Raw genomic sequence first — 115,343 nt, 5'->3', positions numbered from 1 at the left:
TTGCCGAGATGCTCCTGCAAAGTCATGCCGGTGCGCTGCATTTGCTTCCGGCACTGCCAGGCAGCTGGTCAACCGGATCGGTTAGCGGCTTAAAAGCCCGCGGGGGTTTTACCGTCGACATGAGCTGGAAGGATGGCAAACTCACTACGGGCACCATCCATTCAGCTCTGGGGGGCCAATGCCTCATCCGCTCAGAATGGCCGCTGGATCTGCCTGAAGCCACAACCGACGAGCAGGGCAATCCGTTTATGGAAAGCACGGTTATCCCAAAACCCGAAGTAGCCGGCACACCCGACCTTCAACCTAAAAACGTGAAAACGTATTATTTATATGAAGTGGCAATTGCTGCGGGTCAAAGCTTGACGGTGAACGCTGATTAGTTAATAACCCAGCCGGAAATACCAGGCTCAACATACGCTATTGCATGCCCGCTTATTCAACAGCCTTTCGACTGATCGTTCGGGAAACTGTTCATCAGGAAAGCTGCAAAGCCTGTCAGTAAGAATGAAAAACCATGAACACAAAACCGGTTTCGGACGTTAGGATAATCTCGGCCCGAAGCCGGTTTTGATTTTAAACGACTTCAAGAACAACGCTCCCGGCCACAACCGTTATTATTGGGAAGAAAACAAGCAAGAAGCAGAAAACAGATTCAAATGAAAGTATTGATATTTAACGGCTCATTCGAGCGAAGTGCAAATTCCACTTCGGCCCAAATAGCCAACTATTTTAAACAGGCCTTCGAACAAAAACAAAACGAAGTCACCATATTCAACCTGCCCGATGCGGGCATTCCTATTTTTGACGTTGATAATTGGGAAGCTCCCGAGTCGGTGATCGCCATGAACAAGGCCTTTCGCGAGGCCGATGCTCACATTTGGCTGACCCCGCTTTACCACGGCAGCATGACCGGTGCCATGAAAAATTGCCTCGACTGGATTGAATTGAGTGCCAAAGAACCGGAACCATACCTGACCAACAAAGTTGTTGGAATGGTTTGCTGGGCCGACGGCGGACAAGCCATGCAGGGAATCAATGCCCTGGATTCGGTCGCCAAAGCCTTACGCGCGTGGACACTACCCTACTGTGTTCCGGCCGTACGCCGGTTATTGACGGACCCCGAAACAGGGGAATTCACCGAGGACTACCGGAACAAATTCGACTTGATGGCTCAACTACTTTCGAGCACGAAGATTCCACACTATTCCTTCGAATAAGATTTCAGCAATCAGATATTACCAAAGAAGCTGCCCCGAATGATCGGGACAGCTTCTTTGCATTTTATAACTCGGCCTCAGCGTTTACTTCAACTTTTGCAAAGCCTCAATAATGTCGGCCGGTTCGGCCCGGTTACGGTAATCAGCATCCAGAAAGGCATAGCGAATGGTACCCTCGGTATCGATCACATAGGTAGCAGCCAGCGGCAGCTCGTCGCTGTCGTCACCGTTATAAGTATGCAGGTCGAAGGCTTTCTGGTAACTTTCGGCAACCCCATCGGTCAACTTAAAAACAATGCCGTAGTCGCGGGCAACCACATTGCCAACATCGCTCAGCACTTCAAACTCCAATGCATGTTTTTCGGTCGTCGAGATCGACTTGTCGGGCAGCTCCGGAGTTAAGGCCAGCAGGTTCGCCCCTTCAGCTTTGAAGTTGGGCAACTCCTCCTGCAAGCGGTGCAATGTGAGGTTACAGTACGGGCACCAACCGCCGCGATACCAGGTTAGCACAACCGGCCCTTTCGCCAGGTAATCCTTCAGCGACACCTTTTCGCCCACCGCGTTGGTCAGGGTGAAGTTCGGCGCCTCATCTCCAACATGCTTAGCGGTTTCCAAAATCCCGCTATGCTCAACCGAGGCAAGTCCATCGGCGTAAATCGCTTTCAATTGCTCAGGCGCTTTTTTTTCAAATTCGGCTTTCCGGCCATCCAATGCTTCCTGAAGGCTTCCCTTCGGAGCTGTCTGTCCCATAACTGTTACTATTAGCATAGTGAAAAAGAAAGGTGTAAAAAAGAATTGTTTCATTATTATCATGTTGAATTGTTTACCTACGAACTTTCGGATCACGACCATGCGTGGTACGCATTTATTTCGGATAACCAGGTGAGTTTTATTCGGCGTAACCAGCATGTTTCTACAATCCATAGCTTAAGATATGGTGCCCGCCTGAAGTCCGCCGAACCAAGGGAATTACAAAAATGAAACACCGACCGGGCAATCAGGTTCACTAAAAACCGACGCAGCCCGGCGATTCCGCACAAATGTTCTCAAATTTCGGGCAGCAACAGGAATTGCCGACCCAAAAAGCACCCAACGAATGCCAAAAACAGGCCATACAAGCAACAGGTGCTGAGCAACATAAACTTTCAACAAGATCACCATGCTTATTTATCGTAACTTTTTCTAATTCAAAAAAAAACCTTCACCCTTTAAGCTAATAAATTATGGCAACCCGAAATTATCATAACAAAGACGTCGATATGCTCATGGCGTCCAAAACCATTCTTATAAGTTTCAGAACAAACCTGGCCGAGCTCTCGCTTATTCGTACAAACTGGACCGATTTGTTTGCAACCGCCGTTGAAACCCGGATTACCAGTGCCATTAACAAGTACCTGGGGCTCGACAAGAAAGCACAGCAACGCCAGGCAACACATCTGCTCGAATCGATCAAACAACCGGCACAAAAGGCACTCTCGTTTCTGAAAACGCAGATCGAGGTCGACTTTAAGCCCAATGCCGCCGAAATATTGCAAACACTGGGCTATCAGGCCAACTGGGCAGCTGTACAAAACGACGATCAGGAAGCACTAATTCAACTGCTGTACGCTTTCGATAAAGGAATGACCGACGAGCTGAAAACCGAAATCGCCGGCAAAGGAACCAACCCGGTACTCATTGAAACCATCATTGGCTATGCCGCACAAATGGAACAGGCCAATGTAAACCAGGAAAGTCTGAAACAAACCAGCCAGGAAATAACCGAAGAAGCCCTGGCCGAACTGAATGCCATTTACGACGAGATCATCGGCATTTGTAAAATTGCGGCTCAGTATTACGAAGACAAACCCTTGCTGGCTGCCCAGTTTACCTTTAGCCGGGTGGTCGCCAACATGAATAATCCCGTGACAAAAACGGAAGAAGTTCCGGAATAAAAACAGAAACATCACTTGGTACATCGATTGGTTTTAAAGGAAAAAGGCCGCTTCCGTGAGGGAGTGGCCTTTTTATTTTCACCCGCTAACCGGCACCATACGCAAACTTAACGGCCAACATCGCGGGGGCAGTCGACCACATCGCCGCCTCTACCCCGAGCATCGAAACCTCACCCCCGAACATCGCAGCCTTAGCCTGGGTCATCGAAAGCTCAACCCGGAACATCGAAAGCTTGCCCTCGAACATCGAACCACAATCCTGTTTGTCCGCCGGATCGCCCGGCTGGTTCGCCATTCAACCTTTGCTCATCGCCACGACTTCCCGGCAGGTCGCCGTCGTACCCCGGGACGTCGAAACCTTCACCCGGCAGTTCGCTGCGCTCCCCCAACCGTTCGCCGCTCCAATACCGGACATCGACATCCGTTTTGTTACCTTATCTTTAAATGTTACGCCATTCAATTGCGCACAATTTATTTTCAACCTATATTTGCTGCATCAAAATAAAGTCATGGACGACCGATTGAAATTAGAAAACCAGGTTTGCTTTCCCGTTTACACCTTATCGCGGGAGATCATCAGCAGGTACCGCCCGTTTCTGGACGAACTGGACATTACCTACCCGCAATATCTGGTGCTGATGACCTTGTGGGAAGAAGAACCGCAGTGCGTTAACCAGATTGGTTGTAAGTTGCAGCTCGACAGCGGCACCTTAACTCCCCTGCTGAAACGGCTCGAGGCCAAAGGGCTCCTGATTCGCAACCGCAGGCCGAGCGACGAGCGGGTGGTCGAAATTAACCTGACCGATGCCGGCCGGGAATTGAAAACCAAAGCGGCGCAGCTGCCGCAAAACGTGATGGAAGCCATGAACGTAACGGCTGAAGAACTATTGGAACTCAAAGAAGTGATTCTGAAAATTCTGCATAAGAAGTCGTGCAAAAACTGAGTCTATTAATTACAAGAACAATAAAAAAGAAAACAGAACATGTCATTACTGGAAAATTTAAACTGGCGTTACGCCACGAAGAAGTACGACCCAACGCGCAAAGTAGCGCAGGAAGATGTCGATAAGATTGTTGAAGCTGCCCGCCTGGCACCAACCTCATCGGGTTTGCAACAGTTCCGGGTAATTGTTGTTTCGAACCAGGAATTGAAAGAAAAAATGGTACCCATTGCCTGGGGACAGGAAATTATGGCCGAAGCCTCACACGTGCTGGTATTTGCTGCCTGGGACCGCTATACTGAAGAGCGCATCGACAAAATTTACGACTACACCACCGACGAGCGTGGCTTGCCTCGCGGCCGTTTTGGCTCGTACACCGACAAACTGAAAGCCGCTTACCTCCCCCAAACAGCCGAAGAAAATTTTGTACACACTGCCCGACAGGCTTACATTGCCTTCGGGTTGGCCATTGCGCAGGCAGCAGAGCTTAAAGTTGACTGTACGCCGGTAGAAGGCTTTACCACTGAAGAGTTGGACGAGCTGCTTGATTTAAAATCGAAGGGGCTGAAAAGTGTTACGATGCTACCGATCGGTTACCGCGACAACGAAGACTGGTTGGCACCCATGAAGAAAGTTCGTAACCCCAAAGAAGAATTTGTGATTGAATATTAATTATTCGACAAGCAAGATATGAAAGACTGCCCGGTATGGGTGGTCTTTTTTTTTGCGCATAGGATGTATTAGTCCGGGTCCAAACCTGTGGGCAGCGGCTGATATGCAAAAACATCCCGTCTTAAAACAGAAATGGATTCTTTTTCGGCCTTTATTCTGATGATGTATCGGGGGAAGGTCAATTTATTTAACCTCATAGAACGTTGTCATTTATTCGACGACGGCAATACCAAATCCTTTAAAAACAAGCCACTTTTCACGCCTCTCTAAACGGCAACTAAGAACAACTGTTACCCTGTTGAATTGGTGGACATGGCACCGAACCGTATGAACAATACACACAACAATCACCCGGTTTTGGCTTCAAAATTGCGTTGCAATTGGTGCATTCATAAAAAAAACTGCACGCTGTTTCGGGCATCATTTCTTCTCTCTGAAAACCACACTTCGGGCATGTTATGACAGATCTAAGTATAATTGGTTTTAAATCTTGAAAGTCGAAGGATTCCATCACTCAATTTAATATTTTCAATAACGCCTAATATCCGTCAAAGATAGTATAATGAAAACGTGGAATTAAGGTTTTAGCCCGGAGGAAATTTACCGAAATGTATTGTGCGCAGTTTGTGCGCACCTTAAAAGTGAAAATCCGCTGCAACTCACGTGATACGTGCCTTACAGCGGATTGAAGTAGCGGGGACACGACTCGAACGTGCGACCTTTGGGTTATGAGCCCAACGAGCTACCAACTGCTCCACCCCGCAATATATTTTGAATATTTTTAGTCTTTTTTTGAACGTATCAGGTATTTCACTTCCTGAATGCGGATGCAAATATAGAACAAGTTTTTCAATATCCAAATCCCGCCTGCATATTTTTTTATTTTCTTCTGGCGTTAAAAAGTATTAATTTCAGCCACTCCAAGCGGGCTATATGCCTAATTTGGCTAATTTTGCCCATCCAATTCAGGAGCATGAAAGAAACAAAGAAAAAAAAGAAAATTCTTGAGAAACTTAAAAACCGGTACCGGCTCATCATTTATAATGATACGTCCTTCCAAACAGTATGGAGTGCCCGGCTAACCCGCATCAATGTTCTCCTGATTCTGAGCCTGGGTGGTTTTTTCCTGATTTTCATCACTGTGCTGATCATTGCACTAACGCCGGTCAAAGAGCTGATCCCGGGCTATCCCTCGGGCAATGTACGTGAACTGATGGTAAAAAATGCCATCATGGTCGATTCACTGGAGGCACAGCTAACCCTTCGCGACAACTACTTCCAAACCATAAAAACCCTTTTGAACGGTGAAGTACCGGAGAATGAGATTTCGAATATCGACACGGTTTTCAAACCGGCCGAACTAAATATGCAAAGCTATAACCACGACTCGATCTTTGAACAACACCTTTTGGAGGAACAATTAGATTTATCGATTGCCGACCAGGAGAACAGCTCAAGCAGTCTGGCCAATATTCATTTCTTTCGTCCGATAAAAGGAATGGTCACTGAAGGATTCAACGAAGATATCAATCATTTTGCGGTAGATGTTGTTGGTTTACCCAACGCCCGTATCTCGGCGGTATTAGACGGTACCGTAGTTTTCGCCGGATGGACTGTTGAAACCGGCTATGCCATATACATTCAACACCCCAACAACCTTATTTCGGTATACAAGCACAACTCGGAACTTTTGAAAAAAGTTGGCGATATTGTGAAAGCAGGCGAAGCGATCGCCTTCATGGGAAACACCGGTGAATTGTCGACCGGGCCCCATCTGCACCTCGAACTTTGGTACAAAGGAATCCCACTAAACCCACAAGAATATATAGACTTTTAAGCCTGATCAATGAAAAAAAGAATCGCAATACTTGGATCCACCGGCTCCATCGGTACCCAGGCACTCGACGTGATCGAACAAAACCCCGATCATTTTGAGGTTGAAGTGCTGACAGCTAACAATAATATTGATTTACTGATTGAACAAAGCCGCAAATTTAAACCCAATGCCGTTGTGGTTGCCAACGAGTGTCGTTACAAGGTACTGAGCGAAGCACTGGCAGGCGAAGACATTAAAATATACGCCGGGAAAGATGCGCTGGAACAAGTTGTACAGATGGACTCGATCGACATGGTACTGACGGCCATGGTCGGCTATTCGGGCCTATTACCCACCTTGAACGCAATTCGCGCCGGGAAACACATTGCCTTGGCGAATAAAGAAACGCTGGTTGTTGCCGGAGAAATCATCACCCGCGAGGCAATCGAAAACAAGGTCAATATTTTTCCGGTCGACTCAGAGCACTCGGCTATTTTCCAATGCCTGGCCGGCGAGCACATGAACGAGATTGAGAAAATTTACCTCACCGCATCGGGAGGACCGTTTCGGGGATTCAGTCTGGAGCAACTTGAAAAAGTGACCACAGCCGACGCATTGAAACACCCGAACTGGGATATGGGAGCGAAAATCACCATCGACTCGGCCAGCATGATGAACAAAGGCTTTGAGGTAATTGAAGCCAAATGGTTATTCGACCTGAAACCCGAACAAATTGATGTGGTCATTCATCCGCAAAGCATTATCCATTCGCTGGTGCAATTCCGCGATGGCTCAATGAAAGCACAAATGGGGCTCCCGGATATGAAACTACCAATTCAATATGCGATGAATTTCCCGCAGCGATTGCCTTCCGATTTCGAGCGCTTCGACTTCATGAAATACCCAAACCTGACATTCGAAAAGCCTGATACAAAAATTTTTCGTAACCTTGCACTGGCTTTTGAGGCCCTCGATCAGGCAGGCAACATGCCCTGTATTCTGAACGCCGCCAACGAAGTTGTGGTACAGGCTTTGCTGCGCGAAAAAATACGTTTTGTGGAGATGCCCGACATCATAGAAGAAAGCATGCAAAAAGTTGCTTTCATAAAAAATCCGGATTTGAGTGATTATATTCAAACCGATAAGGAAACACGATTGTTAACAACTTCATTAATTAAAGAACGAAGTTTAAAAACACACTAGAAACGAATGGAACAAGTACTGATAAAAGCTGCCCAATTAATCTTAAGTCTTTCACTTTTGGTTATTTTACATGAGTTTGGACACTTTGCCTTTGCACGCCTGTTTAAAACACGGGTTGAAAAATTTTACCTCTTCTTCGATCCCTGGTTCTCACTTTTTAAAGTTAAAAAAGGCGATACCGAGTACGGAGTTGGCTGGTTGCCCTTAGGTGGCTATGTCAAAATATCGGGGATGATTGACGAGTCGATGGACAAAGAAGCGCTGTCGCAAGAACCGCAACCATGGGAATTCCGCTCGAAAAAAGCTTACCAACGACTACTGATCATGATTGGTGGAGTATTAATGAACTTCATCCTTGCTTTCGTAATTTACATTGCGATCCTGTACGCTTGGGGCACCGAATATCTGCCTACCGAAAGTGCCAAATATGGTATTATGGTGAATGAAGCCGGTGAAGATATCGGGTTGAAAAACGGGGACAAAATCCTTTCGGTTGATGGCGAGTACATCGAGAACTTCTACAAAATCCTTCCAACTGTCGTGCTTGACAAGGCACATAGCGTTCAGGTTCTACGCGACGGACAAGAGATGGATGTCATTATTACCGACGACCACTTGGTACCGCTGATCAAAGGCAAGGTAGAAATGAGTCCTCGGATGCCTTTTGCAGTCTCTGTCCGGAAGCTTCTCAAGAATTCGCCGGCCGCCTTAGCCGGACTGGAAAAAGGAGACCATTTTGTATCAGTCGATGGTCAAACCTTTGAATTTTACGACCAACTGACCAGTTTCCTTCGGAATCATAAAGAACAGGAGGTTACATTTGAAATTGTACGCAACGACAAGCCCCAAACAATCTCGGCTACTGTTGCCGACGACGGAACACTGGGATTTTATCCTGAGTTCGACAAAGAAGCGACTGCTTATCTGGTCACAAAAACGATCAAATATACGTTCGCCGAATCGATCCCGGCAGGAATTAAGCGCGGCGTAAATACGGTCAAAGATTACCTGAAGCAGTTTAAGCTGATCTTTTCACCCAAAACAAAGGCCTACGAATCGCTGGGAGGTTTCATCTCTATCGGGAATATCTTCCCGGGAGCATGGGATTGGTATTCCTTCTGGAACATGACAGCTTTTCTGTCAATCATTTTAGGGGTGATGAACCTGCTACCAATTCCGGCACTGGACGGTGGCCATGTAACATTCCTGCTTTTTGAAATGATTACAGGTAAAAAACCGGGAGAGAAATTCCTGGAATATGCGCAAATTACGGGAATGATTATCTTATTGGGGCTGGTGCTTTTCGCCAATGCCAACGATATAATTAAACTCTTTAACTAAGAAGGAATTATTTTTCTAATTTTGTAAAAACCATTAAACGTATAGACTATGCTTTTATCAATTATTCTGGGCATGTTCGGTCCACAAGAGATCATCATCATACTCGTGATTGTACTGTTGTTGTTCGGAGGTCGTAAAATTCCGGAACTTATGAAGGGTTTGGGAAAAGGCATGAAAGAATTCAAAAAAGCTTCGTCGGAAGACGATGAAGACGAAAAGGATACCTCAAAAGAAAAGAACAAAGATTAAATACACCGATATTTGTACTATCCCGTCACTCTTCTGACGGGATTTTTTTATTAAAACCTTCTAATTCATCACTCTGGTAAGATTTTTGTAAGACTTCTTACACATCCGTAAAATTCAGCAACATGAAACGCATTAGCCTCATTTTCTTTGCATTCCTTAGTTTTAGTATGATATTAAGTTCGTGTGGTGATAACACCAAGCTAAGGAAAAAAGTAACCGGCAAAGCTGGAGAAGTTGTGGTCGTCATCCCCAAAGAAACCTGGAACGGAAATGTGGGCGAGAGCATCCGTAAAACGTTGGCTCAACCGCAAATATCACTTCCCCAGGAGGAACCAATCTTCGACCTCATCAGCGTACCTCCTTCAGCATTTAAAGAGATTTTCAAAACAAGCCGCAACATTGTTAATGTGCGTATCTCTCCGACTATCGACACCGCAAAAGTGGAGTTTAAGAAGGATATTTGGGCATGGCCCCAGGCGGTGATCAATATTTCGGCCAAATCGGGTGAAGACTTTGAACAGGTATTCAAATCAAACGGTGATCGAATTGTGGCCTACCTGCTGAAAGCAGAACGGGAACGCACCATGGGTAATTACGCGAAATACAATGAAAAGACCGTTATTGCACCGCTCAAAAAAGATGTTAACGTTGCAATGACCATTCCGGTTGGCTTTAAAGTTGCCAATGAAGGCCCTGACTTTATTTGGATGCGCTATGATACCCCGGAGATTATGCAGGGCATCGCTGTTTATGCTTTCCCGTATACTTCCGACAGTACTTTCACCGAAGCTTACCTGTTGGCGAAAAGAGACTCGGTATTGAAAAAATATATCGAAGGTCCAACAAACGGAAGCTATATGACAACTGAGCACCGCGTGCCTGCAACAGTTAATGTGTTTCACTTTAAGAAAAATTATGCGGCCGAGCTTCGGGGACTGTGGCGTGTTGAAAATGATTTCATGGGTGGCCCCTTCGTTAGCTTAGCGGTTTTGGACGCTTCGAACAACCGGGTGGTCGTTGCTGATGGATTTGTTTATGCGCCGCGCTACGACAAAAGAAATTATCTGAGACAAGTAGAAGCGATGATTTATTCTCTTGTGCTTCCGGATCAGGCGAAGAATGACAAGATCAACAGCCAGATCAATATGGGCAACTAAGCAGCCCGCCGATACTGAAATTTACGCGTAAAATATACACGAAAAAGGTTGACCAACGCGTCAATTGGAATAGCCGACAGCAGGGAAAGACTCCCTGCTGTTCTTTTTTTCGCCCTGTTGATTGTTTTGTCGTCCTGCTACCAAGGCCCCGGTCCTGCCGGTTTTGCTGTCGCCCTGTTAGCCGGAAACCCGCCCTGTCGGAAAATTTGGCTCCCTGTTGCCGCGGCAGTGCTCCCTGTCGGAATTTTTAGCGCCCTGTTCGACAGGACGCCCCGGCGAACCAACAGGGAAGCCCCCCACCCGACAGGGCGGCCGATTTTTGAACAGGGATGGTTCACCCAACAACAGGACGGCCGAAAAAAGCAACAGGGCGCACTGCCGCGGCAACAGGACCGTGAAAAAAGCAACAGGGCGACCTGTCCGACCAACAGGGCCGAGAGAGAAGCAACAGGGCCGCAAAAAAAAGAGGTCATCCTTTGGGGACAGCCTCTCTTGTGTATGGTAATCGAACGCTTAATTATCCGCATTTCGACGATCCGCAATCAGGACATGTCAAACATCCTTCCTGGTAGATCACATTCTTTGAACCACATTCGCCGCAGGTCGTTCCGTCAGCAACTGTTCCGTTCGGAATGTATTTTTTCAGGGCACGAGCCACACCGGCTTTCCAGCTATTGATGGTATCGTTGTCCAATTGCAAACTGGTAACTGTATTAACCACTTTGTGAATCGGCATACCGTGACGCAGGATTCCGGAAATTAGCTTGGCGTAGTTCCAGAATACCGGGTTAAACTTGTATGACAATCCTTCGATGGTTGTTTTATAACCACGTTTATTGGCGTATTGGAAGTCGTAACGTGAATTCCCTTGCTCATCGCGGCTCTTAATAATTTTACCATGTGTCACTGAACGAGGAAGTAAAATTCCATCTTCGTCATCCTGCAAGCCGGTAAAGATCTCATAAGGCAGATCATCAATTAAACCGATGAAAGCAACCCATTTTTCTTTATTATTTTGAAAGCGTACAACTTCAGCATCTAACTCTTCCGGACGTTTAGTGGGGAAAAACATGCTGTATTCGTCATCTTTACTTACTTCCTTTTTATTTGAAAGCAACACACCCGACCGGGAACCATCGCGGTAAACAGTAACACCTTTACATCCGCTTCTCCAAGCCTCGAAATAAAGTTTTCCAACCAATTCCTCCTCAGCATCAGCAGGCAGGTTGATTGTTACACTAATGGAATGGTCAACCCATTTCTGAATACGTCCTTGCATGCGAACTTTATTCATCCAGTCTACATCGTTCGAAGTAGCTTTATAGTAAGGTGACTCCTTAACGATATCGTCCAGTTCTTTTTCCGAATAATTCTTGCTCGTATCAATTCCATTGGCCTTCATCCAGGTGATGAATTTGTGGTGGAACACAATGTATTCTTCCCAGCTATCGCCAACTTCATCAACAAAATCAACACGAACATTTTTATCGTTCGGATTCACTTTACGACGACGCTTGTAAACAGGCATAAATACGGGCTCAATACCTGAAGTCGTCTGAGTCATCAAACTGGTTGTTCCGGTAGGAGCAATGGTCAGCAAAGCGATGTTACGACGACCATACTTCACCATGTCCTGGTACAAAGCTTCATCTTCTTTGCGGATGCGGTTGATCATCGGGTTGTTTTTCTCACGCTCGGCATCGTAGATTGTAAACGAACCACGTTCTTTGGCCATAGTTACTGATGAACGGTAAGCTTCAATAGCCAGTGTTTTATGGATCTCTTCGCTGAAGTCAGTAGCTTCGTCTGCTCCGTAGCGCAATCCTAAAGCTGCCAGCATATCTCCTTCTGCCGTAATACCAACTCCGGTACGACGACCGTCGCGCGCCTTCGTTTGAATTTTCTCCCACAAGCGACGTTCTGTATGTTTAACTTCTTCGTCCTCCGGATCAGAATCGATCTTACCAATAATAGCATCAATTTTTTCCAATTCCAGATCAATGATGTCATCCATCATACGCTGTGCATAAGCCACATGCTCCTTGAATAAATCAAAGTTGAATTTTGCTTCAGCAGTAAAAGGATTGTCAACGTAAGAAAACAAGTTAACAGCGATCAGACGGCAACTATCATAAGGACATAATGGAATTTCACCACAAGGGTTTGTCGAAACTGTTTTGTATCCCAGATCATCGTAACAGTCCGGTACTGATTCTTTAATAATCGTATCCCAGAACAAAATTCCTGGCTCAGCCGATTTCCAGGCATTGTGGACGATCTTTTCCCACAAGCCATTGGCATTAATATCTTTTGAATAGGTAGGCACTTGCGCATCAATCGGGTACTGCTGCGTGTATGGAACGCCGCTTTCAACCGACTTCATAAAATCGTCATGAATTTTGACAGATACATTCGCCCCGGTCACCTTACCTTGCTCCAGTTTCGCATCAATAAATTTTTCCGAATCGGGGTGCTTAATTGAAACAGACAGCATCAACGCTCCACGACGTCCATCCTGTGCAACCTCACGTGTCGAATTTGAATAACGTTCCATGAACGGTACAATTCCGGTTGACGTTAACGCTGAGTTTTTCACAGGCGAGCCTTTGGGGCGGATATGCGACAAATCGTGACCTACACCACCGCGACGCTTCATCAATTGTACTTGTTCCTGATCAATTTTCATGATCCCGCCATAAGAATCAGAGTTACCTTCGTTTCCAACTACAAAGCAATTAGAAAGGGAGGCAATCTGATAATCGTTTCCAATACCAGTCATAGGACCACCTTGCGGTACAATGTACTTAAAGTCTTTCAACAGTTGATAGATCTCCTGTTCGCCCATTGGGTTGTCATACTTTTTTTCGATTCGGGCAATCTCTTTCGCCAGACGCTTGTGCATATCGTCCGGTGTTTGCTCATAGATATTACCATAGGAATCTTTCAAAGCGTATTTGTTAACCCAAACACGAGCAGCCAAATCATCGCCGTTAAAATACTTGAGCGTTCCCTGAAACGCTTCATCCTGAGAAAAAGTCTCCTTGCCCACTAGAGGCGCTGTTACCACATTTTTAAAAGCCATACACCAAAAATTAAAAACGGTTAATCATATAACTGGTTGTTTAAGAAGAGAGAAACCAGCTTATTCCACATCAGAAATGCTACATGCAAGATACCACCTGGATTAAAAAAAAGGAATACTTTATTTTCGACAAAACAACAAAGTTATCAACGTTTGTGCGTTAATTATCTTACAGACAACCAACTACAGTTTTAATAATTACTAAATGTTTACCAAAACGGAAATTTCGAGAAAAGATAGAAACGAAAAAGCTAACAGAAAATGAAGTGGTTAGAGGGGAAAAACACCTGCTACGAGATGAACAAAAAAAGGGTTGCGAAAAAAGCTAATTGTTAAAAACTTTTTCCAAAACCTGTTGCGTGGCACCAACATTCTCTCCCATAAATTGGCGACAACCACTCGCAATCTGTTTCAACATGTCTGGCTGACTGAATAGCTCGCCCAATTTCGCATGGACTTCGTTCGTTTTGGCAACCGGGAAAGCGAGTTTACGATTGACCAACTCGACAGCCTCCTGAAAACGGAGATAATTGGGACCAAACAGAACAGGGATATTATAAATAGCCGCTTCGAGCGTATTGTGAATACCAACACCAAAACCACCGCCAATATAGGCAACATCAGCATACCCGTAAACACTGGAAAGAACTCCAATGCAATCGACTATTAGAACGCGGGCGTTTACCGGATCAGCACTTTCGGCCTGCGTATAACGAACAACCTTACTACCCACCAGATTCATCAAGCGCTTTATATTGGTCTCCTTTACTTCATGAGGGGCAAAAACCATCTTCACATCCGGGTTCTGATCCAAATAAGAAACAAGCAACTCCTCGTCAGGCTGCCAGGAACTGCCAACAACTAATAATTGCGAACTCCCTTTAAACCTTTCAATCAACGGAAGATCCTTGCGGTTAGCTGCAATTTCTGCCACCCGATCGAAACGGGTATCACCCGTGATGGTATAATTTGACAAACCAACTTTCTGTAGCAATTCTGCGGACTGCGCGTTCTGAACAAAGAAATGAGCCACTCCCCGCAATACATTACGATACCATTTCGCCTTGACACCTTCCTTAAAAAACAAATGCTCGGGACGAAAAATCGCAGAAACCAGATACAACGGGATTGAACGCTTTGAAAGCTCTTCTATATAATTTTTCCAGAACTCGTATTTTACGAAAAAGGCCATTTCGGGTTGAATAAGATCCAGAAATCGGGATACATTCATTTTAGTATCAACCGGCAAATAGCAAATCCAATCAGCTTGATCGTAATTCTTTCGCACCTCATAACCTGACGGTGAAAAGAAAGTCAACAAAATTTTACGGTCTCCATGCTGCTTACGAATAGCCTCAATTAACGGCCGCCCTTGCTCAAACTCGCCCAACGAAGCGCAATGCACCCAAATCACCTTTGAATTAGTCGGAAAACTCGCCTTTAAATAGGCAAACACCTGCTTTTGCCCTTGGTGAAAAAAACGCGCTTTTTCATTAAAAGGAGCAGCGACAGCCGCAGCTAAACGGTAGAAATAAATTCCAAGCTGGTATAGTAAATTCATGAATAAGTTTGCTTAAGCGGAGCAAATGTACAAATTAGATTCGTGTGAAGAATATTGTAAAATCAGGTTTTAACTGCCTTGTGCCTGCAGGTATCCAAAGTCCTTTTTAAGTCCGGGAGACGTAGCAGCTTCGACGGCTAACTGATCACAACGCTCATTCCCGGGAATATTGGCGTGTCCCTTCACCCAAACAAACCGCACCTGGTGTTTGTCGTAAATTTTCAGGAAACGCTGCCACAAATCGGCATTCTTCTTTCCTTTAAAACGCTTTTTCACCCAATCCCAAACCCAACGTTTCTCAACGGCATCAACAACATACTTCGAGTCGGAATAGATTGTCACCTGGCTATTCTCAACCTTCAACGCCTCCAGACCAACAATGACCGCTAGCAACTCCATACGATTATTAGTGGTGAGCTCAAAACCACCGGAAAGCTCTTTCCAGTACTGGCCCGACATAAGCACTACGCCATAACCTCCGGGTCCCGGATTTCCTTTTGCCGCACCGTCGGTATAAATTGTTATTTGGGGTCCTGTTGCCATTTCAGTTGTTTCGTGCAAAGATAACATTTCAGCCTAAGTGCCGCTAAATTGAAATCAAAAAGAAAGGCTGCCAAATATGACAGCCTTCACAATATCTTATCAACACGAATTATAAAATCAACATCGCATCGCCGTAAGTTCCGAAACGATAACCTTCTTTAATCGCCTCTTTATAGGCTTCCATGGTCAAATCGTAACCACCGAAAGCTGCAACCATCATCATCAGTGTTGACAATGGCAAATGGAAATTGGTAATCATGCGGTTAGCCACGCTAAACTCGTAAGGAGGGAAAATAAATTTATTCGTCCATCCTTCGAATGGCTTCAGAAACCCCTGAGTAGACACCGAAGTTTCAAGTGTACGCATGACCGTAGTTCCTACGGCACACACATTTCTTTTATTTGTTTTCGCCTTGTTAACAATGTCGCAAGCCTCTTCAGTTATCCAAATCTGCTCCGAGTCCATCTTATGCTTGGTCAAATCTTCGACATCAACGCTGCGGAAATTTCCAAGTCCAACATGCAAAGTCACAAAACTGAAATCTACACCTATAATTTCCAGGCGCTTCATCAACTCGCGACTAAAATGCAAGCCAGCAGTAGGAGCCGCAACAGCACCTTCGTGTTTCGCGAAAATAGTCTGGTAACGATCTTTATCTTCAGGCTGAACGGGACGCTGAATAAACTTTGGAAGCGGCGTTTGACCTAAACTGTATAGTGTTTGTTTGAATTCGTCATAAGGGCCATCGAATAGAAAGCGAAGCGTACGCCCTCTTGATGTCGTATTATCAATTACCTCGGCAACCAACAAATCATCTTCACCGAAATACAATTTATTGCCGATACGGATTTTACGAGCCGGATCTACCAGAACATCCCACAAACGCTGTTCACGGTTCAATTCTCTTAGTAAGAATACTTCAATCTCAGCACCGGTTTTTTCCTTATTACCATACAGGCGAGCAGGAAATACCTTCGTATCATTAAAAACCATTACATCCTGATCATCAAAATATTCAGTAACATCTTTGAATAATTTGTGCTCAATCTTTCTGGTACTCCGATCAACGACCATCATACGCGATTCATCGCGATTTTGAGCGGGATGCAAAGCAATTAATTCTTCTGGTAAATCAAATTTAAACTTGGATAACTTCATACGTATCTATTTCTGAATATTTCAATATTATGCGTAGTTAGCCGGATAACAAGGCGCACTACAATCCGAAGGTCCCTTTTACGGGGCAACTTCTAATTTGTTACAAAAAGATTCAAATTTTCTAAGAACCACTCTATCGACATGGCCTCATCAACTTGATTATCACCTATCTTAGTGCGTCTCAAACCAACTAAATAAGCACCTGAATTTAACGCCTCTCCCAAATCGCGTGCCAACGCCCTAATGTAAGTTCCCTTACTGCAAACAACGCGCAACACCAGCTGTATTCCATCAAACTCAACAACATCAATTTCGTGGAATTGAATCAACTTAGCGTTCAACTTTACATCTTCACCCTTGCGGGCGTGTTCGTAAGCACGTTTACCTTCGACCCGAACAGCACTAAAAAGTGGTGGAACCTGAAGTTGTTCTCCTTTGAAATCATTGAGAACTTGCTGAATTAAATCCAATGTGATGTGCTCAGTTGGGAAAGTAGCATCTTCTTCTGTTTCCAGATCGAATGATGGTGTTGTCGCACCTAACTTCAAGGTCGCAACATATTCTTTGATTTCAGCTTGCAGACTTTCAATCTTCTTGGTTGCCTTACCGGTGCATAGAATCATCAGGCCTGTTGCCTTAGGATCAAGTGTCCCGGCGTGTCCAACCTTCAATTTCTTCACACCAATAGCCTTGGTCAGCTTATTACGGACCTTTTTTACCAAATCGAAAGAAGTCCAATCCAACTCCTTATCAAACAATAAAATTTCGCCTTGTTGAAAATCGTATTTTTTGGGTTCTTGCCCCATGGAAAAGCGCTTTGATTATCGAATTAACAAAAATCCGGCCAAGCCAAATTTTCAGGCTGCAAAAATAGCAATTAACCCGACAATCAGACAATAAGCAGCGAAATAAATCAGCTTTCCTTTTTTCACAATATTAATCATCCAACTACAAGCCAGCAACCCGGATAAAAATGCCGCGACAAAACCAACCGCCAAAGGAACAAATCCAACCTGCTCTCCTGAACTTATTTCACCACTGATGAGGTCGAGAAAATTGGCACCTAAAATTGGTATCAAAACCATGAGGAATGAAAAGCGGGCAACTTCATCCTTCTTCTTCCCCAAAATAAGACCGGTTGCAATGGTTGTTCCACTGCGTGAAATTCCCGGCATGACCGCCAGGGCCTGAGCAATACCGATAATCAGTGCATCAGGTAGACCAATGGGTTTCCCTTTTGATTTTGAAAAATAAGTGAATGCCAACAAACTGGCAGTTATAAGTAGCATACAGCCAACAAAAAACAAATCGCCTGAAAACAAGTTCTCGATTTGCTCTCTGAAAAATAATCCAAGCAGGACAATCGGAATTGACGAAGCCAACAAATAGGTGACATATTTCGTTTCCTCATTCCATTTAAATTGGAAAAGGCCCTTAAACAGAGCCAGAATATCCTTACGAAAAACCACCAGTGTACTGAGCACCGTGGCTCCGTGAACAACCATCGCAAAAAGCAGATGATCATGCCCATGTACCCCTAACAATGCATGTCCAATCTCCAAATGACCGCTGGAACTAACTGGTAGAAACTCGGTTAATCCTTGAATGAACCCCAAAATCAGGGCCTGTAATGTACTCATGTATTATTTTCCTGTTTTGGGTTTCTTCATGATGGCGTAGATTTCGAAAAGAAATCCGAAGAGAACCACCACGGGGGCTAGCGTAATACGTCTGAAACTGAAGATATCAGGATTATAAACTGCGGGATCTTCACTTTTCCCACCGACCATCAAAATAAATCCTATTACAATAATCGCAAATCCAATCAGTAACAATCGATAGTTTTCTTTTCCTATAGCAAACTGAGCGCTCGCTTCGCCTGTATCTTTCTTTGTCATTTTCATGTTTTGATTGATAACCAAATGTAGTTAATAATATAATTCCTCAAACTTCAGTTTTAGAAATTTATTCACGGCAAAATAGGTGGATAGACCTGAAATTAGCACCCCAAATCCTAAAACCACTAGAAATGTAAGGCCTACAGTGTCCAGTTGTCTAATATCTAAAATCCCCTGGAAATCTTTCTGATAAGAATAAATTAACAAAAGGATCGTCAAATTGGCGATTAAACCACCAATTAGTCCGTAGGTGATACTCTTCAAAACGAAAGGACGCCGAATAAACGGACGAGTCGCACCGACCAACTTCATCGTGTTCAGAACAAACCGCTGACTATAGATTGATATCCGAATCGTGTTATTTATTAGCGCCGTAAAAATGAAAAGCAACAAGAAGGCAAAGACCATCAAAAAAATGGTGATTTTACGAACGTTATTATTAATAACACGAACTAAATCGCGCTGATAATAGACCTCTTGAACCTGCGGGTATTCCAGAAAGTTCTTTTCCAGTACCAATAAGCTATCCTGCTCCATATATGAAGCATACAACTTTACATCAAGCGACGAAAACAAGGGATTGAAACCCAAGAAATCGACAAAATCTTCCCCCAAGTCGTTTGCCAGGCTAACAGCCGCATCTTCCTTATTGATATACTCCGTTGATTTGACGTAAGGTGTCGCGCTGAGCATTTTCTGCAACCGAAGCACTTCAACATCTTTCACATTGTCTTGCAAAACCAAGGTAAAACCGACGTGTTCTCGCACATAATCTGATAACCGACCGGCATTTTGTACCAACAGCGACATTAGGCCAACCAAAAATAAGATCAAGGTTATACTGATGGTAGCAGTCAAATAAGAACGGAGCAATCGTCTTCTAAGCTTTGTCGGACGTTTTTTCTTCATGCTTTTCTTTTCCATTCTACAAAAATAAGCCCGGCCGCTGCAAGAATCAATATAAGCGAGCTCGCCAGCGAAATCTTGTTTCCAATAAAATATGAGCTTGGTTCGAATTTAAACTCTATGACATGCTCCCCTGCAGGAACGGCCATAGCGCGCAACACATAATTTGCCCTCAAATAATCAACTTTCTTACCATCGATAAACGCATCCCATCCTTTGGGATAATAGATTTCAGAGAACACAGCTAACGCTGTTCCTCCAGACACTGTTGCTTCGTACTTCAAATAATTGGGTTGATATTCCTCTAACCTAATCTGTGAATTATGTCCGGTGCCAATTTGAACGTCTTTCAACTGATCCGAGAAACGTTCATCAACAACCGCTTCATCAGCAGCATTAAAATCCTGTAGGGCATCTATTTCTTCATTCGCATTGCCAACTACTTTAAAATCGTTTACAAACCAGGCATTCCCCAGGGCGACCGGATTTTCGAGCGGGGCGCTGTTCGGATCATAAATTACATAGCGCGTGTTGAGCATGTTAATAACACTCAGAGAAGTTAAAACCGAATCAAGCGTATTTGGTTTCTGAAACCCTCCGATTAAACGACGGATCTCAGGATACAGCTGGTGATCGAACAGTTCCTGGTAGCGCTCCATTTTGGCCCCATGATAACCACCAATAGATTTATGAAAATAAGAAGTAGAAGCATCCTGAAAAGGACTAACGGTCAAATTCAAAACCCTAAAATCAGGGTCTTTATCTTTTAGTATTGCCTGATCGGCCTTGGTAGCAGTGTAGGGTTTCTCTACTTTCGATTTCGACACAAAGCTGTCATTGTTCATGTACTTTTTATTGACCGGCCACAGGTCAACCAACACGAGCAAAACCCACAGGGTAATTGCATAAGAGGCTTTTATTTTTTTCTGAATGTAAAGCCATACAACGCCGGCCGAAAGCGTGACAAAAATGAAAGCCTTGAAAGCATCAACCCGAAGTATCGACCGCCGATCATCACGAAGCGCGTTTAGCAATTGCTCCGGCCAACCGGCTTGAGCCAGCCGCACATCTGAAGGTCCCCTGAAATCTCCGGCTATTCCCGGTAGAAGCGCAAACAACAAAGTCAACCCACCTAAAATAAACCAAGTGTATTTCAAGGACTTCAACAATTCCCCTTTTTCCATGCGCGCCAAAAGTAATTCCCGAGCCGCCATCATAGACATTACCACCATTGCAAAATGCTGGATAACGATAATGTTCTTCACATCGCGAAACTTGTTGTAACCCGGGAAATAGTCAATCATCAAATCGCTTAAAAATCCTAAGTTTTTACCTAACGACAGTAATAACGAGACCACAAAAACAGCCAGAATCCACCATTTGTCTTTCCCTTCCACTATAAACAAACCCAGCACAAACAGAAAAAAAACAACAGCCCCATAATAAAACGGAGCGGCTGATATCGGTTGGCTCCCCCAATAAAGCGGCAGTGCTTCTGTTACCTTTTTGGCCGCTGCTTTCCCTTGATTCTTTTCAAAGAATGAATAAACCTCAGAGTTTTCACCCAATGGTTCGCTCATACCGCCGCCCTTGAACCGGGGAATAAACGCAGTCATTGCTTCCCCTAAGTCGTAACTATATTCAAGAATGTAATTCTTATCCAAGCCTGCAGTTTGGTTCTGCTCATCGACTTTCAACTCCGACTTTCCCCGTGTTGAATAATGCCCGTATTCAAAGACTGTATATAAACGGCCGAAATTAGTTCCGACTGCCAGAACCAAAGCGATCACAAGCAATCCAACGGATTTGAAAAATTTCGGCAATGTTTTCTCCTTAAGCGCATAAATGAAATACGTAATCCCAATTATTAAGACCATAATACCGGCATAGTATGTCATTTGCGGATGGTTGGCACTTAGCATCCACGAGAGGCCCAATGCAGTAATCAGAGCTCCCCAATAGGGTTTGTCCCGAAAGGCACTCAACACACCGCCGACAATTAAAGGCATGTACATCAATGTATGCACTTTCGTGTAATGCCCCGACTCAGTCAAGACAAAGAAATAAGTCGCCATGCCATACATCACTCCTCCAGCCATTGCAATCCACGGATTGATCCCCAGCAAAATACACATGGCAAAAAAACAGATAAAACCCAATGCTAAATAACCCGCTGGTCGCGGAATAACAGAGAAATACGCCGACTGTATTTTGGCCAACAATTCTCCGCTAAAACGAACCGAAATCAAGTAAGCCGGCATTCCTCCAAACATACTATTGGTCCAGAGTGCTTCCTCGCCTGTTTCTGCCCGGTAGTCTCCAATCTCTTTCGCCATTCCCTGGTAGTTAACATTGTCGGAAGCTAAAAGCTTTTTTCCTTCCAATTGGGGCGAGTAATAAACAAAGGAAAGGATGATAAAAAAGAGAATAATTCCGATTGTGACTAATAAATTGCGATTGCCTTTTATCTTTGCCATAGTTCAATAAATGGATTTCAATTTTTTGAGTTGAAGCAAAAGTAAAGAAATAATTACGGAAACCGACAAAAATGGGCATTATCATAAAGCAATCAATCAAAGGCAGCATCTGGTCCTATTTGGGTGTGATTATTGGCTTTGTGACAACTACCTACCTCTATTCCCAATACTTATCAACCGAGGTTGTCGGGCTATTCGGATTGTTGGCTGCATACTCCGCATTGACCGGTCAATTATTTCTTTTTGGGATCCAGGGAGTAACCTCCAGACTATTCCCATATTTTCGAAATCCGGAGAATAAACACAATGGATTTCTGTTCATTGCCTTACTGGTAATTATATCGGGATTCCTCGTCTTTTTAGTTGCCTATTATTTTTTCAAACCGATCATCGTTGCAAGCAATCTCGAAAAATCACCACTTTTTGCCAAGTATGTTTTCCTTTTGGTTCCTTTGACATTCTTTTCAATGGCCTTCATTTTCCTTGAAAACTACAACCGATTGCTATATGATGCAGTAACCGGTACATTTTATCAGGAATTCATACAGCGGGTTTTACTGTTCTCAATTTTAATGGCTTACAGTTTCAGCGCCATTAATCTTCACCAACTAATTTTGTTTTATGCGACAGCTATTTGCCTCAAGGGATTACTGATCTTCATCACCTTGGCAAAACGAGGAGAAATTGGGTTCAAACCAAACCTGAGCTTTTTAGCTCCGGAATTAGGGAAAGAAATGCTTAGCGTTGCTACCTACAGCGTTCTTGTTGGCATGGGGTCCATATTCGTGTTCAACATCGACAAGATCTTTATCAACCAGATGCTTGACCTGTCGAATACCGGTGTTTACACCATCGCCTTTTATTTTGGAACATTGGTTGTCATTCCTTCGAGACCCTTGCTTAAAATATCAGGCACATTAATCGCCGAGGCCTGGAAACAAAATGACATCAGCCAAATCAAAAACATCTATTACAAAAGCTGTCTGAATCAATTCATCATAGGAGGTTTCCTGTTCCTCGGTATCTGGGCCAATATTGATAACATTCTCACGATTCTTGGACCCGCCTACCTACAATCGAAATGGGTCATCTTTTTTATTGGGCTTGGCTATCTGATCGATATGTCAACAGGCGCAAACGGATTAATCATCGCTTATTCAAAATACTATAAAGTGGCGCTCATTTTTATCGTCACAATGATTGTTATTTCCACGTCTCTGTTGTATTTCCTAATTCCAATTTGGGGAATAACCGGGGCGGCCATTGCCATCGCCATCGCACTACTGTCGAACAACTTAATGCGCTATCTCTTCCTTTGGCACAAATTTAAGCTACAGCCCTTCAACTCTAAATTTTTGATTGTGGCGGGGTTCTATATTGGCGTGTACCTGGTCCTCAAATTTATCCCGCAGCAGCCACTAATTTGGGATATCGTTACTAGAGGAGGATTAATTACTTTATTTTCTGGGACATTTTTGACAATAATACCTGTATCGACTGAAATTATACAATTGTGGAATAAGATAAGAGCCTTGATTTAATCTCAGCCATTTATTGATAACTTTACGCTTCATAGGACAAAGAACTATTAAAATATAAAGAGGCATAAATGAAGAATGACAATAAAATCCAGATATGCGATTGCACATTACGTGACGGAGGCTACTATACCAATTGGGACTTCGATGTCGATTTGGTTAAAAGTTATTTATCCTCGATGAATGAAAATCCCGCGATCACACACATCGAAATAGGTTATCGTAGTAATCCAGTTCCAGAATATCATGGAGAATATTTTTATTGTCCAGATCATGTTTTAAAACTGGCTTCCCAACTCTGTAAAAATAAGAAGATCGCAATAATGCTAAATGAAAGGGATACACAAGTCAAAGATTTAGACCGACTCTTAGCCCCATGCTTGAGCTACATCCATGTAGTGAGACTTGCTGTTGACCCTAAAAATTTAAATCGTGCAATCACTTTATGCAGAGTAATAAAAGAGAAAGGATTCGAGATTGGTTTTAACATAATGTACATGCCCAATTGGATAAATGACAATATATTTATTAGGCAACTTAAGAAGCTGGATGGACTAGCAGATTTTATTTATCTGGTGGATTCTTTTGGCAGTATCTATCCCGAAGATATACAATACGCAATCGAAAATATTAAAAAGGAAACAAACATACCTATTGGGTTTCATGGACACAATAATCTGGAACTCGGTTTAGCAAATTCATTGAAAGCACTTGAAAATGGTTGTCAAATTATTGACGCGACAATTACGGGAATTGGAAGAGGAGCAGGAAACCTGAGAACAGAGTTACTACTCACCAGCCTAAATGCAAAAAAATTGGTCAAAGTCGATTATAACAAACTTAATCCAATTGTTGCCAGATTTGAAAAAATGAAATTGAAGTATGCCTGGGGAACAAATCTACCCTATATGATTTCTGGCGCTTATTCATTGCCTCAAAAAGAAGTCATGAATTGGATTTCAAAACGACGCTACACTACCGAAAGTATTATTAATGCCTTGCAGAACAAAAAGAATAAAATAATAGATAACTTCGATGTGCCTTTGTTAAGAAACGAATCACCAATTAAACAAGTAGTCATCGTTGGTGGGGGCTCTAACTCAATGAAACATTCCCATGCACTCAAGCTGTTCTGCTTGAAAAACCCTCAAACGGCTATTATCCACGCAGGAACAAGATTTGTTCATTTATTTAACGAATTACCGAATCTACAATATTATTGCCTTCTAGGATCTGAAGGTTATAAATTAGAGAAATCGCTACCGAAACTTGATCTATCCAACGTAAAATGTATAATAGAACCATCTCCTAGAAAAATGGGAACTATTTTACCAGACAAAATAATCGCGACCACATATGAATTGTCAGAGATAAATTTTATCGATGATTACCCAAACTCTCTGCTGACTTTGGCCTTTCAACTTACTGTTAATTTAAAAGCACAAGAGATTTTCCTATTTGGATTAGATGGCTATGACTTAAAAACAGACGAACAAATGATCGAAGTTTCAAAAGAAAATCAAATATTAGTTGACAGACTTTTATTTTTGAACATGAGACTAAAGACATTCACCCCCTCAAAATATCAAGGACTTGAAACAGAATCAATTTATAGTAAATTATAACTGACGAATATGAAAATTATTGGAGTAATTCCAGCCAGATATAAATCATCTAGGTTTCCTGGGAAGCCCCTTGCATTGATACTTGAGAAACCGATGATTATTTGGGTATGTGAAATTGTGGAGAAAGCATTGGGTAGAGAAAATACATTTATTGCCACTGATGATGAAAGAATTAGGGGATTAGTATCGGAATATGGATATAACGTAATCATGACATCCTCCCACTGCCTTACCGGCACCGATAGAATCTGGGAAGTCGCACAAAAAATTGAGGCAGATATTTATATCAATATCCAAGGAGACGAACCCTTATTAGACCCTAATGAGATAGTACATTTTATTGAAATGAAAAAAAAGCATGCAGACTATGTTATAAACGGCATGGTTAAAATTAGTGACTCAGAGGATCCCAACAACATCAATCTCCCAAAGGTATTAACCAACAAGAATAATGACTTAATATATATGTCCAGATTACCAATCCCAGGGGTAAAAGCTAACGGAAAGCCAGTGTACTACAAGCAAGTCTGCATATATGCTTTTTCTTTCAATGAGTTAAAAGCTTTTGGAACTCAAGGTAAAAAAGCCGATTATGAAAAATTTGAAGACATTGAAATTTTACGTTTTTTTGATTTAGGTATAAAAATAAAAATGGTTGAAACACAGTCTTCTTCCTTAGCTGTTGATATTCCTAAAGATGTTATTGCTGTCGAGAAAGCATTAACGGACAAAAATTAATAGGTTTTCTCAAACAAGCCGCTTAATTAAAGACATTAACAAATATGAATTATACCGAAGATTCGAATGACTTCAAGCGATATCAGTTTGTCAAAAGTCTCTTTAAATCATGCAATTATAAAGATTATAATATTTCACAGTTGCTTGCTGAAGACATTGCTAGGATAACATTTAAAAAGAAGTTTCCAAAAGCAAAATCAATTTATCGCTACTTTTTAATTCCTCATCCAAAATTTTTTATCCCCTATGTTAATAAACGTCAGATATTAATTTCGAACCTATTCCCCGAAAGGGCTGACTATGTGTCCCTTACCAGGTCAGTAAAGAAAGAAATTGGGTTACCGTCTGTCATCTTTGACTATAAGTCAAACAAGAAAGTATCTATAATATTAAACGTTAAAAATATTTTCACATCTGCCAAGGAGGTGATAAGAAACTTCAAGTATTTGAAAATTACTGAAATTTTATACTACTCGGCCTCCTTGACATATTATAAAAACTATTTGGATGGGTTACATAAATTTGTTGAGAAAGAGGTTTTGATTAAATACTTCATTGCCTTTAATTGTGCCAGATATCCAGACAATATACTAACATTATTCTTCAACCGTCTTCAAATTCCAACCTATGGACTACAACATGGAGCTTTTGTCCCTTATAGGAAAAAAATAGAAATTGATGTCTTGAACTATGAAAATATTACGTCTGATTATTTCCTGTGCTGGGGAGAAAGTACTGTCAAATTATTATCCCAATTTGGATTTTCCCCCAACAGATGCATTATCGCTGGAAATCCAAGATATAAGGAAGTTGTTCTGCCTAATGTAAAAAATACTTATAACTCAGGACTTATATTGCTAGGAAGATCAGTATATCATGAGGGCAATATTTTACTATTAAAACTTTTGTCAAAATATAAAGAAATCCTAAATGTAAGTTTTTATGTCAAATTGCACCCAACACTTGACAGTCTGTTTTACGGAAGGCTGACTAGCGAACTAAAGCTAGAAATTGTGGGAAAAGAAACTACTCTCAAAGAATTATTTCAGTCTCGCCTATTTGACTTCGCAATTACATACAATACAACTGCATACTATGAATCGATGCTTTGGGGAATTCCTGCTTTCAGATACTCATTCAATGAAAACGAAATATTGAGAGGACTAAATGACAAGTTTGAAACACCAGAAGAATTGAACGATCTCATATCGTTGTACAAAACAACGAAGACCATCAAAACTGAATACTCAAGTATCTTGAAGGAAGTTTTCAACTACGGCTCCATTAACTATAGCATTTTTAATGCTGCCCAACAGGAATTAATATCAACCCCACAGAACAGACAACGCTCCTTGTAAATATGATTTCAAAACGTTTTAAATACGATGGTGCCCCCCACCTTAGACTAAATCAAATCCAATTAGCCTCTAAGGTTAAGATAGAAGAAAACATCAACAAAGGCCGATACAAATTTGAGAATATAAACTGCCAGATTTGCAACTCCGATAATTTCGAAATCCTAACACAAAAGGATAGGTATGGACTAGCCCACCAAGTTGTGATTTGTAAAAATTGTGGCCTCGTTTATACAAATCCTCGAATGACACAAAAATCGTATAGTAAGTTCTACAATAGTGAATATCGGAAATTATACGGCGGAAGAAATGCTCCAAATACGGCGGTATTTTATAGCTATTATGAGAGAGGCAAACGAATATATAAATATGTAGGTCAATATCTACCTACCCCAAAAAATCGAAGTTTGAATATTCTTGAAATAGGCTGTGGGGCAGGAGGAATATTATTATTCTTTAAAGAAAATGGCTGCAATGTACTTGGCTTGGACTTGGATGAGCAATACTTACAATTTGGAAGAGACAATTTCGGACTAGATCTTCGATATGGAACATTGGATAAACTACCTGATGGCTTCACTCCAGATGTAATAATATACTCGCACGTTTTGGAACATATTCTTGATTTGAATTTAGAACTAAAAAAAGTTAAAAAAATATGTTCTAGCAAAACGATAATCTACATAGAAGTACCTGGGATACAAAACATCCACAGATCGTACAAAATGGATGCATTACTCTATTTTCAGAATGCACACACTTTTCACTTTAGCCAAAATTCGCTACTGAACTTATTTAAAAAGCATTGCTTTAATCTAATAATTGGTGACGAATTTGTTCGATGCATTTTCACAAAAGGACAAGATCAAGATAATCAGCCACTTATGAATGAATACAAACCTATTATAGATTATCTTTCAAAAACAGAGAGATTTAAATCTATGTTCCCTTTTAAAATCAGCACAATTAAAATGAAAGTTGCGTTGATCCTCAAATCAATTAAATGCAAACAATTTTAACAAATATTTGAGATTGATTCCTCATAAAATTCCCGAATGGCCCCTTCTCCCCCTCTACTCTTTAATTTCAGAATACCCTGGATTTTCAATACCTCTTTCTGGGCATTGGCCGGACAAACAGGAAATCCGACCTTGCTGAGGACTTCAACATCATTTAGATCGTCGCCAACGTAGGCAACTTCGGCCCAGCTAACACCGAGCATCTCAACGATGCTTTCAACAACCGACACTTTATTTTTAACACCGTGAAACTGAAAATCAAGTTTCAGCTTATCGGCTCGCCGTCGGTTTAATTCACACTTCTCAGCTGTTACGATCCCCACTTTTATTCCGCGCTCCCTCATCAGACGAAAAGCCATTCCGTCGTAAGTGCTGAATTTTTTAGACTCATCGCCCAATTCCGAATAATACATGCCGGCATCAGTCAGCACGCCATCAACGTCAGAAAGAACCACCTTGATTCGTGAAAAATCCGAGGTTTCTCTGAACTGATAATATTTGGCCATCAAGACCTCACCGATCGCCCAATCAACTTCCTCATCCAGCTCCAGTCCAGTGTAATCAGGCATTTCATAGCAACTAATTTTTCCACTCAAGCGATTTCCTGCAGCAACAATATTCTTAACCGCTGAAATATAGAATGCGCCATTCTCCATAAACATCCCATCAAAATCCTGCCGACGGGGACGGTTCGCGTAGTCGTAATTTGACGGAGTACCATCTGTATTCCAGTAGAACCGTTTTTGCCGAACAACAGAAAGCAGGCTGTCAGCGCCTGAAGCATCAAACTGCGCCAAAGCTTCCTGAAAATGGTTCGCCTGAGTGAACGGTGATGTTGCCTGTGCTAAAACAAAAACGTCATCCGGCTTCAGTTGTCCCTGTTCAATGAATTCAAGCATCACCGATTCCGTTGAAGCAACATCGGAAGCATTTTCGGCACTGCGCCGGTAAATGCTGACCTTACTGAGTCCAAAGGTCTCAACAACTTCGGCTATTTCATCGCCATCGGTTGCCAGATACACCTGATCAATTTGGGGGCACGCATTCAAGGCATTCAACACCCAAAATACCAGCGGACGACCGTGAAAATCTTTGATATTTTTATTCTTTATCGATTTGCTCCCCTTCCGCACAGGAACAAAGGCAATCGTACTCATAACTTTCGGTATTTTAATTTGTCTCGTTGAACCTTTTCAATATCCAGAATATCTTCCTGTTTATGCGTCAGCGATTTTCGAACCGCTTCGAGGTCACGAACCAACTTCCGAACTCCCTGTGGCTCCAACGAGGCAGCATGGTCCGTTCCTTTCCAGGTGCGGTCCAAGGTATAATGACGCTCAACATAGGTCGCGCCCAATACGTAAGCCGCCACATCGACGGCGATACCCAGATGGTGACCCGAGAACCCGATTTCCTTCACCCGCGAACCGTATTTTTCTTTCAGGGAAAGAATATCGAGCAAACAAATATCTTCGAATGGAACCGGATAGCCAGATGTGCAGTTATACAAGACCAAATCTTTGTTTCGCGCTTTATTTTCAAAGAAGCTAACAATCTCCTCAATCTCATCCTTTGTAGTCATCCCGGTCGACAAGTGAATTTCCCCCTGAAAGTTTTCACACAACCACCCCAGCATTTCGAAATTATTGTTGCAAGCCGACGGTATTTTAATCATCCGGGGCTTGATGGACGTGATTTCTTTCGCCGAAGTTAAATCCCACACCGAGGTCGAATATTCAATCCCCATTTCATCGCAGTAAGCCTTCAATTCAGCATGCTGCTCAAAACTGAATTCCAGAAATTCCCTGTGCGCACCATAAGTCTCTCCGTACGCGTTGGCAGGATTCGGGTGAGGTGCATTATATTGTTCTTCGGTTAATAACTCCTTGTTATTTCGTTTCTGGAATTTGACGATATGCGCATTGCAAAAAATCTTGGCCATGCGAATCAATTCCTTGGCAATTTCCATATCGCCTTTGTGGTTGCATCCGATTTCAGCAATCACTTTTACCGGTTTGTAAACAAACTCTTTCATTGTTTAAGTTTCTCTTTCGAAAGCATCGATAAACGACCCTTTCGTGTTATTGATTATATGAACATTTCGGCTTTTGGCATACTCGTCGATAACGAAATAGCTCGCAAAAGCAGTCATAAATTTATACAGTATCTCGTGCAATTTCCGGGCACCCACACCTTTCCAGTCCAACGGTTTTGCTTTTGATGTTTGCTCGTCGTAAAAATGCTTTTGGTTGATTAGCGCATTATTGCTTTCGTCAACCGAAATATCTTTCAACCAGGAATGGTCGGCTCCCCACAAGTAAATCTCACGATACCCACTGTTAATCATCAGAAAGGTAGATGGCACGATAACATTATGAGGCCGGGGCATTCCCAAATTGTTCCGAAAAATAAAGTGCCGGAAACAACGCCATCCCTCAATCGGAGTTGTGTTATAGAAAACAACCTTAATCAACAAATTCTCAGCTAATATACGTTGCCACTTTTGAAATTTGCGGGCTTCAAACGGAAAATAGAAAATAAGTTCCCAGGAAGTCCGTTCTGCAATATTTTTAAAAAGCCTCTCACTTTGCTCCATGTAAAATGGCTCAATATCCTCGCGCCATAAATCGGGTGCCGACGAGACTAAATAGCGAGGCTTCAACTCGGTATAATAGTCTGTCGATGGAAAATGATTGACACAAACCAGATCTTTCCCTTTCAGAAATTCCTTTTTTTCATCAATCATCTTGTTTAGCGATGGCCCGTTCGCCAATACAACAACCTGATCGTTTTGAGGTTTCAACAGGCGTTGGGGTTTCTTCGAAAATACCAGCACTTTAACAAGCGAGGCTATGGTACTTGTAAGGTTCTGAAGTAAATTCTGTATGGATAATAGTATGCTCAGCATTCTTTTATTGCTTAGTAATTAGCCCGGTTGTCACCCAAAACCGGAATCGGCACAACATGCGGGCTTTGCTAAAATTGAAAGTTGCAAGATAATACAAAGAAATCAAGAGTGTGGCGCCCCATTTGAAAAGCTCGGTCACCAGTCTGTTCAGGTAGGCGAAAAACGACGTGCGCGTTCGTGCCGATTCACTCGAACCAATGCCCAACGCTTGTTTCCGAATAAACGCCTCGGTGGTTCTCTCCTGCGGGATAATGTGATGCACGTCAATGTCGGGGAAATAGCCGATTTTTACACCTGCTGCACGGGTTCGGTTGAAAATATCCTTCTCTTCACCGCCCATCATGTTTTTTCCGACACGCCCCAGCTGGGTGTTAAAATCGCCGACATTCTTCAAAACCGAACGTCTGAAAAACATGTTCGCACCAATCGGGTATTTACGCACCGGAAATTCCTTTTGCTGGTTCCCCAAATCAATAACCGACACTAAGGGAAGCAAAAAGTCGCCCATCCAATCGGGCCGGGACGTTTCCCAACGGGGCAAAATTTTACCGCCGCCAGCTCCGTATTCCGACTGAGCGAATACGGTCTCCAACTTCGAAACATAGTCTTCACAGGCAATCGCATCGTCATCCAAAAAGGCAACAACATCGCCCTTCGATTCTGCGATCCCCCGGTTCCGCGCATACGAAAGCCCCTGATTCAACTCTAAAAAATACCGGCAATTAAGCTCCGGATTATTCAGCTTGAAGTCGTTAAACAGCTGCACCGTCCGATCTGTTGAGTTATTATCAACAAAGATGAGTTCAAAGCGATCAGAAGAAGCGCTTTGCCGGGCAATAGAATCGAGGCATTGTCCGATAAATTTCTCGCGGTTGTATGTGCAGACAATAATGCTAACCATGAATTCAATTTGATTGCCAAAGGTAAAATAATCAAAAGAATTCTCATTCTGCCAGGCCCCCAACATTTCAAACCATCCTTCATGCCCGATTTTCCGGTTTTACTGTTACTTTTAAAATCCGAATTCAGTTACTTTTGGCGAAATGCAAATACCGGCAAAAACTCACAGTACATTACCCGCTGCAGATGATTCCCATCCGTTTACGGACCCGGGAAATACGGCTGCAAATGATGCAAGGCTTCTTGCAAACAAGTTTCAAAGCCTGTCGGATGACCTGAAGACTTTGCCGGGCGAGTCATCTATTTCATCCATCAATTCACGAACCCTTGCGGACGATTCACGAATCGATGCAGCTCAATCACCAACTCTTGCAGATGATTCATTGACTCCTGCAGATGATTCACCAATCCCTGCAGATGACTCATTAATGCTTGCAAATGATTCACTAATCCTTGCAGATCATTCACCAACTCTTGAAGATGCTTCATTGACTCCTGCAGGCGATTCACCAATCCCTGCAGATGACTCATTAATGCTTGCAAATGATTCACTAATCCTTGCAGATCATTCACCAACCCTTTAAAACGATTCTCCTATGCAATTCAACGACCTGCAACGACAATACACGACCTATCAAACCGAAATCGATGAAGCCATTCAGCATGTGTTGCGCTCGTCAAACTACATCAATGGCGAACAGGTTGACCTGCTTGAGCAGGAACTGGCCGCTTATGTGGGGGTAGAACATGCTATTGGCTGTGCCTCGGGAACCGATGCGCTCTTGCTCGCGTTGATGGCCCTGGACTTACAACCCGGCGAAGAAGTCATTTGCCCGGCCTTTAGCTTCATCGCCTCGGCCAGCCAGATTCGCATGCTGAGCGCCACGCCGGTTTTCGTCGACGTTTCGGCCGTGGATTTCAACATTGACATTGAACAGATCGAGGCTAAAATAAGCTCCCGCACCAAAGCGATCATTGCGGTTTCGCTGTTTGGTCAATGCGCCGATTTCAACCCGATAAAAGAGCTGGCTGAAAAGTATGGTTTATGGACCATCGAGGACGGAGCGCAGTCATTCGGTGCGAGCTACCTGAAACAAAAATCATGTTCCATGACCGACCTTGCTACAACCAGTTTTTTCCCGTCGAAGCCCCTCGGCTGTTATGGCGATGGAGGAGCCGTTTTCACCAACAACCCCGACCTTGCACTGAAAATAAAAGCGCTTCGGCAGCACGGGCAAACAGAGCGTTACCATCACAACTTGCTTGGCTTAAATTCGCGCCTCGATACGATTCAGGCAGCGATTCTCCGCGTAAAACTACGCCACCTCGACCGGGAAATCGCAGCGCGTCAGGAAGCAGCTAGTCACTACAAGGCATTTTTGCCCGAAGGTATTTTCATTCCGGAAATTGCGGATGGCCGGGAAAGCGTTTGGGCACAATTCACCATCGGCCTGGGCGACCGCGACCAGGCACAAGCCTATTTAAAAACCAAAGGCATTCCGACATCCATCCATTATCCGATTCCGTTGCCCCATCAGAAGTTATTTGCTGATCTGGTTGATCCGGGCGAAACCTTTGCCGTTTCCTCGCTTTTGGCGGAAACCGTGCTGTCGCTCCCCATGCATGCATTTCTTACTGAAGAAGAAATTCAATACATTGCACAATCACTAACCGAATTTTTGGCGCATGAAGGATAACATTTTCATTCATCCATCGGCCTGCATCGACCAGGGAGCACAAATTGGTGATGGCTCCAAAATATGGCATTTCTGCCACATCATGAGCGGAGCGAAAATCGGTACGCATTGCATTTTGGGCCAAAATGTGTTTGTTGGCGGAAAAGCGCAAATTGGCAACGGCGTGAAAATTCAGAATAACGTGAGTATTTATGATGCCGTTATTTTGGAAGATGATGTTTTTTGCGGACCAAGCTGCGTATTCACCAATGTGAAAAATCCGAGAGCTTTTATCGAACGTAAATCCACGTTTCAGCAAACTTTAGTCGAAAAAGGGGTGACAATCGGCGCCAATGCAACGATTGTTTGCGGCGTCACAATTGGTCAATATGCGCTAATTGGCGCCGGAGCAGTGATTACTAAAAATGTAAAAGCCAACGCTTTGATGATGGGAAATCCAGCCAAACACGAAGGCTGGGTAAGCCGCACAGGAATAACACTGGACGAAACGCTTAAATGCCCCGAGACCGGCGAGCAATACCAATTGGTTGGGGGCAACTTAGTTTTAATGGACAAATGAGTTTGAAAAACGACATCTTACAAAAAATAGCAGCATCCGAAGAACAGATCGGCGTAATCGGTCTGGGCGAAATCGGCTTACGACTTGCTGTAGCTTTTGCCTCCGCGGGCATCTCAGTCATTGGCTTTGAAAAATCAGCCGAAAGGATCACCAAAGTCAACGCGGGACAAAACTATATTCAGGATTTAAACAACGAGGATTTCTCGCGGCTGATAAGGACGGAAAAGCTTCGGGCCAGTGCTAACTTCAGTGAACTTTCGGCCTGCGACGCGATTTTCATTTGTGTACCCACACCGCTTGATGTCTTTAAAAAGCCCGACATGAGCCACATCCGGGATTCGTGCGAAGCGATCGCCGACAACCTGAAAAAAGGCACATTTATCTGCCTCGAGAGCACAACTTACCCAACAACCACCGAAGATTTCATTTTACCGCTGGTTGAAGAAAAATCGAAATTGAAGCACGGCGAAGATTTTTGGCTCGCTTTCTCGCCGGAACGGGTAGATCCGGGCAATGCTGAATTTTTGACCCGCAACACGCCCAAGGTTATTGGCGCACTAACCGATGACGGACTGGAAATCGGACAAGCTATCTACAAAAAAATAATCGATGCTGTTCACCCGGTAAGCTCCCCCCGGGTTGCCGAGATGGTGAAAATATTGGAAAACACGTACCGCCTGGTCAACATCAGCCTGATCAACGAAATGGCGCTTCTTTGCGGGAAAATGGACATCAATATTTGGGAGGTTATCGAAGCTGCTAAAACAAAACCATATGGCTTTCAAACCTTCTATCCGGGACCGGGAATCGGCGGCCACTGCATTCCTCTCGACCCCTTCTACCTGGAATACATTGCCCGGAAATTCAACTTCGACCTTAGCCTGATTAACACTGCCGGACATATTAATAATATGATGGCGCATCGGATGACCATTAAAGTAACTTCGGCATTAAACCAGCACAAAAAGGCAATCAATGGTAGCAATATCCTGTTCCTCGGAGTCGCCTATAAACCCAACATTGATGACTACCGGGAATCTCCGGCACTAAAAATTATGGAGGAAGTGATAAAAAAAGGCGGAAATATTCTCTACCACGACCCGTTCATTCCCAAGATAGAAACGCCTAGCGGACAGTTATTTTCGTCCCGGGAAATAAGCATGGAACTGCTTCAGAATGCAGACTGCGTAGTCATTTGCACAAATCACGATGCATTTGACCCCTCCTTTATTTTGAATAACTCTTTGTTGATTGTAGATTTGAGGAACGCAATTCAAGAACCCTCTGAAAAAGTATACAAACTTTAAAATGAAAAACTTTGCCCTAATAGGCGCGGCTGGATTTGTCGCGGAAAGACATTTAAAAGCAATTCAGGAAACCGGCAATCAACTCATCGCAGCCACCGACCCCTTCGACGTTGTTGGAAGATTGGACAACTATTTTCCCAACGCAGAATTTTACACCGATCTTGGCGCGTTCGAAAATTATATCAGCAAACATCCGGTTGATTATACCAGCATTTGCACTCCCAACTTTTTGCATGCCGCTCACATCCAATCAGCACTGCACGCCGGTTCGAATGTTATTTGCGAAAAACCGTTGGTGCTGCATCCCGGCGAATTTGAAGCCATTGAAAAAGCGCAGGAACAAAGTGGGAAAGCGGCTTACAGTATCTTGCAGCTACGACTTCATCCGGCTATTCAAGCTTTAAAAAAGGCTATTGAGGAAGCACCGCCAACTCAAATCTACGACATTGACCTGACCTATATTACCTCTCGCGGGAAATGGTATTTCGAAAGCTGGAAAGGTGACGACCTAAAATCGGGCGGCATTATCACCAACATTGGTATTCACTTTTTCGATGCCCTTTTATGGATTTTCGGGGATACTGAAAAAAGCCAGGTCCATCTGAATGATAACAATAAAGCAGCGGGTGTCCTCCAGCTCAAAAAAGCAAACATCAGGTGGTATCTGAGTTTGGATGACAACGATATACCATCTGAAATCCAGCAATCGGGCAAGAGAACTTATCGATCGTTAAAATTAAATGGTGAAGAATTTGAGTTTAGCGACGGCTTTACCGATTTGCACACCAAAAGTTACGAGCAAATCCTGTGCGGAAATGGCTTTAAACCGACGGTCGCCAAGCCAAGCATTCTGCTAACCCACGAGATTAGAAACTCACCGCCAACCGGACTAACAAACGACTATCACCCGCTTTTGGAAAAATAAGTACCCCACAAACACAAAAAAAACCGTCACGTGGGGGCGTGACGGTCAATAATAATGCTGTTTGAATTATTAAAACTATTAATTCAATATCGTTTTAAATTCGTCGTTGATCAATTCCGGCAGGAAGTCGGCAATCATTTCCAACACCTGACCATCGGCAACTTTTGCACCGCTTATGATTTTCTGACTATTTAAATTCACGTTATTTAAAACTTTGTAGTTTAAATCTGCAGGGACTTTTTGTTCTGAACCTCTCAGTTCGCGAACACCAAAACCTTTGGCTCCGTTCACATACTTAACTTCGAAATAGCTGCTGCGCACGGTGTACTCATCGCCATTCTTAGTCTGTTTCAGGAATACTTTTACCGGGCGGCTTGAATCGCCATAAACGATATTCCAACACTTGGCCACATCTTTGCTTGAAACAGCAACATCTTCCGTAGAAATTCTATACGTATCATTGAATGCTTCATAGGAAGAAGCATATGAATTTGTTGCCACTACTACCAGCGCAACAAGGATTAAGCTTAAAAATGATTGTTTTACTTTCATGTCATCGATTTTAAAATTGTTTATGATAACGGTAGCAAAAATATACCGCTATAAACTGCAGAAAGATGACAAAAAGCAGCTTTCACTTTTGTTAAAAAGAAGCATACTTTCAATTCGTAAGTAAAATCAGTGTTTTTCATTGTTTTATCAGCAAAAACCACATTTAGAGGCATAAAAATACGACAAAACTAATCGGCAAATTACAAACAAAAACTTATATGCTTTTTAGCACATTTCAATACAAACAAATGCGATAACACCTCACAAACAACCAATTACCTGATATTATATTTCTACACAAAAAATTAAACCCCTCAAAAACATCTAAAAACAGGTCACAACAACACACCAACTTACAATTTGAAAGCACACGGTGTCATCTAAACAAAAAAAAGGCTCCCGAAAGGAGCCTTTATAGAAACATATGATTGTAATACTTATTTCAACTTAGCAAAAAGCTCTTTAAAACTGACCTGTTCAGCAATAATGCTTTTCAATTCGGTGATTGCAACCCGGTCCTGCTCCATCGTATCCCGATAACGAATCGTTACGGTTTGGTCTTCCAGACTCTGATGATCAACCGTCACACAAAAAGGTGTACCAATCGCATCCTGACGACGATAACGCTTACCGATACTGTCTTTTTCATCATACTGACAGTTGAAATCAAATTTCAGTTCATCGATAATTTCGCGGGCTTTTTCCGGAAGTCCGTCTTTTTTCACCAACGGCATGACTGCCAGTTTCACCGGAGCCAACACCGCAGGCAATTTCATCACCACGCGGGTATCTTTCTGCCCGTTTGACGACTCTAATTCTTCTTCACAATAAGAGGCCGCTACAACCTGCAGAAACATCCGGTCGACACCAATCGACGTTTCGACAACGTAAGGCACATAAGATTCGCCCAACTCCGGATCGTAATACTGAATTTTTTTACCAGAGAATTTTTGGTGCTGTGACAAATCAAAATCTGTACGCGAATGAATTCCTTCCACCTCTTTAAACCCGAATGGAAATTTATACTCTACATCGACAGCCGCATTGGCATAGTGCGCCAATTTCTCGTGCACATGGAAACGGTAGTTCTCATCACCAAAACCAAGAGCACGGTGCCAGCTAATGCGGGTTTCCTTCCATTTATCAAACCAATCCAGCTCTGTACCAGGTTTGACAAAATATTGCATTTCCATTTGCTCAAACTCGCGCATCCGGAAAATAAACTGACGGGCAACTATTTCGTTACGGAAAGCTTTTCCGATTTGGGCAATTCCAAATGGAATCTTCATGCGCCCCGTCTTTTGCACGTTCAGGTAATTTACAAAAATCCCTTGTGCTGTCTCCGGGCGAAGATAAATTTTGGCAGCACCTTCAGCTGTCGACCCCATCTCGGTCGAGAACATCAGATTGAACTGGCGAACATCGGTCCAGTTGCGACTACCACTAAGTGGACAAACGATTCCTTCATCTTCAATGATCTGCTTCAACTCTGCAAGATCACCTGCATTCAAAGCATCAGAAAAGCGTTGGTGAAGCGTGTTCCATTTTTCCTGGTTTGCGATAACACGGGGATTGGTTTCACGAAACTGCTTTTCATCGAACGAATCGCCAAAACGTTTTTCAGCTTTAGCAACTTCCTTATTCATTTTCTCCTCGTACTTGCCCAATTGATCTTCAATCAAGACATCGGCACGATAGCGTTTCTTCGAATCTTTATTGTCAATTAAAGGATCATTGAATGCATCCACGTGACCCGAGGCTTTCCAAATAGTCGGATGCATAAAAATAGCTGAATCGAGTCCAACCACATTTTCGTGCAAAAGCACCATGCTGTCCCACCAATATTTTTTAATGTTGTTTTTTAATTCTACTCCATTTTGCCCATAATCATACACCGCGCCAAGTCCGTCATAAATTTCACTCGACTGAAACACGTATCCATATTCTTTGCAATGGGCAACCAGCTTTTTAAAAATGTCTTCCTGAGCCATACTATCTAATGCGTTATTTGCTATTGAAAATTAATTTTTGGTCTATGTATATACTAAGTGTATCTTCAAGAAAATCTAGTCAATCTCTTCAAAATCCACATATTCTCCTTCATCCCGGGAAATATTGGATTGTTGATTTCTGGGATTTTCAACCCTCACCTCGCCTTCACGGCGCTCCTCTTTTCTACTTTTCTGTCCTGGTTGTTTATTCACTGCCTGAAAACCAAATAACGGTGCAAACAGCTTGATTAGAAAACGAAACAAGTAATAAAACACAACGACAATAAAAAGCGTGCGTAAAAATCCAACCAAAAACAAAATCACGTTTAATGTTACCATAGCTATTGAAAATCAGCGGCTGTAAAAGTAATAATTAATTACGAAACGTAAATTGATGACTGTAAATAATCAAACGCATTTAGCACAAGCATAAGAAGGAAATAAAAAGTGACAGAAAAGTTACAAACGGTACGTTTTCACTTTTAGTTATTTTCATACTTTTGCATAAAACAAACAACAATGACGGCATACAAACGAGTACTATTAAAACTGAGCGGCGAATCTTTAATGGGTGAGCAAGAGTATGGTATCGACCAGCAACGGCTGGCTGACTATGCCGAACAAATAAAAGAGATCGCCGATTTAGGCGTTCAAGTTGGTATTGTCATCGGTGGCGGAAATATTTTCAGAGGCCTGAGTGGTGCTGCCAACGGTTTCGACCGTGTAAAGGGTGACCAAATGGGCATGCTGGCAACAGTAATAAACAGCTTGGCATTAAATTCAGCATTAACTTCCGTTGGCGTAAAGTCGCGGGTATTAACAGCGATCCGCATGGAACCGGTTGGTGAGTTTTATTCAAAAGACAAAGCAATTGAAACGTTGGAGAAGGGCGAAGTGGCCGTTTTCTCGGCCGGAACCGGAAACCCTTATTTCACGACCGACACCGGCTCATCGCTTCGAGGAATTGAAATTGAAGCAGATGCGATGCTAAAAGGAACCCGTGTGGATGGTATCTACACAGCTGATCCGGAAAAAGATCCGAAAGCTGTAAAATTTGATAAAATTTCCTTCGACGAGATCTACCATCGTGGACTTAAGGTGATGGATTTGACAGCAACCACCATGTGTAAAGAAAACAACTTGCCGATTGTTGTTTTCAACATGGATAAAAAAGGAAATTTGAAAAAAGTTATAACAGGCGAAAACATTGGGACTCTGGTCCATTTATAAAATAACACTGTTCATTTTATCTGCGAAAATTTTTAATGAATTTTAATATTCTTTAAATTTTTCTATATTTGCTGACAGCACAGATAGATGAACAGACCATATTGTTTTTATGGAAGAAGAAGTAGAACTGATATTAGATTTATGTAGAGAAAAGATGGCTTCGGCTATCGATCACTTAGAAGTTGAACTAATTCATATCCGTGCAGGAAAAGCGTCGACCAGAATGCTTGACGGAGTAACAGTAGACTACTACGGTAGCGCGACTCCCTTGCAACAAGTGTCGAACATTAGCACACCGGATGCGAGAACAATTGCCATTCAACCTTGGGAAAAAAACCTAATTGGTGAAATTGAAAAAGCAATAATGAACGCAAATCTGGGCTTTAACCCGGACAACAACGGTGAGATTATTCGCATTATGGTTCCGCCACTTACGGAAGAAAGACGTAAAACACTTGCGAAGCAGGCGAACGCCGAAGGTGAAAATGCGAAGGTAAGTATTCGTTCGGCTCGAAAAGACGCCAACGAAACATTGAAAAAAATGCTGAAAAACGGATTATCGGAAGACTTGGAAAAAGATGCAGAACAGCAAGTTCAGGATATGACCAACGAATTTTCGAAAAAAGTTGACAGCGCACTTGAGAAGAAAAATCAAGAGATTTTTACAATATAATTGTTTCTAGTTTTCTGTTTTCTGAACATTGTTTAATTGTTTTCATGGCTTTGAGGCAGCTTATTGAAGCTGCCTTTTTTTTGCCCTCAATCAACAGAAAACTCCCCCTATCCATTCCTTTTGCATTTACTTTGACTATTTTAGGGTCGAATACAATTAAACCGAATTATTCAGCGCTATGCTAGGAATGACAGATTACCACATGCACAGTATTCTTTCAGACGGGAAGAATAATTATGAAGAGATGATTCTGGCCGCCATTGAAAAAGGCCTTGATGAAGTTGGATTCAGCGACCACCTCTGCCTCAAACCTGTCAACTGGGCAATCTCCGCTGTTGATCTTCCGGTTATGGTCGAACAAATAGAAATTCTCCGCGAACGCTACAAAAGTCAAATAAAAGTAAAATTCGGAATAGAAATGGACTATCTGGAAGGGATGGAAGACGAGATCAGCAAAGTGATCAGTTCCCTTCCCCTGGACTATGTCATCGGATCGGTTCATTTTATAGGAGATTGGAATTTCGACACTGACAAATCACTTTACGGCAAATGGTCGAACGACCACTTATATAAGATGTATTACGACCTGATTCAAAAAGCCGCGCGTTCAGGCCTGTTCGATATCATCGGTCACATGGATATAATCAAGAAATTCAGAATTTATCCGGAAACGGATCAATCACCTTTAATCGAGGACACGCTTAAAATCATCAAAGAAAATAACCTGGTCGTGGAACTAAACACCGGGGGAGTCGATCGTCCTTGCGCCGAATTTACACCGGCCCCATCCATCGTAGAACGCTGCTATCACCATCACATCCCAATGACCTTGACGTCGGATGCGCACCGAACTGACCAAGTTGCCCGACATTTCAAAACTGCAGTAGACCTGCTACAAAAAGTGGGGTTTGAAGAACTGGTTACTTTTCAAGCCAGGGAACGAAATACACTCAAAATATGATTATTAGGGTAGTTCACTAAAAACCCTAATCCCCGCCGATTCCTCAATACTGACATTTCAAAGCGGTTGCATAAATGATAAATTGTATATTTGAGCTCTAATTTTGGCTACATGGAAGAATACGCAGGTAAACTGCTAAAAGAGATCAACAGTCCGGATGATCTGAGAAAACTAAAACCGGAAGATCTACCTGTTGTTTGTGAGGAGCTTAGGCAATTTATTATCGATGAAGTGTCCAATAATCCGGGACATTTTGGCGCCAGTCTTGGGGTTGTTGAATTAACAGTCGCCCTGCACTATGTGTACAAAACGCCTTACGACATGCTTATTTGGGATGTTGGTCACCAGGCCTACAGTCACAAAATCCTAACGGGGCGCAGAGATCTGTTTCACACCAACAGGAAATACAACGGGCTTAGCGGCTTCCCAAAACCAAGCGAAAGCGAATATGACACGTTTGGCGTTGGTCATGCCAGCACGTCTATCTCTGCATCATTAGGAATGGCTGCTGCCGCATCACTGCAAAAAGATAAAAATCGAAAAATTGTTGCCGTTATCGGCGATGGTTCCATGACCGGAGGAATGGCCTTTGAAGGCTTGAACAATGCTGCCGTCAATAATTCAGACGTCCTCATTATACTGAATGACAACAACATGGCCATCGACCCCAATGTGGGAGGTGTGAGCAACTATTTACTGAATATTTCAAAATCGAAATCATATAACAAACTTAAACAAGAAGTTTGGGATGGACTGGGGAAGCTAAACGGTTTCGGCCCGAAAGCACGTCGCTTGGTTCAAAAAACAGAGGGTGCATTAAAATCTGCCTTGCTGAAAGAATCAAACTTATTTGAAAGTTTGGGCATTCGGTATTTTGGTCCGATTGACGGACACGACATCAAATATCTCACAAAAGTGTTGCAGGATTTGCGTGAAATCCCAGGCCCAAAACTGCTGCACGTTCTAACAAAAAAAGGGAAAGGTTTTAAGCAAGCCGAACTCAACCAAACAGAATTTCATGCACCCGGAAAGTTCGACAAAGTGACCGGAGAAATTCTGAATTGTGAGTGCGCTATGAATAAGCCTCCCAAGTTTCAAAATGTCTTTGGAAACACATTGGTGGAACTGGCAGAACAAAACGAAAAAATTGTTGGTGTTACTCCGGCTATGCCAACCGGTAGCTCTTTAAATATCATGATGGAGAAAATGCCGGATCGCGCTTTCGATGTCGGTATTGCCGAACCGCACGCTGTTACTTTTTCGGCAGGTATGGCTATTCGGGGCCTCGTACCGTTTTGCAACATCTACTCTACATTCATGCAACGATCATACGATCAGGTCATTCACGACGTTGCCATCCAAAATCTGAACGTCGTTTTCTGTCTGGATCGTGGTGGCCTTGTTGGTGCCGATGGAGCCACGCATCACGGTGTTTTCGATATGGCCTACATGCGCCACATCCCCAACATGATCGTATCAGCGCCAATGGACGAAATAGAACTGCGAAACCTCATGTACACGGCACAGCAGGAAAACATGGGACCATTCTCCATTCGATACCCCAGAGGCTGTGGCTGCCAAATCGACTGGCGTCAACCTTTTGAGCCGATCCCAATTGGAACAGGCCGGATCATTTCGGAAGGTTCGGATTTAGCAATTCTGTCAATCGGAACAACCGGAATTCAAACATCGCGTGCAATTAAAGCGCTCGAAAAAAAAGGACACTCGGTTGCCCACTACGACATGCGCTTTGTAAAACCATTGGACGAAAAGCTGCTTCATCAAGTCTTTAAGAAATTTGATAAAATTATCACTATTGAAGACGGAGCAATCCAAGGTGGATTTGGCTCAGCTGTAATCGAATTCATGGTCGACCATCAGTATACATCAAAAGTCATTCGCCTCGGAGTACCTGACCGGTTCGTGGAACATGGCTCGCCGGAAGAACTGATGCGCGAGTGCGGTTTCGACCAAAATGGAATCAATCAGGCAGCCCTTGATTTGTTGAACGGATAATCGTACTTTGATCATACTATTTCGGCGGATTCTTCGTTTTCGATCTATCAGCCGAAAAGACAGCAGGACTGCTTTATCAAAGGCACCGGACAACTTGTTTCGATCATTCGGCCCAACCCGTTAAATTGCATTCATATTGGAACCCTATCTGAAAAAACGTCGCTGGAAACTATTATTGGTACTGATTGCAGTTATTATCGGAGCGGCATCATTTCAGTACACGAACTGGCTTGCCCGAAAAATGGCCGAGGAAGAACAAAAAAGTGTTTCTATGTGGGCCGAAGCAACGCGCCGGCTAATCTCCCCCGTAGATGATCCGGACGACAATATGTCCTTCCTGCTAAGTATTTTGGAATCTAACACCGATATCCCAATCATTTTAACGGATAGCGCCCGAAATATCATCACGACAGCAAACATTGACTATCCTGAAAAACGGAAGGAACAAACCTTACAAAACGAACTTCAAAAAATGATTTCGGAAAATAGTTCCATTGAAATCATTGTTTCAGAACACGAGACACAGCATATCTACTACCGCGATTCAAAAGTGCTCCAGAACCTGAAATATTTTCCACTAATTCAAATTAGCGTCATCACGCTATTCATTTTGGTGGCCTACTTTACGTTCAACTCATCACGCAAAGCTGAGCAAAACCAGGTATGGGTTGGCATGTCGAAAGAAACCGCACATCAACTAGGGACTCCAATTTCGTCATTGATGGCTTGGGTCGAACTTTTAAAAACACAGGAAATTAATCCGGATTTAATTAACGAATTTGAAAAGGATATCAACCGGCTAGAGAAAATCACCGAGCGCTTTTCAAAAATCGGCTCCAAACCGGAATTACAAATTGAAGACCTGCGGAAAACAATCGTTTCAACAGTAACCTACCTGCAAAGCAGAACTTCGCAAAAGGTGCAATTTACCATGGATTTTCCCGTCGATAAGATTTATAAAACGCCGCACAACCCCGCACTTTTGAGCTGGGTTATTGAAAACCTCTGCAAGAACGCGATTGATGCGATGGGTAATGTCGGGAAAATAACCTTGTCGCTCAGAGATGATGCCGGACAAATCTATTTCGACATCAACGACAGCGGAAAAGGAATCCCCAAATCGCAATTCAAGAGCATATTCGATCCTGGCTACACAACCAAAAAACGCGGATGGGGTCTGGGCCTGTCACTTGCTAAGCGTATTGTCGAAAATTACCACCAAGGGAAAATTTTCATCAAGCAATCAGAATTAGGCAAGGGAACAACCTTTCGGATCATCCTTAAGAAAGTTGATTTTTTCAACAAGAGCATAAAAGCATAAATCACTGAATTTCTGTTTTTTGGACTTCCCGAAAAATAGAATCATTTTTCCTTGTTAAAAAAATCATATAATTTTCTTCGTTTCTATATTTTTTATACTTTTGCAAAACTTTTTTCGAAGCAATGGCTGGATTATCTACTTATAATATTGCATTTAAAGGTCTCGCTCTTGGAACACATGAGTTTGACTATCAGATCAATAAGAAGTTCTTCGACCATTTCGACGGTGGAATTGCTGAAGATGGCAACATCACAGCAAAAGTCGTCCTCGAAAAACAGAGTTCATTAATGGTTCTTTGGTTTCATGTTTCAGGAACAGTTAAAATCCAATGCGATAGATGTTTGGATCTGTACGACCAACCTGTATCAAGCGATAATAAGGTCTTCATTAAATATGGAGAATCCAAGTTTGAAGAAGGTGATGATGTGATTTGGGTAAGCACCAACGACCATCTGGTTAATGTAGCACAAATGCTCTACGATTTTATTATTTTAGCTATTCCGATCCGGCAGGTTCATCCGAATGATAAAGACGGTAATAGTCTTTGTAATCCGGAAATGCTGAAGAAACTGAAGAAAATGGCTTACAACCCAAAGAAGTCGGAAAAGAAACCCGACTCAAGATGGGATGACTTGAAAAAATTATTAGGAAACGAATAAAGAATTTAGAAAATGGCACATCCAAAGCACAAAACATCAAAAGCTAGAAGAGATAAAAGAAGATCTCATCACCATGCAACAATTGCAACGTTGGCGACTTGCTCAAACTGTGGAGCAACTGTAAAATACCACACTGTTTGTGGCGAATGCGGTTACTACAGAGGAAAACTCGCAATTGAAAAGAGCGTAACTGTTTAATTCTCTATAAGATGATCAGAAGAAAATTCTTCTGATCTTTTTTTGTCCTAAAGATTAAATTTTCGACCGTTTTAATTAATTGTTTTAAAACGTTTTAGCCTACCCTTTTTGCGCAGTTTTTTCTTTGCGCTTCAATTTTTTACTTCTATCTTTCGACCTCTTTTTTAGATTACAAAAACCTTGTATTATATCCTAAAATCCAATTCTTTGCGATTTAGGGTTGTTGTAAAATTTTGAATTATGGGAAAAATTCATGCAGCAATAACTGGTATTGGTGCATTTTTGCCTGACTACAGGCTGACAAATGAAGAAATCAGCTCAATGGTCGACACCACTGATGAGTGGATCATGCAGAGAATCGGAATTAAAGAGCGAAGAATTTTAAAGGAAAGCGGAAAAGCTACTTCAGATATGGGTGTTGCGGCTGTTCAAGAACTACTTGAAAAAACCAACACCTCGCCCGAAGAAATCGACTTGTTGATTTGTGCCACGATCACTCCTGATCGCCCATTCCCAGCTACTGCGAATATTATTTGCCGTAAAGCAGGCTTGCATAACGCCTGGAGTTACGACATCAGTGCTGCTTGTTCCGGTTTTGTTTTTGCACTCACTACGGGAGCGAGTTTCGTCGAGACCGGGAAGTATAAAAAAGTGGTCATCGTTGGCGCTGATATGATGAGTGCGATTACGGACTATACCGACCGTTCAACTTGCCCGCTTTTTGGAGACGGTGCTTCAGCTGTTTTGCTGGAACCCACGTTGGAAGATGTAGGTGTAATTGACCACATTAACTATACCGATGGGAAAGGACGCCATTACCTGCACATCAAAGCAGGAGGTTCCAAAAGACCGGCATCCTTTGAAACCATTGAAAACCGAGAGCATTTCGTACACCAGGATGGACAAACAGTATTCAAATATGCCGTTTCGCGCATGGCCGATGTAGCTGTCGAAATCATGGAGAAGAACCAAATCACACCGGACAAGCTTGCCTGGTTAGTACCTCATCAAGCTAATATGCGAATTATCGACGCCGTCGCCCGTCGCATGAAGATTGACCCGAAACAGGTCATGATCAACATTCAGAAATATGGCAATACCACCGCCGCAACCATTCCATTGTGCTTGAATGATTATGAGAAGCAACTAAAAAAAGGTGACAACATCATCCTTGCTGCTTTCGGTGCGGGTTTCACTTGGGGATCTGTGTATCTGAAATGGGCCTATAACTCTTAAATTAATTCGAAAAAACACATAAAAATGAGTCGACTTATTATTAAAAGTCACGAGGAATTTGAAAAGTTCGTTGGAGAGAAACTTGGTGTTTCAGAATACCATACGGTGACACAAGAACAAATTAACAAATTCGCTGATGCCACCCTGGATTACCAGTGGATTCACACGGATCCGGAACGGGCAAAAAAAGAAGGCGCTTTTGGCTCCACCATTGCTCACGGCTACTTAACACTCTCGCTTCTTCCTGTCATGTGGGACCAGGTTGTACAAGTAGAAAATTTCAAAATGCTGGTTAATTACGGAATCGACAATTTCAAATTTGGTCAGCCTGTTTTGGTAAACAGCCGAATCAGAACACATGTATGGTTGAAATCGATCGCCAACCTTCGCGGAATAAGCAAGGTGCAACTGAAAGTTTCGATGGAAATTGAAGGAAACAAAAAACCGGCCTTCGAAGGAGAAGCCATTTTCCTTTACCATTTCAACCAATAAAAACTGCTCTCCGACTAATTTCTTTAGCATATCACATACCCAAAATAGAAAGGTTTCGTTCTTTAATTAGAATGAAACCTTTATTATATTTGGTCACGCTTAAAAACAAAAAGAAAGAGATGGCAAAAACCTACAACGAAGTAAATAATCAGGTTATCAACCTGATTGGCAAGGGAACGGTAATAACAGGAGAAATTAAGTCGGAGGGAGATATTCGTATCGACGGAGAACTGACAGGCAACATCACCAGCAACGGTCGGGTTGTTATTGGCGATACCGGCAAGGTAAACGGTGAAGTATTTTGTAAAAACTGTGAAGTTGCAGGCTATGTTAAAGGAAAAATGAAGATTGAACAACTCATAACTTTGAAAGCAACATCAACAGTTTTAGGTGAGATCAGCTCAGACAAACTGAGCATCGAGCCCGGATCTGTTTTCTCTGGTAACTGCACCATGGGAAACCAACTGAAAGATGAAAAAATTAAAACCGTCGAAAAATAATAACCAATTTATTCGATACTCAAGCCTGGCTTTCGAAATGATTGCTATTATGGGATTGGGAGTGTTTGCGGGAATCAAACTTGACGAATGGCTAAAAATGAGTTTTCCGGTCTTTACTTTAGTTTTGATGATTCTCTCCGTTATTGGAGCAATATTATACGCCATTAAAAACTTTATAAAAAAAGACTAAGATGAAAAGCTTTCTACTGAAAACAAGTATCTTATCAGTTGCTATCATTCTAACGAAGTATTTGTTATTGTATTTCGTCTTCCCGAAATCCGAAATCCCCTTGTTCATTTTAATTGTCGCTATTTTCTTCGCGGCTTCGAACTTTGTTCAGTATCTGCTCTTAAGAACCACGGAAAAAAACATGCGCAAGTTCAACCCGGCTTTTCTAGGTCTGAGCATGATAAAAATGTTCACGTACCTGATTTTAGCGCTTATCTACATTTGGTTCTACCGCGAATCTGCCAAAGATTTCTTAGTTAGCATCTTTGTTATCTACGTGAGTTTCTCGGCCTTAGAGATCGTTGAGATTACCCGAATAGTAAAACAAAAAAAATGATGGATACTTCTGATTAATTTATTAATTTGGAGGCTCCTTTTCAAAAGACAGAACATGACCATGGCGACACTCGAATCGAAGTTCCCGGGAAAAGCAAAACGAATTGCTTTTCTGCTTGTTGTACTCACTCTGGGGCTTGCTTCTCCCAAAATTTATGCAGAAGAAAACCAGGAGCATATCGCTGCTGAATCAACACACAAAACCAATTTTGATGCCGGAAAGTTTGTAATGGAACACGTTTCCGATGCATTTGAATGGCACATTTTAACATACGGACATACTCATGTCAGCATTCCGTTGCCTATTATATTATATAGTGAGAATTCCGGATTGAATGTTTTCTTGTCCTCGAAGTTTCATCATGGAACGGTAGCTTATAAAAACTTCCGGATTGAACAGGAAGGTGAAAATGAAGGAAAAATCGTGGAACTAAACGACCAGGGTGAAATCCTTGGCCTCCCAATCGATCTTTCAATCACAAAAGCAGTCGTCGGATTATTTGTCAGCGTTATTGTCATATTGCTGATCTTCCTCAATGTAGCCAAATCTGCGAAACAAAGAGCAGGCAAGGCACCCAAGGGACTGCAAAACCTGATTGAACCACTGGTACTGTTCATTCGTGATGAAGTGGCCGTACCGGCAATCGGCAAAGCAAAAACGGACCAGTTCCTTCCCTTTTTGCTGACACTGTTCTTTTTTATCCTCATTAATAACTTTCTGGGACTAATTCCGATATTCCCATTCGGCGCAAACGTAACGGGAAATATCGCCGTTACGCTGGTGTTGGCCCTGTTCACCTTCGTTGTAACAACACTTAACGGGAATAAGCATTATTGGAAAGAAATCTACAACCCCGATGTACCATGGTGGTTAAAGTATCCCCTCCCACTAATGCCCATTGTTGAGCTTACTGGTGTATTTACAAAGCCATTTGTATTGATGGTGCGTTTGTTCGCCAACATGATGGCTGGTCACATCATTGTGACGGTTTTTGTGAGCTTGATCTTTATTTTCTCAAGTTTGAACGGACCGGTCGTCGGCGGGATGGTAAGTCCGCTTTCGGTCGCATTTTCAGTATTTATTTTATTATTAGACGTTTTAGTTTCCTTCATACAAGCCTACGTATTTACTTTACTTTCTGCTTTGTATTTCGGAATGGCAACTTCAGAACATCATTGATTACTCAAACATAAATTTTAAAGATTATGAGTACTTTATTAATTCTTCTACAAGAATCAGTCGGAAACGTTGGTCTTGGCTTGGCTGAAATTGGTGCCGGTATCGGTGCAGGATTAGCCGCTGTTGGTGCAGGTATTGGTATTGGCCGTATTGGTGCCAGTGCCATGGAAGCCATTGCCCGCCAGCCGGAAGCAAGCGGAGACATCCGTTCAAACATGATCGTATCTGCGGCATTGATTGAAGGGGTAGCCTTCTTCGCCGTGATTATCTGTGCATTGATTCTGTTTGTATAGAAATTTATTTCTTAGTTGTCTGCGCCCGGGGTTGCCGGGTGCTTTGACAACTTAACATTAAAAATTAAGAATTTATGGGATTTGTTACACCGGATTACGGAACCATCTTCTGGATGGTGATCATTTTTGGAATCACCTTATTTATCCTGAAGAAATTTGCTTGGAAACCGATCCTCACCAGCCTGAAAGATCGGGAAAATACCATTGCAGAAGCTCTTTCGTCTGCCGACAAAGCTCGAAAAGAAGTTGAGGGACTAAAGTCGAATCAGGAACAGATTATTGCCGAAGCGAGAAGAGAAAAAGATATCATTCTTAAGGAAGCTCGCGAGATTAAAGATAAATTGCTGGCCGATGCAAAATCGATCGCCCAGGTTGAAGGTCAAAAAATTGTTGAATCAGCCAGAACTCAGATTGAAGCAGAGAAAACAGCAGCCATCAATGAAATGAAAAAACAAATCGTTGATCTGTCTGTCTTGGTGGCCGAAAAGATTATCCAACGAGAAATCAAAGAAAAAAAGGATCAGGAAGACATGGTAAACAGCCTGATTAACGATCTTAAATTGAAATAGTTTATGGATCAAAGTAAAATCACAGTCCGCTACGCCAAAGCCTTCTTCAGTCTTGCCAAAGAGAAAAAACAGCTTGACCTGTTAAAAACAGATGTTGAGTTAATTTCCACCTTGTGCAAAGATAGCGCTGATTTCAGGCTACTGTTGGAAAGTCCGGTGGTTAAAACTTCCAAAAAAATAAAGTTGATTCAAGCAATTTTCAGTAAAAAGATTAATGCGCTTAGTTTAAGCTTTCTGGAACTGATTACCACGAATAAAAGGGAAGCGCACCTTCCCGGTATATGCCGAAACATTCTGAATTTATACCGCCTGGATCAAGGAGTAAAAACGGCTGTTCTAACAACGGCCATTGATATGAAACCGGCAATTATAGCGCAAATAACAGCTAAACTGGAGAAAGACTTGAATGCTGAGATTGAATTGAGCAAACAAGTCGATCCAAAACTGATTGGTGGCTTTGTTCTGCGTGTTGATGATCAACAAATCGACGCCAGTATTGCCAGTCAATTGCGCAAAGTGAAAGAGACATTATTACAATCCGAAATCAAATAGAAAAATAAATAAACCATGGCTGATATAAAACCTGCTGAAGTATCCGCGATACTAAAACAACAACTGGAAGGATTTAAGTCAGAGGCTGAACTGGAAGAGGTTGGCACGGTCCTTACTGTAGGTGATGGTATTGCCCGAATTTACGGGTTATCCAATGTTGAATCGAATGAAATGATTGAGTTCGACAGCGGGATTAAAGGAATTGTACTAAACCTTGAAGAAGATAACGTTGGTGCTGTATTACTCGGCCCCTCAGAAGAAATTAAAGAAGGCGACACCGTGAAACGTCTGCAACGCATTGCTTCGATCGAAGTTGGCGAAGGCGTTCTAGGGCGTGTAATCAATACGATTGGCGCTCCGATTGACGGGAAAGGTGCCATTGCTGGTAAAAAATACGAGATGCCATTGGAACGTAAAGCTCCCGGGGTTATCTTCCGCCAACCGGTTACCCAACCTTTGCAAACCGGCTTAAAAGCAATTGACGCGATGATTCCAATTGGTCGTGGTCAACGTGAGTTGATTATCGGCGACCGCCAAACAGGGAAAACTGCCGTAGCAATTGACACCATCATCAATCAACGTGAAAACTTTGAAAAAGGCACGCCCGTTTATTGTATTTATGTTGCTGTTGGTCAAAAGGGTTCTACTGTAGCTAACATCGCTGCAACCCTCGAAAAATATGGCGCGATGGACTATACTGTCATTGTATCGGCCACCGCAGCCGAACCTGCCGCTTTGCAATTTTATGCCCCTTATGCAGGAGCTGCAATTGGTGAGTTCTTCAGGGATACCGGCCGTGATGCGTTGATTATTTACGATGACCTTTCGAAACAAGCCGTTTCGTATCGCGAAGTTTCATTGTTGCTTCGTCGCCCACCGGGTCGTGAAGCGTACCCTGGTGATGTTTTCTATTTGCACTCACGCTTATTGGAACGCGCGGCAAAAATCATCAACTCAGATGAAATCGCAGCGAATATGAATGACTTGCCTGAATCGCTAAAACCGATTGTAAAAGGTGGTGGTTCATTAACCGCATTGCCAATTATTGAAACCCAAGCGAGTGACGTTTCTGCCTATATTCCAACCAACGTGATTTCAATTACCGATGGACAGATCTTCCTGGAATCAAACTTATTCCTTTCGGGTGTTCGTCCAGCGATCAACGTAGGTATTTCTGTATCACGGGTAGGTGGTAATGCGCAGGTGAAAGCCATGAAAAAGATTGCGGGTACCCTGAAACTCGACCAGGCTCAATTCCGCGAATTGGAGGCTTTCTCAAAGTTCGGATCAGATTTGGATGCCGCAACTATGCGCGTACTGGATAAAGGGCGTAAAAATGTCGAAATCCTGAAGCAAGGGCAGTATATGCCGATGAAGATTGAACATCAAATCGCCATTATCTACTGTGGTGCTAAAGAATTGCTGCGCAGCGTCCCAATCGATAAAGTAAAAGAATTTGAAAAAGGTTTTCTGGAGCTGATGGAAATGCAATACCGCCCTACTCTTGACGAATTACGTGTAGGAAAACTGACTGATGCAGGGGTTGCTAACATCGAAAAAGCAGCAACTGAAATTGCAGCACGCTATAAATAATTGAACGTTCGGGAAAACTTTATTTCCCCGACTTGAAGCATAAATTACCGAAATGGCTAGTTTAAAAGAAATACGGACCCGAATAACGTCGGTTAAAACAACCCGTCAGGTGACCAGTGCCATGAAAATGGTATCGGCTGCAAAACTGAAAAAAGCCCAGGATGCAATCCATCAGATCCGACCGTATGCAGATAAATTACAACACATTCTGCAAACGTTAAGTGCGAATTTGGATAGTTCAGTTGAGTCGGTTTTCACCGAACAACGAACGCCTGATAAGGTTTTAATTGTATTGATCAGCTCTAACCGGGGTTTGTGCGGTGCTTTTAATTCATCGATTTCGAAAACCGCAGCAGAACTAGCTGAGACAAAATACCATCGTCAGCTGCAGTCCGGAAGAGTTCAGTTCATGGTCATTGGGAAACAAGGCGAAAAATACCTGAAATCCAGGAAAATGCCGGTTGCAGCCAAAGCTAATCAGGTTTTCGATTCGCTGACTTTTGAACAAGTCTCCGTTGTTGCACAAAACCTGATGGATGATTTTGCATCAAACAAATACGATCGAATTGAGATTGTTTACAACGAATTCAAAAATGCGGCGGTTCAGATTTGTTCGACTGAACAATTTCTACCGGTTCAGGAAGAGACCAACTTCGACAAAAACGCGAACCTGAATTACATTTACGAACCGAGCATGGAAGAAATTGTAAATAAACTGATCCCGAGATCACTAAAAACTCAGCTTTTCAAAGCCCTTCTGGACTCAAATGCGGCTGAACACGGTGCTCGAATGACTGCAATGCATAAAGCCACAGATAACGCTTCTGACTTGATTAAAGAGCTTACATTGACATTCAATAAAGCTCGCCAGGCAGCTATCACAAACGAAATTCTCGAAGTTACCAACGGCGCTGAAGCTTTGAACGGATAATAAAATCATTCAACCATATAAAAAGCCTGTCCTGATTCGCTGAAGACAGGCTTTTTTATTGACTACTCTGTACCAAATGTACTCAAACACAAAGAGAGGCTATCCATCAGGATAGCCTCTCTTGAATATTATTGCGTTTGAAGCTTATTCAGCCAATGCGAAACGAATAAATCCGGTTGCAGTCAAACCTTTGCTTGCTGACTCCAAATATTCTTTTACCGATAATTTGTTGTCTTTCACAAAAGGTTGATTCAACAAGGTGTTTTCTTTGAAGAATTTAGCCAAAGAACCTTGAGCAATCTTATCTAACATTGCTTCTGGTTTACCTTCCTGACGGAATTTTTCTTTCGCGATTTCCAATTCTTTTTCGATAACTTCTTGAGAAACAAAATCTTTATCCACAGCAACTGGGTTCATCGCCGCAACTTGCATTGCAACGTCCTTCGCAACCTGTGAATCTACATTTTCCTGATTGAAACCGACCAAAGTAGCCAATTGGTTACCCGGGTGAATGTAAGCCACAACTGAAGCTGCGTCAATACAGCCGAAGTATGACAAATCGATTTTTTCACCGATCACACCTGTCTGCTCTGTCACGTGATCAGCTAATGTACGACCATCCAGAGTTAAAGCTTTCAGTGCATCAAGGTCGGCTGGTTTGTTATCAACGGCAACATCCAGGAAGCTTTGAGTTAAAGTCACGAAACCTTCATTTTTTGCAACGAAGTCAGTTTCGCAGTTTAACACAACAATAGCTCCGAATTTACCGTCAGCGCTAACTTTAGCCAATGCAGCACCTTCAGAAGCCTCACGGTCTGAACGTTTGTTGGCTACCAGTTTACCTCTTTCACGAATAATTTCTACAGCGCGGGTGAAATCGCCTTCCGCTTCAGTCAAAGCGTTTTTACAATCCATCATACCAGCGCCAGTTGCTTTACGCAACTTCATTACATCTGCAGCAGAAATTGCCATATCTGTTAGTTTTTTTTATTTAAAATGAGCAATTATTCTTCTGAATCATCATCCAGATCAGCAACCTCAACGTCCTCGTCGTCACCGGCGCTAACGGCTACTTCTTTCATCGGTTCAGCTTTTGCTGCCGATTTTTTTGTAGCTTTTTTAGGTGCTTCTTCGCCATCTTTTTCGCGTTCAACTTTACGTTCGTTCAAGCCTTCTGCTACAGCATCACACATGATACGAGTAATTAAACGGATTGATTGAGAAGCATCATCGTTCGCTGGAATAACGAAGTCGATTCCTTCTGGATCTGAGTTTGTATCAACCATCGCAAATACAGGGATACCCAATTTTTGAGCTTCACGTACAGCGATTTTTTCTTTTAAAACGTCAACAACGAACAGAGCAGCTGGAAGACGAGTCAGGTCAGCAATAGAACCTAATACTTTATCCAATTTCGCACGTTGACGAGTAATTTGCAACTTTTCGCGTTTTGATAAGTTATCCCAACTGTTATCTTTCATCATTTTGTCGATGGAGATCATTTTCTTAACCGCTTTGCGGATAGTTGGGAAGTTAGTAAGCATACCACCAGGCCAGCGTTCTACAACGTAAGGCATATTCACATTGCCAACAGCATCAGCAACAAGCTCTTTGGCTTGTTTCTTTGTTGCCACAAATAAGATTTTGCGTCCCGATTTGGCAATTTGTTTGATGGCAGCAGCCGCGTCATCAATTTTTACAACTGTTTTTTGTAAATCGATGATGTGGATACCATTTTTCTCCATAAAAATATACGGAGCCATGTTTGGATTCCACTTTCTTTTCAGGTGACCAAAATGTACACCTGCATCCAATAATTCTTGAAAATTTGTTCTTGGCATCTTTTTAACTTTTGAAATAAAATGTTGAAAAGCAACCTCTGAGTAGTCCCTCGTCTGTGCCGGGGAGTCCCAGTGGTTTCAGATCCACAGTTATTTTTAGATAATATATTAACGTTTTGAGAACTGGAAGCGTTTACGTGCTTTTGGTTGACCCGGTTTTTTACGTTCCACTTCACGTGGGTCACGAGTCATAAAGCCTGCATGTTTCAGTTCTGGCTTATTTTCAGGATTGATTTCTACCATAGCGCGGGCAATTGCCAAACGCACAGCTTCTGCTTGTCCTTTAATACCACCACCATCAAGGTTTACTTTAATGTCATATTGGTCAGCAACACCCAATAAGTTCAGAGGTTGCATAACAATATACTGTAGCGTACCATTTGGGAAATATTCGTTCAGTTCCCGGTTGTTAATGGTAATCTTGCCTTTACCCTCACTGAGAAAAATACGGGCAACGGCTGTTTTTCTACGTCCTAAGGTATTTACTACTTCCATTGTTACAGTTTGATGGTATTTAAATCAATTACTTTTGGGTTTTGAGCCTCTTGTTTGTGCTCAGGACCAACATACACTTTCATGTTACCATAAACAGCACGTCCAAGACGATTTTTAGGTAACATACCTTTTACAGCTTTCTCGACCAAACGTTCCGGATATTTCTTCATGATCTCAGCCGGAGTTTGGCTGCGTTGTCCACCCGGATAACCGGTGTAACGCAAATACACTTTGTCATTCAGCTTGTTACCAGTCAATTTGACTTTTTCAGCATTAACGACAATTACGTTGTCTCCACAATCTACGTGAGGAGTAAAATTGGGTTTGTGTTTACCACGCAACATTTTGGCTACGGCACTAGCTAAACGTCCGAGCGGCATGTCAGTAGCATCAACAACTACCCATTCTTTGTTTACCGTGGCACTATTGGCCGAAACGGTTTTGTAAGATAAAGTATCCACTTGCTCTAATTTTTTTAAATTAAACACTAAAAGTTGCAAAAACTTACTTCTCAATCTGTTGTGGCCGTCCAAGTTATTAACATCGGGCTCGTTGATAACTTTTCTATCCTCAACATTTTCAATCAATTATAAGAACTGCAAGTACGGACAATAATCGGGACTGCAAAAGTATTTCTTTTTTTTGAAATAACAAGGGTAAAAACTGTGTGAAAATAAATTTAACACAAAGATTTATAGGAAATAATGCCCATTGAGCCATCCAATTTCAGAAATTCTCTGACACAAGAAAAAACAGAAGAACCGACTGCGCACATGCAATCGATTGCAATTTTTGGACTATTCTTTATTACCATTTTCATTAATAGTATAACTTTGAGTCGGATATAGAAACCTAACGAATACGAATAAAACTAAGACACATGAAAACCGTCAAGCTAATTCTCTTCTTTTTAATCATCCACAGCAGCCTTTCGGCCAAAACATATGATATGCTGGTACTCGGTGCCGACACACATGGCAAAATAAAGTGCACCGAACTCATTAACAACACAATCATCCAGGCTTCGAAAGAAGGCGGTGGAACGATTTACTTCCCCGCCGGAACATACCTCACCGGCGCAATTATCCTAAAGAGCAACATCACCTTGAATCTGGAGGCTGGAGCAACATTGTCGTTCTCCACCGATTTCGACGACTATCTTCCCTTCCGCCAAATTCGCTGGGAAGGCATCTTCATGAACACCTTTACGCCACTGCTTTACGCATCCAGCGCTGAAAACATTGCCATAAAAGGTGAAGGCACGCTGGAAGGCAACGGGAAAGCCTGGTGGGAAGAAATCAAGCGCATTCAATACAACAGTTATAAGGATAACCCATCAGATGAGTTAACCAAATTCCAACAAATGTGGTTCGATCAAAATAGAGACATCAAAGTAGAACCCTATTTTCAGGAAGGATTGAAGCGCGCCTTTTTCAGACCTCCATTCATACAGTTCATGGAATGTACAAATATTAATTTCGAAGGAGTAACTATTAAGGACTCTCCTTTTTGGACAGTGAACCCCGTTGGTTGCGAGGACCTGATGATCCATGGCATCACCATCCAAAATCCGCATGACGGGTGGAATACGGATGGTATTAATCCATCGTCGTGTAAAAATGTTCGCATCTCAGATTGCTTCATCAGTGTTGGAGACGACTGCGTAACTATCAAGTCCGGCCGTGATTTCGATGGCCGAAACTACGGCAAACCTACCGAGAACCTGACCATCACTAATTGTGTGATGCTGTCCGGACACGGCGGCGTTGTAATTGGCAGCGAAATGTCGGGTGGTGTGAAAAATGTGACCATTTCCAACTGTGTGTTCGACGGAACCGATGCCGGCATTCGCCTGAAGGCCTCGCGCGGTCGTGGTGGAGTCGTTGAAAATATCCGCGTTGACAACATTGTGATGCGCAACATTCAGAAGAATGCATTTATCATCAACTTGTTTTACGACAAGACCTCGGAGTCGGAACCGGTAAGCGATCGTACGCCTGTCTTCCGCAACATACACATTAGCAATGTAACCGGCACCGATGTGAAAAAAGTTGGTTTCATTACAGGTATCCAGGAGATGCCGGTCAATGAAATTTCGTTTTCCAACATCAATGTGGTTGCACAAGAAGGATTCTCGGCTGAAACAGCCACCAACTTATACTTTAGTAATATTGACATCGTAACAGAAAAAGGCCCTGCTCTGAGTTTCAAAAACTGCAATGGTGTCGTTCTGAATGATATTCACTCCAAATCACCGCTTGCTGACCAAGCGATTCTTACAATTGAGGATTCTCAAAATCTGCTCATTAATAACTGTTACCAAAAAGTTCCTGCTGATGTCTTCTTAAAGGTTGATGAGAGTGAAATAATCTGGGGAACGAACTTTATGGACCAAGTAAAACAAGCCATTCAGAAAGACTAAAGAACAATAAACAACGACAATGAAGCTACTGTCAAATTTAAACGTCGTTCTCTTCCAAATCTATTCAGGGTTCATTGTTGAAGCCGCACCAAAGGCAGGCGGAAAATCAAATAGTTCAAACAGATAAATTCAAACCAAAATGAAACAAAATTCTTTATTCGCCATATGCAGTGGCGCACTCTGCATACTTCTTTTTAGTCAATGCCAAACAACGCCGAAAAAGACAGTCATTGAACTATCGAACACCTCACAGATCAACCTGACGGACAAAGCGATTGCTATCGATCGCTCCCAAATTTCGGACATCCCGAAAGAAGAAGCTTTCCCGTTAATCATTTCAACGGAAGGAGATACCATTGCGTCTCAGTTAGATGATTTAAACGGTGATGGACAGTGGGACGAATTATTCTTCGTAACTGACCTGAATGCCAGTTCTACCAAAGCATTCACCTTCGGGTGGACCGATAAATCTCCGAAATATACCATTCGGACCAGTGCCCGTTTCGGAAAACGACGCTCCGCAGACACACCTGTTGAACCGGCGACAAGTGAGGTAATTTTACCGAACGACCTTCCCAAAAGCATCGGCTTTCAGAAATACCAAACAGACGGCCCATCATGGGAAAACGACAAAGTAGGATTTCGCCATTACCTGGATGGACGGAATGCCAAAGACTTATTCGGTAAAAGAGCAGCTTACATGTCTCCCGAAAATGTGGGAATCAATGCCAATGGTGAAGTAGAAGATAATTACCATGTTATGGAGGATTGGGGTCGCGACATATTGGCTGTTGGCAATTCAGTCGGGCTTGGTGGTTACACCCTCTTGGTTAATGAAAAGCCCCTGCGCCTGGGCGTTTTAGTGACCGACTCTGTAAACAACGTGGATAAGACCACCTTTCACATTGTAACAGAAGGACCTGTAAAGTCTGTTCTGGCATACAATTACGAAGGTTGGAAACCTGCAGAAAACAGAAACTACGAAGTAAAAGAAACAACCTCTATTTGGCCGGGAATGTATGCCTATCAAAATACAGTCGAATTCTCGAATTTGAAGGGAGACGAAACACTGGCCATTGGCTTGGTAAACATTCACAACCAAAATCCATTAGAAGAAATTCCGGTGAACGTTGAATGGATGGTGCTACTGACGCACGACATGCAAACTTACGATCGTGGATGGTGGCTGGGAATGGCCATTATTGTTCCCCGGGCTATTTACGAAGGATGCACCGAAGCACCTAAAACTGGTCAGCTGACAAACAGTTTCCTCGCCAAGCTAAAGGTTGAAAATAACAAACCTGTGACTTACTATGCCGCCGCAGGATGGGAATTAAGTGATGAACGTTTCAAAGACCGAGACTTTTGGAAAGCCTATGTTGAAAACCTGGTGCAACAGCTTTCGGCCAAGGTTGATATCACGATCAAATAAATCGTTCACCTCAAGTCGTCTGACTTGATGAATAAGATAAACTACAAGGGGGGGGGAAATCGATAAGATTCACCCCTTTTTAGTTTATCTAGATAGTAGAAACAACTGATCAACCATCCGAAATGAATTCATCCATCGACCTATCAACTGAGAATAGATTATTGGATTAATGCCTTTAATGAAGAAATTGGGATGGCACTTTTCACAACCATCTGCACCGGCTTATCGTGCAAACGAGCCACAAAGGCTTGTGGTTTGCAATGTTCGCCCCGGTTCAGGTAGAAATTTAGTTGGTGATAGTTGGTGACGCAAACACCGTGAGGCGAAATCAGGTAGCCGGGAAAACATGCAAATTGTCGCACAAACAAACATCTGTTAAAACAACTGTTGCTTCAGCCACCTTGCAGTACAACTCGGGCGTTGTTTGCTGCTTTTCGCCCTTTTTCGGAAGCAAATTCAGCTTCACCGGACCCACGTTTTGAGCAGCTTGCATTCGCGCATCTTCCTGACTGATGCTTTTTCCTACCTTGATTATTGAGTCGGCATGTGCAATCAAAGGTTGCCCATAATCGTCCCACTGGTTAGGGTAATGCTGCGCCCTTAGCGGGCTAACCAAACCCGACAAGGCAACGAATGTGATCAGGCATACAACTATTTTCAATAGTTTCACAAAACTAATAATTTAAATGTACAAGCTGATTTACAATCACTTACCCCACCAATACAAAACTTGGAATTCAAGAACAAAAGGCAATAAAAAACCCAACCGACAGATCCTAACATATACATGAAAAATCCTGCCAGTCGGGTCTATAGCTGTTTAATAAAACGACCTAGTTTCCGAGGATTTCTTCCAACTTTTTGCCCAGTTCTTCTCCACGAACATTGTCCGCCAAAAGTCGTCCCTGGTTATCAATCAGGTAAGTTGTCGGAACAGATTTAACTTTGTAGAGAGTCGAAACATCCAAATCGTTGAAATTAGGCCATTCCAGACCTTCTTCTTCCACTGCATTCAACCAAGCGTCTTTGTTTTTGTCGATTGAAAAGCTTAGCACCTCAAAGCCTTTGGAAGCGTACTTTTCGTAACTGGCTTTCACATTCGGCAATTCCTTGCGGCAAGGTACGCACCACGAAGCCCAGAAGTCAATCAAAATCAATTTTTTATCCTTAATTAAGTCATTTAAAGTGATCTTATTACCGTTTTCGTCGGTTGTCGTGAATCCGGGAACAGCTTCGCCGGTACGATTAGCCGGATATAAATCTTCGGCCACCATTTTACCGTAATAGCTGCTCTTTGCTTCTTCCGACATAGCGTCGAAAGTCGGGCGAACTTCGGGTGTAAAGTACGAATACAGGTTCAGCATCATCAGCGGTCCCCAAAACGTTTGTTTGTTTGCCACGAAAACTTCGTTGTAGCGTTTCCCAACTTCTGCGAAAAAAGCATTCTCTGCCTCCACGTAGTCCTGATAAGCCGGCAGGTTTTTGATGGAATCCATCCGCGCCTGGTTTTTTTCAATCCGCGCTTTCCCGTACATGGCCTGTACATCAGCATAACGTTCATTTTTCTCCTCGAATAACTTGTTCAGATCTTCTCTTACGGCCATTTGGCTTTTAAAGTAGTCGTGGCTTTCTGAACCCGAAACGTTCACATCATTGAACCGTTGCACCTCGGAGGAACCGTCTCTTCCGGGAGCTGTCACCACTTCACCTTTCAGCGTCATGGACGAGTTCTCGATCATCAGCTGGAAATAATCCTCTTTGTCGCCGAGCACAAGGTAGTATTCACGAGGCTCAGACACCGTTCCTTCGAACTGGAATTTTCCGCCTTCGATTGTCGTTTCAGCTTCAGGCTTTACGTCATACTTGGCAAAAGGCACCAAGGCTATTTTTGTACCATCTTCCACGCCTTCCAGTTCCCCGTTAATTGTGTACCCACTGGGAGTACATGCGAAATTGCCCAATAAGAGCAATCCGCAAAGTACATAAACTAATTTCTTCATTAATTTCATTTCTATCTGTTAATTAAATACCGACTCTCATACTCGTAATTTTACCAAAGCCACCTGTCACATTCGGATTGGGCTGATCAATTCCGAGTATTTGGCCCCACATCCAGGATGGTAATCCACTGTTCGGATCCAGCTCAAACTCTACAATTTTTCCATCTTGCTGAGTCTCATTCCACGTTGCAATCCAATAAACACGGCCTCCTGTCGGGAAACCACCCGAAGGAATACTGTAAATGCAGGTCACTTTTTCTCCTGCAGGAAGGTCGTATATTTTATGTGATACGCTCTCGCCCGAGGTGATGGAGAACGCATAAACGGCGTTGTCGGTAGCATAGTGAAATGCAGTTCCTGAGTATCCGGCGTAGAAGATTTTAGCATTGGCAATATCTTCACATCCGGAAAGATCAATCTTAGACCGTGCTCCGTTGCCCGAGAAGTTCGTATCATCGTCAGACAGGAAATTGTAGAGATAGGCATATATCGTTCCTCCATCATTTACAATCGCACAAGTCTTTGTGTAGTCATAGCTCATAATAGCCATTGGAATAGTGGGCAGATTATTTGGACTAACATAGGCATCGGGGCTTGATGTGCCGAAGCGACTTATACTTGTTGCATTTGCATAATAGGGCAGAAATGATTTCGATTTCTCATCGAAAATCACGGTCAAATATTTCCCGGCATCTGAATAGGACCCTTTCAGCGACAGGTAGGACGATGCCTGATAGTCACCGGCAATGGCTGCAGAGAATTTCCGGTCGTTGCTCAAATTGTTGTTCAATGCATGCAATTTGCCGTCGTTAACAAACAACTCCTGCTTCTGATAACTTTGATACTGGTATGTTTGAGGATCCAGATTCGGGCTGGCATAGAACATCTCATCAAAGTTCTCCATGGTCAGGTAGTCATTCTTATCCAAACGCAATCCTGTCTGATCGGTAAAAGCATAGTAGTAACCTTTTCCGGAACAATAAGATAAAAGATCCGGTTTTCCGGGAATCATGGAACCATGCTTCTGGCTGTAAAAATGTGTTTGAGTCTGCCCACCAAAGATCAGAGCTAAACGCGTATAATACACATCGATGTCGGCACTTCCATTGTATTCCGACAGACACATCAACGCAAAAAATGAACTGGAAGACTGCACCGAAAGATAATTGTTGATATTCAGCATCATCGTTTGACTCAATCCCAAAACCGTGTCTTTTACTTCCAAATAGTAACGATACCATCCCGGATCAACATCGACAATCCAGTTTAGATCAAGGGTTGTAGCTAAGGTATCCGGAGCGGGATATTGCGTCGTGTTTCCAACAATTTCTGATGAATAAGGATAATCGACCAACAACCAGTTATAAGTTAAATTCTCGGGATAAGGATAGTCTACAGCAGGGCTTACAATAATCGTATCTCCGGCGTATACGGTATAATAACCGCTGACATTGGTGACACCTGTCGTATCAATTTTCACTTCAGGGACCTCACTATAGTCATAATTTCCATCGTCTTTGTAGCAGGAAGTAAGCATGGCCGCTACCAAAAGCGCCAGTACAGCATATATGGCTAATTTTTTCATGTTGTGTTTCATTTTTAAGATTGATGCCAATTAAAAGGTAACCTGTTGTCCGTTTTCATCAGTTAACGGGTCTCCCGGATGCTCCAGGTTATAAACCCGAAGCGCTTCGGCGAGAACAATCTGATAGTTTTTCATCTGTGCCCATGTTAATACATCAGTATCGAAGGTTGCCAGGTTGAGTTGATCAATAATAAACTGGTATTTCACCAAGCTGTATTCACCGAAAAACTCTTCTAAATCGTTCCAGTTGCTTGGTTTGCTTAAAACATCTGAATAGATCACCAACAGATGATTTTCTTCATTCACCCCAAGTTTAAAATCATCATTCTCCTTCACCATAACATACAACCGAGCTGCTCCGTCCTTTAAAGATGCATCCCGGCTGATTGTGATTGGCAAATTCGCAGAATAGGCTCCTGCAGGGATTGTCACCGCAGTTGGGAAGTTGTACATTGTACTTTCGGCGGTGGTTAAACCCGCATCAATATCAAACGCTGCTACACGATCCATTTCGCTGGCCTCACCCATCACATAAACAGTAACATCAAATGTTGTGTCGGTGATGCTCGAGCTGTAATTGGCAAATGAGAACTCGAGTGAGTCGGTGCCCAATGTCCATACTTCCGGTCCTACCATTCGGATCCGAGCCTGATCATTGTAATAAAAAGGATCATTTTCACAGGCAAACAAGGCTAACATTGCAGCCACGGCCATATATAGTTTTATTCTTTTCATTGTCATTAAATTTAAATGAATTAGCGGCCTCCAAACTCAATCTCATTATCGGGCATAGGCCAAACATAAACTGCATCGTTTGCACCAACCGGAGCACCTTCGACGGTTGACAGATTCAATCGTTTATAATAGAAGAACAGTTGTCCTTCACCCAGAAACTCTTTCCGGTATTCCTTAAAAATCTCTTGCTGAATCTCTTCCGAAGTCAGCGTCTCCGGCAACACATTGTCATCAGTGATATTGCGGTAACTTCTAACAATATTCAACAACTCAATCGAACGTGTTGGATTGATCGTTTTCTCAGCCTCTGCTGCGATGTAGTAAATCTCGGATTTACGGATTACCGGCATAATGTCGTCATACGAGCCATATTGGTGGTATTTCCATGGGTATTGATGCTCCCCATCGTACTCAATACCATAAAGCGAACGGAAATCGTTACCCAACCCATTACGTGTTTTTTCGAAAATGAGATCCAACTTTTCTTCCGTCAAGTAGAAAGAATTACTTCCTGCCTCTTCTGTAAAAAACGGATCAACAAGATCCTCCATGTTCGGAATATCTAATCGAAAAGTAAGCTCCCGCTCAAAAATCCGGTTAATTTGGGTACTCGGTCTTCCTTGCAATTCAGTAAAATGAGTCCAGACAACAGGCGTATTGTTCTCATCTTCATAGTCGACAATAATCTCTTCAGCCACTTCTGCTGCTTTGTCCAAGTCACCTTTCCAAAGGTATGCCCGGGCTAATATCTGCTTGGCAGCATAGTAATTGAAATAGTACCGGCGGGCACTGCTAAAACTGAATCGATCAGAGCCAGTGTACAGTGAATCGCTCTTTAAATAGCTCAGCGCATCGGTAAGGTCCTCAATAACCAAATCAATAGTCTCGTCAACAGTTTTTTGTGAAGTTATGGCAGGTTCGTAAGCTGTAACATAAGGAATAGCCATTGCTTGGCTGTTGCTTGCCGGGCTTGGTGAAAAAGCCTTCAACAGCTCAAAGTGTAAGAACCCACGCAAGCCCAAAGCTTCACCACGATAAAGATTGTAATGATTTTCTTTGAAAATCGTTGAGTCAACCGTGTTGTAATAGTCTAACATCACATTAAGGTTAGCGATACAGTTATAGGAGCCAACCCAAACTCCATCGATACGCGACTTAACACCACTGTTGTCATAGTTGTACTCTGCGGCATATCGATAAGTATTAGAAGCGTCCATGTCGTAATTCTGCGATAAAACCTCGGCCAGTCCAAAGGTCATTTCCTGCCCGTAAAGTTTCGAGCTCGCCATTTGCGAATACACGCCGGTTAACTGATCGAAAAAGCCGGTTTCCGAGCTAAAAAGATCATCGGTTGGGATTTGCGATTTTGGACTTACATCGAAATAATCTTCACAGGAGCTAAGCACCAAACCCAAAAAACAAAGGGCAATTGCTCCGCGTAGCATATGTTGATTAATATATTTTCTCATAGGAAGTCTTGATTAAAAAGTTGCTTGAATTGTAAATGTTGCGTTGCGGGCAAAGGGATAAGAAGTACCACGCTCTGTTTTTACCGAAGAAATAACAAAGAGGTCATTCAGGTTGACGTTCATTCTTAATTGTTGCAAGAACGAGTTTTTCACCAACCGGGTGTCTCTGAAATCGTAGTAGAAGTTCACCGACGAAAGCGTTAACGTGTTGTAATCTTCAACAAAGCGAGTCGTCGGACGGGTATATGATTTGTCGGCAATTGATTTAAAGCGGGCCACATCGCCTTCCGCCTGCCAACGATCAGTAAATACACGACGATCAACATTGTAAGTCACATCGGCATTCTCAACTTTATTCACCAGCGTTGAGTTGTAGATCTGTCCGCCCAAGCGGTAGTAGAACGAAATGTTACACCCGATGTTACTAAACTCGGAGCTGATTCCGATGTTACCAGTCACGCTGGGCATCGCGTCGCCGGCTGCAATTTGGTCGTCTGCATCCCAAATATAAGTTGTCGTCCCATCCTTTTTCACGAAAATCTCTTGACCGCTTTGAGGATCAATACCCAAAGATTGAACGGCCCAAATGGTGTTGATGGATTGCCCTTCGACAAAACGAACTGAAGGAGTTGTAATATTGGAAAAATTATCGTCGATTTCTTCGCCTTCTTTTGCCGTATCCTGGCTATCGTTGAATGCTTTCAGGCTGTTTGAGATTTCTTTCAGCTTATTCTTGTTATGGGCTACCGATGCGTAAAAGTTCAGGTAATCCCGTCCGGATTTCCCTTGGTAAGCTCGCACATTCAGGTTTGCTTCAACCCCCTTGTTCTGTGTTTTTCCCAGGTTAGCCCGGTAATAGCCAAAACCGGTTGATGGCGGCAAAGTTACGTCGGTCAACATATCTTCGGTGTTCGCAACATAGTAGTCAAAACGCCCGCTGATTCTGTTCTTTAACAAAGCAAAATCGAGCCCCAAACTTTTATCATATTTTGATTGCCATCTCAGGTCCGGATTTGCCAAACTAACCAGGTATGAACCAATATTCCCATTGTACACACTGTTTTCGTAGTAGCGAACAGTTGAAAGTGCTTCGTAGGTGTTGAATCCCTGAGAACCGGTGTAGCCCATCGAAAACCGAAGTTTCAAGAGACTGATTACCGGGTTTCCAACCAGGAATGCTTCTTTGTGCATGTTCCAACCAGCACCAACCGACCAGAAACTTCCCCAGCGCTTGTTTTCTCCATATTCTGAAGATCCCGTTAACCGGTAGTTAGCATCGAACAAATATCGTTCGTCGTAAGAATAGTTCGTCGATAACAATCCACCGGCAGAATGACTAATCCCCTCTGCTCCGGTTGGTTTTCCACCATCCGCATATTGAGCACCGAATATGATGTGATCCATTTGGTCGTTTGGAAATCCTTCGGCTGCCACAACAACCCGATCGTAACTGTTACCGGCAAAATTCGCCTGACCGTTCATAAATACCAAGTGCTTACCTTTCACGAACGAGTAACTCACGCCCAAATCTCCATTCATGTAATTTGATTTGCCATTCGTTTGCCTATAGCTTCCTTTTCGTAAAACATCAGTGTAACCAATAAAATCAGTGTGCGAGGCCGGTTTAAACACATCTGATTTTGTATCCTTTGCACTAATACCTAATCGACCAATTACTTTCAATCCCTGACTAACCGTCCATTCACCATAGAAATTATTGGTGATGTCGGTGTAGGTTAAACGGTCTGTTGTATTAATGGTCGTATTCCATATCGGGTTTGGCTCATCTGTTCCGTTGTAATTGTATGATTGTACGACTTCTCCATCTTCATCATGAATCCGGCTATAAGGATTCATCAAGGCATACTGAGAGTACTCACCATAGGGCGAATTATTACTTTCGTTGTTCGTTACAGCCAATCGATTCCTGATCAAAAGGTTCTTTTTTCGGTAAGTGAGCGTAATACCACCGCTAAAAGTCTCGCGATCCGATCCTTTCAGTGCTCCCTGAACATTATTATAAAACAGGTCAACGCCATACAGTAAAACGTCATCTCCCCCATCGATATATACAGAATGCTTTTGCCCAACACCCGTGCGAACCGGCTGAGCCATCCAATCGGTATCAACGCCACGTAGAACATCCAACATTTTGTTGTTATAAACCTGATCTAAACCCAACTGATCTTCATAACTGTCCGATTCGTAAAGTCCGGCCATCCGCTCGATTTCCAATTTTTCGCCCGCATTGGCCAAATCGTAACTGGATAAGTCGGGCATTTCAAGTGAAACTCCTCCATTGTAGGTCACTCTTAGTTTACCTCCCTCAGGACGGCGGCTTTCGACAACTACAACACCGTTTGCACCTTTCGACCCGTAGATTGCCTTCGCAGTAGCGTCTTTCAGCAGGGTAATACTCTCAATCATGTTGATATCGAGATCTTTGATTTTTTCAATACTGGTCTCAAAACCATCCAGAATAAACAACGGCTGGTTGGGATCATTTTCGTATTGACTTTGAAAGTTTTGAGAAATAGAACTTGTACCACGCATCTGGTAGTTGGGAACAGCATTGGGGTCTGAACCGGCAGCAAGATTGTCGACCTTCACAAATGAAGGATCAATGTTGGCTAAACCACTCAACACGTTTTGAGTACTCATTTTCAACAGTTCATCGCGTTTTACCGTTGTAACAGCACCCGTATAAGTATTGGCTTTACGGGTAAAAGCACCCGTTACAACGACTTCCGACACATCCTGCGCATCTTCTTTCATTGTTACTGTCAAGCTGGTACGGCCTTCTACCGCAACTTCCGCAGACTCCATACCAATGAACGTAAACAAAAGTACTGCATCAGCCGGTAAATTTGCTTTCAGACTAAATTCCCCATCCTGATTAGTATACACGCCGATGTTCGTTCCTTTCAAACGAACCGTGACTCCAGGCATCGGAAGATTTTGACTGTCGAGCACTTTACCTGTAATTGTTTTTTTCTCTTCCTGGCTTTGTGGCAATTCAGCCTTTTTAAGAACAATCACATTTTGCTCAACAACGTAAGTCAAACCAGTTCCCTGCAAACAGATCTCCAAGGTTTCAGCGATTGATTTACTATTGATGTCAACATTAAGGTTCTGAATCTGCGTGATGTCTTCAGCGTTATAGGCGAACACAAAATCTGTTCGTTTTTCAATTTCCCAAAGCACTTCCTTCAGCGACGCATTTCTCAACGACAAATTAATCGTGTCGTTTTGCTCTGAGGCATATGCATTCCCCGGGATTGAAAAAAGCAGAAATATGGCCGCCAAACCAGTTAGGCAGGCATACTTCAATTTTAATCTTCGAAAACGAAGATTTTGGAGTTGTTTTTTCATAGAGATAAAAGTTTATTGTTGTACTACATTAGAGATAAACAGATTTATTTATCCTCATCGACAACGGCATCATTCAAATACCGTTGATTCAGAGTCCTCCTAAACAGCTTTTTGTTCTTTTACTACTTTACTTAAGTGAATTGTTCGGCCCTCGATGGAAACACCAACAGTACCGGTCGCTTCAAAGATTCTCATCAGCGGCTCAATAGTTGAATAACGGCTCAGGTTACAGCCGAAATCGATACCCGCCACTTCCGGATCATCGAAAACAACTTCAACATCGTACCACCGCTCAATGGTCTTCATAATCTCGCCAAGAGGCTTTTCATCAAATCGCAGCAGCCCGTTTCTCCACGCCACGGAGAAAGAGATATCGACATTTTCGGCACTCATCTGCCCGCTGTTCTTTTCCAATTCAGCCTGCTGTCCGGGCTCTAGAATAATATCTTGATGATGGAGTAAATTTGTAGCTTTCACCGATCCATTAATCAAAGTCGTCTGAATCGAGTTGTCTTCAGAGTAAGCAGAAATATTGAACTCTGTACCTAATACCTCCACTTGCATATCATTGGTTTTTACCCGAAACGGCGCTTCTTTATTATGAGCGACTTTGAAATACGCTTCACCGTCCAGCTCAACATTCCTTTCACCTGAGCTAAATTTAACCGGGTATCTTAATTTCGAATCCGCGTTTAAAAAAACCTCTGTCCCATCACTCAAAGTAATGGAATACTCCCCTCCTCTGGGAACAATCAGTTCATTGTAGGCCAGTTCCACCTCACTGCTCGGATTCGCATCATCATAAGCCAAACGTTCTTTCCCAAGGTTAATTCTGGTTCCATTTTTCTCCTCAACAACCTCATCATCTGAATTTGCCAAATCAATGGTTTCTCCTGTACTCAAAACCAATTTCGCCTGTCTGGAGCCCGGGAGGATGTTTTCAGCGGCTATTTCCAGATTTTCCTGCGTTGACGAAGGTTTAAAAACCCAAACAGCGGTCGCGAATAACAAAACGACAACCGCCGCATACTTCGTCAAGCTTTGTAACCTCCTAATCGCACGCTTCTTATTGCGCCGTTCAACCATGGTCTGCCATCCAGCCTCCGTTTTTACAGACCGAAGCATTTTCAGTTTTTCTTTTTTATAGTTTTCAGAAGTCACCTTCTCAAACCAAAACTGATTTTCGCCGGATTGGCTCAACCACTTATCCAACTCTTCACGGTCCTCTGCAGATAATTCGTTGGAGAGATATTTCCCAACAAGTATACTAATGTCAAAATGATCTTTATTCATTCGAATTGACGACTAAATGATTTCAAAAAACTACCCCTATAACACATCCAGTTCGAAACATGGTATGCCTGATTTGGGATTTTTGTAATATTTCTTTAAAAATTGCACTTGTTTTTATCCGGGAAGAGGATGAATGGATAGAAAAGAGTCAGAAAACAAGTCGTTTTCTACGCATTTTATTAAAGTGAAATGGAGACCACCTCAGGTTTCTTAGTTTCAGGAATGCAGCAATAATATTAACAACTCGGCCAAATAATAATGATCCTTCAGGCTCTCCTTCAGCTTTTTATACGCTTTCTTCTTGTAAGCATGAATAGCATGTTCGGAAAGTGCCATCTTTTCGGCGATCTCGGCATTTTTCAATCCTTCGAGCGAGCAATAAATTACCGTGCGCATCTGTTGTGGAAGACTTTCAACAGCATTGTAAAAAATCCGATAGGCTTCTTCCTCCATCAGCGATTCAATAAAGAAATCATTGGATTCTATTTCCAGATTTTCGGCGCCTGAAAGCTTCTTGTTATTGTCGCGAATGTAGTTTAGACAGGAATTACGGACCACCAGGTAAAGGTATGACTTGACCTTGTAAAGATTTTCGAAATCGCTCCGTTTGTCCCAATATTTGAGGAAAGCATCCTGAACCAAATCTTCGGAAGCATCGGCATCAATGACGTACTTTTTTGCGAAAAGGCACAACGACGCAAAGAACTGATCAAACAGCACACGAAACGCCTTTTCGTCGCCTGCCTGCAGTCGTTCAATCGTTAAACCGTCTTCTAAATTCCCCATTTCCAATACAAATCTGGGGATAATATTAGTTAAAATTTGGGAATAAACTCGCTGCAAATCATCGACTCAGCCCAACTGACTACCTCATTTCCACGAAAGAAAATCCCTGTAAAAGAGATAAACAGCTTGATTTAAATGTGTGCAACAGATCTTAAATTCGGGCAAAACAATTGATGATTGTTCCAAATAAAAAATGGCAAAATCTAACAATTCCGCCATTCCTGTGGGTTGTACTGGATTCGAACCAGTGACCCCTACCCTGTCAAGGTAATGCTCTAAACCAACTGAGCTAACAACCCTCGTATGGCGACAAAAATACAAATTTTTCAATTCGAAATCCTCCTACTTCCATTTTCGTCGATATGCTATAAAAAAAGGAGCGACTTTCCGGCCGCTCCTCTCTGCATCTATTTTGTCTTTTGATCCTTTTATATGAAGAATGAGATAACAAATAAAACAGCCAATACATACATGATTGGACTAATATCTTTGGTTTTGCCGGTCAACACTTTCAACAGAACATACGACAACATACCAAACACGATACCTTCAGCAATAGAGAAAGCCAACGGCATCATAATGATCGTCAGGAAAACCGGGATAGATTCCGTGTAATCATCCAGGCTGATGTTTTTAATCGGAGTCATCATCATTGCACCAACTAAAATCAAAGCCGGAGCAGTAGCGGCACCAGGAATCATCAGAAAGATTGGAGAGAAAAACAAAGCCAGTGCAAATAAGAGTGCAGTTGTCAAAGCTGTTAATCCAGTTTTTCCACCTTCAGCAACACCGGCGGCACTTTCTACATAAGTAGTAACCGTAGATGTTCCCAAGATCGCTCCGAAAGTAGTACCGAGCGCATCGGCAAACAACGCTTGTTTTACACGTGGCACACGACCTTCTTCATCCAACATATTGGCTTTGGAGCAAACTCCGATCAAAGTTCCAACTGTGTCGAACATGTCGACAAACAAGAAGGTAAATACCACTAAAAGCATATCCATCGACAGAATCGAAGTCCATTCAAATTGCATAAAAATGGGACTTAATGAAGGAGGCGTCATTTCGAAAGATTGCGGCAAATGGGTTACTCCGAACGGAATGCCCAAAACGGTGCCGATCAGAATCCCGATTAGCAATGCACCTTTTACGCGCAAAGCCAACAAGACACCGGTAGCCACCAGTGCAATCAATGCAATTACAGCACCTGCATTTCCGGTGATATCGGTAATATCGCCCAAAGCAACCATAGTCGCTTGATTTGAAATAATAATACCAGCGTTTTTCAAGCCGATAAAAGCGATAAACAAGCCAATCCCGACAGATATAGCATGTTTTATATTCGTCGGAATCGCATTCACGATCATTTCACGAATATTGAAAGCCGTCAGTAAGATGAAGATAATACCTTCCAGAAAAACAGCAGTTAAGGCAAACTGCCAGTCGTGTCCCATTCCCAAACAAACCGAGAAAGCAAAGAAGGCATTCAGTCCCATACCCGGTGCCAAAGCAAAAGGCAGGCGAGCCAATAAAGCCATAACTAAAGTACCAACTACAGCCGCTAAAGCAGTTGCCGTAAAAACAGCACCTTTGTCCATTCCGGCTGCAGAGAGAATATCAGGGTTTACAGCCAAAATATAGGCCATGGTCATAAACGTGGTAATCCCGGCAAGGACTTCCGTTTTAACCGTTGTATTGTTTTCTTTTAGCTTGAAAAAATTTTGCATAATCTAAAAGTATTTGGTTTAAAAGGTATATTTCACGGCCAAAGTTGGATTCACCTGCCAACCATCTTCAGCAAAATTACTACTGATTTCAATTTCAGATCCGGCAGCGAAGTTGTTGCAGAAGTTATACCAAAGCTGCGGTTCAGTTAAGAAACGGAAATTCTTTGTGCCCCAGAACATTTCTTCTTTCCAGAAATCGGCAAAACCATCAAAAACAAGTTTACCATCCAGCATTTTGATCGTCCAAACAGCCGTTAACTGGAACGACGCATCCTCCTTATCTTTAATGCGTTTATAGTTCGCCTGAAGGGTCAGAATTTTAGAAAAGTCGCTTGATGCCCAGGTATGTTCAACACCGGCCATCCAGCAGTTTTCAATCGGAATAAACGTGCTACCGCCAACAGACATCGTACCGCCGTTGTACTCAACACGCGGCATAATCGCCTGCGTTTCCTTCCATTTAAAAGCACGGGCAATTTCCCAATACGCCAACGACACACCATTGTCGACATTGCGCGCATCCGAACTGTAATCCATGTCAATAAAAAAGAAAGTTGAACCATACTTATCCGGACGGAACATTTCAACCGTAGTGGTAACCAACTTGCGTTCTTTTCCAAAGTCGTAATGAAATTGGATGTTTTGAGCAGAAACAACACCCGAAAGGGCAACAGCAAACAGGATTAATAAAAGCTTTTTCATAGTAATTTCAATTCTTTGATTAAAGGTTAACAGGCGGCAAAAATATAAAAAAAGGTGGACGAAGATCATTCTAATTGAATTTGAATATCTGTCGCCCAGAGCCTTAGTGGCAATTTACAATAAAAAACGAAGGTAAAGCACTATCACTACAAATCAATCTGAAAGTAAATTCGTCGATTTAAAAGACATTCATTGCAATTCTGTTAAAGATTGTAACTAATAGCAACCATTCGCGAGATTAAAAGAATTTATTATCTCTTGTCAACATTCGCCTCCCGCTTGCGCAGAACGCCGCACTGCAACATGTCGCTGGCAAACATTGTTATAACTTCAAGAAAATCTTACATTTGAAGGCTGTTCTTTCGGCGATTATGCGAAAATGTAACGGGTACTATCCCGCTTATTCTGCAGAAAACAATTGCCGGCAAGAGCTTAAGATTGAGGAGAATTGTATTATGAATGAAAAGGGATTAATCGCTTACTACAAGCAATCATTTCAGGAAAACAAAGATTTTCAGGTTTTTTCCGACTACGAAGGAATTAGCTACACGTATGGTGACGCTGCTAAATTAATCTACCAGATACACGGATTTTTTGAACAATGCCAGCTGAAGAAAGGAGACAAAGTTGCCCTGTTTGGACGGAACTCTTCGCATTGGGGAATCACTTTTTTGGCTACAATTAGCTACGGCGCTGTAGCCGTGCCCGTTTTGCCAGACTTCAACCCGGCTGACGTTCATCACATCGTTAAACACAGCGAATCGAAACTTTTATTTGCCGCCGATCAATTGTTTGAAAAACTGGATCTGGCAGAAATGAACGGTCTCCAAGCCGTCATCAGCCTCCAACGCATGGACCCCGTTTGGGCCAAAACAACGGAAATTCTGAATTTCTGGCGTCTCCCGAACACCTCACGCCCCCCGTTTTCGACCGACATTTTCATGCCTGTTGAGCTGGAGGATGAAGATATCTGCGTTATTTCATACACTTCGGGAACTTCGGGTTTTACAAAAGGAGTTATTCTACCGGCGCGAAGTCTAAAATCGAATATTCGTTTTGCCCGCGAACACATGCCACTAAAACAAGGTGATCAGATTGTTTCGTTTTTACCCATGGCGCATGTTTTTGGTTTGTTATTCGAATTCCTGTTTCCGGTTACCCTTGGTTGCCACATCACTTTTCTGACCAAGCCACCAACACCGCAAATCATTGTAAAAGCCTTCAAAGAAGTTAAGCCACACCTCATTCTGTCGGTTCCACTGGTGATCGAAAAGATCTACAACAAGCAAATTCAACCGGCATTGGAAAAACCTTTGATGAGCTTTTTATTGAAAGTTCCCGGCATAAATACCCTGCTACATAGAAAGGTCAAGCAAAAGCTGGTTGAAACCTTTGGCGGACGATTCTACGAAATTGTCATCGGTGGTGCAGCCCTCAACCGCGAAGTCGAAGATTTCTTCCGCAAAATTAAGTTCCCCTTTACAATAGGCTACGGAATGACCGAATGCGGACCATTAATTTCGTACCAATCCTGGGACAAAACCCGCCCTCATTCCGCCGGTAAATTGGTCGATCAACTGCAACTGAAAATTGATTCTGCCGATCCTTACAATGAAGTAGGCGAAATTATGGTGAAAGGCGATCACGTCATGGCCGGCTACTACAAAAATCCGGAAGCAACAGCGCAAACGATCGACGAGGATGGTTGGCTCCGAACGGGCGATTTGGGAATTACAGACCCGAACAACTTCATCTACATTCGTGGACGTAGTAAAAACATGTTGCTTGGACCATCCGGCCAAAACATTTATCCGGAAGAAATTGAGGCTAAACTAAGCAGCCAACATTTTATACAGGAATGTGTCGTTGTCGACCGCGATGGTAAATTGGTCGCTTTGGTTTTTCCTGATTACGAATGTCTGCAAATACATCACCATTCAAAACCGGAAGATATCAGCCGAATTATAGATGACTACCGGCTAAAAGTAAATAAAGAACTGGCGAAATACAGCCAGATTTCTAAAATCGAGCTGGTTGAAACCGAGTTCGAGAAAACGCCCAAACGAAATATTAAACGCTATTTATACACCTGATCAAGTAAAGCGCTCTAAAAAAACCGACGCTTTTTATAATTTTGTATTCATGGAAACAATACCCAAAGTCGATTGTCAGAAAATTGGTTACCTGCAAAAACCACACGGAATAAAAGGCGAAGTCGTCCTTCAGTTTGAACCGGAGTACGAAGAAAGCCTTGACGAAATGCCCACTCTCTTTCTTGAGATTGATGGCCTGTTAGTTCCCTTTTTCATCCAGGACGAAGGGCTTCGTTTTCGCTCGGGAGAATCAGCCCTGGTTTTATTCGATTGGATTGACAGTGAAGAACAAGCCCGCAAGATCTGTGGTTGTTCAGTCTACATCTTAAAAGACGATCTCATTCTTGATAACAACGAACTAGGCTTGCACATGCTGGTGGGCTATACACTCTACGATAGCGAAAAAGGTAAAATTGGCCCGGTTGTTCAGGTTGACGATTATGCCGGAAACCTGATTCTCACGGTAACCTATAATAAGCAGGAGGTGTTGGTTCCGTTTAGCGAAGATTTCCTCACCCGTTTTGATGAGGACAAAAAAGAAATGGAACTGCAGTGCCCCGAAGGGATCTTTGATCTCTGATTTTTATAGAGACATGCAACTTTTCAATTTTTAGAGGGTCTTTAGCCATGTACCCTTTCAACCATAACAGAAAACAATAAGAAAATGAAACAGATGAAAACAAAAATGACTGGTTTCCTGATGATGGTATTCATGCTCATTGGGATTAACCAAGTGAAAGCAGAAAACGTAACACGTGAAGTTGCAGCCTTTTCAGAGATTTCGTTACGAATTGATGCCAAGCTTTATTTGGCACAAGGTGACAAACAATCGGTAGAAATCGTGGCAAAAGAATCGACACTTGATGAGCTGATTACCGAGGTGAAAGATCGCGAATTGGTCATCCGACTGAAAAGCAGCAGCAAAATCTGGAAAACTTTTGAAACCGGTAAAGTTGAGATTTACATTACTGTTCCGGAGGTTAACGCAATCACCGTTTCCGGGTCCGGCGATATTTTCAATGACGGACCAATTAAATCTCGGATTCTAAACCTCAATGTTAGCGGCAGCGGAAAAATCAAACTCGATGATTTGGTCGCGGAGCGGGTAACAGCGATGCTTTCCGGTAGTGGAAATGTTTATGTGGATGGCGATGGCAATGCGACTGATCTCAGCATCACCATTTCCGGTTCAGGTGGATTCAAAGGAGCTGATTTTGAAGCAGAAGATGTCTCTGTTCGCATTTCCGGCTCTGGTGGAGCAGAGGTGCATTGTAATCACAGCCTGAAAGCCCGCATTGCAGGTTCGGGTGGTGTTCGTTACAACGGCAATCCAATGATTGATCAATCCATCGCGGGATCGGGGAAAGTAACCGAATTCTAATTATCGGACAAAAACGATTCAAAAAAAGGCGGAAATCAGGACTATCCTGCTTTCCGCCTTTTTTTATTACGCTCGTTCTACTCCCTGATTATCTGAATCTCACCGCCAACCCCCAGTTTAATAATACTTGACGGTTTAGCCGGGCTGACGTCATCTTGCCGGTATTTCACAACATAGTCGACCGCACTTTTAATTTCGTCACTCACTTCATCAAAAATTGCCGGCGACGCTTCTCCGCTAATGTTCGCAGAAGTTGAAACAATCGGTTTCCGAAAACGCTGGATGAGTTGTTGCGAAAAACGTTCTTCTGTAAGGCGAATGCCAACCGAGCCATCGTCAGCCAGTAAATTTGGCGCCAGATTCTTTGCATTCGGATAGATAATCGTCATTGGCTTGTCTGTCACCTCAATCAGGCTGTAGGCAATTTCGGGAACCTCCTGCATGTAACGCTCCAGAAAATTGATATTCTCCATCAACACTAACATACTTTTCGAGTCCGCTCGTTTTTTGATTTCGTAAATACGTTTCACGGCAGCCTCATTGGTCGCATCGCAGCCTATTCCCCAAATAGTATCGGTAGGGTATAAAATAACACCCCCTTTTTGCAACACTTCCAGTGCCTTTTTAATATCCTCGTGCATCTTATAATTTTTGATAAATTTCCATTAATCCGCGGGCATATTGCTCCGATCGAAATCGCTCGGCATTTTCGTATCCCAGGCTAATTCTCTCCTCCCGCATTTTCGTATCCGACAGCAATAATTTAATCCCGTCGGCAATCTCATCAACCTTTTCCGGATTGACGTAAAGAGCCGCTTTTCCGCCAGCTTCCGGCATCGAACTTACATTTGACGTAAGAACTGGACAACCGCTAGCCTGCGCCTCAACAACCGGCAAACCAAATCCTTCAAAAAGCGAAACAAAAATAGATAAATAAGCCATTTGGTAGATGTGGCTCAACTCCTGGTTTGAAACTTCAGTGAGAAACATGATTCGACCTTCCAATTGCTTGAGGTAAGGTTTTAGCGACTTAAAAAAGGGCGTCTGCTTTCCGACTAAAACAATCGGGAAATCGATCTCATTTTCAGCGATTGCACGGAGTACCTGATCTTGGTTTTTACGCTTTTCAATCGTTCCGGGAATCAATATAAACTGGTGAGGGAGCCGGTATTTCACTCGTGTGAACTCGAGATCCTCCGGCCTTGATCTTTCAAAAAACATCGGATTAACGCATTGATAAAGCAACTCAATCCGGCTTTCATCAACCTTCAAATATTCAACTAAATCAAGCTTCGTTTGCTGACTAATCGCAATGATTTTGTCGGCCACTTTAACCGCATGTTTATACTTCCGGTAATAAAAACGCCGATCTGCAGCCCGATAGAATCGCGGGTATCGCATCACGATTAAATCGTGAAAAGTAACGACCGAGCGGATGCCCGCTTTCTCCAAACCAACCGGCAGCTCGTGACTCAATCCATGAAAAATATCCAAGCCTGATTTTTGAGCCAACTCTGTAACCTTGTAAGTTCGCCAAACCGGCTTGACACTTTTCCACCACTGCCCTTCCGGTGCAACTGTGACCAATGGTTTTGGCGGTTCATATATTTCCGGATTTACTGAAGGTGTAAACAGGTAATAATCATTATGAGGATAATAGGTATTCAACGCGTGAATTGTATTCCGGCTGTAGCTTCCCAGCCCTGTAGAATTCAGAAAAGCACGCTTCGCATCAAAACCAATTTTTAAAGGCTCAGTCATAGATCAAAGGTACAAAAACGGCGTAAATTCAATAGCTTGGACAATAAAAAACCGGGAAACAGAAGCTTTCCCGGTTTGATTTATATTTCTTAAAAAGACTATTCAAAATCTTTCACACCTTCAAAATCGAGGGTAGCAAAATAGTCTTCCAGCGTTTCTGCCCGACGAATTTGAACAACCTCGCCATTTTCGCGTAGCAACAACTCGGCAGACCGTAATTTACCGTTGTAATTGAAGCCCATTGAATGACCGTGAGCCCCCGTGTCATGAAGAACCATCAAATCACCGGGTTCAACCTCCGGCAACAAACGGTTGATCGCAAATTTATCGTTGTTCTCACACAACGAACCCGTTACGTCATAGATGCTTTTACAAGCTTCTTTTTCTTTCCCTAAAACAGTAATATGGTGGTATGCTCCGTACAAAGCGGGACGCATCAGGTTAGCCATACAAGAGTCCAATCCTGCATATTTCTTATATGTTTCTTTGATGTGCAGCACTTCAGAAACCATGTACCCGTAAGGACCGGTAATGGCACGACCCGATTCAAAGAAAATTTTCAACGGATCCAGGCCATTCGCTACAATGTATTTCTCGTAACGTTCTTTGATGCCTTCACTAACCACTTTCAGGTCAACAGGCTTATGTTCGTTTTTATACGGAATACCGATACCACCGCCAAGGTTGGCGAATTCGAAGCGGATTCCCAATTCTTTTGCCAAATCAGCAATCAAGTCGAAAATGATGTCTGCCGTTTCAACAAAATAGTGAGCATCCAACTCATTCGAAGCGACCATCGTGTGAATACCAAAACGTTTCACACCTTTATCTTTCAAGCGTTTGTAACCTTCAAACAATTGCTCGCGGGTAAAACCATATTTTGAATCTTCAGGATTACCAATAATCAGGTTTCCTTCTTTCAATGCACCGGGATTGTAGCGGAAACAAACCAGCTCAGGCAAACCAACATGGGTTTCCAGATAGTCGATGTGCTTAATATCATCGAGGTTGATGATGGCACCAAGCTCCATCGCTTTTTGAAACTCGTAGGCAGGTGTGTCGTTCGATGTAAACATGATTTCCTCACCACGCATTCCCAAACGTTCAGCCAAAACCAACTCCGCCATCGAGCTACAGTCAATCCCAAAACTCTCTTTGCGTAACAGTTTCATCAAATAAGGGTTTGGAGCCGCTTTAATTGCATAGTACTCTTTGAAACCTTCGTTCCACGAAAAAGCTTCGTTAAACTGGCGGGCATAATCCATCATTGCTTTCTCATCGTAAATGTGAAAAGGCGTTGGATATGTTTCGATTACTTTCTCAATTTGCTCTTTTGTAAAGGGTAATTTTTTCCCAATCATATCTATTTCTGTTTATTTAATCATTTAGCCGTCAAGTCCGTCAACGAACGGGAGCACAAAGATATTAATAAAATGTTCGATTAGCTTTTAAACGAATCGAGTACTTGACATTTGCCGTTTGAATTGACAAATATTTAGCATTTTTGTTCAATGCCGTGCGAATAGTTTTAAACAAATAGATTGTCGATCTCCACGGAAAGAATTGAATATTACCTGCGGTTTCGCTTTCTGATTCCCTCCAGCAGCAACAAACAAACATCGCGAAACAGGCTGAAGCTGAAAAAAGAGGCTGTACCAAAAAACGATTTCAGGTTTCAGGAGCTTCCAAATTTCAGGTTAACGCATTCAAACACGGGAGCCGTCATTAAACAATAAAGGCTCCACCGACGGCTCCGGCACGGTTTTATTAAATGATAAAAGCTCCACCAGCCTTCCGCGGGCACATCATCAAATGATAAAAGCTCCACCAACGCTTCCGGCAGCGTTTCATCAAATGATAAAAGCTCCACCGGCGCTCCGGGAAGCCGTTATCAAACGATAAAAGCTTCCCCGGACGTTCCGGCACGGTTTTATCAAACGATCACGGATAAACCGGGCGTTTCAGACGGCGGCAGATCGAATAAGCCGTTAATAACGTAGGCTTCGTGCTGCAAAGCCTGTTTGAGTGGAATGTGTAGTCCGAACCGGGCTGGGAAGAGGAAATTAAAAAGCAGTCCCCAATTTGTATTGAGACTGCTTCTTCCATATGTCGACTGAATCGTTATCTAATTCATCAGTTCGTCCAAAAGCTCTGCACTGAGAATACCCGAGCAAATTTCGCGTACTTCGCCGGTCATGTGAATTTGCCAGTCTTCATCGATTTGCAGCTTCAGTTCGCCACCCGGCATTTTCAGGGTTAGTTTGCGGTTCGTCAACCCTTTTTTCACCATAATGGCTGCCACTGCGCTCGACGAACTTCCCGAAGCCAGCGTCCATCCGGCGCCGCGTTCCCAAATCAGGATTTCAACCAAGTCGGGCGAAATCACTTTGGCAAACTGCACATTAATTCGGTTCGGAAACTTGGGGTTGTTCTCAATCTGCGAGCCATATTGCATGATCTCATCAACCGATAGTTCATCTTTAATGACCACACAGTGCGGATTTCCAACCGACACGCAATTAATCTGATAGCTGATGCCATCCAGATCAAGTGTATCGTCGAGACACTCGGGCAAGTCACTTTTCACCGGTACTTTTGCCGACTCGAAAATAGCAGCTCCCATATCAACCTTAATCATGCGGGCTTTTTCCTTTTCCTGCTGAATAACTTCAGCCTGAACAACGCCTCCCAAGGTATCGATCGAGAACGACGCTTGGGTGGTGTAGCCATAATCGAACAAAAACTTGGCAAAAATGCGTAAGCCGTTCCCGCTTTTCTCTGCTTCCGAGCCATCGGGATTCAGAATCCGCAGACCAAAATCAGCTTTATCGCTGTCAACCAACACCAGGATGCCATCGGAACCAATGCCATAATGTACATCGCAAATGAGTTGAATATTTTTAACGGTGAATTCGAAGTCGGTTTTGTGGCTATCCATCACAATATAGTCGTTACCCAGACCATGTGATTTGACAAAGAAATTAGTATTCATAGGAATTGGATCTATTCGTTTTCAACAAAAATAACCGAAATTACGGCTTGTCCGCACCGCTTAAAGATGAATTTAATCAGTTAAAGCCTCCACAGAATTTCACCTGTCCGTTTTCCAGTTCCAACAGTTGTGAAACGCAAGCCGGTATTTCGTTCCGATGGTGGGTTACATAAACCATCGTTGTGTTTAAGTGAAGGCATATTTGATCGAGTAAATGCACAAAACGCTGAGTTTGCGCTTCGTCCAGTCCCTGGCAAGGTTCGTCTAATATTAATAAGGAAGGAGATTTCACCAATGCACGAGCCAGTAACAGGGAACGCTGCTCACCCAACGATGCCTGCAAAAACAAACGATCTTTCAAATGACTCAATCCCAACGCGGGAAACCACCGTTCTGCCAAATCGCGCTGAAGGTCAGTCGGCTCGCTGGCGAAACCAATTTCATTCCGAAACCCGGAGACGACCACATCCAGGCAACTCAACGCATCGTAATGGGGATGTGCTTTGGCTTGAATACCCGGAATTGTATTGAAAATTCCTTCTCCCCGAAGAAAATAAAGATGCAGTTCGGGCGATACAAATCCGATGCGATTTTTGATATCCCAAATACTTTCGCCCGATCCACGCTTCCGATCAAACAACACCAGGTCATTCGAATAACCTTGCGGATTATCGGCTGTCACCAAACTGAGCAGCGTGGTCTTTCCGGCGCCATTGTGCCCCAACAAAGCCCACTGTTCGCCGGGCTTCACCTGCCAATCAATCTTCTGCAGAATTTGTTTACCACCAATCGTAACCTGTACATCTCGCATGCGGACGACATGCTCCAATTGCTCCGTGGTTGTATGCAAATCGGAGAGAAACTCCGGTGACAAAGGTTCCAATTCTGCTTGCCAGGTACTTATTTGTGATTGGAACTGATCTGCAGTACACCATTGCACTTGTTTCCCTTCATGCAATTCCAGTATGTGCCTCAGCCCATTCGGCATTAAGTTGGCCTGACAAATTATGACAAACGAGATCCCCTCCTGCATTTGAATTTTAATCAGCGCATCCAGCTTCTGACGCGATTCCACATCTAAACCAACAAAAGGCTGATCGAGGACTAAAATATCAGGCTTTTGCAACAATGCTGCAGCCAGCTGCGTTCGCTTTCGCTCGCCGTTGCTCAGTTGCAATAATTTCCGATCGTTGAGATGACTGATATGCATGGTCTCCATGACCTCTTGAACTTCACCGGATGATTCAGTCAATCCTGCCTTGGCGGCGACTTTTTCTAAATAGCCTTCAATTGTTGGAGAGTTTTCCATCCCCTGATTTTCGTAGCGCTGACCGTAATAGGTGCTTCGCCTGCCCGAAAGCGACAGAAAATGATCCTGTTGATCGACCATTACCCTGCTCAGGGTTTGTTCAACGTCAAACTTCCCTGATGTTGGTATCAGTTGCCCGGAAATAATTCGCCCCAGGCTTGTTTTCCCGCTCCCCGAACTGCCGGTAATGGCAATGGACTCGCCTTTTTTCAGCTCAAAAGAAATTCCTTCTAAAATTGTTGTCATCCCACTTCGCAACAACAATGCTTCTGCTTTAATCCTGCTTTCTTTTTCCATACGCACACAAAGATAAAACGGAAGCTTTGAATTGATCCCAAAACAAGCAAATCGCTTGTAAAACTTTAGATATAAAAAAGGCTGCCTTTCCTGACAGCCTCTTTCAATTAACCAGAATTCAACCTATTGCAATACGAAACTAATTGGAACACTAAAAGCCACCCTAACGGGCTCACCCTGTTGCATCCCCGGTTTCCAGCGAGGCAGGCTATTCACAACCCGTAGTGCCTCTTTGTCAAGTGCCGGATCAACACTTCGGATAACCCTCGCGTTGGTTACCTGTCCGTCTTTTCCGACAACAAAATTCACATACACTTTACCCTGAATACCGTTTTCCTGAGCAATCACCGGATATTTAATTGCATCGGCAATAAACTTGCGCAAAGCCAATTGTCCTCCCGGGAACTCGGGCATATTTTCGACAATGTAAAAAATCGGATCTTCCTTTTCTTCTTCCTCAACGGCATGTTCCACTGTTGTAACAATCGGGCTCACTTCTACAACAGTTGCTTCATCCGCCTCCGTATCCTCAATTTCCAACTCTTTATCAATCTCAACGTCATTTGAAACAATATTCAAGACTTCAACCACTTTGGGTGGTGGTGGCGGTTCCGGCGGGCGGACTTGTTCTTGTCTGGTAATGGGAATTATTTCTGTTTCGATTTCCTGTACTGCCACTCCTCCTAAATCCCTAACTTCCTTTACAGGGGATTTCCATTCGAACGCGATAAAGCAAATTCCCAAAGCCAGTATAAGTCCAATCTCCACGAAAAAATTGTGGTACCGTTCCAGATCGACACGTGGATACTTTTTGACTTCCATGACATTTGGTTTTTACTGATAAATTTGAGTATTCATCCATATTTGTTTAACAAGACCCGTTCACAAATTGAACGTCAAAGTACTTTGACGAATATTTCCCGAAGGAAACAATGAACACTGTTCATGCGCGATGTAGGACTACATAATACTATACGCAAAGTTTGTTCCACCTGTTTCCGAATTACTTAAAGAGAAGTATGTTAACAACAGCTGTTATTCAACAGAATTTTGATGAATTTAATACAAATAAAAAGCTGCTTCAATCAAGACCCGCAAAAAGGATTAAGTCTTAAAAGAAGCAGCTTCCTGCAAACTGAATATTGAATTCCTAATCGACTGTAAACATTTCAGGTTCATGCACTCCCGCAAAGAAATCTTCCAGTTCGCGAAGTGTCGTCTCCGTTTTCGGCACATCCTTGACAATCTTTCCCTTTTCAAGGATTACGATCCGGCTGCAAACTTCCGTAATATTATCTAAAGTATGACCCGAAATCAGAAAGGTTGTTCCCTGCTCAGCTGCTTGCTTTTTGATCAATGTTCGAAGTTTATACTGAGAACTTGGATCGAGGTTCGCGAAGGGTTCATCTAAAATTACCACTTCTGGTTTCCCCATCATAGCCGCAGCAATACCGACTTTCTTTTGATTCCCTTTCGAAAGATCGCGGATAAACTTCTTCTTGCCGCGAATCTCTCCGTTGAAAAACTCGGCATACTCAGCCAGGTATAATTCCCGATCCGACTGGTTCATTTCGCGCAATTCGCCAACAAAAGTAAAATACTCATCCGGCGTGAGGTACCCAATGGTAAAGCTTTCATCGATAAATGCTCCGGTAAAAGCTTTCCAATCTTCAGACTCCTGAACAATAATTTCCTGACTCACCACATGCCCCCTTGAAGGGACAATCAAGTCGAGAATAAGGTTGAACAAGGTTGTTTTACCGGCGCCATTATTACCAACTAAACCGAAAAGCTGCCCTTTTTCGACTTTCAGTTCCGGAATATTCAAAACGATTTCTTTTTGATAGGCTTTTATAAGGTCGACAATTTCAATCATAATCAGGAGTTTTTATAATCGCGAATCATGCGATGTTTTTGTTTATTGAAAGCTTTTGCAAAATAATTGATAAGATGTGGTTGCAGCAAAACACCACAAACACCCAAGGCACCCATAATAACCAGAGCCGCAATTGCTCCCGTCAGGAACTTAAACAAAAAAAACAGCAACACCGGTCCAAAAATTAAGGGAAATGAAATCAACCACTGACTAGCTCCCATTCCCTGGTAATTAAACATAGCCGAACCGCCCAAATCAACAGCCTTTTTGCTGAACGTTCCAAAAAGGAAAATCAGATTCATATTCACCCCAATGTGATAAAAGAACAGCGCCGTGTTAAAATAAAGGATCCGAATATCAATGATTCCATAAGCCAAGGTGACCAGAAAATAGACAAAGGACACCATGACATTCATAAAATAGAAAGCCTGCAAAAACTGCTTCATTTTAAAATTCTGAGTCATTAGCATCGCATAATAACGACTGTGCCAGGCTGGAAAAAACTGACCGATCGAAATCGAAAACATACCGGTCATCAACAACCCTCCGAGAATCAACATGAACTCGGGAATCGCTTCACCTCTGTTTTTGTAGATCATAAGCCCGTAAAACAAGAAAAGAACCGTTACCAAAAATTGGCTTCGAGGGCGCTTGTTCCTCCAAATCATACGAACATCCAACGAAATAAATTTGCCATAATCGCCCAAACGACTCATCCAGCTGAAATCGCGAACCGACGAGTCCTTCTGTTTTTTTTCAACTAAATTGAGGTACAGGTTCGACATCAAGTACCGCCTGTTCAACCAATAAAACACGACCGGTGGTAGGAGAAACACTGGAAGTATGAATGGGTTCTGAATCACAGTATCGAGCAATTTCCCGAAAAGTCCGGTTAAATCAACCAACCCAAAATAGTTCAATCCATATAACACGACAAAAAGCGCAGCAAACACATAAAAGCCATAGCTGCTTTCGTTGATCCACCATTTCAGATAAGTAGTCAGAAAGTGGTTGCTCAAAATTAAAAGCAACAAACTGGCCAACCATGCCAACGCCCCAATGCCCGGATGACCCTGCACAACCATTCGGAAAAACAACGGAATAATCAGGAAAAGCGGTAGCAGGTTGAAAAAGTTAAAAACGGACCGGGTCAGCAAGTAGGATGCGATTTGCTTTCGCCGAACATTCAGCACCATGAGTGGCTTAAAACTGATTGTTGGCAAACTTTGTGCAAATTGCCGCATCACCAGATCAAAGGCAAAATAGATTAGCAAATAACTATTGAGCACACTTGTTAGCTCCTGCCCCGGATATGCCTCTGACAGTACTTTGGGAATGACAAATACCCCCAGCGATAAAAACACCAGCGTAAAATACAAGCCCAGAAAAACGAGCATGATGGTGGTTGCAACGCTCTTCCCAAATGAGGAAGAACGGGTAAGTTCCTTCCAGGAGAATAAGAAAAGGTTTTGTTTCATAGTTGATTTTTGGAAATTCCACCCTAAATTACATAATTCTATTTACGACTGTGCAGCTTTTCTTAAAAACTTCTCGCTGCCCTGATAAGTTTATCATTTCAAGATAGAACACATAAATACCGGCTGCCAACTGCTGCCCGTTGGACCGCTTGCCTTCCCATTTTAGATCGCCGATTTGCCCGACTGTTGCATTTTTCATGGGTTGGTCAACAAGATGACCAGCGCCATCAAAAACCAAAACAGTAATCATCCACTCGGGCTCCGAAAGTTCAAAATGGATGGTCATAAAATCATTGTATCCGTCGTTATTGGGAGAGATTACCTTGGGTTCGAACGTAATGGAATTGCCTTTCGCGTCCGTTTCTTCCTGCATCGAATTCGGACAACCGGGAGTAGCAAAGCCGACAACAACAGCAGCCGATGCCCAATTGGAAATATCGTTGGTTTCCTTCAGAAGTGATTTACGCTCCAATGAAACACCATTTTCATCCGCTAACAGAGGATGATGCATCTTGTCGGAATAAGTAAACTCGTCGATGACATTCAACGAATCATCAACAAGGACCACTGTTCCACCATCATTCGAAAAACCGGGCAATTCAGCCCTCAGGAAATTCTCCGGACAAGTTTGTGGGTAGAGCATGACAAGCGTATCAGGCTGTTCACTCAACAACAGATAGGCCCCACCCTCGAAATATTCAGCAGATGTGGTAAACGGACTGATCTTTTTCAGATTCCCTTCTCCATCGCGCGACGCAATGAAAAGATGGTCGGTTCGCAAGTTTTTGTCGGACACATTGACGACTTCCACAAAATCGGAGCAATCCGGATACGGGTTGAACAAGACTTCATTGATTAGTACATCCCCTGCGGAGGCTAAATTTTCCGGCAATAAAGGTGGTTCCTGTGATTCAACCAGGATGTCATCCACAATTACCTTATCTGACGCGTATTTGCTGTTTAACCGAATGACGATTTGCAGTGAATCTCCAGCCAGGTCTTCCTGAAAAACTTCAGCTTCGCCCCAGTTCCCTTCGCTCATTCCATTCAGTCCGAAAAGCTGTTCAGGGCTATCATTCAACCTGTAATAAACATGAATATATTTGCTGGTCACGGTTTTTCCGCTTCCTGTTTCTTTGGCGATCAAACGGCAGCTCACGCTGCTTTCGCCGTTGATCGGAATCCATTCGGAGTGCCAAACTGCTTCTCCGTCGCAGTCCATCGCTTCAAACCGCCCACCGGAAGTTGAAACTGTTTTTACGTAATCGTTGTCGGCAGAAAAGGTACAATTGTCGACATTCAGGAACCATTTTGTAATCCCGGCCAAATCCGAATGAATTGTTACTCCATCCTCATCTCCCCAAAATCCTTTCTCAGAAGTATCAAAATTTTCAAACCAAATTGGCCTTCCATAAGTATCAATTGTTAACAAGATGATTCCGATCAAAAGAAAATAACAAGAATTCGCTTTCATCGGCTTAGAATTTAAAAGTAAACAACTAATTTTGGGGCCTTTATATAACGTCAGAATTAACTGACAATTGATCAATTAAGTTAACAAAATTTTTGAAATTATGAAAGTTGCCATTGTTGGTGCAAGTGGAGCGGTTGGCCAGGAATTCCTGAAAGTATTGGTCGAAAGAAACTTTCCGCTCGATGAGTTGGTTTTATTTGGTTCAGCAAGAAGTGCCGGAAAAGAATATGAATTCAAAGGCAAAAAGCTAACTGTTAAAGAACTGAAGCACAATGACGATTTTAAAGGTATTGATATTGCACTGACGTCGGCTGGTGGCTCAATTTCGAAAGACTATGCTGAAACCATCACAAAATACGGGGCGATCATGATTGATAACTCCAGTGCATTCCGTTACGATAACGACGTGCCTTTGGTTGTTCCTGAAGTTAACCCGGAAGATGCTTTGGTGCGTCCCCGCAACATTATTGCTAATCCGAACTGCTCAACGATCCAGATGGTGGTTGCACTGAAACCGATCAACGATTTATCTAAAATCACCAAGGTACAAGTAGCAACATACCAGGCAGCCAGTGGTGCCGGTGCTCAAGGTATTGCCGAGCTTGAAGAGCAAACCCGCCAAATTGCGAACGGTGACGAAGCGACTGTGAGCAAGTTCTCTCATCAATTGGCGATGAATATCATTCCTCACATCGATGTTTTCCTGGATAACGATTATACCAAGGAGGAAATGAAAATGAACTGGGAAACCAAAAAAATTATGCACACCGATGCCGAAGTTAGTGCAACTTGTGTGCGTGTACCCGTAGCCCGTTCTCACTCTGAAGCGATTTGGCTGGAAACAGAAGAAGCCTTGAGCGTGGAACAAGTGCGCGAAGCATTCAGCCAATTTGAAGGGTTGACCGTAATTGACGCGCCGCAAAGAAATGAATACCCAATGCCATTGTTTGTTGCCGGCAAGGATGATGTTTATGTAGGACGCCTGCGGAAAGACATCACCAACCCCAAAGGTTTAACTTTTTGGTGCGTGGGTGATCAAATCAAAAAAGGTGCTGCCCTGAACGCGGTTCAAATTGCGGAATGGCTCATCAAAAATGGTGAAGTGAAATAGCATAACCAGAAAACCATATAACAGAAAAAAAGCCGGGAAAATTACTTTTCCGGCTTTTCTATGAAAATGGGTTGATTGGGAAGAAACTAATCTACTTGTTAATACGCAGATCTCAGATTTTGTAACCCTTCCCTCCCAAAAATATCATGAACGAATGCTTTTGACCCCTCTTTTTGTCCATTTCACATGATGAACGGGTCTTTTTTTATTGTTCACCACCTTTTTTCACTTCTTTTTTCCGATGACATCATTCAAGAATCGGTTCATATGGCTCAGCTGGCGAAACACCTCAACAGTTTCATCAATTAAATCGGCCGACAAAACCTGTTCGTCCGACAACGAACAGCCGAAGGCATACGATTTATAGCGAAGAAGAGCGATGTCTTCAAACTCCTTATCAAACCCTTTCGGTGCTGTTTTCAACTTTTCGCCCATCACCTCCGGAAACACACGCCTAAAGTCCTCATCATACAACACTTCTTTGAAACTCTCCGGATGATTATATATTTCCAAACGAATCGACCGAAGTATTTCAGGCCCAGGACACCAAACCCCGCCTCCAATGAAAGAAGCTCCCGGTTCGAAATGAACGTAATACCCGGCCAGCTCACTTTTACGCCCTCCGGGAGCGATAAAACTTCCCATGTTAGTTTTATAAGGGCTCTTATCTTTGGAAAAACGAACATCTCTAAAAATTCGGAAAAGACAATCTTTCGGGCTCAAGGCCGGAATATCCGAGTCAATCTTTCGAAGCTCCTGAATCATAAGATCAGTAAAGAAAAGCATCTGCTCTTTCGCCGTTTCGTATTCCTTCCGGTGATCATTGAACCACTCCTTGTTATTGTTCTGCTTAAGCTCTTTTAAAAATTGAAGTAGTGTTTGCATGTTCTTGTTTGTATTTATTTTAATTCAGCAATCGTGAAGCGAACTCTAAATGTATTGCTATTTTTGCTTGCAACATTTACAACGATGGAAAAGTTTGCATTAATAGTTGCCGGTGGAAGCGGCTCACGAATGGGCTCCGATATTCCGAAACAATTTCTTTTATTGAATGGGAAACCGACACTCATGCATACGATTGAACGCTTTAAAAACTACGACGATAGCATCCAGATATGCTTAGTTCTGCCGGAAGCCCAATTTTCGTATTGGGAGAACCTTTGCACTCAACATCATTTTTCCATTCCGCATAAACTTACTGCGGGGGGAAACACGCGTTTCCAATCCGTGAAAAACGGACTCAACAAGCTACCGAATAGTGGTATTGTGTTTATCCACGACGGCGTTCGGCCCCTGGTTTCCAACCAAACAATTTCCAATTGTGAGAAGACAGCCCTAAAATCAGGAAATGCATTGCCGGTTACTCCGGTCATTGAATCGATCCGTGAAATTTCGACGACGGGCAGTAAACACGCTGACAGAAATAACTTCCGCCTGGTGCAAACGCCCCAAACGTTCAAAATCGATCTGATCAAACAGGCATTCGAGCAGGAGGAATCTTCATTTTTTACCGATGATGCTTCGGTATGCGAAGCCATGGGTGTAACCATTAACCTGGTCGAAGGAAATCCGGAAAATATCAAGATTACTCAGCCGTCAGACCTTAAGATTGCTGAATTCTTACTATCCTCCCTCGTTTAGGAACAAAATCCTTAAACCACCACATTTCTTTCTCTCCTCGATTTATTTCGTCGTTAGCCGATTCATGCACGTATTCAACAGCTAAATCAACCTAAGTTTGCTTTCGGATTCGAACAAGTACACGAACATAAAATTTACAAAAACTTTGGAAACTTTTAACGTTCTTGGAGTTTCCAAAATCGAAATTTGCTCCTATATTTGCAGCTATGATTGACGAAAAAAGAGAATTGATTCTTGAAAAAGCAGCTGATTTATTCTTCAAATACGGAATAAAGAGTGTTACAATGGACGATATCGCCAATGAAGTAGGTATCTCAAAAAAAACGCTTTACCAAAATTTCAAGGATAAAGAGACACTGATTGATCAATTCACAGACAGGTTCTTTGTCTGTAATCCAAAGTTCAACCTCCTGGAATACGACGGACTAAATGCGATCGACAAAGTGATCAAAATCAGGGCACACATGCTCAACCTGAACAAATTGCTTCAAAATAACCTTGAGCATGACCTTCGCCGGTTTTACCCAAAAATCAATGAAAAGATCCAACAATTTAAACGCGGTAAGATCTATGAGGACAACCTGGCATTGATTAAACAAGGCAAAGAAGAGGGCATTTTCAGGGAAGAAATTGACGCTCATTTTGTGGCGCGCCTGGCTGTTGGACGTTTCTTGTTTCTATTCAACCCTGATTTGGGTTTATTTTCGGAAGAAGAGATACACAGCATTGACCTTTTCGATAAAGTAATTGATTATCAATTTCATGCTATTTGCACAGAATACGGACTGAAATACTACAAACAACAATTAAACAACATTCAAAATGAAAACTAGAGTTCGACAATCTCTTTTGATTGCCATTTTACTCATCACGGCGGGAGCAGCGTCGGCGCAGGACACACTCAGGTTCTCGCTGTTCGAAGCGAAGGAATATGCCAGGCAAAACTCCTATACGATTCGCAACAGTTCGCTCGACGTTGAGTCAGCGAAGAAAAAAGTATGGGAAACCATTGCCTCGGGTCTTCCGCAGGTTTCGGGATCGGCGCACTACACCAATTACCTGAACTTACCTGTTCAGCTAATCCCGGCTGATTTTGTCGGCGGTGAATCCGGTGACTACATTGAAGTTACTTTCGGACAAAAATTCAACTCCGACTTCGGCTTCACCGTTGATCAAAAGATATTCGACGGATCTTACATTGTCGGGGTGAGCTCAGCAAAGCTTTATCTGCAACTGTCAGATCAGGCTAAAGAGAAAACAGAAATAGAAATACTACATGCGGTTGAACAGGCGTATTACGGCGCCATGGTTGCCCATGAAAATTCGAGCATTCTATCGGAAAACCTGGCTAATAACGAGAAACAATATGCTGACACAAAAGCGATGTTTGAAAATGGTTTGGTTGAAGAGCAGGATGTCGAGCAGTTTAAATTGATTGTTCAAAATTCGCAAAACGCAATTATCAAAGCGGAACGCGAAATTCGGGTTGCCGAAATGGTTTTAAAATACACGATGGGCGTTGATGTCAATACGCCGATTGGGTTGACTGACGATATCGCCACTTTCCTGAATCCGCTTCTATTGGAAAAAGAAGACACAACTGTTTTCGACTACACCAATCACATCGACTACCGCTTACTGGATTCGCAAAGACTAAGCCAGGACAAATTGTTGAAATTGGAACAATCGGCTTATATGCCAACAGTCAGCGCATTTTATACTTATAACAAGACCGCTTACGGAAACAGCTGGAACCTGTTCAAAAGTAACGTTCCCTGGTTCCCATCCTCTATGTGGGGACTCAATATTTCTGTCCCGATCTTTTCTTCCGGCATGAGAATGGCTAAAGTGAAACAAGCCCGCTTCGAACTGGAAAAGGCAGAAAATGATCAGCTCCAGGCTGCTCAATCATTGCAAATGGAATACCTCACGGCAGTTGCAGACCTGGAAAGCGCTGTTGACCAATTTGTCAACACTGCCGACAATAAAGAACTGGCCGAAAGGATCTTCGAAAAGTCCAAAATTAAATATGCTAACGGAATTATAACCAGCTCCGATCTGGCAGTTACCGAAAGTCAATTCATCACTGCACAATCAGACTGGGTTGCTTCAGCCATGCAACTCTTTAATGCTAAAATTAATTTAGACACTGCTATTGGAAATTAGAAACATGAAAACAAATACATCTTACACCATGAAAAACATTAACCTGCTGTTTATTGCCGGAATCAGCCTGCTTATGGCTTCCTGCTCCGGAACAGTTGACAACAGCCCCGAAGCCAAACGCAAGCAATTGTCTGAGTTGAAACAACAAAAACAACAGCTGGAAATAGAAATCACGCAACTGGAAGATGAATTGGATGCCGATCGTGACATTGAGTACATCAACATAAAAACCACTACAGCGCAGCAGCAACTTTTCGAACACTTTATCGAAGTTACCGGAAAAGTTGAAGCTGATCAGGAAGTTAATGTTAGCCCGGAAGGTAGCGGAATTATCACTGAAATACTGGTGAAAGAAGGACAGTTCGTCACGAAAGGCACGAAACTGGCATCGCTAAATACAGACATGTTGGAACAAAACATTGAAGAGGCCAAAATCAGTCTGGAGCTCGCACAAACCACTTTCGATCGTCAAAAGAACCTGTGGGATCAGAAAATTGGTTCCGAGATTCAATTCATTCAGGCGAAAAGTAATAAGGAGTCGATGGAACGTCGTTTGGAAAGCCTGCTGGCACAAAAAGACATGGCTCAGGTCAAATCTCCTGTTGACGGAACTGTTGATATGATCTTCCTGAAGAATGGCGAGATTGCAGGACCACAGATCCCTTTTGCCCGGGTTGTCAACATCAACAAAATAAAAATCTACGGCGACATTGCTGAAACCTATCTGACCAAGGTCGACAAAAAAGAAAACGTCGTGGTTGAATTTCCGGCTATCGACCGTCAACTCACCTCAAAGATCGATCAGATTGGAAACTACATCGATCCCAACAACCGCACCTTTCGTGTTCGCCTCAATGTAGACAATAAGGATAACCTGATTAAACCCAACATGATCTCGATTCTGAAAATCCGGGACTATGTGGCCGATTCAGCCATTGTTATGCCTTCGCTTTTAGTGAAACATGACTTTAAAGGAGAATACACTTTTGTTGTTGACGATTCGCAAGACGTGAAAAAAGCGAAAAAAGTGTACATCAAGACTGGTGTTTCAAACAACAACATGACTGAAATTACCGAAGGAATCGCAGCAGGAATGCTGGTTATCTCTGAAGGATTTGATCAGGTCATTGACGGCACTCCTGTAAAATACTAAGCATTTATCAACCTGATTCAATCTTGAAATCTCAGCATATGTCTAAGGATAAGGAAAAACAAGCTGACAACAGTCAGCATATCACCCGGAAATTTAAGCCGACCTACCTGGCCATTAAGAACAAAACCACGGTTTATATTCTTACTGCCCTTTTGGTATTTGCCGGCATATTTTCCTACAACAAAATGCCTCGCGAACTCTTCCCCGAGATCGTGATTCCTACCATTTTTGTACAGACGATATACCCCGGTAATTCGCCGGTCGATATTGAAAACTTTATTACCCGCCCCATTGAGAAAGAACTCAAAGGTTTGCAAGGTGTGAAGAAAGTCTCGTCGGCATCGTACCAGGATGTCAGTATTATCATCGTGGAATTTAATACCGGTGTGGAAGTTAAACAAGCACTGCAGGATGTAAAGGACCGCGTCGATAAATCGAAAACGGAACTACCCAACGATTTAGATATTGAACCATTGGTACAAGATCTCGATTTTTCAGCCTTCCCGATCATGAACGTCAACTTAAGTGGAGACTTCAGCTTGCGCGACCTTCGAAAATTCGCCGAAACCTTACAGGATGAATTTGAAGGACTAAACGAAATTTCGGAAGCTACCCTGAAAGGGGTGGATGAGCGTGAAATTCAGATCAATGTTGACCCCTACAAACTGGAAGCCAGCGGACTGACTTTTCAGGATGTAGCCACAGCCATCCAAATGGAAAACCTGACCATGGGTGCCGGTGAATTTACATCGGACGAAATTCGGCGGGTCATTCGCACACAGGCCGATTATACCAACATGAACCAGATTGCCAACACCATCATCAAGGTGAATAGCGGCAAACCGGTTTACATCCGCGACGTCGCCAATGTCGTTGATGGTTACAAAGAGCGATCGACCGAATCGCGGCTGGATGAAAAGCCGGTTGTGACGCTTTCGATCACGAAAAAAAGTGGTGAAAACATCCTGGCAGCTACCGATAAAGTAAGCGAACTAATCAAGGAACATCAAAAAAGCGGCTATTTGCCTGCCAACCTCGATGTGCGGATTACTGACGACAACTCCTTGTACATCCGCAACCAGATTGCCAACCTGGAGAACAGTATCATTTTGGGGATGCTGCTCGTAATTTTCGTCTTGTTCCTGTTCCTTGGTTTCCGAAATGCGTTGTTTTCGGGACTTTCTATCCCCATGTCCATGTTCCTGTCGTTCGTTATCCTTCAGCAAATGGGGATTTCGCTGAACAACATGGTTCTGTTCAGTCTGATTTTGGCTTTGGGGATGTTGGTCGACAACTCGATTGTTGTTGTTGAAAACGTCTACCGCCTGCACTCGCAAGGCTACTCTGCATTAACCGCAACGAAACGAGGTGTAAGTGAAATTGCCTTCCCCATTATCTCCTCCACCTTAACGACGCTGGCCGCCTTCTTTCCCCTTATTTTCTGGGAAGGAATTATGGGTGAATTCATGAAGATCCTGCCCGAAACGCTGATCATCGTACTGGCTTCCTCTTTGTTTGTCGCTTTGGTGCTAACTCCTCCCTTCATCGCAGGCTTCATGAAAATTGAAGATATTGACCGCAAAGCCAACGTTAAACGAATTCTGCGCAATGCCGGAATCATCGTGCTTCTTTCACTTCCATTTTACTTTTTGCGCGTATTTTGGTTCGCCAACATACTGGCTTTAGTTGCCCTGCTGATGATCCTGAACGCCATCGCCCTGAGGGGACTGGCGCGCTGGTTTCAGAATAAATTCCTGGTATGGCTCGAAAACTTCTACGAAAAACAACTCAAATTTGCCATCACCGGAAAGAAACCACTGGTGTATTTCACGGGAACAGTCTTGCTGATGTTCCTGTCAATCGGCTTCTATTACACAACCAATCCCGAACTCGTCTTCTTCCCTTCAACCGAACCGCAAACCATTTTTGTGACCTCCGAGTTACCCTTGGGTTCATCCATTGAAAAGACAGATCAGCTGACCCGGAAGGTTGAGGAAATTGTAAAGGAGACGCTCGAACCGTACCAGGATATCGTGAAATCGGTGACCACAAATGTGGGTAGCGGCAAAGGCACCATGTTTGAAAGCTCTTCAAGCTCAAGCCCGAACAAATCACTGATCTCGATTTCATTTGAAGAATTTAAACTTCGTCATGGCATCAACACCACTGATATCATGGCACTTTTGTCGAAAAACCTGAAAGGCTTTGTCGGCGCCAAAGTCTATGTTGAAAAGCAAGATGACGGTCCACCGGTTGGCGCGCCAATTAACATTGAGGTGAGCGGTGACAAGTTTGACCAACTGCTGAAAATTACGGACGAAGTGATTCAACAGATCGATGCTGACCGCATCCCTGGCATTGAAGGACTGAAATTAGACATCAACACCAGTCAACCGGAAATGCTTGTCAAAATCAACCGGGAGAAAGCACGGCTATACGAACTGTCGACCAGCCAAATTGGCCTGGCACTTCGTCATGCGCTTTACGGCTACGATGTGGGCGACTATAAAGATGGCGAGGATGAATACGACATCTTCATTCGTCTCGACGAAAAATACCGCAATGACGTATCGACCCTGATGAACCAGAAAATTATTTCTGAAGGCAACAAAATTCCGATCTCTGCTGTAGCATCTTTCGAATATTCGACAACTTACGACAAGATCAACCGAATCAACAACAAACGGACAATCACCGTTTCGTCGAATGTGCTCGAAGGCTACAATGCCAACGAAATTAACGCCCGAATCCGCCAGGTATTGAGCAATTATGAACTTCCCCGCGGGTACACGCTGAAGTTTACCGGGGAGCAGGAAGAGCAGGCCGAAAGCAGCAACTTCCTGATCATGGCTCTGTTGATTGCACTGGCGTCGATTACCTTGATCCTGGTTACGCAGTTCAACTCTTTCATCCGGCCATTGATCATTATGACGACCGTACTCTTCAGTACCATTGGGGTATTCCTTGGCCTGGGTATCTTCCACATGGAATTCGTGGTGATCATGACCGGAATCGGAATTATTTCGCTGGCAGGAATCGTCGTAAACAACGGGATTGTGCTGGTCGATTACATCGACTTACTGCGCAAACGGAGGCGCGAAGAACTCGGACTTTCAGAAAAAGCCTTCCTGAGTATTCATGATGAAGTGGAGTGTATCGTGCATGCCGGAAAAACCAGGCTACGCCCGGTGTTGCTCACGGCAATTACAACAGTACTCGGATTGATTCCGTTGGCTGTAGGCCTCAATTTCGACTTCTTCACCTTGTTTACCGATTTCAAACCCGATTTCTCAGTCGGTGGCGAGACCGTAGCTTTCTGGGGACCAATGTCGTGGACCGTTATTTTCGGGCTCACTTTCGCAACCTTCCTGACGCTGATTATTTCGCCGGTCATGTACATGCTGACGATTCGCATTAACTACCGCGTGAAAAAACTGTTGGGCATGTTACCGGAAGACAGCTTGCGTGACAAAGCCGAAATAGAAGAATAATCCTGAAATAGCATGTTTGAAGGGTGTTTAGATATTCGTACTTAAACACCTTTCTTTTTTCCTGCCAATTGTTCTTCCAGTATCCCGACTGAAGTGCTTACAAAGTTCGGGCAACGGATTTCAAACAGGTTATTCTCGGTTGCAAACTGGCGACCTTCGTCCAACGAAATATTAACACCGAGCAATTCCTTACAGAGTAAACTCCCCTGCTCTTTGCAAAACTGATCATTGAAATGTAAGATGTGCTGGCGGGTCCGGGCTTTCGCTTCCGCGTCGCTGGTCGGTTCGCCCAGCGCCATTCCCAAAACCAGGTAAGCTCCGGTTACGGCCCCGCAGGTCTCACCGCAATTCATGCCACCGCCAAATCCGGCACCCAACTTCAAACTCATCGAATCATCCAATCCTAATTCCTCATTAAAGGCACTTAAAACGGCCTGACAACAGTTAAAGTGATTAAAACACGTTAATGCTCTCTCTGTCTTATTCATGGTTTTTGTTTACAAGTTATCATTTTTCGGCCAGAATATTTACTTTATGAAAGTATAATAGCTAGAATTTGACCTTTTCATATACAACGCTTCCTTTTTGCTTTCTCGCTTCAGCTTTTTTACGTCCGGATTTGTCACTTTATTCGCGGGTAATGTCACTTAACTCACGAGTTTTGTCACTTAACTCGCGAGTAATGTCGCTTTACTCACGAGTTTTGTCATTTGATTCACGAGTAATGTCATTTGATTCACGAGTAATGTCGTTTAACTCACGAGTTTTGTCGTTTAACTCACGAGTTTTGTCATTTGATTTGCGAGTAATGTCGCTTAACTCACGGGAATGTTCGGTAATGTTCATTAAACTGTGTCAGTTGTCTTATTCGAAGTCACCCGGTCAATAGGCCAATAAGATATGAATCAGCGTTCCGGTTAACGGGCGCTGACTTTATTGTCTTTGTTCCATTGAAACTCAGACAGCTGTCAAACCGGATCGCAAACTAAAACTTAAATTGCACCTTTCCTCCTGACTCCGCCTTCCAGGATTTATCCTGTGGATCGTACTCATATTCTACTCCGATTTGAAATTTCGACTTGTCGTCTGGTGAATACTGTATAGCCGATCCAGCTTTCGACTGGTTGAACATGAAAGGCAATTTGAGTACAGGATCCCGTTCCGCTAATGGTGTAAAATACTGCCCCCACACCAAGAACTGAAGTTGCTCGGCCAGCCGGTATCGCAACAGGATGCTTGTCCCAATTCCCAACTCAGTAGAAGAAAAGGAATAACCCGATTGCTGGCTTAAAAATACACCATAGGCGAAACCGAATTGCTGCTTATAATACCATTCCCCTATCGTTCCCCCATAATTCTTAAGGTCGGCCAAACCCGGATAAACGGGCCAACCAGCGACTGAGCGCTCTGACAAATCAGCCATTGAAAACGATGTTTGGACACTGGCTGAAGGCAACAGGCTAAACTGGGCCGACAAATCAACTCCAGTACCCGATGGGATAGTTAAACTGTGAACCGGCAATAAATTCCCGCCAATTGGAATCCTGATGCTGTCGTTCTGAATTCCGGTCGATTCTATTTGCGCCTTCAATTCAATAGAAGAGAAGACGCAGATCAACAGGATCAACAAAGGTCTAATCATCACATTTTTCTACTAAAGGTAAACCACTGTTCTGTAAATCCGGGAGTATTTAACAAACAGTAAGCTTATTTAACTGAAGGTCTAAATCAATTACGCTACGACATCGACCTCCCAAACAAAAAAAGGTCCGGGCCAAAGCCCGAACCTTCTATATCGATTGTCATGTTTGTTTGAATTAACCGCGAACAGCAGCAATACCAGGAAGAACTTTTCCTTCCAATGTTTCCAACATAGCACCACCAGCGGTAGAGATGTAAGAAACCTGATCAGCAATACCAAATTTGTTAACAGCAGCAACAGAATCACCACCACCCACAAGGGTGAAAGCACCGTTTTTAGTTGCTTCAACAACGGCATCACCAATCGCTTTAGTACCGGCAGCAAAAGCATCCATTTCGAATACTCCGGCAGGACCGTTCCAAAGAACAGTTTTTGAGTTACCGATCACTTCTTTGAAAGTAGCGATTGTTTTAGGACCAACATCCAAACCTAACCAACCATCTTTGATGTTTTTAGTCAGGCAAACTTCGGTGTTTGCGTCGTTGGCAAATTTATCGGCTGCAACACAGTCTTCAGCAATCACCAGGTTCACACCTTTAGCTTCAGCTTTTGCGATAATCGTTTTTGCCATTTCCAGGTAATCATCTTCACACAATGAAGCACCGATGTTACCACCCATAGCTTTCACGAAAGTAAAGATCATACCACCACCGATAATCAGGTTGTCTACCGTATCCAACATGTTTTCGATGATTGTAATTTTAGTCGAAACTTTAGCACCACCCATGATTGCAGTCATCGGACGTGCAGGGTTAGCAACTACTTTATCGAGGTTCGACACTTCGTCGTTCACCAAATAACCGAACAATTTATCATTTGGGAAGAATTTAGCGATCACAGCAGTTGATGCGTGAGCACGGTGAGCTGTTCCGAAAGCATCGTTTACCCAGCAGTCACCCAATTCAGCTAACTGACCGGCAAAAGCTTCGTCACCTTTTTCTTCTTCTTTGTGGAAACGCAGGTTTTCCAGCAACAATACTTCACCCGGTTTCAATGCTTCAGCCAAAGCTTTAACTTCTGCACCAACACAATCAGGAGCCAATTTCACATCCACACCCAACAATTCGGCCAAATGGGCAACCAGGTGTTTCATGGAGAATTTATCTTCCGGACCGTTTTTCGGACGACCAAAGTGAGACATGATAATAGGAGAACCACCAGCTTCAATTACTTTTTTAATAGTAGGTACCGCAGCAGTCATACGGGTATCATCAGTGATCTCGAAATTTTCATTCAAAGGAACGTTAAAGTCAACACGGATTAACGCCTTTTTGCCTTTGAAATCATACGATTCAATTGTCTGCATAATAGATTATTTTTAGGTTCTTTTTGATACGGCTCCAAAGATACAAAAAAGAAAAGTTTGCGCTTTCGGCTCCATCTTCTAATTGGTCATTTATTAATAATGAGGTAATGAAAGCAAACAGCCGATATGCTCTTGTCCGGTGACTATTTTGCTTTCACGGATCATCGCTCAGTTGTCATCGCTTGTCAAACGAAGGATTCAATCAGTGGGCCGCAATTTCTTTTTGCCTTTCTACGTTTTTCCTTTTGCCTTGTTTAATTTTCTTATTTTTGCTTGCACTCTAAAATCAGCCTATGTTTTTTCGCGATATTATTGGCCAGTCAGCAATCAAGAAGCGGTTTATTCAAACCATCAACGAATCACGGATTAGTCATGCTCAGCTATATGCCGGGCCCGAGGGATCCGGAAACCTGGCGTTGGCGTTGGCTTATGCCCAATATGTGTCGTGTACCAACAAGCAGGCCGACGATTCGTGTGGTAGCTGCCCGTCGTGCAAAAAATATGCGCGTCTGGCCCACCCCGACCTTCACTTTGTTTATCCGGTTGTCAAATCGCCCAAATTCAAAGATCCGGTTAGTACCGACTATATTGAAGAATGGCGGAAAATGATTCTCAACGGTGCCTATTTTAGCCAGGAAGACTGGTTTAATTTCATTGGAACCGATAACGCTCAGGGCATGATCTACACCCAGGAAAGTGATGAAATCATCCGGAAGCTGAATTTGAAATCCTACGAATCGGAATACAAAGTGATGATCATCTGGATGCCTGAAAAAATGCACCAGTCGTGTTCGAACAAGCTCCTGAAAATGATTGAGGAACCGCCATCCAAAACGCTCTTCATACTTGTTTCCGAGAATGAAGAACAGCTCATCTCGACCATTCGTTCGCGTTGCCAACTCACCAAAGTTCCGGCTATAGATGAGCATGAGTTGGTTGAACGCCTGAACGAACTCCCAGACGCTGAAGGAAAAAACACGACACGCATTGCCCATCTGAGTCGAGGCAACTACCGGAAAGCCTTGCAACTGCTGAATCCGGAAAATCAGGACCGGTACAACCTCGAAAAATTTAAAGAACTCATGCGCCTCACCTATGGACGTAAGTTTCTCGACTTATTTTCGTGGGTGACAGAACTGTCAAACATTGGTCGCGAACGCCAAAAAAGTTTCCTGCAATACACCCTGGGGCAGGTTCGCGAAAACTTCATCAACAACCTGAACAACCCGCAACTGGTATACATGGACGAAGAAGAACAAGCCTTCTCCTCGCGCTTTTCACCCTTCATTAACGAACGGAACATCATGCCCATTACCGAAGAGATTGAACGGTCGATCTTACACATCAGCATGAATGGCAATCCCAAAATTATTTTCACCGATATGGCACTGCGCATCGTTAAACTCATCCGAAAATAATTCCCGGGCCAGCCCACGCTGACAAGTATCATGCTGTATAAAATGCAAAGCATCGAATTTGCGGCTTGTTTGTCAGCAATTATGATTATTTTTGAAGCCTGTTTGTCATAGGCATCTATTATTGCCTAAGGCGTTCAGAACTAATAAATCAACTATGGAAGATAATTATTCAATCAACCGCGGATGTTGCAAAGGTTCTGCCGGAACTTGCTCCAAGCTCGAAGTTCGGGACTGGCTGAGCGATGTAGTTCATATGGCTACTGCTGACAACATTGTTGAGGTTCGATTTAAAAATACCCGCAAAGAATATTTCAGAAACGGCAACAACCTGAAACTGAAAATCGGTGACATTGTTGCTGTTGAAGCCAGTCCCGGTCACGATATTGGTGTTGTAAGCCTAACAGGTGAATTGGTTAAACACCAGGTGAAGAAGCACAAGGTGAAGCTGATAAACGGTGATTTCCGCAAAATTTATCGCAAGGCCAAGCAGGTCGATATCGAAAAGTGGAAAGAAGCCATCAGCATGGAGCACCAGACCATGATCCGCTCGCGCCAACTCGCATTCGACTTACAGCTGGACATGAAGATTGGTGATGTGGAATACCAGGGTGACAAAACCAAAGCTATTTTTTATTACATCGCTGAAGGCCGTGTTGATTTTCGCCAGCTGATTAGAGTGTTGGCCGAGAATTTCCGGATCCGGATCGAAATGAAACAAATCGGTGCACGCCAGGAAGCCGGTCGTATCGGAGGTATTGGACCTTGCGGACGCGAACTTTGCTGTGCCACCTGGATGAGCAACTTTGTTTCGGTAACAACTAACGCTGCCCGTTACCAGGAAATATCGCTTAACCCGCAGAAATTGGCAGGCCAATGTGGTAAATTGAAATGCTGCCTCAACTACGAGGTCGATTCATACATTGACGCACAAAGGGATTTCCCGCCAAACAATATTCCGCTGGAAACCGAAGCCGGACAATACTACTTCTTTAAAACAGATATTTTCAACCGGATCATGTACTACATCGGTAGCGGACAAAACGCTACCGGTCCGCAAGCTGTACCCGTAGACCGAGTGAAGGAGATTATTCTGCAGAATAAGAAAGGTCGCCGCCCCGAAACGCTGCTTGACGGAACTGAAGCGCTGAAAGCTGCCGCCAAACCAAAAGAGTTTGCGGATGTGTTGTCAGAAGACAGTCTTACCCGTTTCGACCAGCCCAAAAGAAGCCGGAAAAAGAAACGGACCTCCGGACCAAGGAGACCAGAGCATACGGGTGGTCCTCGAAATGAGCGCAGTAATGGTAACAAGAATGTTGCTGAAAAAACGGAGAATACCGGCAGCGACGCAAACAGAAGCCGGCGTTCATCGGGTAACCGACGTAGAAATAGAAATCCGAAAGCTTAATTCCGACATTTCAACACAAAAAACACATTAGATTTTTCCATGAAGTTCAAATTCTGGTTAATTATCGTCCTATTTTTCGCGGTATTACTCGCTTGCGATCGCCAAAAGGAATTCGAAGCGTATCAATCGCTCGACACTTCCGGCTGGAACAAAGACTCGCTGGTTGTATTCACTGTTGAGTTTGAAGATACCCTAAGTAGCCACAATCTCTACCTGAACGTTCGCAATAGCGGGGATTATCAATTCAGCAACCTCTGGCTTTTTGTACACATCAAATCGCCCGACGGGACCTTGTTGACTGACACGCTGGAATTTCAGCTGGCCGATCCTTCCGGGAAATGGACCGGAAGCGGAATCGGTGATTTGTTTGACAACCAATTTACCTACAAGGACAACATTTACTTCCCGCTTCCCGGCAAATACGAGTTTTCGATCCAGCAAGGCATGCGATCCGAAACGCTCAAGGGAATCAGGGACATTGGCATTCGAATTGAAAAAAGGGACTAAATTAGACACGAGTTGTGGGAAAGAATAAACTGAAGAAATTTGCCGACATGGAGCGTTTCACCAATGTGGTGCAATCACCCATGAAGCATCCCGACCAGGCCGATCACGAGTTGAAAGGCAAATGGAACACCGACTTTTTTAAAAATAACCAGCCTCTGATTCTTGAGCTGGGTTGTGGTAAAGGCGAATACGCTGTTTCGCTGGCTCGCTTTCTGCCGCAAAATAATTTCATCGGAGTCGACGTTAAAGGCTCCCGTATGTGGAACGGGGCCAAGAAAGCCATCGAAAATCAGGTTTCCAATGTTTGCTTTCTGCGAACAAGCATCGAAATCATCGACAAGTTTTTTGCAGCGGGCGAAGTGCAGGAGATCTGGATCACCTTTCCAGATCCGCAAATGAAAAGCACCCGCCGCCGGTTGACAGCCACAAACTTCATGGAGAAATACCGGGAAATTCTGGCTCCGGGTGGTATCATTCACCTGAAAACAGACAGTAATTTTCAATACCAATATACGCTTGAGATGGTGAAGGAAAATGGGTTCGAGATCATCTCGAACATCGAAAACATTTACCAATCCGAACTGCTGACTGATGTTCTTTCCATTCAAACCTTTTACGAAAAACAATGGCGCGAACGTGGAATCGACATCAAATACCTGGCTTTCAAAATCAATCATAACGAGCCTTTGCGCGAGCCCGACGTTGAAATTGAAAAAGATCCTTACCGAAGTTTCGGAAGATCGGCACGCGAATAGGCATGAGTGATTTCTTCGACATGGTTTACCAGGTAGCGCGCCTGATTCCTGAAGGACGGGTAACCAGCTATGGCGCAATTGCCCGCTACCTGGGTACCGGACAATCGGCCCGAATGGTGGGGTGGGCAATGAACAAAGCCGGCTCGCAGTCAGTTTATGTTCCTGCACACCGGGTTGTGAACTCCAAAGGCCTGCTGACCGGGAAACACCACTTCGGCGGATCCTCAACCATGGAAGACCTTTTGGCAAGCGAAGGAATCCGGGTCGAAGACAACCAGATCGTCAACTTTGAACAGGTGTTTTGGGATCCTGTGAAAGAACTGGAAATGGAATAAATAGCTGCAAAAGCAATCGCAGCAAATTGATAATAAATTTTGCCGCATAAGCGACATCGCAAAATAAACTAGTATGAGTGAAGCACCACGCAAAATAATTGTTCCGAAAAATGTAACCGACACCTTACGCAAGGTGCTCTATCCGGGCTCGAAAGAAGATATCGTCAGCATGGATATGGTTCAGGAAATCCGTCTCGCCGGGAAAAAAATCACTTTTTCACTGGTCTTTCAGCGTTCCGACGATCAGAATATTCCAGTGGTCATCAAAGCCTGCGAAGACATTTTGATGCAGGAACTGGGTTCCGATATTGAAATTAGAGGAAACATCACGGCAAAAGCAATTCACCAGATGGAACGCCCCATTTTGCCCAAAGTAAAAAATATTATAGCCGTATCATCTGGTAAGGGTGGTGTCGGAAAATCAACCATCTCGGTTAACCTGGCTGTCTCTTTAGCCAAAACAGGCGCTAAAGTTGGCTTAATCGATGCCGATATTTACGGTCCGTCTATCCCTAAAATGTTTGGGGTTGAAGGCGAGCGTCCGGCAGGATTGGTTGTCGATGGCAAAGAAATGATTCACCCGGTTGAGCAGTTTGGCGTGAAGATGTTGTCGATCGGCTTCTTCGTCTCACAAGAGGACGCTTTGGTTTGGCGCGGCCCGATGGCTTCGAATGCCTTAAAACAACTAATCAAAGATGGTTTTTGGGACGAGCTCGATTACCTGCTCATCGATCTTCCTCCGGGTACCAGCGACATTCACCTTACCCTGGTACAAACCGTTCCGGTTACGGGCGCCATCATCGTAACCACACCGCAGGATGTGGCGCTGGCCGACGTCGTGAAAGGCGTGAGCATGTTCCGCAGTAAATCGGTCGATGTACCTGTATTAGGTTTGGTTGAAAACATGGCTTGGTTTACCCCCGAAGAACTGCCCGATAACAAATACTACATTTTCGGACAGGATGGCGGAAAAGATTTAGCCGAAGCACTGCAAATCCCATTACTCGGACAAATCCCCATTGTACAGGGCATCCGCGAAGGTGGCGACGAAGGTACCCCCGTTGCTTCAGACGAGCATTCACCGATGGGCAAAGCCTTCCTTGAACTGGCAGCCAATACCATTCGGGAAGTTGAACGCCGCAATGCCGAACAAGATCCGACTAAAAAAGTGAAGGTAAGCCGCAAATAAGGACACTTCAACTTAAAATAGCACTACAGCACTCCCGCAACCCGCGATAAGTTGGTTGCGGGAGTTTTTGTTTCCGAAAATACCGGCATCACCTTCGTTAAAACAGGGCAATATCTAAGCATTGCCTGTTCAGTCAGCTAAACCAGCCTACTGGGGGCAAGTTAAGCAAGAGTTGATTATTAAATTCGCAGAACGCTGCAAAAGCAATTGACACAGTTTAATGAACATTACCCGTTCATAGCTTCCGGGGAAGGATGGCTATTCCAGGAACTGCCCGAGCGTAACCGGACATAAAAAAGCCTGCATTTTCACCCTATTTTTGTATTATTGTGTAAGCAAGCAAAAAGACGAGTGGCAAAGGGAAAACAAGGTGGGGAATTCATTCGGTTTTTAGCCTGTAACAAGCAATAATATCAGCAATATTCAGTTTATCCTAAAGTGCTAAAACAATCCGGATTGAAGAAGATTCTTTCAAATAAATTCTTGCTGCTTTTAACGTTCGTCGTCCTGGCCGGATGTTCGACTGAAAAAAACACGGCAGTAACCCGTGCGTATCACAATGTCACTTCCCGTTACAACATTTATTTTAATGGCAAAGAAAGCATCAAATCCGGATTAATGCGCATGGATCAATCGGTTGATGACGACTTCACCCAAATTCTTCCGGTCTACAAATCGAGCATGAGCGGAACGGAACTCATTGCTTCTTCCGAGATGGACTACGCCATTCAGAAAGCCTCGAAACTCATCAAAATACACTCCGTTACGCAAAAGCCAAAGCGGCGAAAAAACCGGACTGCTGCCTATAAAAACCTGGCCAGCAAAGATGAATACAATGTATGGGTTGACGATAGCTACATCATGATGGGAGTTGCCTATTTCTACCAGAAGAAGTTTCCCCAGGCCATGGAGAATTTCAATTATGTAATTCGCAAATACCCCGAAGAGCCAACCCGCTACGAAGCTTTAGTTTGGTTAATCCGTTGTTACTCGGAACAGGAACGCTACACCGAAGCGCAGGAAGTGATTAAAGAGATTGATGGCAGCATGGATTTCCCGAAAAACCTGGATCAGGACTTTTCGTTGGCCATGGCTGATTTTCATTTGAAACAATACGAATACGAAGAAACCATTCCGGCACTCAAGAGTGTCCTGAACAAACCGCTCAAAAAACAAGAGAAGGCCCGCTACAAATACATATTGGCCCAGTTATACAAAGAAACGGGGAACAACGAACTGGCCGTCGCAACATTTCTGGAGGTTGCCAAACTGAATCCGTCGTACATCATGGCCTTCAATGCCCGCATTAATGCTGCCGGCGTATTCACCGAATCGGAAGATATTGAAAAGCTGAAAAAGACCTTGCACAAGATGCTCCGGGACGAAAAAAATGTCGAGTTCCAGGATCAAATCTATTATGCGCTGGCTAAAATCGACAGCCGCCACGGCGACAAAAGTTCAGCCGTCGACAACTACCGGAAATCAGCTGCAGTCAGTGTTTCGAACGATTTCCAACGGGCGCTCTCCTGCCTCACCCTGGCTGATATCTATTTTGAAGAAGAGAATTACCGGGATTCACGGGCTTATTACGACAGCGCCATGTCGGTCATCGACGACGATTACCCGAACTATGCCTTCATTTCTGATCGTCACCAAAGTCTGACCATGCTCACCGACAATTTACTCACCATTGAACGGGAAGATAGTTTGCAGACGCTGGCTTTGATGAGCGATGCAGATCGAAACAGTAAGATTGCCGGTTGGATTCAGGAAGAGCGTGATGCGGAACTGCGTCGAAAACAGCAGGAGAACCAGGAACAGATGGATCGCAACTTTTACCGGATGAACCAATCGCGATTGGGACTGAGCCAAAAACAAGGTTCGGGCTGGTACTTTTATAACCCGTCGACGGTGACGCTCGGAAAAAACGAATTTGAACAAACTTGGGGGAAACGGAAACTGGAAGACAACTGGAGACGAAAAAACAAGAGCCAGATTTCGGAACTTCCATCTGATGAATTAGCTGAAGCAGCCGAGGACACCACCCAAAAAGTTGCCGAAGTTCCGCGAATCAATGACAAATTGAGCCGGGAATATTACCTGCAGGATCTACCGCTGACTGAAGAGTCCATGCGGGCTTCGAACATCCTAATCCGCGATGCCTTGTTTAACGCAGGACGCATATTCAAAACTGACTATCAGAATTACCAGATGGCTATTGATGAATACGAGGAACTGCTGAACCGTTACGACAACAATATTTACCAACTGTCAACTTATTTCGAACTGTGGGATTTGTACGCAAAAATCGGTAAAGACAGCAAATCCAATTATTACCGGAACCTGATTGTCAATCAATATCCGGATAGCAAGTATGCGCAATACCTCGTGAATCCGAATTATTTCATCGAACTGGAAGCTCACAAAGACAGCATCAACCGGTTGTACCAGCAGGCTTTCAACCTATACCAAACCGGTAGTTATGCCCAGGCCGGACAACTGGCCGCCCAAGCCAGGACCATGGAACCCGACAGCACCTTGATTCCGAAAATCGCCTTCATCGAAACCATTGGTCAGGGCGAAAGCAGCGACTTCAACCGTTTTGGCCAGCTGCTGGATCAATATATGGCCGATTACCCAAAATCACCGGTGAAACCGGTTGCGGAACGAATTCGCAAACTTATTTCTGATAGTACCCTGGTCGACTACCAAAAGCTGGTGGCCTCGGGATACCTGAATAATGAAATTGTCAACGATGAGTTGCTTGCTGAAGATCTTTCAGCTCAGGATGAGTTTAACGGCAAGTTCTCCTACGACCAGGAACTGATCCACTATTTTGTGATTGCATTTGATCGTTCAGCCGATGTTGATATCAACCGGTTGAAGTTCGATATTGCCAATTACAACATCGACCATTACATGAAAACCGACTTCGATATTGAAACAGAATACCTGAATGCCAACACCACCTTACTGACGGTTCGTTCGCTGCAAAACAAAGAACAGGCACTCATTTACTTCCGTTCCATTATTCGCAAACGAGAGGTTTATAAAACATTGACAGGTGTTGACTATGTGAACTTTGTGACCTCAACATACAATTACCGGGAATTGAAAGCAGATCACAACACCGAAGATTACCTCAAGTTCTTCCTGAAAAACTATAGCCGTTTCATTGGCGGAGACTTCCCTGAAGATGAACTTCCGGAACCGGAAGAGTTGATGGCTAAAGCACTGGAGGAAGAACTCCAATTGGAAGAACGGGGCAGCTTTGTGATGGTGAAACCTGACACCCGCCAAGAATTATACAGCCGGACGCCGGACGCGCCGCACAATTTTGTCATCGCTGTCAAAGACACGGAGTTCAACCTGAAAAGTATGATCAGCCAGTTCAGTAAATTCAATAAAGATGAATTTTCGGACCAGGATCTAACTGTAACAACGAAAGCCTTCGGTGAATATCAGTTATTGGCTGTCAGTCCACTGAATTCGGCCAAACAGGCGATGGCTTATTTCCGGAAGGTAATTACGGACCGCAGCCTGTTTAACGACCTGGGTGAGCGTAGCTATCGTAACTTTATTGTCAGCGACGAAAACCTGATCAAAGTGATGGGAGGTAAGACGGTGGACGACTATATGGATTTCTTCCGCGAATATTACATCAGCGGACAGGCAATCAGCAACCAGGCACAACCGGCAGCTCAAGTGGAAACAACGGTTGAAGCCGTTGAAGAAAAACCGGCTTATGCTGGAGCATTCAACACCGATACACAAGGTGAACATGAATTCATTCTGCTCGTTCCTGAGGCTGTTGATCAGGATAAATTGCTTGATGCCATTGAAGCGCACAACAGCGCAGCCGACCCCTCAGGCAACTTAAAAATTGAGTCCCGTCCATTCGATTCAGGACATTTAATCATCCGTGTTTTTGCCTTCGCGGGAAAAGATTCGGCCATGGATTACCTGAAAGGGATGGTACGCGACAGCAATGTTTACGGGCCACTGGGAGAATTGGAATACCGAAACTTTATAATAACGAAAACAAACTACGACATCCTTCTTAAAAACACCGATTTAACTGATTATCTGAAATTATACAAAGCTGTTTACCTGGCGAATTAAGGGTTAATCTTTGTTAAGTATCGGCATAGCTCGCATTATTTTGTTATTATTAAGGGATTCGAGGGGTTACGAATACCAATTATTCGGAATATGATGAAGGGATACATCATTTAATAACGAAATTAATGTAGGGCATCTTGTTATTGGAAAAGATCCTACCTCATCTAGATTGAAGCTGTATGAAGACAATCCGAATTTTATGGACAGATGATGAAATAGATCTTTTACGTCCACACATCATATTCCTGGAACAAAAAGGCTACGACGTAGCCACATCGACCAACGGCTCCGATGCCATCGATTTAGTGAGAACCAATCATTTCGACATCATATTTCTGGACGAGAATATGCCGGGTCTGACCGGCCTGCAAACCCTCAACGAAATTAAAACCATTGAGCCGAATGTTCCTGTAGTGATGATCACCAAAAGTGAAGAAGAAGATATCATGGATCAGGCCATCGGATCGAAGATTGCAGACTACCTCATCAAGCCCGTCAACCCCAAACAAATCCTGTTATCGATCAAAAAGAATGTTGATTCGAACGAGTTGGTGACCCGCAAAACAACATCGGCCTACCAAAGCGAATTTGGCAAAATCGGTATGTTGCTGAACGAACGCCTCAGCCACGAGGAATGGAAAGAAGTCTACCGCAAACTGGTATTTTGGGAATTGGAATTGAGCGAATCGCAGGACTCAGCCATGGACGAAATCCTCCAAATGCAGAAGTTGGAGGCTAACAGTAACTTTGCGCGTTTCATCAAAAGCAATTACCTCAGCTGGTTTCAGAAGGATAACGCCGACCGTCCGCTGTTGTCGCCCGATCTGTTCCGCAATAAGGTTTTTCCTTTGCTGAATAAAAATGAAAAAGTCTTTGTGTTGGTTGTCGACAACCTGCGCTACGACCAGTTCCGCGTGCTCAGCAAAGTGATCAACCAATATTTCGTTACCGAAGAGGAAGAGCTTTATTACAGTATTTTGCCAACGGCAACCATGTATGCCCGCAATGCTATTTTTGCCGGCTTAATGCCGTCGGAGATCGCCCGCATTTACCCGAAATATTGGGACGACGATGACAATGAAGGACACAAAAATGCGCATGAACGGGAACTACTCGAAGCACAGATGAGCCGGATGGGAAGAACAGAGAAGCTGTATTTTGAAAAGGTAGGCAGCCTGAAATCGATCCGTAAATCACAGGAGACCCTTTCGAATATTCTGCAAAATGATTTGTCGGTCATGGTCTTCAACTTTGTGGATATGATTTCGCATGCCCGCACGGAGATGGAAGTGATGAAAGAGCTGGCCAGCGATGAAAAAGCCTACCGATCGTTGACACTTAGCTGGTTCAACCATTCCTTTCTGTTTGACCTGTTGAAAAGCCTTGCCGAAAACAAGATTAAGGTGGTGGTCACGACCGACCACGGAACTGTGCGGGTAAACAATGCCCTGAAAGTAGTGGGCGACCGCGAAACAGTTACCAATTTACGTTACAAACTGGGCCGAAACCTGAACTACAATCCTAAGGAAGTATTTGAAATTACGCAACCGGAGAAGGCTTTTTTGCCGGGCCGAAATGTCAGCTCGAAGTTTATTTTCGCCTGCAAAGACGATTTTCTGGCTTATCCGAATAACTACAATTATTACGTGCAGTATTACCGCGACACCTTCCAGCACGGAGGTGTATCAATGGAAGAGATGATTGTACCGGTAATTACACTGTCGCCGAAAGGATAAAGCTAAGCTTCATTTCCTAAACGCGCATCGCGCATTTCTTTATATTGGCGGTTAGCGAACACAAATTCCTGAAGCTTTTTATTTTCAGCATGCAGGATTTCTGTTTTGTTACCTTCCCAGCACATCTCACCCTCGCTGATGAACAGAATTTTATCACCAATCTCCATCACCGAGTTCATATCGTGGGTGTTGATAATGGTGGTAATATTCAGATCTGTTGTGATCTCATGAATCAGGCTGTCAATCACGATTGATGTTTCCGGATCGAGACCGGAATTGGGTTCATCACAAAACAAATATTTTGGGTTCAGAGAAATCGCCCGGGCAATAGCCACCCGCTTTTGCATACCACCTGAAATTTCGGCAGGTGAAAGGTTGAAAGCTTCCGGGCTAATGTTGACTCGTTCCAGGCAGAAAGCAACTTGTTTTTCCTTTTCAGCATGCGTTTGGTTCGTAAACATATCGAGCGGGAAACGAACATTTTCGGCCACCGACAGCGAATCGAACAAAGCGCCCCCCTGAAAAACCATGCCCATTTCCTGGCGAAGTTTCTTCCGGACCTTGGGCTTCATGATTGTGAAGTTCCGATCGTCGTAGAAGATATTCCCTTCATCAACTTCGTGCAAGCCAACAATCGATTTTAACAAAACCGTTTTCCCCGAGCCACTTCGCCCGATAATCAGGTTGGTCTGTCCTTTCAGAAATTCGGTGGAGATATTCCGCAGAACCGACTTTCCTTCAAATGATTTATAGATACTTTCAACACGGATCATTACAGCAACAATTGAGTTAAAATTAGATCGAACACCAAAATTAGTATGTTGGTGCTAACAACGGCTCGCGTACTGGCAGCTCCGACCTCAAAAGCGCCTCCTTCAACAAAATAACCGAAATAGGCCGGAACCGAAGCAACCAGGAATCCAAAAAACAGCGACTTGATCAACGAGAAGGTAACATAATAGGGAACAAACGAATACTGAACCCCATTCAGGTACTCAGCAGCCGTAATCGCACCTACCCCGGGTCCGACAAGCAGCCCGCCAATGATCCCGAAGAACACACTGAGGACATACAGGAAAGGGAAAATAAATACGACCGCTATAATTTTAGGAAGAATCAGGTAGCTCGCCGGATTCACACCCATGATCTCCAGTGAATCGATCTGCTCGGTTACCCGCATACTTCCGATTTCGGACGTAATATTGGAACCGATTTTCCCCGCCATAATTAAAGCCATAATGGTCGACGAAAATTCAAGGATCTGGGTATCCCGGTTTCCCAATCCGACCAGGTAGGTCGGCAAAAAAGGATTGACCATGTTATAGGCCAGCTGCAGGGTAATAATTCCACCCATAAAGATGGAAATAACAACAACAATCCCTACGGAATCCAGCCCCAATGCTTCAATTTCTGTAAACAAGCGCTTCAAATAAATCCGATGTCTTTCCGGCCGCGAAAACACTTTCGCTAAAAGGGAGAAATATCGTCCGGCGTGATAAAAGAAATTCATGCTACAGTTATCTGTTTGTTTCGGTTTTCAATTTCAAAAAGGAAGCTTTTTCGTGTTCAATCGTCACCCTACTTTGGCTTCTCAAGTCATGCTAAAGGTACAAATTATCCGAGAAGAACGAGCGTTTCCAACAAATTCGCCCCTTTCTGCGCCCCGGCATGTTCTGAAATACCTACCCGGCACCCCAAAATCCGTTTTGAATTATGGTATCTTTGGTCTGTAATGTACAAATGATTTACGAATGGAAAATACGTATTGTGTGATTATGGCCGGAGGTATTGGAAGTCGTTTTTGGCCCTTGAGCAAAAGCACCATGCCGAAACAATTTTTAGATATTCTCGGTACTGGTCGCACATTTATTCAAATGACTTTCGACCGGTTTAAGCACATTTGCCCTGTTGAAAACTTTATTATTGTTACCAATCAAGATTACAAGGAATTAGTTCTCGAGCAGTTACCCGAGATTCAGGAAAGCCAGATTTTGCTGGAACCCCTACGCCGAAATACCGCACCCTGTATTGCTTATGCGAGTAACCGGGTAAGAAAAATGAACCCCGATGCCACCATGGTTGTCGCTCCGTCAGATCACCTGATTCTGAACGAACCGGAGTTTCAATCGCAACTGCAAAAGGGAATTGCGTTTGCCAGCAAGAACAACGCCCTGTTAACTTTAGGCATTCCGCCCAGCCGCCCTGAAACCGGCTTCGGATACATCCAAATTGAGAACGAGGTCGCCAATGGTGAAAGCGATTCGTTGTACAAAGTGAAGACATTCACCGAAAAGCCCAATCTCGAGATGGCCAAAATTTTCCTCGAAAGCGGCGAATTTTACTGGAACTCGGGCATCTTCATCTGGTCAATCCAATCGATTTGCGAAGCGTTTAAAAAGCACTTACCCGACATTCACGAACTGTTTTCGAAAGGTGAAAAAATGTACGGCACGGCTGACGAAGTTTTTTTCATCAACAAAACTTACTCGGAGTGCCAAAATACGTCCATCGATTACGGTATTATGGAGAAAGCCGATAATGTGTATG

At 43.3% G+C, this 115,343-nt stretch carries 107 protein-coding genes and 2 tRNA genes (2 of these 109 cut by a window edge); 58 read left to right on the top strand and 51 right to left on the bottom strand.

Annotated elements, in window-relative coordinates:
• Positions 1–380, top strand: the 3' end of a protein-coding gene (locus tag GJV22_RS16245; RefSeq protein WP_163716209.1) for a glycoside hydrolase family 95 protein. The gene continues 2,155 nt to the left of window position 1, outside the view; only the last 380 of its 2,535 coding nucleotides appear in the window; its start codon lies beyond the left edge, outside the window; the stop codon is at positions 378–380.
• Between the two features lie 276 nt (positions 381–656).
• Positions 657–1,217: an NADPH-dependent FMN reductase gene (locus tag GJV22_RS16240; protein ID WP_163716205.1), complete on the top strand. Its 561-nt coding sequence runs from the start codon at positions 657–659 to the stop codon at positions 1,215–1,217.
• 84 nt (positions 1,218–1,301) lie between these two features.
• On the opposite strand, the gene GJV22_RS16235 is transcribed toward GJV22_RS16240, so the two are convergent.
• Positions 1,302–1,967, bottom strand: coding sequence for a peroxiredoxin-like family protein (locus tag GJV22_RS16235; protein WP_163716201.1), 666 nt, complete (start codon positions 1,965–1,967; stop codon positions 1,302–1,304).
• A 473-nt stretch (positions 1,968–2,440) separates the two neighbouring features.
• Here GJV22_RS16235 and GJV22_RS16230 point away from each other — a divergent pair, with 473 nt between their 5' ends.
• The gene (locus GJV22_RS16230) at positions 2,441–3,151 is read left to right on the top strand and encodes a hypothetical protein (protein ID WP_163716199.1); all 711 of its coding nucleotides are present in this window, start codon (positions 2,441–2,443) and stop codon (positions 3,149–3,151) included.
• A gap of 212 nt (positions 3,152–3,363) precedes the next feature.
• On the opposite strand, the gene GJV22_RS16225 is transcribed toward GJV22_RS16230, so the two are convergent.
• On the bottom strand, positions 3,364–3,540 hold the full coding sequence (locus GJV22_RS16225; RefSeq protein WP_163716197.1) for a hypothetical protein: 177 nt from the start codon (positions 3,538–3,540) through the stop codon (positions 3,364–3,366).
• A 120-nt stretch (positions 3,541–3,660) separates the two neighbouring features.
• Here GJV22_RS16225 and GJV22_RS16220 point away from each other — a divergent pair, with 120 nt between their 5' ends.
• The gene (locus GJV22_RS16220) at positions 3,661–4,095 is read left to right on the top strand and encodes a MarR family winged helix-turn-helix transcriptional regulator (RefSeq protein WP_163716193.1); all 435 of its coding nucleotides are present in this window, start codon (positions 3,661–3,663) and stop codon (positions 4,093–4,095) included.
• A gap of 39 nt (positions 4,096–4,134) precedes the next feature.
• The gene (locus tag GJV22_RS16215) at positions 4,135–4,764 is read left to right on the top strand and encodes an NAD(P)H-dependent oxidoreductase (protein ID WP_163716190.1); all 630 of its coding nucleotides are present in this window, start codon (positions 4,135–4,137) and stop codon (positions 4,762–4,764) included.
• A 277-nt stretch (positions 4,765–5,041) separates the two neighbouring features.
• On the opposite strand, the gene GJV22_RS22350 is transcribed toward GJV22_RS16215, so the two are convergent.
• Both GJV22_RS22350 and GJV22_RS16205 read right to left on the bottom strand, forming a co-directional pair.
• On the bottom strand, positions 5,042–5,275 hold the full coding sequence (locus tag GJV22_RS22350; protein WP_163716187.1) for a GDCCVxC domain-containing (seleno)protein: 234 nt from the start codon (positions 5,273–5,275) through the stop codon (positions 5,042–5,044).
• Between the two features lie 180 nt (positions 5,276–5,455).
• Positions 5,456–5,528, bottom strand: a tRNA-Met gene (locus GJV22_RS16205).
• 209 nt (positions 5,529–5,737) lie between these two features.
• Between GJV22_RS16205 and GJV22_RS16200 the strand changes: the two genes are divergently transcribed.
• The 5 genes from GJV22_RS16200 to GJV22_RS16180 all read left to right on the top strand — a co-directional run bounded on the left by GJV22_RS16200 (position 5,738) and on the right by GJV22_RS16180 (position 10,530).
• Positions 5,738–6,601 (top strand): M23 family metallopeptidase, encoded by an 864-nt coding sequence (locus GJV22_RS16200; protein WP_163716184.1) that lies wholly within the window; start codon positions 5,738–5,740, stop codon positions 6,599–6,601.
• 9 nt (positions 6,602–6,610) lie between these two features.
• Complete coding sequence (locus GJV22_RS16195) at positions 6,611–7,783, top strand: 1-deoxy-D-xylulose-5-phosphate reductoisomerase (RefSeq protein WP_163716181.1); 1,173 nt, start codon at positions 6,611–6,613, stop codon at positions 7,781–7,783.
• A 6-nt stretch (positions 7,784–7,789) separates the two neighbouring features.
• The gene (gene rseP / locus GJV22_RS16190) at positions 7,790–9,124 is read left to right on the top strand and encodes an RIP metalloprotease RseP (protein ID WP_163716179.1); all 1,335 of its coding nucleotides are present in this window, start codon (positions 7,790–7,792) and stop codon (positions 9,122–9,124) included.
• Between the two features lie 48 nt (positions 9,125–9,172).
• Positions 9,173–9,373 carry a twin-arginine translocase TatA/TatE family subunit gene (tatA, locus tag GJV22_RS16185; protein WP_163716176.1) on the top strand — a complete coding sequence of 67 codons (201 nt, stop codon included), beginning with the start codon at positions 9,173–9,175 and terminating at the stop codon, positions 9,371–9,373.
• Between the two features lie 122 nt (positions 9,374–9,495).
• The gene (locus tag GJV22_RS16180) at positions 9,496–10,530 is read left to right on the top strand and encodes a DUF4837 family protein (protein ID WP_163716173.1); all 1,035 of its coding nucleotides are present in this window, start codon (positions 9,496–9,498) and stop codon (positions 10,528–10,530) included.
• 517 nt (positions 10,531–11,047) lie between these two features.
• Here the strand turns inward: GJV22_RS16180 and GJV22_RS16175 are convergent.
• The 9 genes from GJV22_RS16175 to GJV22_RS16135 all read right to left on the bottom strand — a co-directional run bounded on the left by GJV22_RS16175 (position 11,048) and on the right by GJV22_RS16135 (position 22,156).
• Positions 11,048–13,612 carry an adenosylcobalamin-dependent ribonucleoside-diphosphate reductase gene (locus GJV22_RS16175; RefSeq protein WP_163716170.1) on the bottom strand — a complete coding sequence of 855 codons (2,565 nt, stop codon included), beginning with the start codon at positions 13,610–13,612 and terminating at the stop codon, positions 11,048–11,050.
• Positions 13,613–13,937: 325 nt separating this feature from the next.
• Complete coding sequence (locus GJV22_RS16170) at positions 13,938–15,173, bottom strand: 3-deoxy-D-manno-octulosonic acid transferase (RefSeq protein WP_163716167.1); 1,236 nt, start codon at positions 15,171–15,173, stop codon at positions 13,938–13,940.
• A gap of 69 nt (positions 15,174–15,242) precedes the next feature.
• Positions 15,243–15,716: a ribonuclease HI gene (rnhA, locus tag GJV22_RS16165; RefSeq protein ID WP_163716164.1), complete on the bottom strand. Its 474-nt coding sequence runs from the start codon at positions 15,714–15,716 to the stop codon at positions 15,243–15,245.
• 109 nt (positions 15,717–15,825) lie between these two features.
• On the bottom strand, positions 15,826–16,875 hold the full coding sequence (gene queA, locus GJV22_RS16160; RefSeq protein ID WP_163716161.1) for a tRNA preQ1(34) S-adenosylmethionine ribosyltransferase-isomerase QueA: 1,050 nt from the start codon (positions 16,873–16,875) through the stop codon (positions 15,826–15,828).
• 92 nt (positions 16,876–16,967) lie between these two features.
• A complete protein-coding gene (gene truB, locus GJV22_RS16155; protein WP_163716158.1) occupies positions 16,968–17,681 on the bottom strand; it encodes a tRNA pseudouridine(55) synthase TruB in 714 nt (237 codons plus the stop codon).
• Positions 17,682–17,732: 51 nt separating this feature from the next.
• Positions 17,733–18,515, bottom strand: a complete 783-nt coding sequence (locus GJV22_RS16150) for an undecaprenyl-diphosphate phosphatase (RefSeq protein WP_163716156.1) — start codon at positions 18,513–18,515, stop codon at positions 17,733–17,735.
• A 3-nt stretch (positions 18,516–18,518) separates the two neighbouring features.
• Positions 18,519–18,773 carry a DUF3098 domain-containing protein gene (locus tag GJV22_RS16145; RefSeq protein ID WP_163716152.1) on the bottom strand — a complete coding sequence of 85 codons (255 nt, stop codon included), beginning with the start codon at positions 18,771–18,773 and terminating at the stop codon, positions 18,519–18,521.
• Between the two features lie 30 nt (positions 18,774–18,803).
• The gene (locus GJV22_RS16140) at positions 18,804–19,682 is read right to left on the bottom strand and encodes a cell division protein FtsX (protein ID WP_163716149.1); all 879 of its coding nucleotides are present in this window, start codon (positions 19,680–19,682) and stop codon (positions 18,804–18,806) included.
• On the bottom strand, positions 19,679–22,156 hold the full coding sequence (locus GJV22_RS16135; RefSeq protein WP_163716146.1) for a YfhO family protein: 2,478 nt from the start codon (positions 22,154–22,156) through the stop codon (positions 19,679–19,681). The genes GJV22_RS16140 and GJV22_RS16135 overlap by 4 nt, the downstream gene beginning before the upstream one ends.
• Before the next feature lie 71 nt (positions 22,157–22,227).
• On the opposite strand from GJV22_RS16135, the gene GJV22_RS16130 reads away from it, so the two are divergent.
• The 5 genes from GJV22_RS16130 to GJV22_RS16110 all read left to right on the top strand — a co-directional run bounded on the left by GJV22_RS16130 (position 22,228) and on the right by GJV22_RS16110 (position 28,431).
• Entirely contained in the window at positions 22,228–23,697 is a 1,470-nt protein-coding gene (locus tag GJV22_RS16130) for a lipopolysaccharide biosynthesis protein (RefSeq protein ID WP_163716143.1), read from the top strand.
• 68 nt (positions 23,698–23,765) lie between these two features.
• Positions 23,766–25,319: a hypothetical protein gene (locus GJV22_RS16125; RefSeq protein WP_163716139.1), complete on the top strand. Its 1,554-nt coding sequence runs from the start codon at positions 23,766–23,768 to the stop codon at positions 25,317–25,319.
• Between the two features lie 9 nt (positions 25,320–25,328).
• Positions 25,329–26,057, top strand: a complete 729-nt coding sequence (locus GJV22_RS16120; RefSeq protein ID WP_163716136.1) for a 3-deoxy-manno-octulosonate cytidylyltransferase — start codon at positions 25,329–25,331, stop codon at positions 26,055–26,057.
• Between the two features lie 44 nt (positions 26,058–26,101).
• Positions 26,102–27,415: a hypothetical protein gene (locus GJV22_RS16115; RefSeq protein ID WP_163716133.1), complete on the top strand. Its 1,314-nt coding sequence runs from the start codon at positions 26,102–26,104 to the stop codon at positions 27,413–27,415.
• Between the two features lie 2 nt (positions 27,416–27,417).
• Entirely contained in the window at positions 27,418–28,431 is a 1,014-nt protein-coding gene (locus GJV22_RS16110) for a class I SAM-dependent methyltransferase (RefSeq protein ID WP_163716130.1), read from the top strand.
• Here the strand turns inward: GJV22_RS16110 and GJV22_RS16105 are convergent.
• From GJV22_RS16105 to GJV22_RS16090, 4 genes are read right to left on the bottom strand one after another with little or no spacing between them, the layout of a single operon-like run.
• The gene (locus GJV22_RS16105; RefSeq protein ID WP_163716127.1) at positions 28,428–29,588 is read right to left on the bottom strand and encodes an acylneuraminate cytidylyltransferase; all 1,161 of its coding nucleotides are present in this window, start codon (positions 29,586–29,588) and stop codon (positions 28,428–28,430) included. The genes GJV22_RS16110 and GJV22_RS16105 overlap by 4 nt on opposite strands.
• Positions 29,585–30,466, bottom strand: a complete 882-nt coding sequence (locus GJV22_RS16100; RefSeq protein ID WP_163716125.1) for an N-acetylneuraminate synthase family protein — start codon at positions 30,464–30,466, stop codon at positions 29,585–29,587. Before GJV22_RS16100 ends, GJV22_RS16105 begins: the two co-directional genes overlap by 4 nt.
• A gap of 3 nt (positions 30,467–30,469) precedes the next feature.
• Positions 30,470–31,339, bottom strand: coding sequence for a motility associated factor glycosyltransferase family protein (locus tag GJV22_RS16095; RefSeq protein ID WP_163716122.1), 870 nt, complete (start codon positions 31,337–31,339; stop codon positions 30,470–30,472).
• A 4-nt stretch (positions 31,340–31,343) separates the two neighbouring features.
• Positions 31,344–32,240, bottom strand: a complete 897-nt coding sequence (locus tag GJV22_RS16090) for a glycosyltransferase (protein ID WP_163716119.1) — start codon at positions 32,238–32,240, stop codon at positions 31,344–31,346.
• A 142-nt stretch (positions 32,241–32,382) separates the two neighbouring features.
• Here GJV22_RS16090 and GJV22_RS16085 point away from each other — a divergent pair, with 142 nt between their 5' ends.
• Genes GJV22_RS16085 through GJV22_RS16065 form a run of 5 tightly spaced genes read left to right on the top strand, consistent with a single transcriptional unit; the run spans position 32,383 to position 36,727 of the window.
• Positions 32,383–32,823 carry a hypothetical protein gene (locus GJV22_RS16085; RefSeq protein WP_205461909.1) on the top strand — a complete coding sequence of 147 codons (441 nt, stop codon included), beginning with the start codon at positions 32,383–32,385 and terminating at the stop codon, positions 32,821–32,823.
• A gap of 12 nt (positions 32,824–32,835) precedes the next feature.
• Positions 32,836–33,936 carry a DegT/DnrJ/EryC1/StrS family aminotransferase gene (locus GJV22_RS16080; RefSeq protein WP_163716116.1) on the top strand — a complete coding sequence of 367 codons (1,101 nt, stop codon included), beginning with the start codon at positions 32,836–32,838 and terminating at the stop codon, positions 33,934–33,936.
• Positions 33,926–34,495: an acyltransferase gene (locus GJV22_RS16075; RefSeq protein ID WP_163716114.1), complete on the top strand. Its 570-nt coding sequence runs from the start codon at positions 33,926–33,928 to the stop codon at positions 34,493–34,495. Before GJV22_RS16080 ends, GJV22_RS16075 begins: the two co-directional genes overlap by 11 nt.
• On the top strand, positions 34,492–35,802 hold the full coding sequence (locus GJV22_RS16070) for a nucleotide sugar dehydrogenase (RefSeq protein WP_163716111.1): 1,311 nt from the start codon (positions 34,492–34,494) through the stop codon (positions 35,800–35,802). Before GJV22_RS16075 ends, GJV22_RS16070 begins: the two co-directional genes overlap by 4 nt.
• Position 35,803: 1 nt before the next feature.
• Positions 35,804–36,727: a Gfo/Idh/MocA family oxidoreductase gene (locus GJV22_RS16065; RefSeq protein ID WP_163716108.1), complete on the top strand. Its 924-nt coding sequence runs from the start codon at positions 35,804–35,806 to the stop codon at positions 36,725–36,727.
• Positions 36,728–36,805: 78 nt separating this feature from the next.
• On the opposite strand, the gene GJV22_RS16060 is transcribed toward GJV22_RS16065, so the two are convergent.
• From GJV22_RS16060 to GJV22_RS16050, 3 genes are all read right to left on the bottom strand, one after another.
• A complete protein-coding gene (locus GJV22_RS16060; protein WP_163716106.1) occupies positions 36,806–37,279 on the bottom strand; it encodes a hypothetical protein in 474 nt (157 codons plus the stop codon).
• Between the two features lie 437 nt (positions 37,280–37,716).
• Positions 37,717–39,270: a glycine--tRNA ligase gene (locus GJV22_RS16055; protein ID WP_163716103.1), complete on the bottom strand. Its 1,554-nt coding sequence runs from the start codon at positions 39,268–39,270 to the stop codon at positions 37,717–37,719.
• 75 nt (positions 39,271–39,345) lie between these two features.
• Positions 39,346–39,609 (bottom strand): DUF4834 family protein, encoded by a 264-nt coding sequence (locus GJV22_RS16050; protein WP_163716100.1) that lies wholly within the window; start codon positions 39,607–39,609, stop codon positions 39,346–39,348.
• 180 nt (positions 39,610–39,789) lie between these two features.
• Here GJV22_RS16050 and pyrH point away from each other — a divergent pair, with 180 nt between their 5' ends.
• From pyrH to atpG, 18 genes are all read left to right on the top strand, one after another.
• Positions 39,790–40,500, top strand: a complete 711-nt coding sequence (gene pyrH / locus GJV22_RS16045) for a UMP kinase (protein WP_163716097.1) — start codon at positions 39,790–39,792, stop codon at positions 40,498–40,500.
• Positions 40,501–40,609: 109 nt separating this feature from the next.
• Positions 40,610–41,173: a ribosome recycling factor gene (gene frr / locus GJV22_RS16040; RefSeq protein ID WP_163716094.1), complete on the top strand. Its 564-nt coding sequence runs from the start codon at positions 40,610–40,612 to the stop codon at positions 41,171–41,173.
• A gap of 178 nt (positions 41,174–41,351) precedes the next feature.
• Complete coding sequence (locus tag GJV22_RS16035) at positions 41,352–42,134, top strand: histidinol-phosphatase HisJ family protein (protein WP_163716091.1); 783 nt, start codon at positions 41,352–41,354, stop codon at positions 42,132–42,134.
• Positions 42,135–42,245: 111 nt separating this feature from the next.
• Positions 42,246–44,150 carry a 1-deoxy-D-xylulose-5-phosphate synthase gene (gene dxs / locus GJV22_RS16030; protein ID WP_163716088.1) on the top strand — a complete coding sequence of 635 codons (1,905 nt, stop codon included), beginning with the start codon at positions 42,246–42,248 and terminating at the stop codon, positions 44,148–44,150.
• A 136-nt stretch (positions 44,151–44,286) separates the two neighbouring features.
• Entirely contained in the window at positions 44,287–45,471 is a 1,185-nt protein-coding gene (locus GJV22_RS16025) for a sensor histidine kinase (RefSeq protein WP_205461908.1), read from the top strand.
• Positions 45,472–45,593: 122 nt separating this feature from the next.
• Positions 45,594–46,130 carry a YceD family protein gene (locus GJV22_RS16020; protein WP_163716085.1) on the top strand — a complete coding sequence of 179 codons (537 nt, stop codon included), beginning with the start codon at positions 45,594–45,596 and terminating at the stop codon, positions 46,128–46,130.
• Between the two features lie 12 nt (positions 46,131–46,142).
• Positions 46,143–46,328, top strand: coding sequence for a 50S ribosomal protein L32 (gene rpmF / locus GJV22_RS16015; RefSeq protein ID WP_163716082.1), 186 nt, complete (start codon positions 46,143–46,145; stop codon positions 46,326–46,328).
• Positions 46,329–46,568: 240 nt separating this feature from the next.
• On the top strand, positions 46,569–47,564 hold the full coding sequence (locus GJV22_RS16010) for a beta-ketoacyl-ACP synthase III (RefSeq protein WP_163716079.1): 996 nt from the start codon (positions 46,569–46,571) through the stop codon (positions 47,562–47,564).
• Positions 47,565–47,588: 24 nt separating this feature from the next.
• Positions 47,589–48,056 carry a MaoC family dehydratase gene (locus GJV22_RS16005; RefSeq protein WP_163716076.1) on the top strand — a complete coding sequence of 156 codons (468 nt, stop codon included), beginning with the start codon at positions 47,589–47,591 and terminating at the stop codon, positions 48,054–48,056.
• A gap of 71 nt (positions 48,057–48,127) precedes the next feature.
• Positions 48,128–48,556, top strand: coding sequence for a bactofilin family protein (locus tag GJV22_RS16000; RefSeq protein WP_238480347.1), 429 nt, complete (start codon positions 48,128–48,130; stop codon positions 48,554–48,556).
• Positions 48,528–48,746: an AtpZ/AtpI family protein gene (locus GJV22_RS15995; protein WP_163716074.1), complete on the top strand. Its 219-nt coding sequence runs from the start codon at positions 48,528–48,530 to the stop codon at positions 48,744–48,746. Before GJV22_RS16000 ends, GJV22_RS15995 begins: the two co-directional genes overlap by 29 nt.
• A 1-nt stretch (position 48,747) precedes the next feature.
• Entirely contained in the window at positions 48,748–49,122 is a 375-nt protein-coding gene (locus GJV22_RS15990) for a hypothetical protein (protein WP_163716071.1), read from the top strand.
• Positions 49,123–49,176: 54 nt separating this feature from the next.
• Positions 49,177–50,301 (top strand): F0F1 ATP synthase subunit A, encoded by a 1,125-nt coding sequence (gene atpB / locus GJV22_RS15985; protein WP_205461907.1) that lies wholly within the window; start codon positions 49,177–49,179, stop codon positions 50,299–50,301.
• Between the two features lie 26 nt (positions 50,302–50,327).
• Positions 50,328–50,594, top strand: a complete 267-nt coding sequence (gene atpE / locus GJV22_RS15980; RefSeq protein WP_163716067.1) for an ATP synthase F0 subunit C — start codon at positions 50,328–50,330, stop codon at positions 50,592–50,594.
• Positions 50,595–50,668: 74 nt separating this feature from the next.
• Complete coding sequence (gene atpF / locus GJV22_RS15975; RefSeq protein WP_163716064.1) at positions 50,669–51,163, top strand: F0F1 ATP synthase subunit B; 495 nt, start codon at positions 50,669–50,671, stop codon at positions 51,161–51,163.
• A gap of 3 nt (positions 51,164–51,166) precedes the next feature.
• Positions 51,167–51,715, top strand: coding sequence for an ATP synthase F1 subunit delta (gene atpH, locus GJV22_RS15970; protein ID WP_163716061.1), 549 nt, complete (start codon positions 51,167–51,169; stop codon positions 51,713–51,715).
• A gap of 15 nt (positions 51,716–51,730) precedes the next feature.
• Positions 51,731–53,308 (top strand): F0F1 ATP synthase subunit alpha, encoded by a 1,578-nt coding sequence (atpA, locus tag GJV22_RS15965; protein ID WP_163716058.1) that lies wholly within the window; start codon positions 51,731–51,733, stop codon positions 53,306–53,308.
• Between the two features lie 52 nt (positions 53,309–53,360).
• Positions 53,361–54,239: an ATP synthase F1 subunit gamma gene (atpG, locus tag GJV22_RS15960; RefSeq protein WP_163716054.1), complete on the top strand. Its 879-nt coding sequence runs from the start codon at positions 53,361–53,363 to the stop codon at positions 54,237–54,239.
• A 144-nt stretch (positions 54,240–54,383) separates the two neighbouring features.
• Here atpG and tsf read toward each other — a convergent pair whose 3' ends face one another.
• The 4 genes from tsf to rplM form a co-directional block, all read right to left on the bottom strand.
• Positions 54,384–55,211, bottom strand: a complete 828-nt coding sequence (gene tsf / locus GJV22_RS15955) for a translation elongation factor Ts (protein ID WP_163716051.1) — start codon at positions 55,209–55,211, stop codon at positions 54,384–54,386.
• Positions 55,212–55,243: 32 nt separating this feature from the next.
• Positions 55,244–56,080, bottom strand: a complete 837-nt coding sequence (gene rpsB / locus GJV22_RS15950) for a 30S ribosomal protein S2 (RefSeq protein ID WP_163716048.1) — start codon at positions 56,078–56,080, stop codon at positions 55,244–55,246.
• Between the two features lie 108 nt (positions 56,081–56,188).
• Positions 56,189–56,575: a 30S ribosomal protein S9 gene (rpsI, locus tag GJV22_RS15945; RefSeq protein ID WP_163716046.1), complete on the bottom strand. Its 387-nt coding sequence runs from the start codon at positions 56,573–56,575 to the stop codon at positions 56,189–56,191.
• Positions 56,576–56,577: 2 nt separating this feature from the next.
• Positions 56,578–57,036 (bottom strand): 50S ribosomal protein L13, encoded by a 459-nt coding sequence (rplM, locus tag GJV22_RS15940; RefSeq protein ID WP_163716043.1) that lies wholly within the window; start codon positions 57,034–57,036, stop codon positions 56,578–56,580.
• 419 nt (positions 57,037–57,455) lie between these two features.
• Here rplM and GJV22_RS15935 point away from each other — a divergent pair, with 419 nt between their 5' ends.
• Positions 57,456–58,997 (top strand): glycoside hydrolase family 28 protein, encoded by a 1,542-nt coding sequence (locus GJV22_RS15935; protein ID WP_163716040.1) that lies wholly within the window; start codon positions 57,456–57,458, stop codon positions 58,995–58,997.
• A gap of 139 nt (positions 58,998–59,136) precedes the next feature.
• Positions 59,137–60,429 (top strand): DUF4861 domain-containing protein, encoded by a 1,293-nt coding sequence (locus GJV22_RS15930; RefSeq protein ID WP_163716037.1) that lies wholly within the window; start codon positions 59,137–59,139, stop codon positions 60,427–60,429.
• Between the two features lie 158 nt (positions 60,430–60,587).
• Here GJV22_RS15930 and GJV22_RS15925 read toward each other — a convergent pair whose 3' ends face one another.
• The 12 genes from GJV22_RS15925 to GJV22_RS15870 form a co-directional block, all read right to left on the bottom strand.
• A complete protein-coding gene (locus GJV22_RS15925) occupies positions 60,588–60,791 on the bottom strand; it encodes a hypothetical protein (RefSeq protein WP_163716034.1) in 204 nt (67 codons plus the stop codon).
• The gene (locus tag GJV22_RS15920) at positions 60,758–61,099 is read right to left on the bottom strand and encodes a hypothetical protein (RefSeq protein WP_163716032.1); all 342 of its coding nucleotides are present in this window, start codon (positions 61,097–61,099) and stop codon (positions 60,758–60,760) included. Before GJV22_RS15920 ends, GJV22_RS15925 begins: the two co-directional genes overlap by 34 nt.
• A gap of 163 nt (positions 61,100–61,262) precedes the next feature.
• Positions 61,263–62,429 carry a TlpA disulfide reductase family protein gene (locus GJV22_RS15915; RefSeq protein WP_163716028.1) on the bottom strand — a complete coding sequence of 389 codons (1,167 nt, stop codon included), beginning with the start codon at positions 62,427–62,429 and terminating at the stop codon, positions 61,263–61,265.
• Between the two features lie 22 nt (positions 62,430–62,451).
• Positions 62,452–64,014: a PKD-like family lipoprotein gene (locus tag GJV22_RS15910; protein ID WP_163716025.1), complete on the bottom strand. Its 1,563-nt coding sequence runs from the start codon at positions 64,012–64,014 to the stop codon at positions 62,452–62,454.
• A gap of 30 nt (positions 64,015–64,044) precedes the next feature.
• Positions 64,045–64,749, bottom strand: coding sequence for a DUF4843 domain-containing protein (locus GJV22_RS15905; RefSeq protein WP_163716022.1), 705 nt, complete (start codon positions 64,747–64,749; stop codon positions 64,045–64,047).
• 20 nt (positions 64,750–64,769) lie between these two features.
• On the bottom strand, positions 64,770–66,218 hold the full coding sequence (locus GJV22_RS15900) for a RagB/SusD family nutrient uptake outer membrane protein (RefSeq protein WP_163716019.1): 1,449 nt from the start codon (positions 66,216–66,218) through the stop codon (positions 64,770–64,772).
• Between the two features lie 12 nt (positions 66,219–66,230).
• Positions 66,231–69,590: a SusC/RagA family TonB-linked outer membrane protein gene (locus GJV22_RS15895; protein WP_163716016.1), complete on the bottom strand. Its 3,360-nt coding sequence runs from the start codon at positions 69,588–69,590 to the stop codon at positions 66,231–66,233.
• A 99-nt stretch (positions 69,591–69,689) separates the two neighbouring features.
• Entirely contained in the window at positions 69,690–70,883 is a 1,194-nt protein-coding gene (locus GJV22_RS15890) for a FecR family protein (RefSeq protein WP_163716014.1), read from the bottom strand.
• Positions 70,884–71,099: 216 nt separating this feature from the next.
• Positions 71,100–71,669 carry an RNA polymerase sigma-70 factor gene (locus GJV22_RS15885; protein WP_163716011.1) on the bottom strand — a complete coding sequence of 190 codons (570 nt, stop codon included), beginning with the start codon at positions 71,667–71,669 and terminating at the stop codon, positions 71,100–71,102.
• Between the two features lie 224 nt (positions 71,670–71,893).
• Positions 71,894–71,968, bottom strand: a tRNA-Val gene (locus GJV22_RS15880).
• A gap of 129 nt (positions 71,969–72,097) precedes the next feature.
• Positions 72,098–73,396 carry an NCS2 family permease gene (locus GJV22_RS15875; protein ID WP_163716008.1) on the bottom strand — a complete coding sequence of 433 codons (1,299 nt, stop codon included), beginning with the start codon at positions 73,394–73,396 and terminating at the stop codon, positions 72,098–72,100.
• 18 nt (positions 73,397–73,414) lie between these two features.
• Entirely contained in the window at positions 73,415–74,098 is a 684-nt protein-coding gene (locus tag GJV22_RS15870) for a DUF5020 family protein (RefSeq protein WP_163716005.1), read from the bottom strand.
• Between the two features lie 455 nt (positions 74,099–74,553).
• On the opposite strand from GJV22_RS15870, the gene GJV22_RS15865 reads away from it, so the two are divergent.
• From GJV22_RS15865 to GJV22_RS15855, 3 genes are all read left to right on the top strand, one after another.
• Complete coding sequence (locus tag GJV22_RS15865) at positions 74,554–76,191, top strand: AMP-binding protein (RefSeq protein ID WP_163716003.1); 1,638 nt, start codon at positions 74,554–74,556, stop codon at positions 76,189–76,191.
• Between the two features lie 49 nt (positions 76,192–76,240).
• The gene (gene rimM / locus GJV22_RS15860) at positions 76,241–76,771 is read left to right on the top strand and encodes a ribosome maturation factor RimM (protein ID WP_163716000.1); all 531 of its coding nucleotides are present in this window, start codon (positions 76,241–76,243) and stop codon (positions 76,769–76,771) included.
• Positions 76,772–76,855: 84 nt separating this feature from the next.
• Positions 76,856–77,572, top strand: a complete 717-nt coding sequence (locus tag GJV22_RS15855) for a head GIN domain-containing protein (RefSeq protein ID WP_163715996.1) — start codon at positions 76,856–76,858, stop codon at positions 77,570–77,572.
• 77 nt (positions 77,573–77,649) lie between these two features.
• Here the strand turns inward: GJV22_RS15855 and GJV22_RS15850 are convergent, their stop codons facing one another.
• From GJV22_RS15850 to GJV22_RS15810, 9 genes are all read right to left on the bottom strand, one after another.
• Complete coding sequence (locus tag GJV22_RS15850; RefSeq protein WP_163715993.1) at positions 77,650–78,213, bottom strand: L-threonylcarbamoyladenylate synthase; 564 nt, start codon at positions 78,211–78,213, stop codon at positions 77,650–77,652.
• Between the two features lies 1 nt (position 78,214).
• A complete protein-coding gene (locus GJV22_RS15845) occupies positions 78,215–79,333 on the bottom strand; it encodes a glycosyltransferase family 4 protein (protein ID WP_163715990.1) in 1,119 nt (372 codons plus the stop codon).
• Between the two features lie 98 nt (positions 79,334–79,431).
• On the bottom strand, positions 79,432–80,694 hold the full coding sequence (locus GJV22_RS15840) for a diaminopimelate decarboxylase family protein (protein ID WP_163715988.1): 1,263 nt from the start codon (positions 80,692–80,694) through the stop codon (positions 79,432–79,434).
• A gap of 764 nt (positions 80,695–81,458) precedes the next feature.
• Positions 81,459–82,325, bottom strand: a complete 867-nt coding sequence (dapF, locus tag GJV22_RS15835) for a diaminopimelate epimerase (RefSeq protein ID WP_163715984.1) — start codon at positions 82,323–82,325, stop codon at positions 81,459–81,461.
• Between the two features lie 76 nt (positions 82,326–82,401).
• Positions 82,402–83,931, bottom strand: a complete 1,530-nt coding sequence (locus GJV22_RS15830; protein WP_163715981.1) for an ATP-binding cassette domain-containing protein — start codon at positions 83,929–83,931, stop codon at positions 82,402–82,404.
• 123 nt (positions 83,932–84,054) lie between these two features.
• A complete protein-coding gene (locus GJV22_RS15825; RefSeq protein ID WP_163715978.1) occupies positions 84,055–84,753 on the bottom strand; it encodes an energy transducer TonB in 699 nt (232 codons plus the stop codon).
• A 328-nt stretch (positions 84,754–85,081) separates the two neighbouring features.
• Positions 85,082–85,807 (bottom strand): ABC transporter ATP-binding protein, encoded by a 726-nt coding sequence (locus GJV22_RS15820; RefSeq protein WP_163715975.1) that lies wholly within the window; start codon positions 85,805–85,807, stop codon positions 85,082–85,084.
• Positions 85,808–85,809: 2 nt separating this feature from the next.
• On the bottom strand, positions 85,810–87,285 hold the full coding sequence (locus GJV22_RS15815) for a DUF5687 family protein (RefSeq protein WP_163715970.1): 1,476 nt from the start codon (positions 87,283–87,285) through the stop codon (positions 85,810–85,812).
• 28 nt (positions 87,286–87,313) lie between these two features.
• The gene (locus GJV22_RS15810) at positions 87,314–88,759 is read right to left on the bottom strand and encodes a T9SS type B sorting domain-containing protein (RefSeq protein WP_163715967.1); all 1,446 of its coding nucleotides are present in this window, start codon (positions 88,757–88,759) and stop codon (positions 87,314–87,316) included.
• 100 nt (positions 88,760–88,859) lie between these two features.
• On the opposite strand from GJV22_RS15810, the gene GJV22_RS15805 reads away from it, so the two are divergent.
• Complete coding sequence (locus tag GJV22_RS15805) at positions 88,860–89,870, top strand: aspartate-semialdehyde dehydrogenase (protein WP_163715964.1); 1,011 nt, start codon at positions 88,860–88,862, stop codon at positions 89,868–89,870.
• A 225-nt stretch (positions 89,871–90,095) separates the two neighbouring features.
• On the opposite strand, the gene GJV22_RS15800 is transcribed toward GJV22_RS15805, so the two are convergent.
• Positions 90,096–90,755 carry a DUF2461 domain-containing protein gene (locus GJV22_RS15800; RefSeq protein ID WP_163715961.1) on the bottom strand — a complete coding sequence of 220 codons (660 nt, stop codon included), beginning with the start codon at positions 90,753–90,755 and terminating at the stop codon, positions 90,096–90,098.
• Between the two features lie 84 nt (positions 90,756–90,839).
• On the opposite strand from GJV22_RS15800, the gene GJV22_RS15795 reads away from it, so the two are divergent.
• The 5 genes from GJV22_RS15795 to GJV22_RS15775 all read left to right on the top strand — a co-directional run bounded on the left by GJV22_RS15795 (position 90,840) and on the right by GJV22_RS15775 (position 98,321).
• Positions 90,840–91,511: a 2-C-methyl-D-erythritol 4-phosphate cytidylyltransferase gene (locus tag GJV22_RS15795; RefSeq protein WP_163716985.1), complete on the top strand. Its 672-nt coding sequence runs from the start codon at positions 90,840–90,842 to the stop codon at positions 91,509–91,511.
• A gap of 206 nt (positions 91,512–91,717) precedes the next feature.
• Positions 91,718–92,344 carry a TetR/AcrR family transcriptional regulator gene (locus GJV22_RS15790; protein WP_163715958.1) on the top strand — a complete coding sequence of 209 codons (627 nt, stop codon included), beginning with the start codon at positions 91,718–91,720 and terminating at the stop codon, positions 92,342–92,344.
• Positions 92,334–93,677, top strand: coding sequence for a TolC family protein (locus tag GJV22_RS15785; protein ID WP_163715955.1), 1,344 nt, complete (start codon positions 92,334–92,336; stop codon positions 93,675–93,677). Before GJV22_RS15790 ends, GJV22_RS15785 begins: the two co-directional genes overlap by 11 nt.
• A gap of 4 nt (positions 93,678–93,681) precedes the next feature.
• A complete protein-coding gene (locus GJV22_RS15780) occupies positions 93,682–94,830 on the top strand; it encodes an efflux RND transporter periplasmic adaptor subunit (RefSeq protein WP_163715951.1) in 1,149 nt (382 codons plus the stop codon).
• 38 nt (positions 94,831–94,868) lie between these two features.
• Positions 94,869–98,321 (top strand): efflux RND transporter permease subunit, encoded by a 3,453-nt coding sequence (locus tag GJV22_RS15775; RefSeq protein WP_163715940.1) that lies wholly within the window; start codon positions 94,869–94,871, stop codon positions 98,319–98,321.
• A gap of 41 nt (positions 98,322–98,362) precedes the next feature.
• On the opposite strand, the gene GJV22_RS15770 is transcribed toward GJV22_RS15775, so the two are convergent.
• From GJV22_RS15770 to GJV22_RS15760, 3 genes are all read right to left on the bottom strand, one after another.
• Positions 98,363–98,809 (bottom strand): C-GCAxxG-C-C family protein, encoded by a 447-nt coding sequence (locus GJV22_RS15770; RefSeq protein ID WP_163715938.1) that lies wholly within the window; start codon positions 98,807–98,809, stop codon positions 98,363–98,365.
• A 497-nt stretch (positions 98,810–99,306) separates the two neighbouring features.
• Complete coding sequence (locus GJV22_RS15765; RefSeq protein WP_163715936.1) at positions 99,307–99,963, bottom strand: DUF5017 domain-containing protein; 657 nt, start codon at positions 99,961–99,963, stop codon at positions 99,307–99,309.
• A 175-nt stretch (positions 99,964–100,138) separates the two neighbouring features.
• On the bottom strand, positions 100,139–101,329 hold the full coding sequence (locus tag GJV22_RS15760; protein ID WP_163715933.1) for a phosphoglycerate kinase: 1,191 nt from the start codon (positions 101,327–101,329) through the stop codon (positions 100,139–100,141).
• Positions 101,330–101,622: 293 nt separating this feature from the next.
• On the opposite strand from GJV22_RS15760, the gene GJV22_RS15755 reads away from it, so the two are divergent.
• The 8 genes from GJV22_RS15755 (at position 101,623) to porX (ending at position 112,796) form a co-directional block, all read left to right on the top strand.
• On the top strand, positions 101,623–102,747 hold the full coding sequence (locus GJV22_RS15755; RefSeq protein ID WP_163715929.1) for a DNA polymerase III subunit: 1,125 nt from the start codon (positions 101,623–101,625) through the stop codon (positions 102,745–102,747).
• Positions 102,748–102,901: 154 nt separating this feature from the next.
• The gene (locus tag GJV22_RS15750; RefSeq protein ID WP_163715926.1) at positions 102,902–104,152 is read left to right on the top strand and encodes a PSP1 domain-containing protein; all 1,251 of its coding nucleotides are present in this window, start codon (positions 102,902–102,904) and stop codon (positions 104,150–104,152) included.
• A gap of 39 nt (positions 104,153–104,191) precedes the next feature.
• A complete protein-coding gene (locus GJV22_RS15745) occupies positions 104,192–104,659 on the top strand; it encodes a gliding motility lipoprotein GldH (RefSeq protein WP_163715923.1) in 468 nt (155 codons plus the stop codon).
• Positions 104,660–104,673: 14 nt separating this feature from the next.
• Entirely contained in the window at positions 104,674–105,414 is a 741-nt protein-coding gene (gene trmB / locus GJV22_RS15740; RefSeq protein ID WP_163715919.1) for a tRNA (guanosine(46)-N7)-methyltransferase TrmB, read from the top strand.
• Between the two features lie 2 nt (positions 105,415–105,416).
• The gene (locus GJV22_RS15735) at positions 105,417–105,749 is read left to right on the top strand and encodes an MGMT family protein (protein WP_163715918.1); all 333 of its coding nucleotides are present in this window, start codon (positions 105,417–105,419) and stop codon (positions 105,747–105,749) included.
• Between the two features lie 73 nt (positions 105,750–105,822).
• Positions 105,823–106,938 carry an Mrp/NBP35 family ATP-binding protein gene (locus GJV22_RS15730; protein WP_163715915.1) on the top strand — a complete coding sequence of 372 codons (1,116 nt, stop codon included), beginning with the start codon at positions 105,823–105,825 and terminating at the stop codon, positions 106,936–106,938.
• 456 nt (positions 106,939–107,394) lie between these two features.
• The gene (porW, locus tag GJV22_RS15725) at positions 107,395–111,060 is read left to right on the top strand and encodes a type IX secretion system periplasmic lipoprotein PorW/SprE (protein ID WP_163715912.1); all 3,666 of its coding nucleotides are present in this window, start codon (positions 107,395–107,397) and stop codon (positions 111,058–111,060) included.
• A gap of 179 nt (positions 111,061–111,239) precedes the next feature.
• Positions 111,240–112,796: a T9SS response regulator signal transducer PorX gene (gene porX, locus GJV22_RS15720; protein WP_163715909.1), complete on the top strand. Its 1,557-nt coding sequence runs from the start codon at positions 111,240–111,242 to the stop codon at positions 112,794–112,796.
• 2 nt (positions 112,797–112,798) lie between these two features.
• Here porX and GJV22_RS15715 read toward each other — a convergent pair whose 3' ends face one another.
• Both GJV22_RS15715 and GJV22_RS15710 read right to left on the bottom strand, forming a co-directional pair.
• Complete coding sequence (locus GJV22_RS15715) at positions 112,799–113,569, bottom strand: ABC transporter ATP-binding protein (protein WP_163715906.1); 771 nt, start codon at positions 113,567–113,569, stop codon at positions 112,799–112,801.
• On the bottom strand, positions 113,569–114,306 hold the full coding sequence (locus GJV22_RS15710; protein WP_163715903.1) for an MlaE family ABC transporter permease: 738 nt from the start codon (positions 114,304–114,306) through the stop codon (positions 113,569–113,571). Before GJV22_RS15710 ends, GJV22_RS15715 begins: the two co-directional genes overlap by 1 nt.
• A gap of 241 nt (positions 114,307–114,547) precedes the next feature.
• On the opposite strand from GJV22_RS15710, the gene GJV22_RS15705 reads away from it, so the two are divergent.
• Positions 114,548–115,343: the 5' portion of a mannose-1-phosphate guanylyltransferase gene (locus tag GJV22_RS15705; RefSeq protein WP_163715900.1), read on the top strand. It continues 293 nt past the right edge of the window; the window shows 796 of its 1,089 coding nt (coding positions 1–796); it begins with the start codon at positions 114,548–114,550; its stop codon lies off the right edge, out of view.

This window comes from Mangrovibacterium lignilyticum (genome assembly GCF_010882175.1).
GTDB classification, from domain to species: Bacteria; Bacteroidota; Bacteroidia; order Bacteroidales; family Prolixibacteraceae; genus Mangrovibacterium; species Mangrovibacterium lignilyticum.
This window is presented reverse-complemented; position numbering and strand designations above follow the sequence as displayed.

Bases quoted from the DNA above. Each gene is read 5' to 3' on its own strand.
- GJV22_RS16240 (WP_163716205.1), top strand. From the start codon at position 657: ATGAAAGTATTGATATTTAACGGCTCATTCGAGCGAAGTGCAAATTCC.
- GJV22_RS16235 (WP_163716201.1), bottom strand. From the start codon at position 1,967: ATGGGACAGACAGCTCCGAAGGGAAGCCTTCAGGAAGCATTGGATGGC.
- GJV22_RS16230 (WP_163716199.1), top strand. From the start codon at position 2,441: ATGGCAACCCGAAATTATCATAACAAAGACGTCGATATGCTCATGGCG.
- GJV22_RS16220 (WP_163716193.1), top strand. From the start codon at position 3,661: ATGGACGACCGATTGAAATTAGAAAACCAGGTTTGCTTTCCCGTTTAC.
- GJV22_RS16215 (WP_163716190.1), top strand. From the start codon at position 4,135: ATGTCATTACTGGAAAATTTAAACTGGCGTTACGCCACGAAGAAGTAC.
- GJV22_RS22350 (WP_163716187.1), bottom strand. From the start codon at position 5,275: ATGGAATCCTTCGACTTTCAAGATTTAAAACCAATTATACTTAGATCT.
- GJV22_RS16200 (WP_163716184.1), top strand. From the start codon at position 5,738: ATGAAAGAAACAAAGAAAAAAAAGAAAATTCTTGAGAAACTTAAAAAC.
- GJV22_RS16195 (WP_163716181.1), top strand. From the start codon at position 6,611: ATGAAAAAAAGAATCGCAATACTTGGATCCACCGGCTCCATCGGTACC.
- rseP (WP_163716179.1), top strand. From the start codon at position 7,790: ATGGAACAAGTACTGATAAAAGCTGCCCAATTAATCTTAAGTCTTTCA.
- tatA (WP_163716176.1), top strand. From the start codon at position 9,173: ATGCTTTTATCAATTATTCTGGGCATGTTCGGTCCACAAGAGATCATC.
- GJV22_RS16180 (WP_163716173.1), top strand. From the start codon at position 9,496: ATGAAACGCATTAGCCTCATTTTCTTTGCATTCCTTAGTTTTAGTATG.
- GJV22_RS16175 (WP_163716170.1), bottom strand. From the start codon at position 13,612: ATGGCTTTTAAAAATGTGGTAACAGCGCCTCTAGTGGGCAAGGAGACT.
- GJV22_RS16170 (WP_163716167.1), bottom strand. From the start codon at position 15,173: ATGAATTTACTATACCAGCTTGGAATTTATTTCTACCGTTTAGCTGCG.
- rnhA (WP_163716164.1), bottom strand. From the start codon at position 15,716: ATGGCAACAGGACCCCAAATAACAATTTATACCGACGGTGCGGCAAAA.
- queA (WP_163716161.1), bottom strand. From the start codon at position 16,875: ATGAAGTTATCCAAGTTTAAATTTGATTTACCAGAAGAATTAATTGCT.
- truB (WP_163716158.1), bottom strand. From the start codon at position 17,681: ATGGGGCAAGAACCCAAAAAATACGATTTTCAACAAGGCGAAATTTTA.
- GJV22_RS16150 (WP_163716156.1), bottom strand. From the start codon at position 18,515: ATGAGTACATTACAGGCCCTGATTTTGGGGTTCATTCAAGGATTAACC.
- GJV22_RS16145 (WP_163716152.1), bottom strand. From the start codon at position 18,773: ATGACAAAGAAAGATACAGGCGAAGCGAGCGCTCAGTTTGCTATAGGA.
- GJV22_RS16140 (WP_163716149.1), bottom strand. From the start codon at position 19,682: ATGAAGAAAAAACGTCCGACAAAGCTTAGAAGACGATTGCTCCGTTCT.
- GJV22_RS16135 (WP_163716146.1), bottom strand. From the start codon at position 22,156: ATGGCAAAGATAAAAGGCAATCGCAATTTATTAGTCACAATCGGAATT.
- GJV22_RS16130 (WP_163716143.1), top strand. From the start codon at position 22,228: ATGGGCATTATCATAAAGCAATCAATCAAAGGCAGCATCTGGTCCTAT.
- GJV22_RS16125 (WP_163716139.1), top strand. From the start codon at position 23,766: ATGAAGAATGACAATAAAATCCAGATATGCGATTGCACATTACGTGAC.
- GJV22_RS16120 (WP_163716136.1), top strand. From the start codon at position 25,329: ATGAAAATTATTGGAGTAATTCCAGCCAGATATAAATCATCTAGGTTT.
- GJV22_RS16115 (WP_163716133.1), top strand. From the start codon at position 26,102: ATGAATTATACCGAAGATTCGAATGACTTCAAGCGATATCAGTTTGTC.
- GJV22_RS16110 (WP_163716130.1), top strand. From the start codon at position 27,418: ATGATTTCAAAACGTTTTAAATACGATGGTGCCCCCCACCTTAGACTA.
- GJV22_RS16105 (WP_163716127.1), bottom strand. From the start codon at position 29,588: ATGAGTACGATTGCCTTTGTTCCTGTGCGGAAGGGGAGCAAATCGATA.
- GJV22_RS16100 (WP_163716125.1), bottom strand. From the start codon at position 30,466: ATGAAAGAGTTTGTTTACAAACCGGTAAAAGTGATTGCTGAAATCGGA.
- GJV22_RS16095 (WP_163716122.1), bottom strand. From the start codon at position 31,339: ATGCTGAGCATACTATTATCCATACAGAATTTACTTCAGAACCTTACA.
- GJV22_RS16090 (WP_163716119.1), bottom strand. From the start codon at position 32,240: ATGGTTAGCATTATTGTCTGCACATACAACCGCGAGAAATTTATCGGA.
- GJV22_RS16085 (WP_205461909.1), top strand. From the start codon at position 32,383: ATGCAAATACCGGCAAAAACTCACAGTACATTACCCGCTGCAGATGAT.
- GJV22_RS16080 (WP_163716116.1), top strand. From the start codon at position 32,836: ATGCAATTCAACGACCTGCAACGACAATACACGACCTATCAAACCGAA.
- GJV22_RS16075 (WP_163716114.1), top strand. From the start codon at position 33,926: ATGAAGGATAACATTTTCATTCATCCATCGGCCTGCATCGACCAGGGA.
- GJV22_RS16070 (WP_163716111.1), top strand. From the start codon at position 34,492: ATGAGTTTGAAAAACGACATCTTACAAAAAATAGCAGCATCCGAAGAA.
- GJV22_RS16065 (WP_163716108.1), top strand. From the start codon at position 35,804: ATGAAAAACTTTGCCCTAATAGGCGCGGCTGGATTTGTCGCGGAAAGA.
- GJV22_RS16060 (WP_163716106.1), bottom strand. From the start codon at position 37,279: ATGAAAGTAAAACAATCATTTTTAAGCTTAATCCTTGTTGCGCTGGTA.
- GJV22_RS16055 (WP_163716103.1), bottom strand. From the start codon at position 39,270: ATGGCTCAGGAAGACATTTTTAAAAAGCTGGTTGCCCATTGCAAAGAA.
- GJV22_RS16050 (WP_163716100.1), bottom strand. From the start codon at position 39,609: ATGGTAACATTAAACGTGATTTTGTTTTTGGTTGGATTTTTACGCACG.
- pyrH (WP_163716097.1), top strand. From the start codon at position 39,790: ATGACGGCATACAAACGAGTACTATTAAAACTGAGCGGCGAATCTTTA.
- frr (WP_163716094.1), top strand. From the start codon at position 40,610: ATGGAAGAAGAAGTAGAACTGATATTAGATTTATGTAGAGAAAAGATG.
- GJV22_RS16035 (WP_163716091.1), top strand. From the start codon at position 41,352: ATGCTAGGAATGACAGATTACCACATGCACAGTATTCTTTCAGACGGG.
- dxs (WP_163716088.1), top strand. From the start codon at position 42,246: ATGGAAGAATACGCAGGTAAACTGCTAAAAGAGATCAACAGTCCGGAT.
- GJV22_RS16020 (WP_163716085.1), top strand. From the start codon at position 45,594: ATGGCTGGATTATCTACTTATAATATTGCATTTAAAGGTCTCGCTCTT.
- rpmF (WP_163716082.1), top strand. From the start codon at position 46,143: ATGGCACATCCAAAGCACAAAACATCAAAAGCTAGAAGAGATAAAAGA.
- GJV22_RS16010 (WP_163716079.1), top strand. From the start codon at position 46,569: ATGGGAAAAATTCATGCAGCAATAACTGGTATTGGTGCATTTTTGCCT.
- GJV22_RS16005 (WP_163716076.1), top strand. From the start codon at position 47,589: ATGAGTCGACTTATTATTAAAAGTCACGAGGAATTTGAAAAGTTCGTT.
- GJV22_RS16000 (WP_238480347.1), top strand. From the start codon at position 48,128: ATGAAACCTTTATTATATTTGGTCACGCTTAAAAACAAAAAGAAAGAG.
- GJV22_RS15995 (WP_163716074.1), top strand. From the start codon at position 48,528: ATGAAAAAATTAAAACCGTCGAAAAATAATAACCAATTTATTCGATAC.
- GJV22_RS15990 (WP_163716071.1), top strand. From the start codon at position 48,748: ATGAAAAGCTTTCTACTGAAAACAAGTATCTTATCAGTTGCTATCATT.
- atpB (WP_205461907.1), top strand. From the start codon at position 49,177: ATGACCATGGCGACACTCGAATCGAAGTTCCCGGGAAAAGCAAAACGA.
- atpE (WP_163716067.1), top strand. From the start codon at position 50,328: ATGAGTACTTTATTAATTCTTCTACAAGAATCAGTCGGAAACGTTGGT.
- atpF (WP_163716064.1), top strand. From the start codon at position 50,669: ATGGGATTTGTTACACCGGATTACGGAACCATCTTCTGGATGGTGATC.
- atpH (WP_163716061.1), top strand. From the start codon at position 51,167: ATGGATCAAAGTAAAATCACAGTCCGCTACGCCAAAGCCTTCTTCAGT.
- atpA (WP_163716058.1), top strand. From the start codon at position 51,731: ATGGCTGATATAAAACCTGCTGAAGTATCCGCGATACTAAAACAACAA.
- atpG (WP_163716054.1), top strand. From the start codon at position 53,361: ATGGCTAGTTTAAAAGAAATACGGACCCGAATAACGTCGGTTAAAACA.
- tsf (WP_163716051.1), bottom strand. From the start codon at position 55,211: ATGGCAATTTCTGCTGCAGATGTAATGAAGTTGCGTAAAGCAACTGGC.
- rpsB (WP_163716048.1), bottom strand. From the start codon at position 56,080: ATGCCAAGAACAAATTTTCAAGAATTATTGGATGCAGGTGTACATTTT.
- rpsI (WP_163716046.1), bottom strand. From the start codon at position 56,575: ATGGAAGTAGTAAATACCTTAGGACGTAGAAAAACAGCCGTTGCCCGT.
- GJV22_RS15935 (WP_163716040.1), top strand. From the start codon at position 57,456: ATGAAAACCGTCAAGCTAATTCTCTTCTTTTTAATCATCCACAGCAGC.
- GJV22_RS15930 (WP_163716037.1), top strand. From the start codon at position 59,137: ATGAAACAAAATTCTTTATTCGCCATATGCAGTGGCGCACTCTGCATA.
- GJV22_RS15915 (WP_163716028.1), bottom strand. From the start codon at position 62,429: ATGAAGAAATTAGTTTATGTACTTTGCGGATTGCTCTTATTGGGCAAT.
- GJV22_RS15910 (WP_163716025.1), bottom strand. From the start codon at position 64,014: ATGAAAAAATTAGCCATATATGCTGTACTGGCGCTTTTGGTAGCGGCC.
- GJV22_RS15905 (WP_163716022.1), bottom strand. From the start codon at position 64,749: ATGAAAAGAATAAAACTATATATGGCCGTGGCTGCAATGTTAGCCTTG.
- GJV22_RS15900 (WP_163716019.1), bottom strand. From the start codon at position 66,218: ATGAGAAAATATATTAATCAACATATGCTACGCGGAGCAATTGCCCTT.
- GJV22_RS15895 (WP_163716016.1), bottom strand. From the start codon at position 69,590: ATGAAAAAACAACTCCAAAATCTTCGTTTTCGAAGATTAAAATTGAAG.
- GJV22_RS15890 (WP_163716014.1), bottom strand. From the start codon at position 70,883: ATGAATAAAGATCATTTTGACATTAGTATACTTGTTGGGAAATATCTC.
- GJV22_RS15885 (WP_163716011.1), bottom strand. From the start codon at position 71,669: ATGGGGAATTTAGAAGACGGTTTAACGATTGAACGACTGCAGGCAGGC.
- GJV22_RS15875 (WP_163716008.1), bottom strand. From the start codon at position 73,396: ATGCAAAATTTTTTCAAGCTAAAAGAAAACAATACAACGGTTAAAACG.
- GJV22_RS15870 (WP_163716005.1), bottom strand. From the start codon at position 74,098: ATGAAAAAGCTTTTATTAATCCTGTTTGCTGTTGCCCTTTCGGGTGTT.
- GJV22_RS15865 (WP_163716003.1), top strand. From the start codon at position 74,554: ATGAATGAAAAGGGATTAATCGCTTACTACAAGCAATCATTTCAGGAA.
- rimM (WP_163716000.1), top strand. From the start codon at position 76,241: ATGGAAACAATACCCAAAGTCGATTGTCAGAAAATTGGTTACCTGCAA.
- GJV22_RS15855 (WP_163715996.1), top strand. From the start codon at position 76,856: ATGAAACAGATGAAAACAAAAATGACTGGTTTCCTGATGATGGTATTC.
- GJV22_RS15850 (WP_163715993.1), bottom strand. From the start codon at position 78,213: ATGCACGAGGATATTAAAAAGGCACTGGAAGTGTTGCAAAAAGGGGGT.
- GJV22_RS15845 (WP_163715990.1), bottom strand. From the start codon at position 79,333: ATGACTGAGCCTTTAAAAATTGGTTTTGATGCGAAGCGTGCTTTTCTG.
- GJV22_RS15840 (WP_163715988.1), bottom strand. From the start codon at position 80,694: ATGATTGGGAAAAAATTACCCTTTACAAAAGAGCAAATTGAGAAAGTA.
- dapF (WP_163715984.1), bottom strand. From the start codon at position 82,325: ATGAATACTAATTTCTTTGTCAAATCACATGGTCTGGGTAACGACTAT.
- GJV22_RS15830 (WP_163715981.1), bottom strand. From the start codon at position 83,931: ATGGAAAAAGAAAGCAGGATTAAAGCAGAAGCATTGTTGTTGCGAAGT.
- GJV22_RS15825 (WP_163715978.1), bottom strand. From the start codon at position 84,753: ATGGAAGTCAAAAAGTATCCACGTGTCGATCTGGAACGGTACCACAAT.
- GJV22_RS15820 (WP_163715975.1), bottom strand. From the start codon at position 85,807: ATGATTGAAATTGTCGACCTTATAAAAGCCTATCAAAAAGAAATCGTT.
- GJV22_RS15815 (WP_163715970.1), bottom strand. From the start codon at position 87,285: ATGAAACAAAACCTTTTCTTATTCTCCTGGAAGGAACTTACCCGTTCT.
- GJV22_RS15810 (WP_163715967.1), bottom strand. From the start codon at position 88,759: ATGAAAGCGAATTCTTGTTATTTTCTTTTGATCGGAATCATCTTGTTA.
- GJV22_RS15805 (WP_163715964.1), top strand. From the start codon at position 88,860: ATGAAAGTTGCCATTGTTGGTGCAAGTGGAGCGGTTGGCCAGGAATTC.
- GJV22_RS15800 (WP_163715961.1), bottom strand. From the start codon at position 90,755: ATGCAAACACTACTTCAATTTTTAAAAGAGCTTAAGCAGAACAATAAC.
- GJV22_RS15795 (WP_163716985.1), top strand. From the start codon at position 90,840: ATGGAAAAGTTTGCATTAATAGTTGCCGGTGGAAGCGGCTCACGAATG.
- GJV22_RS15790 (WP_163715958.1), top strand. From the start codon at position 91,718: ATGATTGACGAAAAAAGAGAATTGATTCTTGAAAAAGCAGCTGATTTA.
- GJV22_RS15785 (WP_163715955.1), top strand. From the start codon at position 92,334: ATGAAAACTAGAGTTCGACAATCTCTTTTGATTGCCATTTTACTCATC.
- GJV22_RS15780 (WP_163715951.1), top strand. From the start codon at position 93,682: ATGAAAACAAATACATCTTACACCATGAAAAACATTAACCTGCTGTTT.
- GJV22_RS15775 (WP_163715940.1), top strand. From the start codon at position 94,869: ATGTCTAAGGATAAGGAAAAACAAGCTGACAACAGTCAGCATATCACC.
- GJV22_RS15770 (WP_163715938.1), bottom strand. From the start codon at position 98,809: ATGAATAAGACAGAGAGAGCATTAACGTGTTTTAATCACTTTAACTGT.
- GJV22_RS15765 (WP_163715936.1), bottom strand. From the start codon at position 99,963: ATGATTAGACCTTTGTTGATCCTGTTGATCTGCGTCTTCTCTTCTATT.
- GJV22_RS15760 (WP_163715933.1), bottom strand. From the start codon at position 101,329: ATGCAGACAATTGAATCGTATGATTTCAAAGGCAAAAAGGCGTTAATC.
- GJV22_RS15755 (WP_163715929.1), top strand. From the start codon at position 101,623: ATGTTTTTTCGCGATATTATTGGCCAGTCAGCAATCAAGAAGCGGTTT.
- GJV22_RS15750 (WP_163715926.1), top strand. From the start codon at position 102,902: ATGGAAGATAATTATTCAATCAACCGCGGATGTTGCAAAGGTTCTGCC.
- GJV22_RS15745 (WP_163715923.1), top strand. From the start codon at position 104,192: ATGAAGTTCAAATTCTGGTTAATTATCGTCCTATTTTTCGCGGTATTA.
- GJV22_RS15735 (WP_163715918.1), top strand. From the start codon at position 105,417: ATGAGTGATTTCTTCGACATGGTTTACCAGGTAGCGCGCCTGATTCCT.
- GJV22_RS15730 (WP_163715915.1), top strand. From the start codon at position 105,823: ATGAGTGAAGCACCACGCAAAATAATTGTTCCGAAAAATGTAACCGAC.
- porX (WP_163715909.1), top strand. From the start codon at position 111,240: ATGAAGACAATCCGAATTTTATGGACAGATGATGAAATAGATCTTTTA.
- GJV22_RS15715 (WP_163715906.1), bottom strand. From the start codon at position 113,569: ATGATCCGTGTTGAAAGTATCTATAAATCATTTGAAGGAAAGTCGGTT.
- GJV22_RS15710 (WP_163715903.1), bottom strand. From the start codon at position 114,306: ATGAATTTCTTTTATCACGCCGGACGATATTTCTCCCTTTTAGCGAAA.